101 protein-coding genes, 8 tRNA genes and 1 pseudogene (1 of these 110 only partly in view) are annotated in these 98,627 nt (G+C 46.9%); 12 read left to right on the forward strand and 98 right to left on the reverse strand.

Going from position 1 to position 98,627, the window contains the following annotated elements:
* The 4 genes from pcrA to EKM71_RS05640 all read right to left on the reverse strand — a co-directional run.
* Nucleotides 1-1,814 carry the 5' portion of a DNA helicase PcrA gene (gene pcrA, locus EKM71_RS05625; RefSeq protein ID WP_125573678.1) on the reverse strand. 442 nt of this gene lie to the left of the window's left edge, so the window shows 1,814 of its 2,256 coding nt (coding positions 1-1,814); it begins with the start codon at nt 1,812-1,814; its stop codon lies beyond the left edge, outside the window.
* Nucleotides 1,815-1,989: 175 nt separating this feature from the next.
* Entirely contained in the window at nt 1,990-3,129 is a 1,140-nt protein-coding gene (locus EKM71_RS05630; protein ID WP_125573679.1) for an ATP-grasp domain-containing protein, read from the reverse strand.
* A 137-nt stretch (nt 3,130-3,266) separates the two neighbouring features.
* A complete protein-coding gene (locus EKM71_RS05635) occupies nt 3,267-3,842 on the reverse strand; it encodes a xanthine phosphoribosyltransferase (protein WP_125573680.1) in 576 nt (191 codons plus the stop codon).
* 90 nt (nt 3,843-3,932) lie between these two features.
* Nucleotides 3,933-4,841, reverse strand: coding sequence for a 1,4-dihydroxy-2-naphthoate polyprenyltransferase (locus tag EKM71_RS05640; protein ID WP_125573681.1), 909 nt, complete (start codon nt 4,839-4,841; stop codon nt 3,933-3,935).
* A 106-nt stretch (nt 4,842-4,947) separates the two neighbouring features.
* On the opposite strand from EKM71_RS05640, the gene EKM71_RS05645 reads away from it, so the two are divergent.
* Nucleotides 4,948-5,925: a polyprenyl synthetase family protein gene (locus EKM71_RS05645; protein ID WP_125573682.1), complete on the forward strand. Its 978-nt coding sequence runs from the start codon at nt 4,948-4,950 to the stop codon at nt 5,923-5,925.
* A gap of 102 nt (nt 5,926-6,027) precedes the next feature.
* Here the strand turns inward: EKM71_RS05645 and cydC are convergent, their stop codons facing one another.
* From cydC to EKM71_RS05665, 4 genes are all read right to left on the reverse strand, one after another.
* Nucleotides 6,028-7,770, reverse strand: a complete 1,743-nt coding sequence (gene cydC, locus EKM71_RS05650) for a thiol reductant ABC exporter subunit CydC (protein WP_125573683.1) — start codon at nt 7,768-7,770, stop codon at nt 6,028-6,030.
* Entirely contained in the window at nt 7,767-9,503 is a 1,737-nt protein-coding gene (gene cydD / locus EKM71_RS05655) for a thiol reductant ABC exporter subunit CydD (RefSeq protein ID WP_125573684.1), read from the reverse strand. The genes cydC and cydD overlap by 4 nt, the downstream gene beginning before the upstream one ends.
* 187 nt (nt 9,504-9,690) lie before the next feature.
* Nucleotides 9,691-10,701 (reverse strand): cytochrome d ubiquinol oxidase subunit II, encoded by a 1,011-nt coding sequence (cydB, locus tag EKM71_RS05660; protein WP_125573685.1) that lies wholly within the window; start codon nt 10,699-10,701, stop codon nt 9,691-9,693.
* Nucleotides 10,694-12,145 carry a cytochrome ubiquinol oxidase subunit I gene (locus EKM71_RS05665; protein WP_125573686.1) on the reverse strand — a complete coding sequence of 484 codons (1,452 nt, stop codon included), beginning with the start codon at nt 12,143-12,145 and terminating at the stop codon, nt 10,694-10,696. Before EKM71_RS05665 ends, cydB begins: the two co-directional genes overlap by 8 nt.
* A 287-nt stretch (nt 12,146-12,432) precedes the next feature.
* On the opposite strand from EKM71_RS05665, the gene EKM71_RS05670 reads away from it, so the two are divergent.
* Nucleotides 12,433-13,380 (forward strand): NAD(P)-dependent oxidoreductase, encoded by a 948-nt coding sequence (locus tag EKM71_RS05670; RefSeq protein WP_125573687.1) that lies wholly within the window; start codon nt 12,433-12,435, stop codon nt 13,378-13,380.
* 102 nt (nt 13,381-13,482) lie between these two features.
* Here the strand turns inward: EKM71_RS05670 and EKM71_RS05675 are convergent, their stop codons facing one another.
* The 44 genes from EKM71_RS05675 to rpsL all read right to left on the reverse strand — a co-directional run bounded on the left by EKM71_RS05675 (nt 13,483) and on the right by rpsL (nt 43,830).
* Nucleotides 13,483-14,550, reverse strand: a complete 1,068-nt coding sequence (locus EKM71_RS05675; RefSeq protein WP_125573688.1) for an LCP family protein — start codon at nt 14,548-14,550, stop codon at nt 13,483-13,485.
* A gap of 186 nt (nt 14,551-14,736) precedes the next feature.
* Nucleotides 14,737-16,161: an APC family permease gene (locus EKM71_RS05680; protein ID WP_125573689.1), complete on the reverse strand. Its 1,425-nt coding sequence runs from the start codon at nt 16,159-16,161 to the stop codon at nt 14,737-14,739.
* A 160-nt stretch (nt 16,162-16,321) separates the two neighbouring features.
* Complete coding sequence (locus EKM71_RS05685; RefSeq protein ID WP_125573690.1) at nt 16,322-16,984, reverse strand: potassium channel family protein; 663 nt, start codon at nt 16,982-16,984, stop codon at nt 16,322-16,324.
* Nucleotides 16,985-16,996: 12 nt separating this feature from the next.
* A complete protein-coding gene (locus tag EKM71_RS05690; protein ID WP_125573691.1) occupies nt 16,997-18,361 on the reverse strand; it encodes a TrkH family potassium uptake protein in 1,365 nt (454 codons plus the stop codon).
* Between the two features lie 184 nt (nt 18,362-18,545).
* Nucleotides 18,546-19,334 carry a CAP domain-containing protein gene (locus EKM71_RS05695; RefSeq protein ID WP_125573692.1) on the reverse strand — a complete coding sequence of 263 codons (789 nt, stop codon included), beginning with the start codon at nt 19,332-19,334 and terminating at the stop codon, nt 18,546-18,548.
* Between the two features lie 682 nt (nt 19,335-20,016).
* A complete protein-coding gene (gene rpsI / locus EKM71_RS05700; protein WP_057879236.1) occupies nt 20,017-20,409 on the reverse strand; it encodes a 30S ribosomal protein S9 in 393 nt (130 codons plus the stop codon).
* Nucleotides 20,410-20,422: 13 nt separating this feature from the next.
* Nucleotides 20,423-20,866 carry a 50S ribosomal protein L13 gene (gene rplM, locus EKM71_RS05705; RefSeq protein WP_057879237.1) on the reverse strand — a complete coding sequence of 148 codons (444 nt, stop codon included), beginning with the start codon at nt 20,864-20,866 and terminating at the stop codon, nt 20,423-20,425.
* A 137-nt stretch (nt 20,867-21,003) separates the two neighbouring features.
* Nucleotides 21,004-21,801: a tRNA pseudouridine(38-40) synthase TruA gene (gene truA / locus EKM71_RS05710; protein ID WP_125573693.1), complete on the reverse strand. Its 798-nt coding sequence runs from the start codon at nt 21,799-21,801 to the stop codon at nt 21,004-21,006.
* Between the two features lie 8 nt (nt 21,802-21,809).
* Nucleotides 21,810-22,610, reverse strand: coding sequence for an energy-coupling factor transporter transmembrane component T family protein (locus EKM71_RS05715; RefSeq protein ID WP_125573694.1), 801 nt, complete (start codon nt 22,608-22,610; stop codon nt 21,810-21,812).
* Entirely contained in the window at nt 22,603-23,475 is an 873-nt protein-coding gene (locus tag EKM71_RS05720) for an energy-coupling factor ABC transporter ATP-binding protein (RefSeq protein WP_125573695.1), read from the reverse strand. The genes EKM71_RS05715 and EKM71_RS05720 overlap by 8 nt, the downstream gene beginning before the upstream one ends.
* Entirely contained in the window at nt 23,451-24,290 is an 840-nt protein-coding gene (locus EKM71_RS05725) for an energy-coupling factor ABC transporter ATP-binding protein (RefSeq protein ID WP_125573696.1), read from the reverse strand. Before EKM71_RS05725 ends, EKM71_RS05720 begins: the two co-directional genes overlap by 25 nt.
* Nucleotides 24,291-24,612: 322 nt before the next feature.
* A complete protein-coding gene (gene rplQ / locus EKM71_RS05730) occupies nt 24,613-24,996 on the reverse strand; it encodes a 50S ribosomal protein L17 (protein ID WP_125573697.1) in 384 nt (127 codons plus the stop codon).
* A gap of 30 nt (nt 24,997-25,026) precedes the next feature.
* Nucleotides 25,027-25,977: a DNA-directed RNA polymerase subunit alpha gene (locus EKM71_RS05735; protein WP_125544902.1), complete on the reverse strand. Its 951-nt coding sequence runs from the start codon at nt 25,975-25,977 to the stop codon at nt 25,027-25,029.
* 87 nt (nt 25,978-26,064) lie between these two features.
* Complete coding sequence (rpsK, locus tag EKM71_RS05740; protein ID WP_057879244.1) at nt 26,065-26,454, reverse strand: 30S ribosomal protein S11; 390 nt, start codon at nt 26,452-26,454, stop codon at nt 26,065-26,067.
* 17 nt (nt 26,455-26,471) lie between these two features.
* Nucleotides 26,472-26,837, reverse strand: a complete 366-nt coding sequence (gene rpsM, locus EKM71_RS05745) for a 30S ribosomal protein S13 (protein WP_125573698.1) — start codon at nt 26,835-26,837, stop codon at nt 26,472-26,474.
* Between the two features lie 27 nt (nt 26,838-26,864).
* The gene (rpmJ, locus tag EKM71_RS05750) at nt 26,865-26,984 is read right to left on the reverse strand and encodes a 50S ribosomal protein L36 (protein ID WP_008855781.1); all 120 of its coding nucleotides are present in this window, start codon (nt 26,982-26,984) and stop codon (nt 26,865-26,867) included.
* 30 nt (nt 26,985-27,014) lie between these two features.
* Complete coding sequence (infA, locus tag EKM71_RS05755) at nt 27,015-27,233, reverse strand: translation initiation factor IF-1 (protein ID WP_057879246.1); 219 nt, start codon at nt 27,231-27,233, stop codon at nt 27,015-27,017.
* Between the two features lie 162 nt (nt 27,234-27,395).
* Nucleotides 27,396-28,046 (reverse strand): adenylate kinase, encoded by a 651-nt coding sequence (locus EKM71_RS05760; RefSeq protein ID WP_318530874.1) that lies wholly within the window; start codon nt 28,044-28,046, stop codon nt 27,396-27,398.
* Nucleotides 28,047-28,138: 92 nt separating this feature from the next.
* A complete protein-coding gene (gene secY / locus EKM71_RS05765; protein ID WP_125573700.1) occupies nt 28,139-29,449 on the reverse strand; it encodes a preprotein translocase subunit SecY in 1,311 nt (436 codons plus the stop codon).
* Complete coding sequence (gene rplO, locus EKM71_RS05770) at nt 29,449-29,883, reverse strand: 50S ribosomal protein L15 (RefSeq protein ID WP_125573701.1); 435 nt, start codon at nt 29,881-29,883, stop codon at nt 29,449-29,451. The genes secY and rplO overlap by 1 nt, the downstream gene beginning before the upstream one ends.
* Before the next feature lie 35 nt (nt 29,884-29,918).
* On the reverse strand, nt 29,919-30,101 hold the full coding sequence (rpmD, locus tag EKM71_RS05775; RefSeq protein WP_057879250.1) for a 50S ribosomal protein L30: 183 nt from the start codon (nt 30,099-30,101) through the stop codon (nt 29,919-29,921).
* A 14-nt stretch (nt 30,102-30,115) separates the two neighbouring features.
* The gene (gene rpsE, locus EKM71_RS05780; protein WP_057879251.1) at nt 30,116-30,619 is read right to left on the reverse strand and encodes a 30S ribosomal protein S5; all 504 of its coding nucleotides are present in this window, start codon (nt 30,617-30,619) and stop codon (nt 30,116-30,118) included.
* A 22-nt stretch (nt 30,620-30,641) separates the two neighbouring features.
* Nucleotides 30,642-31,007, reverse strand: coding sequence for a 50S ribosomal protein L18 (gene rplR, locus EKM71_RS05785; protein WP_272947297.1), 366 nt, complete (start codon nt 31,005-31,007; stop codon nt 30,642-30,644).
* 31 nt (nt 31,008-31,038) lie between these two features.
* A complete protein-coding gene (gene rplF / locus EKM71_RS05790) occupies nt 31,039-31,575 on the reverse strand; it encodes a 50S ribosomal protein L6 (RefSeq protein WP_125573702.1) in 537 nt (178 codons plus the stop codon).
* Nucleotides 31,576-31,605: 30 nt separating this feature from the next.
* A complete protein-coding gene (gene rpsH / locus EKM71_RS05795; protein ID WP_057879254.1) occupies nt 31,606-32,004 on the reverse strand; it encodes a 30S ribosomal protein S8 in 399 nt (132 codons plus the stop codon).
* A gap of 33 nt (nt 32,005-32,037) precedes the next feature.
* Nucleotides 32,038-32,223, reverse strand: a complete 186-nt coding sequence (locus EKM71_RS05800; protein WP_083488579.1) for a type Z 30S ribosomal protein S14 — start codon at nt 32,221-32,223, stop codon at nt 32,038-32,040.
* An 18-nt stretch (nt 32,224-32,241) separates the two neighbouring features.
* Nucleotides 32,242-32,784: a 50S ribosomal protein L5 gene (rplE, locus tag EKM71_RS05805; RefSeq protein ID WP_057879255.1), complete on the reverse strand. Its 543-nt coding sequence runs from the start codon at nt 32,782-32,784 to the stop codon at nt 32,242-32,244.
* A gap of 25 nt (nt 32,785-32,809) precedes the next feature.
* A complete protein-coding gene (gene rplX, locus EKM71_RS05810; RefSeq protein WP_125544914.1) occupies nt 32,810-33,121 on the reverse strand; it encodes a 50S ribosomal protein L24 in 312 nt (103 codons plus the stop codon).
* Nucleotides 33,122-33,155: 34 nt separating this feature from the next.
* Nucleotides 33,156-33,524 (reverse strand): 50S ribosomal protein L14, encoded by a 369-nt coding sequence (gene rplN, locus EKM71_RS05815; RefSeq protein ID WP_057879257.1) that lies wholly within the window; start codon nt 33,522-33,524, stop codon nt 33,156-33,158.
* A 50-nt stretch (nt 33,525-33,574) separates the two neighbouring features.
* Nucleotides 33,575-33,841, reverse strand: coding sequence for a 30S ribosomal protein S17 (gene rpsQ / locus EKM71_RS05820; protein ID WP_057879258.1), 267 nt, complete (start codon nt 33,839-33,841; stop codon nt 33,575-33,577).
* Nucleotides 33,842-33,866: 25 nt separating this feature from the next.
* Nucleotides 33,867-34,061, reverse strand: coding sequence for a 50S ribosomal protein L29 (gene rpmC, locus EKM71_RS05825; protein ID WP_125544918.1), 195 nt, complete (start codon nt 34,059-34,061; stop codon nt 33,867-33,869).
* Nucleotides 34,051-34,485, reverse strand: a complete 435-nt coding sequence (rplP, locus tag EKM71_RS05830) for a 50S ribosomal protein L16 (RefSeq protein WP_057879260.1) — start codon at nt 34,483-34,485, stop codon at nt 34,051-34,053. The genes rpmC and rplP overlap by 11 nt, the downstream gene beginning before the upstream one ends.
* 1 nt (nt 34,486) lies before the next feature.
* On the reverse strand, nt 34,487-35,146 hold the full coding sequence (gene rpsC, locus EKM71_RS05835) for a 30S ribosomal protein S3 (RefSeq protein ID WP_057879261.1): 660 nt from the start codon (nt 35,144-35,146) through the stop codon (nt 34,487-34,489).
* Between the two features lie 3 nt (nt 35,147-35,149).
* Nucleotides 35,150-35,506 carry a 50S ribosomal protein L22 gene (gene rplV / locus EKM71_RS05840; protein WP_057879262.1) on the reverse strand — a complete coding sequence of 119 codons (357 nt, stop codon included), beginning with the start codon at nt 35,504-35,506 and terminating at the stop codon, nt 35,150-35,152.
* Between the two features lie 17 nt (nt 35,507-35,523).
* The gene (rpsS, locus tag EKM71_RS05845) at nt 35,524-35,805 is read right to left on the reverse strand and encodes a 30S ribosomal protein S19 (protein ID WP_057879263.1); all 282 of its coding nucleotides are present in this window, start codon (nt 35,803-35,805) and stop codon (nt 35,524-35,526) included.
* Between the two features lie 78 nt (nt 35,806-35,883).
* On the reverse strand, nt 35,884-36,732 hold the full coding sequence (rplB, locus tag EKM71_RS05850) for a 50S ribosomal protein L2 (RefSeq protein WP_125573703.1): 849 nt from the start codon (nt 36,730-36,732) through the stop codon (nt 35,884-35,886).
* Between the two features lie 26 nt (nt 36,733-36,758).
* Nucleotides 36,759-37,046 carry a 50S ribosomal protein L23 gene (rplW, locus tag EKM71_RS05855; protein ID WP_057879265.1) on the reverse strand — a complete coding sequence of 96 codons (288 nt, stop codon included), beginning with the start codon at nt 37,044-37,046 and terminating at the stop codon, nt 36,759-36,761.
* Nucleotides 37,046-37,669 (reverse strand): 50S ribosomal protein L4, encoded by a 624-nt coding sequence (gene rplD / locus EKM71_RS05860; RefSeq protein WP_057879266.1) that lies wholly within the window; start codon nt 37,667-37,669, stop codon nt 37,046-37,048. Before rplD ends, rplW begins: the two co-directional genes overlap by 1 nt.
* Nucleotides 37,670-37,690: 21 nt before the next feature.
* The gene (gene rplC, locus EKM71_RS05865; protein ID WP_125573704.1) at nt 37,691-38,341 is read right to left on the reverse strand and encodes a 50S ribosomal protein L3; all 651 of its coding nucleotides are present in this window, start codon (nt 38,339-38,341) and stop codon (nt 37,691-37,693) included.
* 38 nt (nt 38,342-38,379) lie between these two features.
* On the reverse strand, nt 38,380-38,688 hold the full coding sequence (rpsJ, locus tag EKM71_RS05870) for a 30S ribosomal protein S10 (RefSeq protein ID WP_057879268.1): 309 nt from the start codon (nt 38,686-38,688) through the stop codon (nt 38,380-38,382).
* A 444-nt stretch (nt 38,689-39,132) separates the two neighbouring features.
* Nucleotides 39,133-40,470, reverse strand: a complete 1,338-nt coding sequence (locus EKM71_RS05875; protein WP_125573705.1) for an MATE family efflux transporter — start codon at nt 40,468-40,470, stop codon at nt 39,133-39,135.
* A gap of 113 nt (nt 40,471-40,583) precedes the next feature.
* A complete protein-coding gene (fusA, locus tag EKM71_RS05880) occupies nt 40,584-42,683 on the reverse strand; it encodes an elongation factor G (protein WP_125573706.1) in 2,100 nt (699 codons plus the stop codon).
* Nucleotides 42,684-42,872: 189 nt separating this feature from the next.
* Complete coding sequence (gene rpsG, locus EKM71_RS05885) at nt 42,873-43,343, reverse strand: 30S ribosomal protein S7 (RefSeq protein ID WP_057879271.1); 471 nt, start codon at nt 43,341-43,343, stop codon at nt 42,873-42,875.
* Between the two features lie 73 nt (nt 43,344-43,416).
* On the reverse strand, nt 43,417-43,830 hold the full coding sequence (gene rpsL / locus EKM71_RS05890; RefSeq protein WP_125573707.1) for a 30S ribosomal protein S12: 414 nt from the start codon (nt 43,828-43,830) through the stop codon (nt 43,417-43,419).
* A 275-nt stretch (nt 43,831-44,105) separates the two neighbouring features.
* Between rpsL and EKM71_RS05895 the strand changes: the two genes are divergently transcribed.
* The gene (locus EKM71_RS05895) at nt 44,106-44,759 is read left to right on the forward strand and encodes a prepilin peptidase (protein WP_125573708.1); all 654 of its coding nucleotides are present in this window, start codon (nt 44,106-44,108) and stop codon (nt 44,757-44,759) included.
* A 59-nt stretch (nt 44,760-44,818) separates the two neighbouring features.
* Here the strand turns inward: EKM71_RS05895 and rpoC are convergent, their stop codons facing one another.
* The 17 genes from rpoC to EKM71_RS05980 all read right to left on the reverse strand — a co-directional run bounded on the left by rpoC (nt 44,819) and on the right by EKM71_RS05980 (nt 62,127).
* Entirely contained in the window at nt 44,819-48,466 is a 3,648-nt protein-coding gene (gene rpoC / locus EKM71_RS05900; RefSeq protein ID WP_125573709.1) for a DNA-directed RNA polymerase subunit beta', read from the reverse strand.
* A 21-nt stretch (nt 48,467-48,487) separates the two neighbouring features.
* Nucleotides 48,488-52,102 carry a DNA-directed RNA polymerase subunit beta gene (gene rpoB, locus EKM71_RS05905; protein WP_125573710.1) on the reverse strand — a complete coding sequence of 1,205 codons (3,615 nt, stop codon included), beginning with the start codon at nt 52,100-52,102 and terminating at the stop codon, nt 48,488-48,490.
* Nucleotides 52,103-52,339: 237 nt separating this feature from the next.
* Nucleotides 52,340-52,939 (reverse strand): TetR/AcrR family transcriptional regulator, encoded by a 600-nt coding sequence (locus EKM71_RS05910; protein ID WP_125573711.1) that lies wholly within the window; start codon nt 52,937-52,939, stop codon nt 52,340-52,342.
* Between the two features lie 143 nt (nt 52,940-53,082).
* Entirely contained in the window at nt 53,083-55,578 is a 2,496-nt protein-coding gene (locus EKM71_RS05915) for an ATP-dependent Clp protease ATP-binding subunit (RefSeq protein WP_125573712.1), read from the reverse strand.
* 17 nt (nt 55,579-55,595) lie between these two features.
* Nucleotides 55,596-56,063 carry a CtsR family transcriptional regulator gene (locus EKM71_RS05920; RefSeq protein ID WP_125544943.1) on the reverse strand — a complete coding sequence of 156 codons (468 nt, stop codon included), beginning with the start codon at nt 56,061-56,063 and terminating at the stop codon, nt 55,596-55,598.
* 199 nt (nt 56,064-56,262) lie between these two features.
* Nucleotides 56,263-56,336, reverse strand: a tRNA-Pro gene (locus tag EKM71_RS05925).
* Between the two features lie 37 nt (nt 56,337-56,373).
* Nucleotides 56,374-56,447, reverse strand: a tRNA-Pro gene (locus EKM71_RS05930).
* A 31-nt stretch (nt 56,448-56,478) separates the two neighbouring features.
* Nucleotides 56,479-56,552: transfer RNA gene (locus EKM71_RS05935), tRNA-Arg, on the reverse strand.
* Nucleotides 56,553-56,572: 20 nt separating this feature from the next.
* Nucleotides 56,573-56,658: transfer RNA gene (locus EKM71_RS05940), tRNA-Leu, on the reverse strand.
* Between the two features lie 13 nt (nt 56,659-56,671).
* Nucleotides 56,672-56,743: transfer RNA gene (locus tag EKM71_RS05945), tRNA-Gly, on the reverse strand.
* 27 nt (nt 56,744-56,770) lie between these two features.
* Nucleotides 56,771-56,843 (reverse strand) — tRNA-Thr (locus EKM71_RS05950).
* 37 nt (nt 56,844-56,880) lie between these two features.
* Nucleotides 56,881-56,962 (reverse strand) — tRNA-Leu (locus tag EKM71_RS05955).
* A 37-nt stretch (nt 56,963-56,999) separates the two neighbouring features.
* A tRNA-Val gene (locus EKM71_RS05960) sits at nt 57,000-57,072 on the reverse strand.
* 294 nt (nt 57,073-57,366) lie between these two features.
* Nucleotides 57,367-58,638, reverse strand: coding sequence for a serine--tRNA ligase (gene serS, locus EKM71_RS05965; RefSeq protein WP_125573713.1), 1,272 nt, complete (start codon nt 58,636-58,638; stop codon nt 57,367-57,369).
* 277 nt (nt 58,639-58,915) lie between these two features.
* Nucleotides 58,916-59,548 carry a deoxynucleoside kinase gene (locus EKM71_RS05970; protein ID WP_057879280.1) on the reverse strand — a complete coding sequence of 211 codons (633 nt, stop codon included), beginning with the start codon at nt 59,546-59,548 and terminating at the stop codon, nt 58,916-58,918.
* A gap of 228 nt (nt 59,549-59,776) precedes the next feature.
* Nucleotides 59,777-61,267 (reverse strand): amino acid permease, encoded by a 1,491-nt coding sequence (locus EKM71_RS05975; RefSeq protein WP_125573714.1) that lies wholly within the window; start codon nt 61,265-61,267, stop codon nt 59,777-59,779.
* Between the two features lie 329 nt (nt 61,268-61,596).
* A complete protein-coding gene (locus tag EKM71_RS05980) occupies nt 61,597-62,127 on the reverse strand; it encodes a GNAT family N-acetyltransferase (protein WP_164504732.1) in 531 nt (176 codons plus the stop codon).
* Nucleotides 62,128-62,256: 129 nt separating this feature from the next.
* Here EKM71_RS05980 and EKM71_RS05985 point away from each other — a divergent pair, with 129 nt between their 5' ends.
* Entirely contained in the window at nt 62,257-63,051 is a 795-nt protein-coding gene (locus tag EKM71_RS05985; protein ID WP_125573716.1) for an alpha/beta hydrolase, read from the forward strand.
* Between the two features lie 238 nt (nt 63,052-63,289).
* Here the strand turns inward: EKM71_RS05985 and EKM71_RS05990 are convergent, their stop codons facing one another.
* The 7 genes from EKM71_RS05990 to EKM71_RS06020 form a co-directional block, all read right to left on the reverse strand.
* A complete protein-coding gene (locus EKM71_RS05990) occupies nt 63,290-63,958 on the reverse strand; it encodes a phosphatase PAP2 family protein (RefSeq protein WP_125573717.1) in 669 nt (222 codons plus the stop codon).
* 96 nt (nt 63,959-64,054) lie between these two features.
* Nucleotides 64,055-64,504: a threonine/serine exporter family protein gene (locus EKM71_RS05995; protein WP_125573718.1), complete on the reverse strand. Its 450-nt coding sequence runs from the start codon at nt 64,502-64,504 to the stop codon at nt 64,055-64,057.
* Between the two features lie 12 nt (nt 64,505-64,516).
* A complete protein-coding gene (locus EKM71_RS06000; RefSeq protein ID WP_125573719.1) occupies nt 64,517-65,272 on the reverse strand; it encodes a threonine/serine exporter family protein in 756 nt (251 codons plus the stop codon).
* A 115-nt stretch (nt 65,273-65,387) separates the two neighbouring features.
* Nucleotides 65,388-66,035 carry a metal-dependent transcriptional regulator gene (locus EKM71_RS06005; protein WP_125573720.1) on the reverse strand — a complete coding sequence of 216 codons (648 nt, stop codon included), beginning with the start codon at nt 66,033-66,035 and terminating at the stop codon, nt 65,388-65,390.
* A 42-nt stretch (nt 66,036-66,077) separates the two neighbouring features.
* Nucleotides 66,078-66,977 (reverse strand): cation diffusion facilitator family transporter, encoded by a 900-nt coding sequence (locus EKM71_RS06010; protein ID WP_125573721.1) that lies wholly within the window; start codon nt 66,975-66,977, stop codon nt 66,078-66,080.
* 145 nt (nt 66,978-67,122) lie between these two features.
* The gene (locus EKM71_RS06015) at nt 67,123-67,686 is read right to left on the reverse strand and encodes a GNAT family N-acetyltransferase (RefSeq protein ID WP_125573722.1); all 564 of its coding nucleotides are present in this window, start codon (nt 67,684-67,686) and stop codon (nt 67,123-67,125) included.
* Between the two features lie 529 nt (nt 67,687-68,215).
* Entirely contained in the window at nt 68,216-68,659 is a 444-nt protein-coding gene (locus EKM71_RS06020) for a MerR family transcriptional regulator (protein ID WP_125573723.1), read from the reverse strand.
* 219 nt (nt 68,660-68,878) lie between these two features.
* Here EKM71_RS06020 and EKM71_RS06025 point away from each other — a divergent pair, with 219 nt between their 5' ends.
* Both EKM71_RS06025 and EKM71_RS06030 read left to right on the forward strand, forming a co-directional pair.
* Nucleotides 68,879-70,363: an MDR family MFS transporter gene (locus EKM71_RS06025; protein ID WP_125573724.1), complete on the forward strand. Its 1,485-nt coding sequence runs from the start codon at nt 68,879-68,881 to the stop codon at nt 70,361-70,363.
* Complete coding sequence (locus tag EKM71_RS06030; RefSeq protein WP_125573725.1) at nt 70,363-71,088, forward strand: DUF4811 domain-containing protein; 726 nt, start codon at nt 70,363-70,365, stop codon at nt 71,086-71,088. The genes EKM71_RS06025 and EKM71_RS06030 overlap by 1 nt, the downstream gene beginning before the upstream one ends.
* Before the next feature lie 380 nt (nt 71,089-71,468).
* Here EKM71_RS06030 and EKM71_RS06035 read toward each other — a convergent pair whose 3' ends face one another.
* Nucleotides 71,469-71,708, reverse strand: coding sequence for a MerR family transcriptional regulator (locus EKM71_RS06035; protein ID WP_225418000.1), 240 nt, complete (start codon nt 71,706-71,708; stop codon nt 71,469-71,471).
* A 178-nt stretch (nt 71,709-71,886) separates the two neighbouring features.
* Between EKM71_RS06035 and EKM71_RS06040 the strand changes: the two genes are divergently transcribed.
* On the forward strand, nt 71,887-72,591 hold the full coding sequence (locus EKM71_RS06040; protein ID WP_125573727.1) for an AzlC family ABC transporter permease: 705 nt from the start codon (nt 71,887-71,889) through the stop codon (nt 72,589-72,591).
* Entirely contained in the window at nt 72,582-72,905 is a 324-nt protein-coding gene (locus EKM71_RS06045) for an AzlD domain-containing protein (protein ID WP_125573728.1), read from the forward strand. Before EKM71_RS06040 ends, EKM71_RS06045 begins: the two co-directional genes overlap by 10 nt.
* Before the next feature lie 45 nt (nt 72,906-72,950).
* On the opposite strand, the gene EKM71_RS06050 is transcribed toward EKM71_RS06045, so the two are convergent.
* The 5 genes from EKM71_RS06050 to EKM71_RS06070 form a co-directional block, all read right to left on the reverse strand.
* Nucleotides 72,951-74,219, reverse strand: a complete 1,269-nt coding sequence (locus EKM71_RS06050; protein WP_125573729.1) for a uracil-xanthine permease family protein — start codon at nt 74,217-74,219, stop codon at nt 72,951-72,953.
* Nucleotides 74,220-74,437: 218 nt separating this feature from the next.
* Nucleotides 74,438-74,836 carry a hypothetical protein gene (locus tag EKM71_RS06055; protein WP_125573730.1) on the reverse strand — a complete coding sequence of 133 codons (399 nt, stop codon included), beginning with the start codon at nt 74,834-74,836 and terminating at the stop codon, nt 74,438-74,440.
* A gap of 192 nt (nt 74,837-75,028) precedes the next feature.
* Nucleotides 75,029-75,805 (reverse strand): DUF1003 domain-containing protein, encoded by a 777-nt coding sequence (locus EKM71_RS06060; RefSeq protein WP_125573731.1) that lies wholly within the window; start codon nt 75,803-75,805, stop codon nt 75,029-75,031.
* On the reverse strand, nt 75,802-76,695 hold the full coding sequence (locus tag EKM71_RS06065; RefSeq protein WP_125573732.1) for an RluA family pseudouridine synthase: 894 nt from the start codon (nt 76,693-76,695) through the stop codon (nt 75,802-75,804). Before EKM71_RS06065 ends, EKM71_RS06060 begins: the two co-directional genes overlap by 4 nt.
* Before the next feature lie 18 nt (nt 76,696-76,713).
* On the reverse strand, nt 76,714-77,031 hold the full coding sequence (locus EKM71_RS06070) for a glycine cleavage system H protein (lipoate-binding) (protein ID WP_125573733.1): 318 nt from the start codon (nt 77,029-77,031) through the stop codon (nt 76,714-76,716).
* A 135-nt stretch (nt 77,032-77,166) separates the two neighbouring features.
* On the opposite strand from EKM71_RS06070, the gene EKM71_RS06075 reads away from it, so the two are divergent.
* A complete protein-coding gene (locus tag EKM71_RS06075) occupies nt 77,167-77,352 on the forward strand; it encodes a hypothetical protein (RefSeq protein ID WP_125573734.1) in 186 nt (61 codons plus the stop codon).
* Between the two features lie 137 nt (nt 77,353-77,489).
* On the opposite strand, the gene recQ is transcribed toward EKM71_RS06075, so the two are convergent.
* Nucleotides 77,490-79,271, reverse strand: coding sequence for a DNA helicase RecQ (gene recQ, locus EKM71_RS06080; protein WP_125573735.1), 1,782 nt, complete (start codon nt 79,269-79,271; stop codon nt 77,490-77,492).
* Between the two features lie 171 nt (nt 79,272-79,442).
* Between recQ and EKM71_RS06085 the strand changes: the two genes are divergently transcribed.
* The gene (locus tag EKM71_RS06085) at nt 79,443-79,907 is read left to right on the forward strand and encodes a MarR family winged helix-turn-helix transcriptional regulator (RefSeq protein ID WP_125573736.1); all 465 of its coding nucleotides are present in this window, start codon (nt 79,443-79,445) and stop codon (nt 79,905-79,907) included.
* A gap of 63 nt (nt 79,908-79,970) precedes the next feature.
* Nucleotides 79,971-81,377 (forward strand): C69 family dipeptidase, encoded by a 1,407-nt coding sequence (locus EKM71_RS06090; protein ID WP_125573737.1) that lies wholly within the window; start codon nt 79,971-79,973, stop codon nt 81,375-81,377.
* A 47-nt stretch (nt 81,378-81,424) separates the two neighbouring features.
* Here the strand turns inward: EKM71_RS06090 and EKM71_RS11055 are convergent, their stop codons facing one another.
* From EKM71_RS11055 to coaA, 14 genes are all read right to left on the reverse strand, one after another.
* On the reverse strand, nt 81,425-81,574 hold the full coding sequence (locus EKM71_RS11055; RefSeq protein WP_164504733.1) for a hypothetical protein: 150 nt from the start codon (nt 81,572-81,574) through the stop codon (nt 81,425-81,427).
* A gap of 169 nt (nt 81,575-81,743) precedes the next feature.
* Nucleotides 81,744-82,820 carry a hypothetical protein gene (locus EKM71_RS06095; protein ID WP_125573738.1) on the reverse strand — a complete coding sequence of 359 codons (1,077 nt, stop codon included), beginning with the start codon at nt 82,818-82,820 and terminating at the stop codon, nt 81,744-81,746.
* 193 nt (nt 82,821-83,013) lie between these two features.
* Nucleotides 83,014-85,548 carry a M1 family metallopeptidase gene (locus EKM71_RS06100; protein ID WP_125573739.1) on the reverse strand — a complete coding sequence of 845 codons (2,535 nt, stop codon included), beginning with the start codon at nt 85,546-85,548 and terminating at the stop codon, nt 83,014-83,016.
* Between the two features lie 129 nt (nt 85,549-85,677).
* Nucleotides 85,678-86,154, reverse strand: coding sequence for a flavodoxin (locus tag EKM71_RS06105; protein WP_125573740.1), 477 nt, complete (start codon nt 86,152-86,154; stop codon nt 85,678-85,680).
* Nucleotides 86,155-86,281: 127 nt separating this feature from the next.
* Nucleotides 86,282-86,758: a flavodoxin gene (locus EKM71_RS06110; protein ID WP_125573741.1), complete on the reverse strand. Its 477-nt coding sequence runs from the start codon at nt 86,756-86,758 to the stop codon at nt 86,282-86,284.
* A 212-nt stretch (nt 86,759-86,970) separates the two neighbouring features.
* Entirely contained in the window at nt 86,971-87,609 is a 639-nt protein-coding gene (locus EKM71_RS06115; RefSeq protein WP_125573742.1) for a D-sedoheptulose-7-phosphate isomerase, read from the reverse strand.
* A gap of 19 nt (nt 87,610-87,628) precedes the next feature.
* On the reverse strand, nt 87,629-89,002 hold the full coding sequence (locus EKM71_RS06120) for a PTS ascorbate transporter subunit IIC (RefSeq protein WP_125573743.1): 1,374 nt from the start codon (nt 89,000-89,002) through the stop codon (nt 87,629-87,631).
* A 3-nt stretch (nt 89,003-89,005) separates the two neighbouring features.
* The gene (locus EKM71_RS06125) at nt 89,006-89,284 is read right to left on the reverse strand and encodes a PTS sugar transporter subunit IIB (protein WP_125573744.1); all 279 of its coding nucleotides are present in this window, start codon (nt 89,282-89,284) and stop codon (nt 89,006-89,008) included.
* Between the two features lie 5 nt (nt 89,285-89,289).
* Nucleotides 89,290-91,260 carry a BglG family transcription antiterminator gene (locus EKM71_RS06130; RefSeq protein WP_125573745.1) on the reverse strand — a complete coding sequence of 657 codons (1,971 nt, stop codon included), beginning with the start codon at nt 91,258-91,260 and terminating at the stop codon, nt 89,290-89,292.
* A gap of 402 nt (nt 91,261-91,662) precedes the next feature.
* The gene (locus EKM71_RS06135; RefSeq protein ID WP_125573746.1) at nt 91,663-92,592 is read right to left on the reverse strand and encodes a hypothetical protein; all 930 of its coding nucleotides are present in this window, start codon (nt 92,590-92,592) and stop codon (nt 91,663-91,665) included.
* A 169-nt stretch (nt 92,593-92,761) separates the two neighbouring features.
* On the reverse strand, nt 92,762-93,304 hold the full coding sequence (locus EKM71_RS06140) for a hypothetical protein (RefSeq protein ID WP_125573747.1): 543 nt from the start codon (nt 93,302-93,304) through the stop codon (nt 92,762-92,764).
* Nucleotides 93,305-93,918: 614 nt separating this feature from the next.
* Nucleotides 93,919-95,460, reverse strand: a complete 1,542-nt coding sequence (gene guaA, locus EKM71_RS06145) for a glutamine-hydrolyzing GMP synthase (protein ID WP_191986190.1) — start codon at nt 95,458-95,460, stop codon at nt 93,919-93,921.
* Nucleotides 95,461-95,556: 96 nt separating this feature from the next.
* The gene (locus EKM71_RS06150; RefSeq protein WP_125573749.1) at nt 95,557-96,135 is read right to left on the reverse strand and encodes a hypothetical protein; all 579 of its coding nucleotides are present in this window, start codon (nt 96,133-96,135) and stop codon (nt 95,557-95,559) included.
* Between the two features lie 11 nt (nt 96,136-96,146).
* Complete coding sequence (gene coaA / locus EKM71_RS06155) at nt 96,147-97,070, reverse strand: type I pantothenate kinase (protein ID WP_125573750.1); 924 nt, start codon at nt 97,068-97,070, stop codon at nt 96,147-96,149.
* Nucleotides 97,071-97,358: 288 nt separating this feature from the next.
* On the opposite strand from coaA, the gene EKM71_RS06160 reads away from it, so the two are divergent.
* Entirely contained in the window at nt 97,359-97,991 is a 633-nt protein-coding gene (locus EKM71_RS06160; RefSeq protein WP_125573751.1) for a zinc metalloprotease, read from the forward strand.
* Nucleotides 97,992-98,042: 51 nt separating this feature from the next.
* Here the strand turns inward: EKM71_RS06160 and tnpA are convergent.
* Nucleotides 98,043-98,493: pseudogene (gene tnpA / locus EKM71_RS06165) on the reverse strand (IS200/IS605 family transposase).
* Nucleotides 98,494-98,627 lie beyond the last annotated feature (134 nt).

Below are 98,627 nucleotides of genomic sequence, written 5' to 3' on the forward strand. Positions count from 1 at the left end.
GCCAACCGGCGTTCTTCCTCGAGCTCATCGTCTTCGAGCATTGCTCTGGACAATGGGAAGATCCCCTCTTCCAGACCCATGAGGAAGATGACTGGGAATTCCAATCCCTTAGCCGCATGCAACGTCATCAACGTTACCTCAGCGGGTTCTTCATCCACGTCGTCTTGGGCGGAAACCAAGGCCAGGTCTGCTAGAAATTCGACCAGTCGGTCTTCATCTTCGTCGTGATCGGCATTGTCCCAATCCGTATCGAACTTCTGAGTCACAGACAGGAATTCCTCGATATTTTCAATCCGGGTTTCGGCTTCCAGAGACTTAGAGGCCTTCAAAGCCTTCATATAGCCCGTTTCATCTAAAATCTGGTTCGTAATCTCAGAAACACCACTGGTTACAGCGGCTTCTTGGATGGCCTTGATAGTCAAGCCAAACTTCTCCATCGCATTACGAATCCGGGTCCCCAGATTATTGGCCAGACTGATATTCTGGGTAGCTTCGAGCTCTGTCCAATCATTGAATTCGGCAAACTCCCGGAGTTTGTTCAAGCTCGTGGCCCCAATGCCACGTTTAGGTTCGTTAATAATCCGTTCAAGACTCATGGAGTCTGCGGGATTAGCCACCAACGTCAAGTAAGCCAGAACGTCTCTAATTTCCTTACGGTCGTAGAACTTGTGGCCACCGACCATGGTGTAAGGAATGTTGGCCTTGACCAGTGTTTCTTCAATTACTCGAGACTGGGCATTGGTCCGGTATAAGATGGCAAAGTCTCCGTAATTGTGGTGGTTCTGCGTCCGTTCCTCTTGAATCTTGGCCACAACGTAATGGGCTTCGTCATTTTCATTTTGTCCCCGGTAATAGGAGATCTTATCCCCTTCGGGATTCTCAGTCCACAGATCCTTTTTCTTCCGGTTAACGTTCTTCTGAATCACGTCGTTAGCCGCCTGTAAGATAGTCTTGGTTGACCGATAGTTCTGTTCCAACAGCGTCACGTGGGCACTGGGATAGTCATGTTCAAAATTCAGGATATTTTCCATGTTGGCCCCTCGCCAACCGTAGATACTTTGGTCCCCATCCCCAACAACGCAGAGATTGCCGTGTTTCTTAGCCAGCATATTCACCAACGTATACTGCGCATCGTTGGTATCTTGATATTCATCGACGTGAATGTATTGGAATTTTTCTTGGTAGTAGCCCAACACATCATCATTTTCCTTAAATAGCTTGATAGTCAGCATGATCAAATCATCGAAATCCATGGCCTGGTTCGCCTTCAATTCACGCTGGTAGTTTTCATAAACGTTTGAAACTGTCTCCTCAAAAGGATTACCGGCGGCTTCACGCATCATGGCCGGCGTTTGTAAGGCATTTTTGGCGTTCGAAATCGCCCCCAAAACGGAACGGGGATCGAACTTTTTCACATCCAAATTCAAATCTTGCAAAACCCGCTTAACCAGGGTCCGTTGTTCACCAGGATCGGCGATCGTAAAGGCCCGGTTGTATCCTAATTTGTCAGCATCGCGGCGCAAAATGCGAACACACAACGCATGGAACGTCGATACCCACACATCGCGGCCGTCTGGTCCCAAAAGCTTGGCTACTCGTTCCCGCATTTCCTTAGCGGCTTTATTCGTAAAGGTAATCGCCAGAATCCGCCAAGGCATCACATTATTGTGCTCAATGAGATACGCAACTCGGTGCGTCAATACTCGGGTCTTGCCACTACCGGCACCCGCCAATACCAGCAGAGGGCCCTCCGTCTGGAGAACAGCCTCCGTCTGCTTATCATTCATGCCAGTTAACAATTCTTCTCCTGCCACCGTGAACACAATCCTCTCTGTAATTAGTCTTGACTATTATAGCAAAAAAACATACGTTCTGCGAGGTGAACTCCTTCTGTTAAGCGGCCTAATTTTGCCCATGAAAAAGGGTCGAGACCGCTGCCTCGACCCCCTCTTCTTCGGGTCATTTGGCAACCCTTAAAGAAGTTCTAAATTAAGATTCTGCCGGCGTATTCCAGATCCCGGTATCATCCAATTGATCTAATATCGTTTTAACCGATTCACCCTGGACCGAGATGTGACCCATGGCCTCATCCGACGCCTGTTTCTTCAAGTGATAGAAGGTGAAGTGCCAGTTAGACTTCAACTGCCACTGCGTCCGGATCGCCGAGAGCTGGTCGGTGGTAAAGGCTGCTGTCACTGCTGGTGTCAGGATTTGTGGCGTTGCCAACGGCAGGCCAGCGATTGCTCGCAAATGTTGTTCAAATTCATTCACTGTGGCAGATGCCTCAAAGATGTACCCCGTCTCGCTTGGCGCTGGCACAATCTTTTTCACATAAATGGCCCCGCTACTCGTCAAATAAAAGGAAACTTCAAAGACACCTACATAACTGACATGTTGGGCTACTTCATTTGCAATCCGGTGAATCTCACCGGCTACTGCATCGTCAACCTGAGCAGGGGCCCAAGTCTTCACAGGCTGCTCGGTCACAGACGCGATTTCCGTAATCGGAAAGGCTTGTTGATTACCGTCTTGATCGCGTGCAACCACGATCGAATACTCCCGGTCGTAAGCGATTTGAGACTCCAGAATGTAGGTCCCCCAATCCAGAAGACCCGCTGCCTTAGCAATATCAGTCTGTGTCTTAATCACAAGTTCTCTGCCATGCGACCATTCCTTTTGAATGGGCTTCAACACGCAGGGATAGCCAATAGAATTGACGGACTGATAAACGTCATCTAGATTGATGATCGTGGCATATGGTGCAATGTTCACGTTGAGTTGTTCGAAAAAGGCCCGTTCAAGCAACCGGTCTTGCATCATTTCTAGCATATCCGTCCCCTGCGGAATCCGCGTAAACTGGGACAAAAACTTCACAACTTCAGTGCTGACCTGCTCGGAATCATAAACGATGGCCGCACAACTCTCGGCAAAGTGCTGGAGCTTGTCATGATCCTTGCGCGTCCCAACTGCCTTGAAATCGGCCAATTGGAGAGCTTCGCTAGTTTCATCGGGACCATAAGCCCCCACGCGTAACCCCATCTTTCGAGCCGTGGTCACCAACATTGCTGCGTTGGCGCTATTCCCAATCACACCAATTGTATCTCCCGGATATAAGACCGTGTTCGCCAATTTGCTCCCTACTTTCTGACTTAATAATATCTAAACAATGATCACTGTCACTAAAACACGAGGTCCCTGCGGATGCCGCGTTCAGTCCTTCACTATAAGTTTAAAGTTTGCCTAACAATTACACAAGTATCCACCCACTAATCCTGGGCGAACTGAACCTCATTATGGTCGAATGAAGCAATGCTAGCCAAGGCTTCTAATTGAATACCAGCATCGACGACTAACTGGTGACCCTTTTGGAAACGCTTTTCGATCACAACACCAACCCCGGCAACCGAAATTTGAGCTGTCTCGGCAATATCTAAGAGTCCCTGAACGGCCTGCCCATTGGCTAAAAAGTCATCAATAATGAGTACCCGATCCTTGGAATTCAAGAACCGACGGTCGATTGAGATATCGTTGTTTACCCGCTTGGTGTAAGAGTAAACCTTAGCCGTATAAAGGTGATCCGTCAGTGTCAGACTCTTGTGCTTCCGGGCAAAGATAACGGGCACATTCAGGTGTAGTCCCGTCATGACAGCTGGCGCAATACCAGACGATTCAACCGTCAAGATCTTCGTAATCCCAGCACCAGCGAACCGACGTGCAAACTCCGCTCCCAGTTCATTCATGAGCTGGGGATCAATTTGATGATTTAAGAAATTATCCACCTTAAGGACGTCACCTGGCAACACCGTGCCGTCACGTTGAATTCGATCTTCTAAAATTTTCATGTATTTGCGGCCTCCATCACTTTGTTTTGTTTATATTCTACCCGATTGAACCTTAAAAAAACAACGGTCGACCGCCACATTTTACCAGGCTTAACCGAAAAATAATCCAATGACTTCTGCCAAAACGGTTGTGACTGCCAAGATTGCCAGATTTCGTACGGCTAGAATAAACGTCTGCTTCTTCACCTGAACGGCAAAGAAGGCCAAGACGTTGCGATAAACCAAGGGAATACTTAATAAAGCCAGGAGTGACCATTTCGGCAGATCACCGACAGCTATTGACCCAATCAGAGCCAGATAACCCACAACATAAAATGCCGCAAATAAAATAAGTGATCCTTGTTTTCCCAAATAGTAAACGATAGTCCGACGATTTAAGGCGAGATCTTCCTTGGCATCACAAATATTATTGGCCAAGAGCAAGGCTGCAATCGCGGTCACCGCAATACCAGACGTCAGTAAGATCCGGCCAGCGAGGGGCCAAGACAATCCCCCACGCTGATAAACGTTGAGGTACACCGTGATCAACGTAATCAGGTAGCCCATAGTAAACCCGGCAAAGAATTCTCCCGTTGGCGTCCCAGATAATGGCCGAGGTCCGCCGGCGTAAAGATACCCAACTAAAAAACACCCAACTCCCATGATCAGGAGTGGCCAACCGGTTATCCAGACCAACCAGAGGCCCAGCGCCCCAGCGATGACAACAAAGGTTACCATGAGACCGAAGACCCGAGCCATCCGCAAGTGTTGGACCCCAATAATATTGGTTTCACGTTTCCACCGTTCAGCCTGAGTCCCGGCATGACGGTAATCCTGATAGTTATCGTTAATATCAACGGCCATGTTGAAGAGAAACATAGCGACAAAGAAAATTCCTGTCACGTCCCAATTCACGTGATTAAAGTTAAAAGCCACGAAAATAAGCCCTAACAGAAATGGCCAAACCGACGCAATTTTAGCCTTAATTTCCACTAATTCTAAAAAGTTTTTGACAGTCACATAAATCCCCCCGAATGTCTTTTCTAAATTCGATGATAACCTTTATTTGACAACGTTTCCACTTGTCGGTAAGATAAATTTTAATGGGTACATAGTGAGGTGCAGTATGGATCAACAACTTTGGCGGCGATTCCCTTCAGTGGCGCCGCAGTTAAATGACTTGCAAGCCTATTTACTGGCTGCTGTTCAGCTCGACAATCAACCAATTCATCACAAAATTATCAGTCTGTTAACATCCGGTGGCAAGCTTCTCCGCCCCGGATATTTTTACTTATTTACGAACTTCGGTCAGTCTGTAGATCCGCTTGAACTTCAGGCTGGGGCCGCAGCACTCGAAATTCTTCACGTCGGGACTTTGATTCACGACGATGTCATTGACGAGTCCCCTACTCGGCGCGGTGTCCGCACTATTCAAATGAAATATGGTCAGCGTAATGCAATCTATGCCGGGGACTTCATGTTCACGGTCTACTTCAATCAGGTCTTAAAGTCCACTAGTAACCGATCCCTGGTTCAAGATCACATTGATTCGATGCATCGTATCTTGCAGGGTGAACTCCACCAAATGGATCTGAATTACCGCGAAGATGTTACTCAAGAAAGCTACTTAAAAGAAATTGCAGGGAAAACCGCAGAGCTCTTTGCCCTAAGTTGTTATCAGGGCGCAGCGCTAACCAATGCCCCACGTAACGTGATGACTCGTGCTCGAGAGATTGGGCTGGCCATCGGAAGTGCCTACCAAATTTTGGACGATATTCTTGATTACACCGGCGATCCCCACAAGACCCGTAAACCAGTTTTAGAAGATCTACGGTCAGGTGTCTACTCGCTCCCCCTGATTCTGGCGATGCCTCTGGCTCGTAAGGATTTTCATCAGCTCCTTAAAAAACGCCACGAAATGACCGAAACCGACATTATTGCTGTTCAACAACTTGTCACCCAACATGGGGGGGTCATCGCAGCTAAAGCACTAGCAACGCAGTTCACGGAACAGGCACTTACTGATATTCAAGCCTTGCCGGCTGGAACGGCTCGTGACGACCTCACTAAGTTGACAACGCTGCTGTTGCAACGCGATCATTAATTCTGTTTAAATTGACCTCATTATCCAATCTAACGACTCAAGCAAAAATCCTTCTTACCCTAGCCAGTAACGGTTAGGACAAGAAGGATTTTTTCATTTTCTTTAGTCGTTATGCCCCCGGTCCAAGTCATAGAGCGACCGGAAACGGGCGTTGTCCCGGTAAAGTTCCGCTGGCGTCCCCTGCATGTCGAACTTCCCATCTTCAATGAAGCGGACCTGATCAACGTGGTTAATCCCTGCCAGATGGTGGGTCACCCAGATAATCGTCTTATCCTTGAGCACCTCGAAGACCGTATCTAAGAGATGCTGCTCCGTAATAGGATCCAGACTCACAGTTGGCTCATCTAAAATGATGATCGGCGCATCTTGTAACAAGATCCGCGCTAGCGATAATCGCTGTCGTTCTCCGCCAGAGAACCGGCTGCCGGCCTCTTGAACCTGGGTCTCATATCCCATTGGAAGCCGAGAAATTAACTCATCCAGTTCAACCGCCTTAATGGCTGCACGAACTTGTTCATCAGTTGCGTTCAGATTTCCCAAGCGAACATTATTCATGACCGACGTATTGAAAAGGTACGGTTGTTGATCCAGAACACCAAAGAGTTGGGCCCGCTGTTGTTGTAGTTGCGCGATCGGCACATCGTTTAGATGGACCGTCCCCCGCGTCGGCGACTCATCCCCCAGAATTAATTTCAGTAAGGTACTCTTCCCAGTTCCACTCGGCCCTAATAAGGCTATTTTTTCACCAGCATGCACCGTCAGTGACAGATCTCTCAAAACCTGACGCTGGGCATCCTGATACTGAAAATCAACGTGATCGATGGCTAGTGTTTCAAAATCGGCAATCGTCGTTTGGGTGACTTGTTTCGGTTCAGATTCATCCAAGGCATTCACCCGTTGAATCGAATCTCGATAGACGGGCCATTCAGTGACCCCTTGGCTCATATCGGCAAAGGGTTCCACCGTTGGAAAGAGTGCCAAGCCAAAGGCAGCGACCCAGTTAGCCTGAGCCTGACTCCCAGTAAATGTCAAACCAGCCCACCATACGATGAGGATCACGGCAGCCCCGAAGACCGCCTGAATAGCAAAGTTACGCCACCACTGGAAATGATGATCGCCACGTCGTAAAACCGCAATTTGATCGATTGGAGCGTCCTGTTGATCCAAGAAGTCTTGACGGCGACCGGAAATCAACCAGTCACCTAACCCCAAGACAGAATCGGTCAATTGGGTGTAGAACCGCCGTTGAATCTGACGGGCTTGAAATTCACGCCGCCCGTTAGCGGCAACCGACAGGAGTGGCATCACGATCACAATGACACCTAACAATACCAGCATCAACAGGCCAAAAGCCCAGTTGAAGTAACCAATGCCCAACACCACAAATAAATAAAGTAACCAGCCAATGACTAAGGGAAACACGGTCCGAAGATAAAGATTCTCGATATGGTCGATATCCTCGGCCAGAATGCTCAAGACATCCCCGGTCTGATGCGTCTGGCGAATTGCCACCGCCTGCTTTTCCACGGCCTGGTACAGTCGCTTACGGAAATCAGACACAATACGAAGAACCCAGTTGTGACTAGTCAGACGTTCCGCATAACGAAAGGCTGGCCGCCCAATCCCAAAGGCCCGCGCTAAAACAATGGGAACATAAATCATGAGAATGTTATAGGGATGGGTCGCTGCTCGGCTAATCAGATAACCAGAGTTAAACATCAGCGCTCCCCCACAGAAGAACGTCATGAAGCCTAAGAAGAGCACCAATGCCAGCAATTTCCGATAGCGACGCAAATAAGGCATGACCCAGTGATCGTGCTTAAATGTCTCAAAGAACCCTTTCATTTCACCGTCGCCCCTTCCATCTCTGAACGTAATCGGACGTAAGCCCCATTCTTCGCTTGTAGCTCAGCGGGCGTCCCTTGCTCCACAATCCGACCATGATCCATGACCAGAATATAATCCATTTCATTCATCCAATGTAACCGGTGCGTGGCAAAGAAGACCAGATGGTGGTCAAAGACTGGCATCATGGTTTTCTTCAGGCCCACTTCTGTCTCAATATCCAAGTGTGCCGTGGGTTCATCAAACAATAACACTCGACGTGAGTTGTCCAGAAAGGCCCGAGCCAGCGCAATTCGTTGCGCTTGTCCGCCACTGACGCCTCGAGATCCCTCACCAATTGCCGTCTCGAGTCCCTCGGGTAACGTGGCAATCCAGTCACTCAGACCGGCCTTGACCACCGCCGACTGAACAGCTGCCTCGCTGGCCTGGGGATCGTAAAAGGTGATATTCTCCCGTAGACTTGCATGGAACAGATATGGTGCTTGTGGTATGTATACAAAACTCCGCCGCCAGGCCTGTTGGTCCAAATGAGGGACCACAGTCCCGCGAACTCTAATCTGGCCGTCCTGAGGGCTGAGAAAGCCACCTAGCGTGTTAATCAAGGTTGACTTCCCCGAACCCGAGGCACCTATGATGCCGACTTTCTGAAAACCTTTGATCTTAAAGCTCAGGTCTTGGAGCGTCACCTGTTTCGAATCTCCATATTTAACGTTTACATGATCGAAGGTTAGTGTATCCTGGTCTTCCCAAACCGGATCGCGCCATGGCAATTGCTCGCGATCCTTAGGCGTCGGCTGTTGTAGAATGTCGAGCACAGCGGTCAACGCATTCTTTCCGTTCAACGTTGCGTGGTAATCATTAGCAAAGTTTCGAATTGGGGCAAAGTAATCTGGTGCCAGGGTCAGAATGATCAGGGCTGGCAACAATTGAATCGTACTATTCATCAAACCAAATCCTAGAAACACCGCAATAATCGCGATTGATAAGGTGGTAAAAAAATCCAAGGCAAAGGTAGACGTCATCGCAATCGACAAAGTCGCCATCGTTTTCTTTCGGTAGTCCTCGCTAACTTGATAGACGTTGTCCGCATAGGCCTTGTTTAACCCTAATTGTTTCAACGTGGGCAGCCCGCGCAAGGTGTCCACAAAGTGATTCGATAGGCGCTGGTAACCCGCATACTGCCGATCCGCCTTGGCCTGGGCCGCTAACCCCAGGATAATCATGAAGAAGATAATTAAGGGGTAAATGACCAAGAGAAACAGGGCCTCTTCCCACTTAATAAAAGCAATATAAATCAGAATCAGCCACGGCGTAATCCCAAGATCCAGAACTTTCCCGATAATCATCATGAGGTAGGTTTGAATCTTATCGATCCCTTCCAACCCCATCGTAACCACGTTACCAGTCCCCTTCTGGGCGACCACGCTGGGGCCCAGATCAAAGAGTTTCGCCATGAATTGCTTGCGCAACGTTTTGGTGGTCGTCTCCACGAATGGATACAATAGCCAATTTTTTGATAGCGTTAACAAATGCCGAGCTAAAAAAACGACACCAAAGAGGGCCAAGGGCACCACAATTGTTCGAACCCCCTTCAATTGCCAGAGATTGACGATGGCTAGCGATAAATACTTGGCCTGTAGGATAATCATCCCCGCCTGAATCAGGGTCAAAAAGGCCATGATTAGTGCGGCTGGCTTCACGCCAGGAAATTTAAAAACCCGTTGATCAATCAATAAAAATACCCCCTCGTAACAAGTGATAACTCTTACTGTCATGATACAGCTTTCACAGGTATTTATCGAGCTCAGCGTATGCTAGAAAACATCAAAGTGATGCGTATTAAAGGTGATAGGCAATAATCACCAGAGATAACAAAAAGGATGTGACCAAAGTCACATCCCCTTAATTCAGCTGCTAACCTTAAGCGTTTTGCTTTGGTGATGCCAACCGCTTGTAGAAGACCCAGTAACTCCAGATGAAGTAAACCAGGACAATTGGCAAGATACTAAAGGTCAAAATAGTCATGAGTTTTAACGTGTACGGTGAACTTGACGAGTTCTTAATGAGTAATGAGTAAGCCGAATTGTTGGCAATCATGACCCGTGGGAACAAGCCGTTAAAGATGAGCACCACAACACTAATCAATGACAAGCCACTCCCAATAAAGGACAGCCATTCGTGATTCCCCAAAACGCCCCAGTAAGCCAGAACGGTGAAGACCACCAAAGCCACTACAATTGCGGTTGTTGACAATGGCTTCTTGTCAAAGAAATCTGTGGAGAAGAACAGTAAGATGGCAAAGACGACTTCACCAGCGAACAGAACTGGGTATAGAATCTTATTCCAAGATAAGGCCCGTTCTCGCAATTCGCCAGATGTCTTCAGTCGAATGAAGTTCAAGCCGTGAACTAGGCAGAGAACCGTGACGGCAACCCCACCAACCACGGAGAACAAGTTGACGTAATCCAGGAAGTGTGCGGTCATGTCTCCATTCTTGTCAATTGGCATCCCAGCAATCATTGAGGTAAACAGCATCCCAAAGAGGAACGCTGCACAGAAACTCCCGATGGTTCCGGCCCAGCCCCAGAAATTCCGCCATTTAGCAGTTTCCATGTTAGCCCGGAATTCAAATGAAACCCCACGGAAGATCAGAGAAGCCAAAATAAGAAACAGTACCAAGTAGTAACCAGAAAATAAGGTTGCATACCACATTGGGAATGAAGCAAACATTGCCCCACCAGCCGTAATTAACCAAACTTCGTTACCATCCCAGTGAGGGCCAATGGTCCGAATGACCACGTCCTCTTCAGCATCATTACGAGCAAAGCTCTTGATCAGCATCCCCACACCGAAGTCAAAGCCTTCAAGGAAGAAGAACCCACTGAAGAGCACCCCGATGAGGATGAACCAGATTAATTGAAAGTTAGTCATGGTTGAACGCCCCCTTCGAATATGGGTCAATCTCCTTGTCACCTGCTGCGTACCCATCGATGTTGGTGGCATCAGGACCAGCCTTCAACGTTCGGTGACACAAGACAACCATGACAAGTCCCATACCGGCAAACATCAGGAAGTAAATAATATTAGACGTCAGCAACGAAGCCACTGAAACGTTTGGTGAAACAGCATCTGCAATCGTTAACAGCCCATAAACAACCCATGGGTAACGACCAAATTCGGTGACAAACCAACCCGCAGTGTTGACAACGAATGGTAACCACAGACACAGCCCCAGAATGTACAGGAACCAGCGCTGCTTCATAATGGCCTGTGACTTCTTACGATTCATAATCAAACCAACAACCGCCAACAGGGCAAATAAGGCCCCTGCACCGGCCATGATCCGGAAGCCCCAGAACAAGGTCTTGGTAGGCACGTAATAGTTCATGTCATTACCAAATTTCTTATCGTACTTGGCATGTAATTCCTTATTAACTTTATTCATGCCTTTGACGGTCCCAGTCGTCTTGTGGTAACTCAATAAGTTCAAGACATAAGGCACATCGACTGACCAGGTGGACTTATGATTCTTTGTATCAAAGCCCCCAACGGCCGTCCATTCACCCTTGTTCGTAGAATCCTTGTACAACCCTTCCATAGCGGCAAACGTCATGGGGTGGTTGTTAATTAAGTAACGCGTCTGCAAGTCCCCACTGGCAATGGAACCCAGGGAGAAGATAAGCCCAATAATCAAGGCAATATTCAGTGACTTGCGGTAGAAGGTCACGTGGTCACGCTTGAGTAAACGCCATGCTGAACAGCCAGCAATAACGAAGGCTGCGGTAACGAAGGCCCCAAAGATCACGTGAGGAAATTCGTTCCACAGTTGTGGATTACCCAACACCTTTGAGAAACTAACCATTTGAACGTGGCCCGTCTGCTTGTTAATGATATAACCCAATGGGTTTTGCATAAAGCTATTGGCTGCCAGAATCCACAGAGCCGAAAGTGAAGACCCGAACATGACTAACCAAATAAAAAGTGTGTGAACCCATTTGTTGAAACGACCCCAAGTAAACATCCACATTCCAATGAACGTCGACTCGATAAAGAACGCTGCAAGGGCTTCAATGGCCAGTGGTGCACCGAAGATATCCCCCATGAACCGTGAGTATTCGGACCAGTTCATCCCGAATTGGAACTCTTGAATAATCCCGGTCACAACCCCAACGGCAAAACTATACAGGAACATCTTGCCCCAGAATTGTGCCATTCGTTTATAATCCTGGTCCCCCTTGATGGCATACATGGTTTCCATGACTGCCACAACAAAGGCCAACCCGATTGAAAATGGAACGAAGAAGAAGTGAAAGACAGTGGTCATCCCAAATTGAAATCGCGCGAGGCCCAGGATATCCAGACCTAGATTTAGCATTTTTCCAACCTCCCCAAACGTTTTTGGTGTGAATAAATAATTGCTATCCTGGCTTCATTATATCGAGTGATAAGTCAACTTTCAATGATTGACCACCAATATACTGAAAGTTAATGGCTAATATTCGAAATTACTATGAGGATTGTTCGTTAACTTTCGTAACACTTTTGAGAATGTGTGTTATTTGTGGTCAAAAATTTATTGATGGTTCGTGAACTTATTCTCAAAAACTCGAAGAAGTCGTGCTAGAATGAGAGTAAGTACAAGGTATGAGGAGGTTTTTCACTATGACAGAACGAATTCTTGCCTTACAACCATTAACCACTGAACAACGGGACCGTCTGGTCAAGACGAACGTCGAAATTGTTGACGCCGCCGACTGGGAGTCCTCCGAACCTATCACGGTCATCTTTGGCTGGGATCCAGAAGTGGGCCCTGCCGCTCTGATGGCACCGAACAATCAGGTTCGCTGGATTCAAACCACCAGTGCTGGCATCGATTACCTGCCGTTAGACTGGATCCGCGCACATGACATTGCCGTTACCAACGCCAGCGGGGCCTTTTCACCGGCTATCGCTGAATCTACCATTGGTTACCTGCTTTACTTCTTACGGGGCTTCAATGAGGCCGTTAAGAACCAAGCTGGTCACTTCTGGCAACGTCCTCTTCGGCGTGATCTGGCCATGATCGGCAGCCAAACTATCGTGATTTACGGAACTGGTAGTATCGGCCAAGCGATTGCTAAGCTCCTGAATGGCTTTGGCAATCAACCAATTGGTGTTAACCGGACCGGTCATGACGTGCCCGGATTCCAGTCGGCTGTGGCTCTCGATGATGACCATTCAGTCATTAAAGATGCCGACATTATCATCAACGCGATGCCCGCAACCACGAAGACTGTCGGTTACTTCAATGAAAGTTTCTTCAAACAACTCGATGGTCTCCGAATCTTCGTCAACGTTGGCCGTGGGAAGTCTGTGGACGAAAAGGCCTTAATGAACGCGTTGCTTTATCAAAACGTGCTTCACGTTGCCCTGGACGTCTTCGAGACGGAACCCCTTCCAAAGACATCACGCCTCTGGGACTACCCTAACGTCTTAATTACGCCACATCAAACCGGGTTCGCTAAGGATGATGAAAAGCCAGTCTTCGACATGTTCATGAAGAACCTGCAAAGCTGGTTAACTGATGGCAAACTTACCGTCAACGTCACCAATCCAACGCAAGGCTACTAAAGATATTAGCACCTAAAATAAGCGCCTCCTTCACCAATTGGTGGAGGAGGCGCTTTTCAGATCGTTCTTTATTCTGGGGGAGTGCCCACAGGCAGCCCTTTGTTAGTAACCGTTACCTGAACCGTCAGCATTATTGTCGGTAGTCCCATCAGAAGAATTGGCCGTTGACGTCGTACCGGTTGTCCCCGTCGCTGAATCGATTTGGGCTATGGTCCCAGTCGACTTGTGACTCAGCCCTAAGCCGGTCCGAATATAGTCCGTCACACGTTGAAGTTCAGTCTTCGTCATCACTTCCATACTCTGACCGTCTAAATTTTCTCCAGTTCCCTGCAGGTGGGTCGTCTGAATGTGCTTCGTAGCCGACAAATAGTCCTTAGCTAGCACCGTCAAATCGTTGAAGGTCAAATCAGTCTGGGTTTGCTTAGTCAATGAGCTGACAAAGTCCTGATTCAATAGGGTTGAAACGGAGCCGGACTTACGGAGTAAGGCCATGATAACTTTCCGTTGTCGCGTCTGACGGCCGTAATCGCCTTGCGGATCATCGTCACGCATCCGTGAGTAAGCCAGGGCTTTCTTCCCATTCATGTGGGTCTCTACACCCTTTTCAAAGGTGTAACCACCGTAACTGAAACTCAACGTTGGCGTCAGTGTCACCCCGCCAACCTCATCGATAATCTTCTTCATGCCACCCATGTTAATAATGGCGTAGAAATCAATTGGCACATTCAACATTTTTTGCACTGACGTAATAGCCGTCTTCGACTTTCCATAGGCGTAAGCGGCATTAATCTTGGAAAGACCATAGCTTTCATACCCAGGAATAGTCAAGGCCGTATCACGCGGAATACTGGTAATCGTGGTCTTATCAGTCTTGGGATTGATCGTAACAACCATCATACTGTCGGTTCGTCCAGCAAAGGTTCGGCCCAGAGCGCCGGTATCGGTCCCCATCAGCAGAATCGAGATAGGTTTCTTGTTCTTCAGTTGGTCATCAACGTTACGAAGCTTGGTCACACCGGAGGGCTTGTAGGCACTCTTGACGGTGTTCTTTAGATTCTGGTAACGATGCATGCCATATGCGGTCCCCCCAACTAGCAGGGCTAGAATCAACGTTAAAATAATATTTCGGATTGGATGATGCTTTTTAATCGGTCGTTGTCGTTTCTCCATGGTATTGATTAAACCACCTTTCGTCCACCTGCTTAGTTGTCAGATGGGGTTAATTTATTCTCATATTAATCGACGTGACTATTATAATGGGCTTTTCTTAATACAACCTAAGGACACCCCAATCTTTACCAAAAAGCAAGGGGTTACCGGCCAAGCCGTAACACCCTTGCTGTCTAATCATAACGATTAAGCTTGTGATTCCTGTTCGGCGATCGCCCGAACACGGCTGTGACGATAGCCATAAAACGCGTAGACGACCATCCCGATGGCTACCCAGATACCAAATGCCTGCCACGTAAATGGCTGTAACTGCGTCATCAGGTACACACAGGCCAGAAATGACACAATGGGCAAGATAGGATAACCAGGGACCTTAAACGACGTGTCAAGTCCCTTAAATCGTTCGTCGTGTCTAAGGAAGACAATTCCCAAGGAAACCATGGCAAATGCGGATAACGTTCCGATATTTACCAGTTCAGCAATCTTATCAATAGGAATGAAGGCCGCAAAGACACTCGCGATGACCCCGAAAATCCAGGTATTGGCTACGGGAACATGCGTCTTGGGGTTGAGCTTCCGCAGTGATTGCGGCAGCAGACCGTCTCGACTAATCGCAAAAAGTAGCCGCGTTCCGCCATAAGACATCACGATAAGCACCGTGGTCATCCCCACAATTGCGCCCAATGAGATGACGCCAGCTGCCCAGTTCTGATGAATCAGACTGAGGGCTAGAGCCACTGGATCGGCTACGCCTAATTTACTATAGTGGACAACCCCAACCAAGACGGCCGAAAGACCGATATAAAGCACAGCAGCCACTAATAATGACGAGATAATACCTATTGGCATATTTCGTTTGGGATTTTTCACTTCTTCACTAGCCGTAGAAACAGCATCGAACCCGATGTAGGCATAGAATGCCACCGCGGCACCCTTGAAAACACCGTGAACGCCGAATGGTAAGAATGGCCGGTAATTCGCTGGTTTGACGTAGAAGACTGCAATCCCAATAAAAAGCAGGATCACAAGAATTTTAACAATAACCATGATGTTATTGATACGTGCAGATTCCCGAATCCCTTTTGAAAGGAGCCAAGCAACGAGTAACGTAATCGCCAGTGCCACAATGTCGACACCTCCACCCTTGACGCCGGCAGTTCCAGCGGCCGCTTGTAAGTACGGCGGTAGGTTCAGGCCAAAACCCGCTAAGAGATTCTGAAAATACGACGACCAACTCACCGCAACTGAGGAGACCGCGAAGAGGTATTCGGAAATCAATGCCCACCCAAGGATCCAGGCAAGAAATTCGCCAAAGACCGCGTAAACGTAGGTATAAGCACTTCCGGCCAGGGGGATCGTCGAAGAAAATTCGGAGTAACATAGAGCGGCCATGGCACAGACCACCACGGCGATTAGGTAGGAAAGCATGACCCCTGGGCCTGTATAGTTGGCGGCAATCAGTCCCGGTGTGATGAAGATCCCGGAACCGACAATGGCACCAATTCCCATTGTTGTCAGACTAAACGCCGTGAGCGTCTTCTCTAATCCTGTTTTCTTGTACAAGTCGGTCTGGACCTGTTTCTTGATAAATAAGTGCATAGGCTTAGCCATGGCGCAGCCTCCTTTTATGAGTAAATGATGAGATTTTGATGAAGCCAATTGTAACAGTGTAATTTTTTTGAGACCGAATGTCAATAGAAAATTACTTAGGCCGCCGATTGGCCTCACAGTAAAGGGACCCAACATCGTTAGGTCCCTCAAGTGAGCTTTCTTATTTTTTAAGCGTAGCGTCGAGTTCTTCGACACTGTCGATTGGTCCGACTACTGTTAGCACATCATGTAGCCGGACGACATCGGTTGGCTGCGGAGAAATGTTGATGTCCTGACCATGTTGGATCGCAATAACAGTCAGGTCAAAGCGTTGTCGTAGATTCAACTTGATCAGGTCCTGATCGACGAAAGTCGGGTCCGTAATCACAATCTCTGCCAGCGTGTACTTGTCACTCAGATCAATGAAATTCAAGATGTGATTCGACAGAAGCTTGCGGACAATGCCATGACCCATATCACGTTCGGGAAAGACCACCTGGTCAGCCCCAACACGTTTCAAAACACGGCCATGGTCGTTGGTTTCTGCCTTGGCAATGACCTTCTTAGCTCCAAGTTCCTTGGTCAACATAGTTGTCAGGATGCTGGCTTCCATGTTATTCCCAATCCCCACGATTACATAGTCAAAGGTATCGATGTTAAGACCGCGCAAAACGTCCTCATCGCGGGTATCCGCAATCAACGTCTGGGTGGCAATGTCCATCACCTCGTTGACGGGTTCCTCACGAACGTCAACAGCCAAGACGTCTTGATCCGTCTCTGCCAACGTCTCAACCACGCTCTGACCAAAACGTCCGAGACCCAGCACTGCAAAACTCTTCTTCATCGTTTCGACTCCTTAACCAATTAAAATATTTTCTTCCGGATAGCGAATCAGGTTCTGTTTAATCTGCCGCTTTGACAACGAGTACAAGGTGGTAAAGATCCCGACTCGACCGATGAACATCAGTAACATAATCACAACTTTACCAATGACCGTGAGATGCGGTGTCAAACCGAGGCTGAGGCCCACGGTCCCAAAGGCTGACAAGACTTCAAAGACGATATACTCCAGCCCATAGCGAGACGGAATCGTCTCTGTCTGGGTCAGAATAAGGGTTGCCAGCGAGATGACGACACTCGCCATAAAAATCAGGAGTAGGGCACGACTCACGTTAGATTGACTGAAACGTCGGTGGGCAAATTCCGCGTCTTTTTTTCCACGAAGCTGCGCGATACTTTGAATCATCAGAACCCCGAAGGTCGTCGTTTTAATCCCCCCGGCAGTCGACCCGGGTGTCCCCCCAATGAACATTAAAATCATAATCAGGAAGATACTCCCCGCGTGCAGACTGTCGGTAGCCAATGAAATTAACCCCGCCGTTCGCGGCGTCACACTGAGGAACAGTGTGTTGACGGTCCGATTAAGCCAAGATGTCCCCGTTGGTAACCAATGAAGATTGCGCTCCGTAACCAGCAAGACGAGAAAACCAACGATAAAGAGTGAGATCGTCGTCGTCAAGGTTAGCTTAGAGTTCAAGGTCAAACGATGGCGTTCATGATAGAGTAAGAGGTCCCGCCAGACCAAGAATCCCAATCCCCCAGCGATAATCAGAATCGTCGTCACCAGAAGTAAATAGGAGTCATTGCGAAAACTCATCAGACTGTTTCCAAAAACATCGAAGCCAGCGTTACAAAAGGACATCACTGAGTGGTACCCAGAGACATACAACCCGCGGCCCCAACCAAACCGAGGGACCAGATCAAAGGCAAACAACGTCATCCCCAATAACTGGAACAACGCGGACAATCCGATCACGTAGCGCATCACACTCTTCGTGTCGTGCAAGTTTTCCAAGTTCAAGGATTCCTTGACCATGATTTGCGTCGACAGATTCAGGTTACGGCGCATCACGTTAAAGAGCAGTACGGCGAATGTCATGTAGCCCAATGCCCCGATTTCCGCAATGACCATGATGACCACCTGACCAAACACCGTCCAGTTGGCTGCCGTATTCACCACGGTTAACCCCGTAATACAAGTCGCTGAGGTCGCCGTAAAGAGAACATCGATAAAGGCTGTTCCCTGCCCACTGCGAGTCGCAATCGGTAAGCTAAGGAGCCCCGTTCCGATTAAAATAATCAGCAGGAACCCCGCTACCATTTTCTTTGACAAAGTATCAAAGAAAATCGAATAAAGTTTTGAATGTTGTATTTTGTCCATAACCGTCCTTATCCCGTCTAACTATACTTATCCTTAAGTCTAAAACATCCCCAGAGTGAACACAACACCCTTTCCGGAGAATTCTAGGGTTAACGGTCATCTAAAAAAGCACGCTTAATTCCATGACAGAATTAGGCGTGCTTCCGATGTCACAAGTCACTTCGCGCAACATCTATGGTTGAACTTAATCTTTATGGGACAGGATAGCAAACTCATAGAGTTCTTGGCCGTGCTGCATTCCACCGAAACCAATCTTCGTTTGCTTAGGGTTCATCAGATGAGGAATCGCACCAATATCACGCCATCTGTCTGTGACACGCATCCAAGAATAGATCGTCCCTTGTCCCCACTGTAACCCATTTTCGTACCCGATAATTGGGATCGACTTGGGTGCAATGTAGGCATCTTGAATCCAACCAGCATGTGGCGTTCCCTCAACATTGCCCTTAAAGGCTTTGCCTTCCTTGCGCATCCGATCTGCATTCTTCTGGGCAATCTTGTCCAACTTAGCATCCTCCTTCAGAGGAGCTAAGCCCTTTTCTACACGAAATTCATTAAGCTTCTTCACAGCGTTTTTTCGATAAGCAGCGACACTATACTTGCCATGCCCCCACTGGTTATAAACATAGGTTGAGGAGACATAGCCCTTTGTCTTACCGTCTTTAGATTTTAAGTAGTTATATGTAACTTTCTTGCCATTGGCCTGACGAATCTTCACCTTTTTCGTGGCATAAAACTTAGTATAGAGATACTTCGTCATGTGGTGATTCTTATGTGTCAGTTTTGTATTCGAATACATCCAACTGCCTGTGACGTGCACTTTTTTCTTAGACTTATAAGTGGTTGACTTCAAAACTTTTGCCGCTTTAGACTTGGCAAAAGCCATGTTTGTGCTAGTCGTTACGGTGGTGAGCCCCACGGTCGTTACACTAAGAACCGTGAGCGCCGAAATCATCATCTTTTTTGCTTTCATCCTTGATACCCTCCATGTATGTTAAATAACTTAAATTTGTGCTGCCAACATCCGAACAAAAGAGTTAATTATCACTTGGCTTTCTGTGACCGTGAATTGGGTTCCACCAGACTTTTGGAACTCACTCACGAATTAGATTGGATCGCTTCCTTGGCTCCTCACCGTACGCTAATGCTAATTAGTCCGATTATCACCAAAGAACTTCACCCATTAATAGCGTACACCCCTTTAAATATAAAAAGCAACAAACAAAACAAATCGATTTATTAATATATCAAAATATTTATCTGATAAATATATCTTCTAGGAGGGTGCGAGGTACGTTCAATATTAGTGATAAATCACAAAAGACCCCTATTACACATACCTAATGCACTTAACTTCGTCATAAAGTTTTACGACCCTAACCGACGGAGAAAAACTCATGATAAGACAATTATTGGGCGAGAAATTAAAAGCCCTTCGCAAGCATCGACGTTTAACGCAATCGAACCATTGCCCCAAATTTGTGGAGCCTTGAATACATTCGCCCATTATTTACTTGGCAGAACCGATGACTTCCCCTTTATTAGTCTAGTTTTTTAGGACTGGTTTCCCTCAATAACTTTCAATTCCTTGTTGTACAAAAAAAGCCCCCACCATAACAGTGAGAGCTTTCCCCAAAAGGGATAATATCGAAATATTAACGCTTTGAGAATTGGGAAGCTTTCCGGGCCTTCTTGAGACCTGGCTTCTTCCGTTCCTTCATCCGTGGGTCACGAGTCAAAAGACCCGCACGCTTCAACGGACCACGGAAGTCTGGGTCAACTTCGAGCAATGCCCGAGCGATCCCATGACGAGTTGCGCCGGCTTGACCGGAGAAACCGCCACCGTGAACAGTAACTAATGCATCGTAGTTACCGAGCGTTTCCGTAACGTTGAATGGTTGCAAAACAACTTCACGAATGCTAGCAAATGGGATGTAATCCTCAATTGCCTTCTTGTTCATAACAATCTTACCTGAGCCTGGTACTAAACGCACCCGAGCAGAGGAGTTTTTACGACGGCCAGTGCCGCGATATTGAACTTGTGCCATTTTGGTTTCCTCCTTAGATTAGGTTAGTGATGTCTAATACTTCCGGCTTTTGGGCTTCATGCTTGTGGTCTTCACCAGCATACACATGAAGCTTCAATGCCATCTGATGACCTAAGGAGTTCTTAGGAAGCATACCTTGGACAGAAGTTTCGATCAATTTTTCTGGGTTTTGAGCCCGGAAGTTACCAGCAGTACGGGACTTTAAACCACCTGGGAAACCAGTGTGGTGATAGTAAATCTTGCCCGATGCCTTACGGCCAGTCAAAGCAATCTTGCTTGCGTTGATAACAATTACGTTGTCACCAGTGTCCACGTTAGGGGTGAACGTTGGCTTGTTCTTACCACGTAATACAGAAGCAACGACTGAAGCAAGACGTCCTAAACTAACGTCGGTTGCATCAACGATGTACCATTTGCGGTTAATATCGTTGGGTTTTGCCATATAAGTTGTACGCACGTTATATTCCTCCATAAATCTGAGTTTGTCTGACACCAAGTAAACTTTCCGGGGCTTATCGTGGGGCAAACAATACCAATGACCATAATACAAAGTTTTCACCCTAAAGTCAATGATTGTTTATGCCCTCAGCGAAATTAGCGCTGCCTTTGCGGTAATTTTGTCGGATGTTCAGGGTCTTCTCCCTGATAATAAACATGTTTTAAGTAGAGGCCAGCTGCCGGAACAGTCCGCCGCGCTTGCTTGCGATCCTTGACCCGATAAAGACGAAGAATATCGTGAACGGGACGCGTCCCGGACCCAATTTCAACCAGCACCCCGACCATAATTCGAACCTGATTGTACATAAAGCCATTCCCGTAAAATTCGAAGACAAGCTCGTGGTTCGCTTCGTCAATATGACAGGTTGCCTCATAAATGGTCCGCACAAATGTCCGAGTCTGCGCCCCAGAGGCCACAAAACTGGTAAAATCGTGTTCTCCAACGAGATCTGCCAAGGCTTGATTAATCTTATCTAAATCAACTGGGAACTTCCAGTGACCCGTATAGTTGCGTTTAAATGGATTGCGGAATTCCCCCATATCCATGCGATACAAGTATCGTTTTCCAGACACGTCGTAACGAGCGTGAAAGTTTGCCGGAACAATCTCCACGCGCCGAATCTCCATATCCATCGGTAGCATGCTATTAAGGCCCTTGCGCATGCTCTCTTCCGGAATTGTGAAGGGAAAGTCGAAGTGCACGACCTGAGCTAAGGCATGTACACCAGCGTCCGTTCTCCCAGACCCATACACGAGAATCTTAGGATTGGGATTTTTGGCCATCTTGTTAATAACTTGAGTCAAAACACTCTCGACGGTCCGTCGATCCGGTTGCCGTTGAAATCCCGCAAAATTGGTTCCATCATACATCAAAGTAATTTTATAACGTGGCATGTTTCCTCCTACCAACGACGTGTTGCTAACATGGCTGCTAAGACCATGAGAAAGACAATCCAGGTCATCGTATCCCGCCGTTGCCAAGTTAAAATACGATATTGACTGCGATGCTCACTGTCGCGATAACCGCGAGCCTCCATGGCTGTCGATAAATCCTCTGCCCGGTTAAAGGCACTCATAAACAAGGGTACCATTAAGGGAATGAAGGACTTGGCCTGCTTGATCAGGCCACCTTCTCCAAAATCTACGCCTCGTGCACGTTGTGCATTCATAATTTTAGTGGCTTCATCCATCAACGTGGGAACAAACCGTAGGGCAATCGCCAGCATCATCGCCAGCGTATCCACAGGAATGCGCACCCAGCGTAGTGGCTTCATCAGTGAAGACAACCCCGTGGCAATATCTAGGGGTTGCGTTGACAAAGTCAGCAAGGTTGACATCATGATAATTAACAAAAACCGAATGAAAATCACACCCGAATTCACCAGACCAGCCTGCGTAATATTGAGAATTGTCCAATGAAAATAAACGTGCCCCCCCGCCGGACTAAAGAGCAACTGAACCACTACGGTAAAGGCAATCAGCCATAACATGGGTCGGAGTCCTTTAAGAAAGAAACCCAGACTGATCTTAGACGACAAGATGGCCGCCAAGGTAAATCCAATCAGGATGGCATAGCTCAACCAAGAGTTGGCTAGGAACACCACGATCAGATAGCAGAAGCTCAATAAGAGCTTTGACCGGGGATCCAGACGATGAACAATAGAGTTCAGGGGTAAGTAGCGCCCAAAGATAAAATTACTCATGATGGGCCCCCATTCCCGGCCATCGCTGAACCAATTGATCGGCCAACTGATCGGCAGTTAAGGGTAATTGGTCCCACTTGACGCCCCGATCGCTGAGACGCTGGGCAAACTTGGCTGCCCGGGGAACCGCAATGTCACTACTCTGAACCCAATCCGAATCATTGAAGACCTCCTGAGGGGTCGCGCAGGTCAGAAGCTTGCCAGCCTGCATCACCGCCACCTCATCAGCATAAGCAGCCACGTCCTCCATCTGGTGGGTAACTAAAATGATGGTGAGTCCTTGTTCCTGATGTAATCGATTAAAGAGCGTCATCATTTCCAATCGGCCCTGAGGATCGAGTCCAGCTGTGGGTTCGTCTAAAACCAGTATCTTAGGCTGCATGGCCAATACCCCAGCGATCGCCACACGACGCATCTGCCCGCCGGACAGTTCAAACGGTGAACGGTCAGCAAAGCTCTCGTCCAGACCCACGGTTTCTAACATGTTCAGAGCGCGTTGATTCGCCTCATCCTCGCTCACGCCGAAGTTCTGAGGACCAAACGCGATATCACGTTGAATGGTTTCCTCAAACAGCTGGCTTTCTGGAAATTGGAAAACCATGCCAACATGCCGGCGTAAGGGTTTCAAATCAGCATTGGTCGTCTGCGGGGTAATCGTGAAATCATCTACGCTAATTTTCCCTGTAGTCGGTTTCAGGAGAGCATTGATCTGCTGAATCAGTGTGGACTTACCACTCCCGGTATGACCAATAATAGCTAGGTACCCGTGATCCGGAACGGTAAAGGAAACATCACTCAGTGCGGGGGTCGCCATCGGCGTGCCGGCCTGATAGGTATACCCTACGTGTTCGAAAGTGATTGCCACAACCATTCCTCCATTTCTGTCGTCGTTTGATAACCCGCAGGAACAGTAATTCCTCGGTCTTGTAAGGCTTGCTTTAATTTAGCGGTGAACGGAACATCTAATCCCAAATGAACCAAACGTTCCCCCTGAGCGAAGATCTCCGCCGGCTTGGCCTCTTCCACGAGTTTGCCATCATCAATCACCAAGATACGATCAGCACTGGCGGCTTCGTCAATGTCGTGGGTAATTGAGATAACCGTCAAATGCTTCTCTTCACGAAGGTGCTGGACCAGGGCCAACATATCACGGCGACCTTGTGGGTCCAACATGCTGGTCGCCTCGTCCAAGATCAGAATGTCAGGGGCAATCGCGACAATTCCAGCTAAAGCCACTCGCTGTTTCTGCCCACCAGACAAGGCCCCTGGCTCGCGCTGTGCGAACGCCTGCATGCCAACCTCATCGAGAGCCGCTTTGACCCGAGGAACCATCTCAGCACGTGAAATTTGCCGATTTTCAAGGCCAAAGGCGACATCATCTTCCACTGTCGCCCCCACGAACTGATTATCAGGGTTCTGGAAGATCATCCCGATCTTCTCTCGTACTTGCCAAACCGTGTCTGGCGTTAACTTAATTCCCCCAACGGTGACTGTCCCCTCGCTGAAAGGGAGAAGTCCATCAACGGCTCTCGCCAGGGTGGACTTCCCACTACCGTTATGACCGACCAGCGCTAACCACTCCCCCGCTTTCACGGTGAAGCTGATATCATCCAAAGCTGGCCGTTCATCAGTGTCCTGATAACGGTAACTCAAGTGTTGTACTTCAATAATATTTTCCATCAGCGCTGTCAATTCTCCTTTTGAAAAGTCACCCGTAATTATACCAAATTTCTCGCCATTTACGAAACTATCGGATCCTCTTATCACTGGGAGAAACAGGTAGTCCGCAATCCGTCAACGACTTATTTAATCATCCAATTCAAATTTTGGGCACAAAAAAAATCACTAACAAATCAGCGGCGCTGAGGCAATTGCCCCCATTCAAGCTAGACTCGGAAAAATCCATCATCATAACGCTCTATACCACATGATCCTAGTGATTAATTTGTAACCGTGAGTCGTTTCAGGGACGACTCACCCTTTGACCATTAACTAATTAAAATTAGTCAACGAATTCTAAGATAGCCATTGCGGCACCATCACCACGACGAGGCATCGTCTTCAAGATACGCGTGTAACCACCTTTACGGTCTGCGTACTTAGGTGCTAATTCGCTAAATACCTTTTGTAATGCACTGGTAACAACAACATCGTCGCCATCTTCTTTAACATCTGCAACAACGTTACGGATGAAAGCAGCAGCTTGCCGACGAGCGTGTAAATCGCCTTGCTTACCTAAGGTAATCATTTGGTCAGCCGTCTTGCGAACTTCTTTAGCGCGTGCTTCAGTCGTTTCGATACGGCCGTTTAAGATTAAACTAGTGGTCAAGTCACGTAATAATGCGCGACGTTGTGAACTAGTCCGTTGTAATTTACGGTAACTCATAACCAGAAACCCTCCTTTGAGTGTCTAAAATTAGTCTTCCTTCCGAAGTGACAAACCTAAGTCAGCTAACTTAGCTTTAACTTCTTCGAGGGACTTGCGACCCAAGTTACGAACCTTCATCATGTCTGCTTCAGTCTTATTAGTCAATTCCTGAACCGTGTTGATACCAGCACGCTTCAAGCAGTTGTAAGAACGTACGGACAAGTCGAGCTCTTCGATGGTCATCTCAAGCATCTTTTCCTTGTGCGTCTCTTCTTTTTCAACCATGATTTCCGCATTCTTAGCTTCGTCAGTCAAGTCGACAAACATTGCCAAATGTTCGGTTAAGATCTTTGCAGCCAGAGCAATGGCTTCGCTTGGATTAATTGAACCGTTTGTCCAAACATCCAGGGTCAATTTATCGTAGTCAGCCCGTTGGCCAACTCGTGCATTCTCTACTTGGTAGTTAACCCGTTCGATAGGGGTATAAATGGAATCAACGGCTAAGACACCAATTGGCATGTCAGTGTTGCGAGTCTTATTCTCATCAGCAGAAACATAACCTCGGCCCTTATCCGCCGTCATCCGCATATGGAACGTTGCCCCATCGGCAACCGTAGCAATGTACAGATCTGGGTTTAAAACGTCAACGTCCGCACCCGCAACAATGTCACCGGCAGTGACCTGTGCTGGTCCTTTAACGTTGATTTCCATGGATTCCTCTTGTTCGTCAGAACCGTTGAGCTTCAGAGCAATCTTCTTCACATTCAAGATGATTTGCGTGACGTCTTCAACAACCCCTTCGATAGTTGAAAATTCATGTAAAACCCCGTCGATTTGAATGCTGGTAACAGCTGCACCAGGTAATGATGAAAGCAGAATCCGACGTAAGGAATTACCAAGCGTTGTCCCGTAACCACGTTCCAACGGTTCGACAATGAACTTACCGTAGTTACTGCTTTCGTCAATTTTATGAATGTTAGGCTTTTCAAATTCAATCATTCTTATCGTTTACCCCTTTCAAACCGCGTTGAGCTTCTATAAGTCAATCCCATCATGAAGGTTGCCCTCATTAATGAAACGCTCACGTTAAACCCGACGGCGCTTTGGAGGACGAGTCCCATTATGAGGCACTGGCGTAACATCGCGGATAGCGGTGATTTCGATACCAGCGGCTTGGATGGCCCGGATAGCAGCTTCACGTCCTGAACCAGGACCCTTAACAGCAACTTCTACGGACTTGACACCGTGTTCCATTGAGGACTTAGCAGCGGCTTCAGCAGCCATTTGCGCAGCAAATGGTGTTGACTTCCGACTACCCTTAAAGCCCAAGGCACCAGCTGATGACCAAGCAATGGCGTTCCCTTGAACGTCCGTGATCATAACTAATGTATTGTTAAACGTAGCATGAATGTGTGCAACACCGGATTCAATATTTTTCTTGACCCGACGCTTGCGACTAGTTTTTCTAGTAGCCATAAAGTGATAACCCTCCTTTACTTCTTCTTACCGGCAACGGAAACGGCTTTACCCTTCCGAGTGCGGGCATTGTTTTTAGTGTGTTGACCGCGAACAGGTAATCCGCGACGGTGACGCATTCCACGGTAAGAACCAATTTCTTGTAAGTTCTTGATGTTCAACGTAACCTCACGACGTAAGTCACCTTCGACTTTGTACTTGTCGACTTCGGCACGAACCTTGTCTTCTTGGTCGGGAGTTAAATCACGAACCCGAACGTCTTCAGAGACACCGGCATCGGCAACGATCTTGTGAGCCGTGTTGATACCAATCCCAAAAATGTAAGTTAAACCATAAGCGATACGCTTATCACGTGGTAAATCCACTCCAGCAATACGTGGCATTGAATGTACACCTCCTATAAATTGAAATTACTTACCCTGGCGTTGTTTATGCTTAGGGTTGGCTGAGCAAATAATCATAACTCGGCCCTTACGCTTGATAACCTTGCAGTGTTCGCACATTGGCTTAACTGATGGTCTTACTTTCATGAATATCCCTCCTACATCTGTCCAAACCGATTACTTGAAACGATAAGTAATCCGGCCTTTAGACAAGTCATACGGTGACATTTCAACAGTTACTCGGTCACCAGGCAGAATCCGGATGTAATGCATCCGAATCTTACCGGAGACATGAGCAAGAATCTCATGACCGTTTTCTAATTCGACTCGAAACATTGCATTAGGTAATGTTTCGGTAACTTTACCTTCGATTTCGATGACATCGCTTTTCGCCACGAAAGTACCTCCCTTTTAATTGCGTGCATACACACGTAAAAGCGGTCGGGCCGCGGATGCGGCACCCACCTAGCACCTGTGAATTGCGACAGCGCGCCATTTACAGGCTAAACCTAAATAAGTCTACCATAATTCTTACATCGACGCAAGAATTACATCAACTTACAGGGCCTTCAAGATCTTTTCAATGTCGACGTAAACATCATCGATATCCCGATTACCATCCACCGTAAACAAAAGGTTCTTCTTCGTGTAGTACTCAACCAAAGGCGTATTGGCCTTCAAATTAACTGCCAAACGATTCTTAACCGTTTCCGGCTTGTCGTCTTCACGCTGGTAAAAGTCATGGTGACCACAAACATCACAAGTTCCTTCAACCTTAGGGTTGTTGTAGAGCTTGTGGTAAGTTGCCCCACAATTCCGGCAAATGTAACGACCCGAGAGTCGTTCGATTAGAACATCCGGTTCGACGTGAATATTAATCACGGCGTTGATGGTCCGATCCAGTTCTGGGCCAAAGCTATCTAAAGCCTCAGCTTGAACAATGGAACGAGGGAACCCATCCAACATGAACCCCTTAGCCGTATCGGCTTCGGCTAATCGTTCCTTGACGATGCCATTAGTGACTTCATCAGGAACCAATTCACCTTTGTCGATGTAGGTCTTAGCGGCCAACCCCATCTTCGTTTCGTTCTTCATTGCCGCACGGAAGATGTCTCCCGTTGAAATATGTGGCAAATGGAACTCATCGATGATTTTTTGGGCTTGGGTCCCCTTACCGGCACCCGGTAAACCCATGAGAATTAAATTCATTGCTGTCATGTTCATGCTCCTTACTTCGTAATTATTCGCCTGAAAAACACAAGCAGGTGTGCTAAGAGATCAACACACCCGCTGGAAACTCATTAAGCTGGTTCTGGATCTTGGATAAAGCCAACGTATTCGCGCTTCATCATCAATCCGTCAACTTGGCGCATGGTTTCAATGGCAACCCCAACCACGATTAAGAGGCTGGTACCACCCAAACCAATTGATTCATCTAAGTCCCAAAGGTTTTGGGCTAATAACGGAATTAAGGAAATGAATCCAAGGAACAAGGCCCCAACAGTGCTGAGACGCATGAGTAAGTTGGAAACATATGACTGCGTTTCATGTCCTGGCCAAACACCTGGAATGTAGCTCCCCTGCTTTTGCAGGTTCTCAGCCAACTTTTCAGGGTTAACCTGAACAAACGCATAGAAGAACGTGAACACAACGATCAGAACAGTGTACAGAATGGCACCATCCAAGGTTTGCATGTTAAAGATGTTCGAGAGTGTTTGATACCAGCCATCCGTTGAGTGCGTATTTTGGAACGCCATCAGAATAGTCTGAGGCGTCGCAATAAACGAACTTGCGAAGATAACTGGAATAACACCAGCAACGTTAACCTTCAAAGGAAGGTAACTACTATCTGGCGAACCAGATACACGACGTGTGTATTGCATCGGTACTCGACGTTCAGCTTGTTGAACCCACGTTGTGAACGTGACGATCATTAGAACTAAAACGATTAAGCCTAAAATGAACAATACACTCTTCCACATGTCACCTGACGCAATGTCGACAAAATAAGTTTTGTAAAGTTTGTAGACGGAATTAGGTGTCCGAGCAATGATACCCGCAAAGATAATCATTGAGATCCCATTGCCTAGTCCACGGTCGGTGATCATGTCACCCATCCAGGTCGTCAACATCGTTCCACCGGTCAAGATTAACCCAATCGATAAGTACGTTGTGACACTCGGGTTTTGAACCAATTTCAGTGAACTTAAAGCACTGAAACCGGCCGTAATCCCGATAGACTGAACGAAAGCGAGAAAAATCGCCAAGTAACGTGTGGCTTGGTTTAACTTCCGACGACCAACATCACCTTGCTTACTCCATTCAACGAAGCGCGGTACGATGTCCATTTGTAACAATTGAATAACGATTTGTGCCGTGATGTAAGGTGAGACCCCCATCGCAAAGATGGAGTAGTTACTCAACCCACCACCGCTAAAAGTATCTAAAATACTAACCAACCCAGAAGACGCGACGCTTTGAAGTGCCTTCGCGTTAATGCCGGGGACAGTAATGTAGGTACCCAACCGAAAGACAATCAAAACCAGAAGAGTAAAGAGAATCTTATTACGAATGTCTTTAATCTTAAAGGCGTTTTTCAAGCTTGATAGCATTAGATCACCTCAGTCTTACCACCAGCAGCTTCGATAGCTTGTACAGCTGACTTGGAGAACTTAGCGGCCTTTACCGTCAACTTCTTCGTTAACTCACCGTTACCCAAAACCTTGATACCGGCCTTTTCGTTCTTCACGATTCCAGCTTCTACCAAGTTAACTGGGGTTACTTCGGCGCCGTCATCGAAGACGTTCAAAGCGGATAAGTTTACGACAGCAAATTCCTTACGGTTAATGTTGGTAAACCCACGTTTTGGAATACGACGGTATAGAGGCATTTGGCCCCCTTCAAAACCCAAACGAGTCTTGCTACGAGCCTTCTGACCCTTTTGGCCACGACCTGAGGTCTTACCATTACCAGAAGAATCACCACGGCCAACTCGGTTACGAACCTTCCGTGAGCCTTCAGCAGGTTTTAATTCATTCAACTTCATGCTATTGCGCACCTCCTTATTTAATGATATGAGTACTACTTAACTTCTTCAACCTTAATCAAATGTGCGATTTGGAAAAGCGCACCGCGAGTTGCTTCGTTATCAGGCTGTACAACTGAGCTATTAACTCGGTGTAAGCCCATAGCTTCCACAATCTTCCGCTGTTTAGGGAGGCGGTGAGCGACACTATGAATTAAAGTAACTTTTAATTGAGCCATTTTAATACCCCTCCTTATTCAGCTAAGTGTTGAAGAGAGACACCACGGAGAGCGGCAACTTCTTCAGCACGCTTCAATTCAGTCAGGCCAGCAAAAGTGGCACGAACTGCATTGACCGGCGTGTTAGAACCTAAACGCTTTGAAGTAACGTCAGCGATACCTGCAAGTTCCATGACGGAACGAACGGCACCACCGGCCGTAACTCCAGAACCTTCAGCGGCTGGCTTGAGCATAATCTTGCCACCACCAAATGTTCCCAGTACTTCGTGAGGAATGGTCGTTCCCACGACTGGAACTTCGATCAAGTTCTTACGAGCGGCTTCAACAGCCTTACGAATGGCTTCTGGAACTTCTTGTGCTTTACCAGTACCAAAGCCAACGTGGCCGTTCTTATCACCAACAATTACTAAAGCAGAGAACCGAAGACGACGGCCACCCTTAACAACTTTGGTAATTCGGTTGATAGCAACAACGTTGTCTTCAAGTTCTAACTTGTCGGGATCAATAAATTTTGCCATGTGTGGTTATTCCTCCTTACTGTTAAAATTTCAACCCGTTTTCACGAGCAGCTTCTGCTAATGCTTGTACCCGGCCATGATATAAGTATCCGCCACGGTCAAACACAACATTGCTAATCTTCTTTTCGACAGCGCGCTTAGCAACTAAAACACCGACAGCTTTCGCTTGTTCAGTCTTGTTGTCGCCAGTCACTTCACTATCTAACGTCGAGGCACTAACAAGCGTGACACCCGCTACGTCATCAATGACTTGAGCGTAGATGTTTTTGTTAGAGCGGAAAACGTTTAAGCGTGGGCGTACTGCATCTCCAGAAATTTTGTTGCGGACACGCATATGACGCTTTTGACGTGTCTTGTTCTTATCTGGTTTCGTAATCAAAATAGTCACCTCTTTGTAGAATTATCAGCTTTAAGCTGCTTTACTTACCAGTTTTACCTTCACGAATGCGAACGAATTCGTTTTCGTAACGGATACCCTTACCTTTGTAAGGTTCTGGTGAACGGACGGCACGGATTTCAGCAGCGAAGTCACCGACTTCTTGCTTACTAATGCCTGAAATGTTGATAGTGGTGTTGTCAGGAACCTTAACATCTAAGGTTTCTGGAATAGCCATTTCAACAGGGTTAGAATAACCAACGCTCAATACCAAGGTCTTACCCTTAGCTTGAACACGGTAACCAACACCGACTAACTTCAAGGTCTTTGCGAAGCCATTGACAACACCTTCAACCATGTTGTTCAAGTTAGCTCGTTGCGTACCATGAAGGGCCCGCGTCTTGTTGTTGTTATCTGGACGGTCGAAATCAACGGCACCATCACTGATCTTCATCGTAATGAAGTCAGAGAAAGTACGGGTCAAAGAACCCTTAGGACCTTTAACCGTAACTTGATCGCCATCGCGCTTAACCTCAACGCCAGCTGGGACTTTGACAGTTTTATAACCAATACGACTCACTGTAAGGCACCTCCTATCTTCTTAAAAGTTTTACCAAACGTAGGCGAGAACTTCGCCACCGATTTTCTTGGCACGCGCTTCTTTATCAGTAACTACACCTTCAGAGGTGGAGATAATAGCGATACCTAAACCGTTCAATACCTTTGGAACAGCGTCGGCCTTGACGTATGAACGTAAGCCGGGCTTTGAAATACGCTTCAAACCACTGATAACACGTTGGTTGTCTTTGCCGTACTTGAGGAATACGCGGATGATACCTTGCTTGTCATCATCGATGTATTCAACGTTACGGATGAAACCTTCGCGCTTCAGGATTTCAGCGATGTCACGTTTAATTGTTGATGCAGGTACTTCGAGTGATTCGTGGCGAACCATGTTCGCGTTACGAATCCGAGTCAAGAAGTCTGCAATAGGATCAGTCATGGACATTAACGATTTCCCTCCCTTTGTTTAAAATTCGTATTACCAGCTAGCCTTCTTCATACCAGGAATTTGACCCTTGTGGGCAAGTTCGCGTAGGCATAAACGGCAAAGGTGGAATTTTTGATAAACAGAGTGTGGACGTCCACAACGTTCGCAACGAGTATATTCCTGAGTAGAGAACTTCGCAGGACGCTTGTTCTTAGCAATTTGTGATTTCTTAGCCAATTTGTGTGAACCTCCTTTTTAGTGTGTAAACGGCATACCGAATTGAGTCAACAATTCACGTGATTCTTCATCGGTGTTAGCCGTTGTTACGATAACAATGTCCAAACCACGAACACGGTTAACGTTATCAAAGTTAATTTCTGGGAAGATCAATTGTTCTTTGATCCCCAAAGTGTAGTTACCACGGCCATCAAAGGCACGAGAACTAACACCATGGAAGTCACGAACACGTGGCAATGACACGTTGATCAACTTATCCAGGAATTCGTACATGCGGTCCCCACGGAGGGTAACCTTAGCACCAATTGACATGCCTTCACGAAGACGGAAGGTTGCGATTGACTTCTTGGCCTTAGTAACCAATGGCTTTTGACCAGAAATCAAACCAAGCTCTTCAACGGCTTCATCAAGGTTCTTAGCGTTGGTAACAGCATCACCAACACCCATGTTCAAAACGATCTTGTCGATCTTAGGTGTTTGCATAACGGAACTGTAGCTGAACTTTTCCACCAATGATGGGGTAATTTCATTAACGTACTTTTCTTTTAAACGAGCTGACATGAAATTATGTTCCTCCTTTCAGTGATTATTTGTCGATGGTTTCGCCGGACTTTTTAGCGAACCGGACTTTGTGACCATCTTCAACTCGAACGCCAAGCCGGGTTGGTTCGTTGTTCGAAGGATCAATGAGCATTACGTTGGATGCATGAATTGGTGCTTCAATATCGATGATCCCGCCTTGTGGGCTAGCTTGAGAAGCCTTTTGGTGCTTCTTGATCATATTGACGCCTTTAACGATCACGCGGTTCTTGGCATTCAGAACCTTAGATACAGTTCCTTCTTTGCCTTTGTCTTTCCCAGCGATTACGCGGACCTTGTCACCAGTTTTAATAAGCATTCTGTGGGCACCTCCTTGTTTACACGATTCTTAATTACAGTACTTCGGGTGCTAATGAGATAATCTTCATGTAGTCGTTGTCTCGTAATTCACGAGCAACTGGCCCAAAGATACGAGTCCCTTGTGGGCTCTTGTCGTCTTTAATCAGCACTGCAGCATTTTCATCAAAACTGATGTATGAACCGTCGTTACGACGTACACGAGACTTCGTACGTACAACGACTGCCTTAACAACATCACCTTTTTTGACAACGCCACCTGGTGTTGCTTGTTTGACAGTAGCAACGATGACATCACCGATTCCGGCGTAGCGACGCTTTGAGCCACCCAGAACCTTGATTGTCAGAATTTCACGGGCGCCAGAGTTATCGGCTACCTTTAAGCGACTTTCTTGTTGGATCACGGCTAGTGTCCTCCCTTCAGTTCTAGTTCAGAATACGATAAAAACGACACTTAAATGATTACTGCTTTTTCAACAACGTCGACTAAGCGGAACCGCTTGGTAGCAGACATTGGCCGCGTTTCCATGATTTCAACAATGTCGCCAGTTTGCGCTTCATTCTTTTCATCATGTGCCTTGTACTTCTTAGAGTACTTGACACGCTTACCGTATCGTGCATCCGTTTTTGTCGTTTCAACGACAACTGTGATCGTCTTGTCCATCTTGTCAGACACGACACGACCACGGTATACCTTGCGGTGATTACGTACATCACTCATGTATTGTGACCTCCTTTATCGTATTCTAGTTGTTCAGTTCTTGTTGGCGAAGAGCGGTCTTAAGCCGCGCAATGTTCTTACGAACTTGCTTCAACCGAGCAGTGTTTTCCAGTTGGCCAGTGGCTAATTGGAAGCGCAAGTTGAATAATTCGTCCTTATAGCTCTTTTCTTTATCGAGCATTTCGGCAGTGGTCAATTCGTTAATTTCCTTAGCCTTCATTAGATTCGCCACCTACTTCCTCTCGGGTAATAACTTTCGTACGAACGGGAAGTTTCATGGCAGCCAGGCGTAATGCTTCGCGAGCGACTTCTTCAGAGACGCCACCGACTTCGAACATTACCTTACCACGCTTAACTGGGGCTACCCAGCCAGCTGGTGTACCTTTACCATTACCCATCCGGACCCCAACACCTTTTTCAGTGTAGGATTTGTGAGGGAAAATCTTAATCCAAACTCTCCCACCACGCTTCATGTAACGAGTGATTGCAACACGGGCTGCTTCGATTTGACGGTTAGAGATCCACTTGGAATCTAATGACTGCAAACCGTAGTCGCCGAAAGCAACACTCTTGCCACCCTTGGCTTCGCCACGTAGCTTACCACGGTGGACACGACGGAACTTTACTCGCTTAGGTACCAGCATGTTATTTCCCTCCTTGTCCGTTAGTTTGTTTCTTTTCAGGCAAGATCTCACCACGGTAGATCCAGGTCTTAACACCCAGAGAACCGTATGAAGTGTGAGCTTCTACCCAAGCATAATCGATATCAGCACGTAACGTGTGCAGAGGAACCGTACCTTCAGCGTAGCTTTCAGTACGAGACATATCAGCACCGTTCAAACGACCAGCAACCTGCGTCTTGATACCCTTGGCACCAGAGCGCATAGTCCGTTGCATCGTTCCACGCATAGCCCGACGGAAGGCAACACGGCCCTCCAATTGACGAGCGATGTTTTCGCCGACCAATTTTGCATCTAAATCTGGCTTCTTGATTTCAACAATGTTGATGTGAACCCGCTTGCCAGTTAAGTCGTTCAATTCCTTACGGAGATTTTCGACTTCAGAACCACCCTTACCAATAACCATCCCTGGTTTGGCAGTATGGATTGAGATGTTGACGCGGTTTGCAGCACGCTCAATCTCAACAGTTGAGACAGAGGCGTCAACGAGACGCTTTTCAATGAATTTACGAATTGCAAGGTCTTCCTTGAGGTAAGCAGCAAAGTCTTTTTCAGCATACCACTTTGCTTCCCAGTCGCGAATGATACCGACCCGTAATCCAGTTGGATTTACTTTTTGTCCCACGCGTTATCCCTCCTTCTTTTCAGATACAACAACCGTAATGTGACTCGTACGCTTGTTGATTGGTGAAGCAGAACCCTTAGCACGAGGACGGAACCGCTTGAGGGTTGGTCCTTCGTTAACGAAGGCTTCGCTGACAACTAGATCTTGACGATCTAAGTCAAAATTGTTTTCTGCATTAGCAATCGCAGAATTTAAAACTTTTGCCACAACCGGTGAACCACCACGCGGTGTGAACTTTAGAATAGCTAGCGCTTCAGCTACGCTCTTGCCGCGGATAAGATCGATGACAAGGCGGAGTTTGCGAGCAGCAACTCGAACCGTTTTGGCGGTTGCTTGCGCTGATGTAACTTGTTCAGCCATTTAGTTAATCCTCCTTATCAAAGAGTTGTTTTCTTATCGTCACTGCTACCATGACCACGGAATAATCTAGTCGGTACGAATTCACCAAGCTTGTGGCCAACCATATCTTCTTGCACGTAAACTGGGACATGCTTCCGTCCGTCATAAACTGCAATGGTGTAACCTACGAAGCTAGGGAAAATAGTAGACCGACGTGACCAGGTCTTGATGACGGTCTTCTTGTCTTGATCCTTCTGCGCATCAATCTTCTTGAGCAAATGCGCATCGGCAAAAGGTCCTTTTTTCAAACTACGACCCATTATGAAACCTCCTCTACTTGTGGCGCATCGTTATACACGATGATCACCAGGTCTCTTAACATCCGGATTACCGGATGATTACATCTTGGAACCCTTACGACGACGAACGATGAACTTGCTAGTCTTGTTCTTCTTCTTCCGCGTCTTCTTACCAACGGTCTTCTTACCCCATGGAGAAAGAGGAGATGGTAAACCAACAGGTGCTTTACCTTCACCACCACCATGTGGGTGATCGTTAGGGTTCATTACAGAACCACGAACATGTGGACGCTGACCAGCCCAACGATTACGGCCGGCCTTACCGACAACAATCAATTCGTGTTCTTCGTTACCTACGGCACCGATAGTAGCCCGGTTAACGTTCAAGATCATCCGAACTTCACCAGATGATAAACGAACCAGTACGTACTTGTCATCATTAGCCTTACCCAATAATTGAGCTGAAGTTCCGGCAGAACGAACCAATTGGCCACCCTTACCAGTCTTTAATTCAATATTGTGAATAACAGTTCCAAATGGAATGTTCTTCAATGGTAATGCATTACCGATCTTGATATCAGCTTCTGGACCTGACTGAACCTGAGCACCAACCTTTAAACCTTTAGGTGCAATGATGTAAGACTTTACACCATCAGCATAGACTAATAAGGCAATGTTAGCAGTCCGGTTTGGGTCATATTCAATAGCTTTAACGGTTGCAGGAACGTCGTCCTTCATCCGCTTGAAATCGATGATCCGGTACTGACGCTTGTTACCACCACCACGATGGCGGACAGTCATCTTACCAGCGTTGTTACGGCCGGCTGAGTGACTTTGTGAATCAAGCAATGACTTTTCAGGAGTCGTCTTAGTGATGACGTCTTTGTAAACCATGCTGGTCATGTTACGACGACCATTGCTTGTTGGTTTGTATTTCTTAATCGCCACGTTATTTCCCTCCTATATCTGAGATTTTATTCTTCGTTGAATAACTTGATTTCTTTAGAGTCGGCAGATAAGCTGACAATGGCCTTACGACGCTTCTTAGTTAAGCCTTCGTAACGACCTTGACGCTTCTTCTTACCCTTCAAGTTCATGATGTTGACCTTAACAACCTTAACGTCAAAGATGTCTTCAATGGCATGCTTAACTTGTGTCTTGGTTGCTCGTACGTCAACGTCGAACGTGTAACGCTTGTCATCCATAGTAGCCATTGATGCTTCAGTGACAACTGGACGTAAAATAATATCGCGTGATTCCATTATGCGAGTACCTCCTCTACTTGAGAAAGTGCTGGTTGGGTAATCACTAACTTGTCGGCGTTAGCAATATCAAGGACATTCAAGCTCTTGGCAGGAATTACCTTAACATTTGCTAAGTTCCGGGCTGCTAATGCGGCCTTAACGTTGTCATCTTCAAGGACAACCAACGTCTTAGTTGTGACGTTCAAACCAGCCAGCATATCAGCGAATTCTTTCGTCTTAGGGGTGTCGAATGATAATCCGTCAACTACGACGAAACTGTCATCGAGAACCTTCTGGGAAAGAACGGACTTCAATGCTAAACGGCTAACCTTCTTAGGAAGGTGGTAACTGTATGAGCGAGGGGTTGGTCCAAAGACCACACCACCACCGACCCATTGTGGTGAACGGATGGAACCTTGACGTGCACGACCGGTACCTTTTTGACGCCATGGCTTCTTACCACCACCACGAACGGCACTCCGGTTTTTAACGGCGTGAGTTCCTTGGCGCATGGATGCCCGTTGCATCAAAATCGTGTCGAACACGACGTTTTCGTTAGGTTCAATACCGAAGATGTCGGCATTCAACGTTACGTCGCCGTTTTGGCTACCATTTTGTTTGTATAATGCTACGCTTGTCATTTAATTATCCTCCCTTCCTAATTAGTTATCTGAATGCTTTTCACGTGGTGGGCGAACAGCACTCTTAACAGTAACGAGTGACTTGTTAGCACCTGGCACGTTACCCTTGATCAACAGAACGTTGTTTTCAACATCTGCCTTAACAACTTCAAGGTTCAAGATAGTAACTTGCTTGTTACCCATCCGGCCTGGAAGCTTCATACCAGGGAATACCCGGTTAATGATAGCACCCAGAGAACCTGGACGACGGTGATAACGAGAACCGTGAGCCATAGGGCCACGACGTTGACCGTCCTTATGAACGTTACCTTGGTAACCATGACCTTTAGTTACACCAGTGACATCAACGATGTCTCCTGCTTGGAAGGTATCAACTTTAACTTCGTCTGCTACCTTGTAATCTCCCAGCTCAACATCTCTGAATTCACGAATGAAGCGCTTAGGAGTCGTGTTTGCTTTTGCTACATGACCTTGTTCGGGCTTGTTGCTGAGTACTTCACGCTTGTCTTGGTAACCAAGTTGAATGGCATCGTAACCGTCGTTTTCCATTGTCTTAACTTGCAACACTACGTTTGGGGTTGCTTCGACAACAGTAACGGGGATTAATTCGCCAGCATCAGTGAAGACCTGCGTCATCCCGACCTTTTTCCCTAAGATTCCTTTTGTGGTCATGAGTACACCTCCGATTATATTGTATTTATTTTGAAAAATTATAACTTGATTTCGATGTCCACACCACTAGGCAAGTCGAGCTTCATTAATGAGTCAACTGTCTTTGGCGTTGGATTAACGATATCGATCAAACGCTTGTGAGTCCGCATTTCGAACTGTTCACGTGAGTCCTTAAACTTATGTGGTGAACGTAATACGGTGTAGATCGTCCGTTCTGTTGGTAATGGAATAGGACCAGAGATACCGGCACCTGTTCTCTTAGCAGTTTCAACGATCTTCTCTGCTGATTGGTCGAGGATACGATGTTCGTAAGCCTTCAACCGAATCCGAATTTTTTGTTTTGCCATTGTGTTCCCTCCTTCGTCTATTTTAAAAATAAGACTAACTCCGTGGAAATTCCCGCCACGCCCTCATGGCAAAGCGGCCGGGCGTGTCGCAATCTCCCACATCATCGCTTAAACTTTTTGGCGATCCCCAGGGGGCGCAAATGTCCCCTCAGAAATTCAGCACTTAACTATCATACTAAATAAAGTGCCATATGGCAAGGGTTTTCGCGAAATTGCTTGCGATTTGTCTTAAATAATTATTGGCTATTCCTAGCATAACCTGGAAGTTTTAATCAACTTTCTTCTAATTAAATACAATTTAACTGAATTCAATGAAAAAGAACGACTGGTCATCCAGTTTTTCCCAATTAAGGCCAACGCGTGTTATTATACCTTATCTTTGACAAATCTCCTAATAAAATTATCGTGATTCTCTTAAATAGGCCCTGACCCGCGAGCACACGGTCAGTCTTTCTCTTCCCCCCACCGGTGCTTAAAGGTTGTCCGTGCCAAAAGCCATCCCAACAGACCAGTCACAACATCAGCGGCCGGCTGCGCCCAGATAATGCCGTGATAACCCAATAACTCAGCGCCAACAGCAACGAATAAGTAGAAGACCACGCCTTGCCGTGAGATAGACATCAGAAGTGCCGCTAACGCCTTCCCTGTGCTTTGAAAGACCGTCGTGTAGACTAATACTACCCCTACGAATGGCGTTGTTACGAGAAAGGTCCGAAGCATATATGTCCCTGCGGTCATAACCGCTTGATTGTGGAGAAATAGTCCAATGAGGCTTGGCGCAAAAACCATCAAGAGAATGGCGACGACTAAGGCGTAGCCCACCTCTACTAGCAGGTCAAAGCGGAGAACCTGATTGAATCGCTTTTGATTTTTTGCCCCATACGTGTAACCAATCAGTGGCTGGGCGCCAAAGGCAAATCCGATCATAACCAACATGATAACCAGATAGACCTTGAGCACGATCCCCATTGCAGCCACCCGTGTTGGGCCAAAATTGACCAGATAGCGATTCAAGACCGCCGTTCCGAATGCCTGCATCAGGTTTGTAATTGATCCTGGGATCCCAATCAAAAGCACCTGTCTCAGCAGGTAACGATTAATGTGACTTTGTCGACCATCAATCGTTACCACCTGACAATAGCAAGCCGTCAGCCAGAGCAATAGAATTGCTGAGAGACTATAGCCAATAATCGTCGCTAAAGCCGCCCCAGCCGCTCCCATACCCGCTGAAAAAATCAGAAGAGGATCAAGAATAATGGTAACCACTGTTCCCACCATTGTGCCAATCATCGACTGGGTCGCAAAACCCTCGGTTCTAATCAAGTTTCCTGAGACAATTGAGACCATGATTGGCATAGCACCCAGGGACATGATGCGGTAAAACTGCTCGGTATAATGGTAAGTCGTCGATGTTGCCCCAAACATCATCAAAATGGGGCGCGTGAACGCTAGCAGAAAGACAGTCACCAGCAATCCAACCACAATCGCCCCATAGAGGCAAAAACTACTGACGCGCTTAGCCGTCTGAAAGTCCTTCTCACCCAATAATCGTGAAATCAGAGAACTTCCCCCGAGACCGAAGATATCCCCGACCGCAATTAGAAACGAAAATAAAGGCGTGCACAGGGCCACTCCTGCGACCAAAGCCGTATTTTGCGTCTGTGAAACGAAATATGTATCCGCCAAATTGTAAATCATACTAGCCACCATGCCCAGTACGACGGGCAATGCCAGCTTGAAATAGGCCCGCGGAATCGGCTCTTTTTCAAACAATTCTTCCATTATATGGTCACTTCTCTCTTTTTGAATCTATGCCTCACAAATTATACCACGCGATCAAGGCACAAAAAAACGCCCCACCATAAGGTGAGACGTTTCTTTACAGAAGAGTCGGACTAGTCTTCGACTGGAGTGCCGCCATTCTTCTTGATAATATCAGCTTGAACACTCTTTGGCGTTGGTTCGTAGTGGTCAAACGTCATGGTAAAGGTACCACGACCTTGAGAAGCAGAACGTAACGTTGTAGCGTAACCGAACATTTCGGATAACGGAACGAAGGAGTGAATCATTTGTGCGTTTCCACGAGCTTCCATACCATCGACCTTACCACGACGTGCGGTAACTTGGCCCATAATATCACCCATGTACTCTTCTGGTACCAGGATATCAACCTTCATGATTGGTTCCAAGATAACAGGACCAGCACTTTGGACAGCCTTACGTAAAGCCAACGAAGCGGCAACCTTGAAGGCTGCTTCACTAGAATCGACTTCATGGTAACTACCATCGTATAACTTAGCCTTAACATCAACCAATGGATAACCGGCTAAGACACCGTTTGCCATGGCTTCTTGCAGACCTTGGTCAACTGAAGGGATAAATTCACGAGGAACAACCCCACCAACGATAGCGTCTTCGAATTCGTAACCCTTACCACGTTCGTTAGGGGTGAATTCGATCCAAACGTCACCATATTGACCTTTACCACCAGATTGACGAACGAACTTACCTTGGACCTTAGTTGGCTTCGTGAAGGCTTCACGATAAGCAACTTGAGGAGCACCAATGTCCGCTTCAACCTTGAATTCACGCTTCATACGGTCAATGATGATGTCCAAGTGAAGTTCACCCATCCCGGCGATCAGAGTTTCACCAGTTTCAGGGTTAGTTTCAGCCTTGAAAGTTGGGTCTTCTTCAGAAAGCTTTTGTAAGGCGTTGTTCATCTTGTCTTGGTCAGCCTTCGTCTTAGGTTCCACGGCAACCTGGATAACTGGATCTGGGAAGTTCATGGATTCCAAGTGAAGTGGGTGATCAGGGTCAGTCAAAGAGTCACCAGTAGTGGTGTTCTTCAAACCAATGGCCCCGGCAATATCACCGGAGAAGACTTCTGGAATTTCTTGACGGTGATTGGAGTGCATTTGCAGCAGACGTCCAACACGTTCACGCTTGTCCTTAGTGGCGTTCAAGACATATGAACCACCTTCCAAGGTACCGGAGTAAACCCGGATGTATGTCAAACGACCAACGAATGGGTCGGTGGCAACCTTGAAGGCTAAGGCAGCGAATGGCGCGTCGTCATCGGCACGCAGTGTAACGGCTTCATCAGTATCAGGAACAGTGGCGTTGTATGGCTTAACATCCAATGGAGATGGTAAGTAGTCCACAACGGCGTCCATCAACATTTGAACACCCTTATCCTTGAAAGCAGAACCGGCGAAGACTGGGAACATTTCCAGCTTCAACGTTGCACGCCGAATAGCGGCCTTAAGTTCTGCCTTGGTGATTTCTTCACCTTCAAGGTACTTTTCCATGATTTCATCATCAACGTCAGCGACGCTTTCGATGATGCCTTCATGACGTTTCTTAGCTTCTTCAAGCATGTCAGCAGGGATTTCAACTGTGTCCCATGAGGAACCCAATTCATCCTTGTCGTAAACGTAGGCTTTCATCTCGATTAAGTCAACAACACCTGCGAAATCATCTTCGGCACCGATTGCCATTTGTAAGGCAACCGCGTTGGCTTGTAACCGGTCGTGAATGGAGTTAACTGAGAAGTCGAAGTCGGCACCCAGCTTATCCATCTTGTTCACGAACACGATACGAGGAACATCGAAATCTGAGGCTTGACGCCAAACAGTTTCGGTTTGTGGTTCAACACCGGCTTGACCGTCTAAGACAGTTACGGCACCATCAAGCACACGCAAAGAACGTTCAACTTCAACAGTGAAGTCCACGTGCCCTGGAGTATCGATGATGTTGATCCGGTGACCCTTCCATTCCGCAGTCGTTGCGGCAGAAGTGATCGTGATACCACGTTCTTGTTCTTGTTCCATCCAGTCCATTTGTGAAGCCCCATCGTGGGTTTCACCAATCTTGTGGATCTTACCAGTGTAATACAGGATACGCTCAGTGGTCGTCGTCTTACCAGCATCGATGTGAGCCATGATACCGATATTACGAGTCTTATCAAGCGGGAATTCACGAGTATTAGCCATGATTAATGTGTAACTCCTCTCAAAATTGATCGTAGATTGTGCCAAAAAGTGACTACTAACATCGCAATTGATTTTAGTAGCCACCTCTGGATTAAAGGATTGCTCCTTTAAGTTAGAGGCGTGAGAGTCATGAGACACTCCGCTCTAACATTTTATCACACCGCGATTAAAGCAGTGCGATGGCTGCTCCTACCAACGGTAGTGGGCGAAGGCACGGTTGGCATCTGCCATCCGGTGAGTGTCTTCACGCTTTTTAACAGCAGCACCCGTGTTGTTGGCAGCATCCATGATTTCACGCGCTAAGCGTTCAACCATCGTGTGTTCACCACGTAAACGAGAGTACTGTACCATCCAACGAAGACCAAGAGTCGTCCGACGATCTGGACGAACTTCGATTGGGACTTGGTAGTTTGATCCACCAACCCGGCGAGCCTTGACTTCCAAGACTGGCATAACGTTCTTCATTGCTTCTTCGAAGACTTCCACTGGATCGTTACCAGTTTCGTTCTTAATGATGTCGAAGGCACCATAAATGATTTTAGTTGAAGTTCCGCGTTTCCCATCCATCATCGTGTGGTTAATCAAACGAGTAACCAACTTTGAGTTGTAAATTGGATCAGGAAGGACTTCACGCTTTTGTACAATTCCTTTTCTAGGCATTATATTATCCTCCTTGAATATTGTTTAGTAACTGCTTGACGGCATCCGTGCAAGTCAGTTAATGTCGTGATTCTTAATCCTTAGGCTTCTTGGTACCGTACTTAGAACGGCTTTGACGACGGTCGGTAACACCGGCAGTATCAAGCGCACCACGCACGATGTGGTAACGAACCCCAGGTAAATCCTTCACCCGGCCACCACGAATTAAGACAACACTATGTTCTTGAAGGTTATGACCAATACCAGGAATGTAAGCAGTCACTTCAATTAAGTTTGACAACCGTACACGTGCATATTTCCGTAAAGCTGAGTTAGGCTTCTTAGGTGTCATGGTACCGACACGAGTAGCAACCCCACGCTTTTGAGGAGCAGGATTCTTAACTTGAGCTTTTTTGAAACTGTTATACCCGTAGTTTAAAGCTGGGGCATCTGATTTAGAACTATTAGATTTACGACCTTTACGCACCAATTGGTTGATAGTAGGCATCTAACTAGTCCTCCTTTCTGTATTCTGATAGAGTTTAAGTCCACACATCCAGGTGGTTCATTTTTCTTGAAAGAAAAAAGCCACCTAGACGGGGGATCTAATTGAAGTGTCCCTCCCGCCGTCAGTCAGCATGTCTGGTATGTTACCCGAGACCTGTCTGCGAAAAGCACCTTGAATAGAATACCATGCCAGAAAACCAATGTCAATAAGGGTTATCACAATTCTCTGAAAACAATCTGGCATTTTTCACGGAGGTATCTAAGAGGTGATCACACATGTCAACTTTTTTCCTATTCTGTTACGGTTGTTGCTTTGGTTCCTTGATTGGTGCCACCAGCAGTCGCTATGCCCGCCACGAATCACCCAATACACCAGGATCTCATTGCGATACCTGTCAAACACCACTCCGACCTTGGCAACTCATTCCCATTCTGAGTTATCTCTATCAACGTGGACGTTGTCACACCTGTCACGCTGCAATTCCTTTACAGACCCTTATCCTCGAAATATCTGGTGGTTGGCTGGCCACCACCATCACGGGGCCGGCGACCCTGCTCACAGTTATCTGGCTCTACTTGTGGGGGTATGCCGCGCTGTGTGATGCTGCCACCCAAACCTTCCCCAGTATTATCAGTTGGCTAAGTCTCCCCGTGCTGTTCTGGACATCTAGTCCCCTCATCTGGGGGCTAGCCATGCTCTGGCTACTTGGTATCCGTCTAATCTGGCCATCCCTGTCCGAACCACTCATCGGTGACGGCGATCTAGAATTTATAGGCCTCTATGGCTTGGCTTTTGGTGTGCAAGCGCTGGCCTGGTGGCTATTGACCGCTTGCCTCCTGGCGCTAGTTATCAATCGCCATTTTCCTGGACGAATTGCCCTGATCCCCTATTTGACCAGTAGTGCGCTGGGATGGTGGCTCTATTCCTAGACAAACAAAAAGGACCCGCCATCTCTGACGAGTCCCCCGACTAAGTCGCTTAACCGAAATTAAGCTTGAGAGTCTTCTTGCATTTGTTTTTCCAAATCGCTGATTGAGTAGACGCCTTCGGTTGACGAACCGCCAACTTCCTTGGGCTTGATCTGACGGTAATCTGGCATCCCAGTACCGGCAGGAATAATCTTCCCAATAATAACGTTTTCCTTCAAACCAACCAATGGATCGTTCTTGCCTCGAATAGCAGCATCGGTCAAGACACGCGTTGTTTCTTGGAAGGAAGCGGCTGATAAGAAACTGTTCGTTTCCAGGGCAGCCTTGGTGATCCCCAAGATAACTGGACGAGCCGTAGCGGCGATCCCACCAGAAATTAATGTCTGGTAGTTAGCGCGACGGAAGTCTTGAATATCCATCAAAGTCCCAGGTAAAACATCGGTATCGCCCGGATCCATGATCCGAACCTTCCGAAGCATCTGACGAACCATGATTTCAACGTGCTTATCACTGATAGCCACACCTTGCATCCGGTAGACACGTTGCACTTCGCCTAAAATATAGGTTTCAGTAGACAAGACGTCACGAACACGCAGAAGTTCCTTAGGATCAACAGACCCATAGTTCAAGGCAGCACCACGGTGGATAAAGTCCCCTTCAGAAACTCGCATGCGAGCAGTGATTGGTAACTTGTAACTCCGAGTATCAGCCTCACCCTTGATCGTAACCTCTTTGACACGGTCAGCTGGGTTTTCTTCGATTGATTCAACCGTCCCAGTAACTTCAGTAATCTCAGCTTTACCTTTAGGGTTCCGAGATTCAAATAATTCTTGAACACGAGGAAGCCCTTGGGTGATATCTTCGTTCCCGGCAACACCACCGGTATGGAAGTTACGCATGGTTAATTGCGTTCCTGGTTCACCGATAGATTGTGCGGCAACAGTTCCGACTGCTTCACCAACTTCAACTTCATCACCAGTGGCCATGTTACGACCATAACAGTGTTCACAAACACCGTGTTCAGTGTTACAAGTGAAGGCAGAGCGAATCGTGACCTCTTCAACACCAGCATCAACAATCTTTTGAGCGGTGTCTTCAACGATCATTTGGTTCTTTGGCACGATGATGTCACCGGTCTTAGGATCGACAACTGACTTCTGCGTGTAACGGCCGAGAATTCGGTCGTACAGAGGTTCGATCATTTCGTTTCCATCAGTGATGGCCCGAATCTTCAAACCACGGTCAGTTCCACAATCCTTCTCCCGAATGATAACATCTTGCGCCACATCGACCAGACGCCGAGTCAGGTAACCTGAGTTGGCAGTCTTGAGGGCCGTATCGGTCATCCCTTTACGGGCCCCATGGGTCGAAATGAACATTTCCATAACCGTCAGGCCTTCACGGAAGTTAGACGTGATAGGCAATTCCATGATGTCCCCACTAGGTGCGGCCATCAATCCACGCATACCAGCTAATTGCGTAAAGTTAGAAATGTTCCCCCGGGCACCAGAATCACTCATCATAAAGATAGGGTTCTGTTGGTCGAAACTGTGGATCAGAGCGTTTTGAATATCATCCTTGGCATCGTTCCAGATCCCAATGACACGTTCGTAACGTTCGTGGTCCGTAATCAACCCACGCCGGAATTGCTTCGTTACCGTGGCAACCTGTTTGTGGGCTGCGTCGATAATTTCTGGCTTTTCCTTCAAGTCGGTGACGTCGACCATCCCAACCGTTAACCCAGACTTCGTCGATTCGTCGTAACCCAAATCTTTGATCCGGTCCAACAACTTAGAGGTTTCAGTAACCTTGTATTGTTGGTAAACGGCCGCGATAATGTCGGACAAGAAGCCCTTCTTGAACGGTCCGATTAATTCGGCATTTTGCAAGTAATCATGAATGTCTTCACCCGGTGCCAAGAAGTACTTGTCAGGGACGTAACCATTCAAGTTTGTGTTAGTAGGTTCATTCAAGTATGGGAAAGACTTTGGCAGGATATTGTTAAAGATCAACTTCCCAACAGTCGTTACCATAATCTTGGTGCGTTGATCATCGGTGAATGGCTTGTCTGGCATGGAGGAAACCTGAACACCGACACGACTGTGCCAGTGAACCAAACCGTTCCGGTAAGCCAGAACAGCTTCGTTGAGGTCGGTAAAGATCATACCTTCCCCTTCACGGTTGTCTTCTTCCATCGTCAAGTAGTAGTTCCCGATAACCATATCTTGTGAAGGCGCAACGACTGGCTTACCACTGGCAGGTGCCAAGATATGGTGAGCAGCCAACATCAGCAAACGTGCTTCAGCTTGCGCTTCGTCAGATAAAGGCACGTGGATGGCCATTTGGTCCCCATCAAAATCGGCGTTGTAAGCTTCACAAGCCAATGGGTGAAGACGCATAGCCTTACCACTAACCAAGACTGGTTCGAACGCTTGAATCCCTAAACGGTGAAGCGTAGGGGCCCGGTTCAACAGAACAGGGTGTTCCTTGATAACATCTTCAAGAACATTGAAGACATCGTCATCTTCACGGTCAATCTGGCGCTTAGCATTCTTAATGTTAGAAGCCAAGCCACGTGCAACGAGTTCCTTCATGATAAATGGCCGGAATAATTCCAAAGCCATTGGCACTGGGAGACCCATTTGGTTGAACTTGAGGGAAGGACCAACGTCAATAACGGAACGACCAGAGTAGTCAACCCGCTTCCCTAACAAGTTTTGACGGAAACGCCCTTGCTTCCCTTTCAACATGTGTGAAAGAGACTTTAATGGACGATTACCAGGACCAGCAACTGGACGGCCACGACGACCGTTATCGATCAAGGCGTCAACGGCTTCTTGAAGCATCCGCTTTTCGTTTTGAACGATGATACCAGGTGCGTTTAAGTCTAACAAACGCTTCAACCGGCTATTCCGGTTGATAACCCGCCGGTACAAGTCATTAAGATCAGACGTTGCAAAACGTCCCCCTTCGAGTTGTACCATTGGCCGTAAATCAGGTGGAATTACCGGAATAGCATCCATTACCATCCATTCAGGACGGTTACCAGATGTCACGAAGGCTTCCAAAATGTCCAAACGACGAACGGCACGCGTCCGCTTTTGGCCAGTAGCATCCTTCAATTGTTCCTTTAATTCTGTAACTTCTTTATCTAAATCCACGGCCATCAATAACTTTTTGATGGCTTCGGCACCCATTTCAGCCTTGAAGGCTTGACTGCCGTATTCTACGAGCTTGTCACGGTAATCACGTTCGGAAAGGAGTTGTTTCTTTTCCAAAGGTGTATCGCCGGGATCAAGAACAACGTAAGATGCGAAATAGATGATTTCTTCCAGAGCACGGGGGCTCATGTCTAGGACAAGACCCATCCGACTTGGAATACCCTTGAAGTACCAGATGTGGGTTACAGGAGCTGCTAATTCAATATGGCCCATCCGTTCACGACGAACCTTAGAACGGGTAACTTCGACCCCACAACGGTCACAAACGACACCCTTGTAACGGATCCGTTTGTACTTTCCACAGGCACATTCCCAATCCTTAGTAGGACCGAAAATCCGCTCGTCGAAAAGTCCATCTTTTTCAGGCTTTAACGTCCGGTAGTTGATGGTTTCAGGCTTTTTAACTTCCCCGTAAGACCAGCTACGGATCTTATCAGGTGAAGCCAGCCCGATCTGCATGCTTTCGAACTTATTGACATCGACCAAAGAAGCGACCTCCCTTATTAATTAGTCTTGTGTGTTCGGTTGACTTTCATTTTTAGTGGTTTCTGGTGCTGCTTTGGCACTTTCAGCCTGAGCTTGTGCCTTGCGTTGTTCTTCCTGCTGTTGGGCAAGCTTACTCAGCGCATCAACGTTCACAACATCATCGTCATCGTCGTCCATATCACGGAGTTCAATTTCTTCGTTGTTCCCGTTTAAGACCTTCATATCCAGACCCAAGGATTGTAATTCCTTGACCAGAACACGGAAGGATTCAGGTACACCAGGCTTTGGAATTGGATCGCCCTTAACAATGGCTTCGTAGGTCTTAACCCGTCCAACCACGTCATCAGACTTGTACGTTAAGATTTCTTGTAACGTATAAGCGGCACCATAAGCTTCCAAGGCCCAAACTTCCATTTCACCGAAACGTTGGCCCCCAAATTGCGCTTTACCACCAAGTGGTTGTTGCGTAACCAGTGAGTAAGGTCCGATGGAACGCGCGTGCATCTTGTCGTCGACCATGTGGGCCAGCTTCAAGTAGTTCATCACACCAACGGCAACCCGCTTGTCGAATGGTTCACCGGTCCGACCATCGTATAAGACAGTCTTCGCATCGGCAGCCATACCGGCTTCCTTAACAGCGTCCGCAATATCAGTATCTTGGGCACCATCAAAGACAGGTGTTGCCACGTGGATACCCAACTTACGAGCAGCCATTCCCAAATGCAATTCGAGCACTTGCCCGATATTCATACGGGAAGGCACACCCATTGGGCTCAACATGATGTCGATTGGGGTCCCATCTGGCATGTACGGCATATCTTCTTCAGGGATAACGACGGAAACCGTCCCCTTGTTACCGTGACGACCAGACATCTTGTCCCCAACTTGGATCTTCCGCTTTTGTGCGATGTAGACCCGAACCATCATGTTAACACCAGGTGAAAGTTCGTCCCCGTTTTCACGAGTAAAGATCTTGACGTCCTGGATAATCCCGCCACCACCATGAGGAACCTTCAGGGAAGTATCCCGAACTTCACGGGCCTTTTCACCAAAGATAGCATGGAGCAAACGTTCTTCAGCTGATAATTCAGTCACACCCTTAGGCGTTACCTTACCAACCAGGATGTCACCGTCTTGAACTTCGGCACCAATCCGGATAATTCCGTCTTCGTCCAAGTTCTTCAAGGCATCTTCACCCACGTTAGGAATTTCACGAGTCATTTCTTCAGGTCCAAGCTTCGTGTCACGTGCTTCTGATTCGTATTCTTCAATATGAATCGACGTGTAAACGTCATCGCGAACCAACCGTTCGTTGATTCCGATGGCATCTTCGAAGTTGTACCCTTGCCAAGTCATGAAAGCAACCAATGGGTTTTGACCTAAGGCCAGTTCCCCATTTTCCATTGAAGGACCATCAGCCAAGATCTCGTCATTGTCAACGTGATCGCCAACCTTAACGATTGGGCGTTGGTTGTAGTTCTTCCCACCGTTAGAACGGCGGAACTTCATCAACTTGTAAGTGTCCAGCGCATCGTCGGCACGACGTACACGGATTTCACGTGCATCGACGTATTCAACAGTCCCCTCATGTTGGCTAATTAAAGCAACTCCGGAGTCATGTGCTGCCTTGTATTCGATACCAGTCCCAACCAATGGCGCATGAGGGTCAAGCAATGGCACAGCTTGCCGCTGCATGTTGGCACCCATCAAGGCACGGTTGGAGTCATCGTTTTCCAAGAAAGGAATACATGCCGTGGCCACAGCAACAACCTGCTTTGGCGAAACGTCCATGTAGTCAATCCGGTCAGCCGTCGTTTCGATGTTATCAGCTTCGGAACGGGCCATGATGGTATCCGTATCGAATGAACCGTCATCGTTCAATGGCGTGTTGGCTTGGGCAACGACGTAGTTATCTTCTTCGTCAGCCGTCAGGTAATCGATCTTGTCGGTAACCTTATGTGTATCCCATGAGACACGACGGTATGGCGTTTCAATAAACCCGTACTTGTTAACCCGGGCGTAGCTGGAAAGACTGTTAATCAACCCAATGTTAGGACCTTCAGGTGTTTCAATTGGACACATACGGCCATAGTGGGTGTAGTGAACGTCTCGAACTTCATATCCGGCACGATCACGCGTTAAACCACCAGGTCCAAGAGCAGACAACCGACGCTTATGCGTTAATTCGCCAAGTGGGTTGGTCTGATCCATGAATTGTGACAATTGAGATGACCCGAAGAATTCCTTGATTGAGGCAACCACTGGACGAATGTTAATCAGTTGTTGTGGCGTTACCGTCGCAGCATCCTGAATGGACATCCGTTCACGCACAACCCGTTCCATTCGAGATAACCCGATCCGGAATTGGTTTTGCAGGAGTTCACCCACGGAACGAATCCGCCGGTTACCCAAGTGGTCAATGTCATCGACGTTCCCAATTCCAACTTGCAGATCGAAGAAGTAGTTCATGGAAGCAATGATGTCGGCTGGGCGAATATGCTTCAGCTTGATATCAATGTTGCCATTCCCGATAACGGGAACTTCTTGTTCAGGATCGTCTGGTGATTGTACCTTAATGATTTGTAATTTAAGGGGTTCAGTGACAACAGCTTCGTCTGAAGGCTGGAAAGTAACCATCTTGAAGTCTTCTTGGTCCAAGTAAGGTGCCAAGGTCTTCATGACGTCTTTATCAACGACCGTTCCCTTTTGCGCGATAACTTCACCAGTATCTGGGTCAGCTAAAGTTTCAGCTAAAGTTAAACCAAGCAAACGTGTCTTCAGGCTGAGCTTCTTGTTGGTCTTGTAACGACCAACAGGCGCCATGTCATAACGCTTTGGATCGAAGAACCGTGCGGTCAGTAAGCTCCGTGAAGAGTCGGCCGTCTTAGGTTCACCTGGACGTAGACGTTCGTAGATGTCCTTTAAGGATTCTTCGACACGTGAATCGTCGCTGTTCTTGTGAATATCCTTTTCCAACGTCTGTGAAAGACTTTCGTTGTCACCTAAGATATCCAAGATTTCATCGTCAGAACCGAAACCTAATGCCCGAACTAATTCAGTCATTGGGATCTTACGGGTCCGGTCGATCCGAACGTAAGAAACGTTCTTAGCGTCCGTTTCGAATTCAAGCCAAGCACCCCGGTTAGGGATAACAGTGGCACCGAAGATCGTCCGACCGTTCTTATCAGTGTCGTCATTGAAGTAAACGCCTGGTGACCGGACTAATTGGGAAACAATTACCCGTTCTGCCCCGTTAATAATGAAGGTCCCTTGGGCCGTCATTAATGGAAAATCACCGAAGAAGACGTCTTGTGACTTAATTTCGCCCGTTTCATGGTTCGTCAAGCGAAGAGTTACATGCAGTGGTGCAGAGTAGTTCGCATCGTGCTCCCGTGCTTCATCGACCGTATATTTGGGTTCTAGTAATTGATAATCAACAAACTCTAACGAAAGGTTTCCTTGAAAATCTTCGATTGGCATGATGTCGTCGAACATATCGCGTAAACCTTCGTCAAGGAACCAGTTATACGAATTGGTCTGAATCTCGATTAAGTTAGGGAGATCAAGGACTTCCTTGATCCGCGAATAGCTACGGCGAGTACGGTGTTTCCCGTATTTCACTAAGTGTCCTGCCAAGTTGTTCACCTCTCCTATTTATTCTGTCAACTGGCCAGTCCGGAATGTTACATTTTGATTACAATTGCATTTAGACCCGGATTTTTGGCAAAAAAAATCCAAAAACAAACCCAAAGTTTGCTTTTGGCTTCTTATAGTGATAGCTCCGGACAATATATCGGCGCTACCAATTTCAGTTCACAGTTGCATACGAATAATATAGTACTAAATCTAACGCCGAATGTCAATACATTGACTTTACTTTTTAGCGGCAACGCCAAACAAAATCAACCGAACCAACGCCAGCGTCTGCTCGTGCTGAGTCGCGTCCTTAGGCCCCACATGGTGGAACGTATTAAACAGTGGACTCAGACTCGTCAGATAGAAAGAAGCCGCATCCTGCGGTTGAACGTCGCCCTGTAGCCGAATTGCATCCGTGGCAAAGAAGGCCGTCAGTGGTGCCAGGTAGTCTTGCTGGAAGACCATCCCCAGCTGCCGTTGATTCTCCGGCTTTAGGAATCGAAAGCTTCCATGAATTACTGTAAAGATGTCTCTAGGGTGTGCTGACGTTAGAACCTCGGTAACCGCCGTTAGGGCTTCTACCGAATCAGCATCGGGCGTTAGCTGGGCAACAACCCGTGTAATGCCCTCACGAATCCCCTCACCAACCGTCTGAATCACCTCTAAGAAGATAACTTCCTTATCACTAAAATGATGATATAAGGCAGGTTGCGTGATACCTACCTGGCGCGCAATCTCACGCGTCGACGTTGCTTGATAACCCTGTGACAGGAATTGTTCCCGAGCCGCTGTCAGAATCGCTGCGTGGGTACGGGTCAATTGTTCTTCTCTCTTCATTTACAGGCCGTCGTCCTTTCTCAAATTAAAATTTCCTAACCAGTGTACCACATTTCATTTATCACCGGTTAGACCAGACGCCACGCCTGACAAAAAAGTAGCCATCCCTATATAGGAATGACTACCTCACCATTTATTTTGCTTTAGTGACTGCCAACTGCCGTTGGTTCTTGGCTCTTACTCGACTTGATGGCCATTGTCATCTTGCCGTGAGAAGCACCCATGGTAACCTGATCATGAGTCTTAACCTCACCACTTAGTAAGGCTTCACTTAACCGGTCTTCAACCTGAGTCTGTAAAGCACGACGAATTGGTCGGGCTCCATACTCGGGATCAAATCCGGCCTTAGCAATCACGTCAATCGCGGCTGGCGTAATTTTCAACTTGACGGACTGATCAGCAACTCGTGAAATAATCTGCTTAGCCATCAACTTCACGATCTCATGGAGTTCATCCTTCTTCAAGGAGTGGAAGATCACCGTTTCATCGATCCGATTCAAGAATTCTGGCCGGAACGACTGTTTGAGGGTTTCCCGAATAGTCTGAGCCATAGCCTTGTAGTTGTTAGCCTGGTCCTCGGCGCCGAAGCCCACGGTCTTTTCATCCCGCAACTTCGTGGCACCCAGGTTGGACGTCATGATTAAGATGGTATTTCTGAAGTCCACCTTACGTCCCTTGGAATCGGTCAAGTAGCCGTCGTCCAATACCTGTAAGAGAATATTGAAAACATCAGGGTGTGCCTTTTCTACTTCATCGAATAGGACCACTGAATATGGCTTTTGACGAACCTTTTCGGTTAACTGGCCACCTTCATCATAGCCAACGTATCCCGGAGCAGAACCAATTAAGCGACTCGTGGAATACTTCTCCATGTATTCGCTCATGTCGACTCGAATCATGTTATTTTCGGAACCAAACATTGCTTCGGCCAAGGCCTTGGCCAATTCAGTCTTCCCAACCCCAGTTGGCCCCAGGAACATAAAGGACCCAATTGGTCGGTTCGGATCTTTCAATCCGGAACGCGCACGACGGATGGCCCGAGAAACGGCGGAAACCGCCTCTTCTTGGCCAACGACACGTTGGTGCAAAATTTTCTCGAGGTTAACCAAACGGTCAGCATCGGTTTGCTTCAACTGGGTAATTGGTACACCAGTCCATTCGGCCACAACTTCTGCCACATCTTCCCCCGTGACATCCGTCGTGTACTGTTGGTCGCTGGCAGCCGCTGCTGCGGCCGCTTTGGCCTTGCGTGCGTCTAACTTCTCTCTTAAGGCCATCTCTTGCGTCCGTAGCTTAGCGGCACGTTCGAAGTCCTGCTGTTCAATAGCCGCTTCCTTCTCGTCAGCTAGACTAGCCAACTCCTGAGCCTGTTTAGAAGCTGGCGTTGGTTTGCCCATCTGGTCAATGCGGACTTTAGCAGACGCTTCATCCATCAGGTCAATGGCCTTATCGGGTAAGAAACGGTCACTAATGTACCGTGTGGATAACTTAACAGCTTGGTTTAACGCATCATCCGTAATATTTACATGGTGGTGATCCTCATACCGTGACCGTAAGCCCTTCAAGATTTCCAAGGCTTCATCTGGAGTTGGTTCATTGACCTGAACCGTAGCAAATCGACGTTCCAGAGCCGCATCAGATTCGATGTACTTCTGGTATTCGTCCAACGTTGTGGCCCCAATCGTCTGAAGTTCACCACGTGCCAAGGCTGGCTTCAAGATATTAGAGGCATCGATTGCCCCCTCAGCCCCACCAGCGCCGATCAGTGTGTGAAGTTCATCAATAAACAGGATAACCTGTCCATCGTTGTAGATTTCTTCAATAACTTTCTTCAAACGGTCTTCAAATTCACCACGGTACTTGGTTCCAGCCACGAGGGACCCCATGTCGAGCATCATTAACCGTTTGTTTTGCATGTCTTCAGGCACGTCACCGGCGACAATCCGTTGCGCCAAGCCCTCGGCAATCGCCGTCTTCCCAACACCTGGTTCTCCAATAAGAACTGGATTGTTCTTGGTCCGACGACTCAAAATTTGAATGACTCGCTTAACTTCCTTTTCACGCCCTACCGTTGGATCCATCCGACCTTCTTTAGCCGCTTCGGTTAAATTACGGGCCAGAGAATCCAGCGTTGGTGTGCCACCTTGGGCAGCCCGACGTTGCGATCGGTTATCATTGCGGCGTTTTGGCGTATCGGTAATCCCAAGTTTCCGCAAAACAACCTTACGAGCGTCCGTTAATTCAACGCTCAGGTTCTTTAAGATCCGGGAAGACAGAATGGTTTCGTCGCTAAGCAACGCTAACAAAATGTGCTCTGTTCCAATCTTCGTAGCACCTAACCGTTTGGCTTCGTCGCCGGCCAACGTTAACATCGTTTTGGCCTTTGGTGAATATGGCAGGTAACTGTCCTTGTCTGTGTTGGCTAACGTGCCGTAGCCCGTGAACCGTTCGATTTCCTCGCGAACATCGTCTTCAGTAATCGAAAACTGCTGCAAAACCTTATTGGCAATGCCATTCTTTTCAATTGTAAGGGCGAGTAGCAGGTGTTCCGTTCCCACCGCTTGGTGCTTAAAATACTTTGCTTGTTCCTGTGCCAATACCAAGACACTCTTAGCACTCGGTGTAAATAGGTTATCCATTGCAGCTCCTCGCTTTCCTAACTCTCGTAACGTAAATGATCCAGAATTGAATTCAAGACCGCCGCGCGTACGCGTTCATCCATTTCACGGCTACCCGTATTAATCGCATCCTTATTAATGGCTGCTAAAATAATATTAGCTTCGCGCCGGTTAATGGTCCCAGCCTCAAAGAGGTTACGCACCACCGCCAGGCTATCGTGCCGTGAAATCTGGTCCCCAACAGCACTCACCAACGAATCAATGAAGTCTAAGTTGTCCAACAGCTTAACCTTTTCGATTCGAATGTAGCCACCGCCACCACGCTTACTGCGAACGACATAGCCATCCTGAATGGTAAAGCGCGTCTTAATCACATAATTAATCTGTGAAGGCACCACATTAAATTGATCGGCAATCTCCGCTCTGCGGATCTCAACCTGCTGGGATTCCGCCAGAATCTGCTTCAGGTAAGATTCAATAATATCCGAAATATTCTGATTCTCCATTATCGTCCCCCCTTCGCCACAGTTATCTGACTAATGTTGACTAATATTATACGAAATTCAACCGAAAAAGCAACGGATTAGCCCGTTCCTCCTGGAGAAGTTCTGGTAAACTATCATAACAAAAAAACGGCCAGCTTCCAAACAATTAGTAAGGAATCCAGTCGTTATGGTCATAATATGTAATCGAGAGATAAAAAAATCGGGAAGACAAGATTTGAACTTGCGACCCCCACGTCCCGAACGTGGTGCTCTACCAAGCTGAGCTACTTCCCGAAGAAAGCTCACCAGCGAAATATTAAGCTAGTAAAAATCGGGAAGACAGGATTCGAACCTGCGACCCCCTGGTCCCAAACCAGGTGCTCTACCAAGCTGAGCTACTTCCCGAAAATTGCTTATGAGACATAAGCAACAAAAATGCACCCAGTAGGAGTCGAACCTACAACCTTCTGATTCGTAGTCAGACACTCTATCCAATTGCGCTATGGGTGCATAATTATTATTAAGTTAAATGCCGAGGACCGGGATCGAACCGGTATGGTCATCACTGACCGCAGGATTTTAAGTCCTGTGCGTCTGCCAATTCCGCCACCCCGGCAAAAGGGTTAAAAAGCGGAAGACGGGATTCGAACCCGCGACCCCCACCATGGCAAGGTGATGTTCTACCACTGAACTACTTCCGCAAATTGGCTATAAAATTAATGGAACCATGCCGACTAGAGGATTCGAACCTCCGACCTCCTCATTACTAGTGAGATGCTCTGCCAACTGAGCTAAGTCGGCAAAATATTTTTTATAAATATTTTGCAATATTTAGTTATGCAGGTGAAGGGACTCGAACCCCCACGTCATAAGACACTAGAACCTAAATCTAGCGCGTCTGCCAGTTCCGCCACACCTGCAACGTTGGCGAACTAACGCCAGGGACTTTATTCCCGATGGAGGATACAGGGCTCGAACCTGTGACCCTCTGCTTGTAAGGCAGACGCTCTCCCAACTGAGCTAATCCTCCATATGCTTTCAAACAAGATATCTCGCTCGAAACAACTATTATAATTTACCATGCCGGGAAGATGATGTCAACAACATTTTTAAATTATTTTGAATAAATATTCGCTGACTGAATAACTACTCCCGTAACAACATTTAATATTGTAGCGTATCCCAAATAAAAAAGCCAGCCTTTTTTTGATTTTTTTTACAAGAAACTGGACTAGGTCCCCACTTTCCTCCTGAAAACACAAAAAGAGCCCGACCAATAGGTCGACCTCTTTGCTGAAACTTGTCGTGTAATTATCCAAAAGGGTTACTTGGTAATTCGAGTTACACCGCCCATGTAAGGGACCAACACGTCCGGAATCGTTACGGAACCATCAGCGTTTTGGTAGTTTTCCAAAATTGCTGCGACTGTCCGACCGACAGCCAAACCAGATCCGTTCAAGGCATGGACATATTGTAACTTGCCATTGTCATCGCGATACTGGATGTGAGCGCGCCGTGCTTGGAAGTCTGTGGTGTTGGAGCAGCTAGAGATTTCACGATAAGTGTTCTGGTTCGGGAACCAAACCTCCAAATCATGCGTCATAGCAGCTGTAAAGCTCATGTCACTGGTTGTGAGCGTAATGACGTGGTAAGCCAGGCCAAGCTTCTGTAAGAGCATCTCAGCGTGTTTAGTCAGAGCTTCCAGTTCATCCCATGAGTTTTCCGGCTTACAGAACTTCACCATTTCAACCTTGTTAAATTGGTGAAGGCGAATTAAGCCTCGAGTATCGCGACCCGCACTCCCAGCTTCGGAACGAAAGGCTGGGGTCAACGCCGTAAACCAGACTGGCAACTTTTCTTCAGGAATGACTTCGTTACGGTAGTAATTCACTAAAGGCACTTCGGCCGTTGGAATCAGTGTCATGTCCTCATCACGCAACTGGTAAACATCTTCCTTAAACTTAGGAAATTGCCCAGTCCCATACATGGAGTCATCGTTGACGATGTATGGTGGCAAGACTTCAGTGAAACCCGCCTCGGAATTTTGATCCAAGAAGAAGTTATAAACGGCCCGCTCCAAACGAGCCCCAAGACCCATGTAATACAGATAACGGCTACCAGAGACCTTAGCTCCCCGTTCAAAGTCGAGGATCCCAAGGCTTTCCCCGATTTCCCAGTGTGCCTTAGGGTCAAAGTCTAAATTAGGCTTTTCGCCCCATTGCCGTAATTCAACACTGCCATCTTCATCCAAACCAACTGGCACGTTGTCATTAGGAATGTTAGGTAAGTGCGCAGCAGCATCATGAACTTGGTCCTTCAAGGTATCCAGTTCGGCATCTAAAGCCTTGATGTCGGCACTAACCTGACGCATTTCCTTAATCTTATCGTCGGCGTCTTCCTTGTTACGCTTCAATTGTGAAATCTCATCGGACACCGTGTTGCGTTGAGCCTTCATCGTTTCACTCTTGACGATCAATTCCCGCCGCTTGGCATCTAAGGCCAGTAAGGCATCAATGTCAGCTGGATCAACGTTTCTTGTGGCTAACTTCTCTTTAATAAAGTCTGGTTCTTGGCGAATTAACTTTAAATCTAACATGGTTAAACTCCCTTCGATTTGCTGGATGATACAAAAAAAGCCTCCGTCACATGGGACGAAGACCTTCGCGGTACCACCCAAGTTCATGGCATAGCCATACACTTGAACATGATAACGGTCTGCACCGTGCGGCATTACCCGCCCACTAGTTAGTCGTGCTGGAAATTTCAATGTCGCGGTTTTCAGCTTACCCCGCTTCTCTGGCCATCTACTTAATAGGCACGTCGTGTTTACTAATTGCCATAATCATACCGCATTTTATCGGAATAAACAACGCTTAAAGCGTAGCAATCTTTTCATCAATTAGTTGGAGAACTTGACGACGGGCGTCGGCATCTTCAACGAAGTCTAACTTGTCCCCATCGATTTGCATCTTAGGTGACTTGTCGTAGCTGTTGTACCAATCAACGTAACGTTGGTCGAGTTCCTTGTAGTATTCGTATAGGCTTGGATCATGGTCGATTTGTTCGAAAGAACGACCACGCTTTTGAATCCGAGCCAACATCGTTTCAAAGGAGATGTTGATGTGGATCAGCAAGTCAGGGTTCTTCTTGTGTGTTGCGTCAGGAAGTTCTTCCATCATGTTGGCCAGTAAGGAGTCATAGATATCAACTTCAGTAGCCGTAGCCCGGCCTAAGTCGGCGTTCAAATGGAAGAGTAAGGAATCTTCGAAGATGGACCGATCGAGCACGCTCTCGTCATCAGCGTTGGCTGCCTTGATGCTGTCCAGCCGCTTGTTAAGGAAATAGATCTGTAACAGAAAGGCATACTTCTGTGGGTTTTTGTAGAACAACGGTAAGATCTTGTTGTCATCCACTGATTCATAAAAAGCTGGTTTGTGAAGGTGGTCGGCAAGCAGACTAGTCAGACTAGTCTTGCCGGCGCCAATGGTTCCTGATAGTACGAGCATGCAATCTCTCCTTTATTTACTGACGCACCGGGGACTTGCCCCGGAAATTTTTCAACACTACATATTGTACCAACCCCACCGTGAAAAGACAACATATCGTGGAAATTTTGTCTCAGCAGGTACGGCCATTTGTCCCCTTATGGGATACAAAACGGCGCCTAGTCAAGATTTACTCGACTGGGCGCCGCAGAAAATTTAATTTTAATTGTTGATGATCAAGTCAGCCTATTAATCTTTGTCTTTCAGTGTTCCTTCTTCATGAATTGGCGAAACGTCAACCTCATCCAAAGGAATCAACTTCGTGTGGTGCCGGATCTTATACACAGCGTAGAGTACCAGCACTAATGGCACACTGATGTAGGTGATCAGGACCTGCTCCCAGTTACCAGTAAAAAACGACTGTGGATCTTGACCAACAATCACGGCGACACAGAGAACCAAAGCCAATAGTGGACCCACTGGGAACCACTTAGCATGGTACTTCAACTCGCTGAGCTTGTGGCCCTGACGAACGAATGCCCGCCGGAAACGGAAGTGTGATAAGGCAATTCCGAACCAAGCAATGAACCCGGTTAACCCACTAGCAGCCACTAACCACAAGTAAATCTGTGGACCGGCAATACTCGTGAAGAAGGTTACAGCAGCAACGATAGTCGTTGCAATCAGTGCTGGATAAGGAATCCCGTTCTTCCAAGTCCGTTCGAAAAGCTTTGGTGCATAGCCTTCCTTAGACAGGGAATAGAGCATCCGAGTTGACGCATACATCCCGGAGTTCGCCGATGAGATGACGGAAGTTAAGATAACCGCATTCATCACACTCGCTGCGGCAGCCAAACCGGCACGCCGGAAGACCAGCGTGAAGGGACTGATTGCCACATCACTAGCCGAAGACCCAAGCAAATCAGGACTCGTGTAAGGTAAGACGGCGGCAATAACGAAAATAGCTAAGATATAGAATAAAATAATCCGCCAAAACACCTGGTTAATTGCCTTTGGCACATCATGTTCAGGGTCTTCTGATTCACCAGCCGTGATCCCGACTAATTCGGTCCCTTGGAAGGAGAATCCGGCAACCACGAACACACTCAGAATGGCTGGGAAGCCACCCACGAATGGTGCCTTTTTGTAAGTAAAGTTGTCTAAGCCTGTTGCGTGACCACCCATGATACCCACGATAGTCATGAACCCAACAGCCAGGAAGACGAAGATCGTGATGACCTTGATTAAGGACATCCAAAATTCGGTTTCACCGAAGGCCTGAACTGACATGGCATTGATAAAGACAATCAAGACCAATGCAACCAGGCTCCAGATCCAGCCGGGAACCCCTGGTAACCAGAATTTCATCACCAACGCTGCCGTCGAAATATCTACGGCAACCGTGATTGCCCAGTTAAACCAGTAATTCCAACCCATTGCGAATCCAAGTGCTGGATCCACGTACTTGGAAGAATAGGCCGCGAACGACCCAGAAATTGGCATGTTCGTTGCCATTTCTCCCAAACTTGTCATTAGGAAATAGACCATCAGGCCCATCCCAATGTATGCTACTAACGCCCCACCGGGTCCAGCTGTAGAAATGGCAGAACCACTTGCTACGAAAAGCCCGGTACCAATGCACCCGCCTAAGGCAATCATGGAAACGTGACGGGTCTTAAGACCACGCTTAACAGATTCCGTGACTTCTGGTGTGGATGACTTTGTAATATCCTGCTTCATGTTCTTTTCCTCCTTCTTGCTCGAAGGACCTTCTCAACATAGCCCCATAACTTTTCACCATGGTGAAGAAATGCACATGACTAAACCATTGAAAGCACTTCATAACGCTTTACGTTGCTATGGCGGTCTCAGAACTTTGAATGCGGTCACCCCACCAAATCACAGATTACGATTGGTTTTGCTTCCAACATTCGCCACCGTAAAAAACCGCCTTTTTACGGATGAATAAATATTATTAGCGGTACCCTTTTCATCAACACATTGTAGTATAGCTACCACTATCTGATTTTGCAAGGTTAATTTGGTGTGAGCGCAAATTGTTTCTCTTCTTACAAATCGAGGCTCAATGCCAATAAAACTTGTGGTTTTGGGGCCAAGCTCTCCCCAACGGGCAAGCGAACCTCTGGATTCACCACCCGGAAATTTAGTTTTTCCAAAACATGTAAAGATCGCGTATTACTTTTCAGAACCGAAGCTTCAATTTCCCGCAATTCAGCATAATGTTGACGAACACCCTGTATACTGCCTCGCAAAGCTTCCGTCATCAACCCTTGCCCCCAGTACTCTGGTGACATCAGGTAGCCCAATTCACGCCGCGTCTCGTCTGGTTCGCCGTTTTCATTAACTACCGGGTACCACACGATTGATCCAATATAGCGGTTCGTAGCCTTATCTATTATAGCAAAAGCCATGCCAGTGGCCTTCTCACTTTGAAACCAACTGTCTAACTGTTCAGCGGTTGGGGCCATGTTCTGCCCAGCTGGTAACGCAACCTCCGGCGTTGAGAGAAGCTCACCATAGGCCTGACGATCGCTGTCAGTTACCGGCCTAACGATTAAACGTTTCGTCTCTACAATCATGCTTGCTACCTCCTTATTTCCGTCACTCATCGAATTGCGTTACAATAAACGCAATTAGCTTCGCAAGCCCGGCCTAAGATCAGGTTCGGTTTGTTGTCCCTATCATGACTGAAAACAGGAGGTTTCGCAATGAAAATTATCAAACAATCCTTGGCACCCGATTCGAATGCGTATCTACAAGGCTATTTACGGCAGGATGCAGCTACACCACAGCACTACCCAGCCATGATTATCGTTCCCGGTGGGTCTTACACCCATATTCCCGAACAACAGGCTGAAGACTTAGCACTCGCCTGGTCGGCACGTGGCTATCAGGCATTCTTCCTACGCTACAGCTTCGTTGCGGAGAAACACCCCCTCCTACCGGCCCCAGTTATCGAATTGGGTCAAGCAATGGCTAGTCTGCGGCATAACGCGGCAGACTGGCAGATCGATACAGACCGTATCACCATTGCTGGGTTCTCAGTCGGAGGTCACATCGTCGCCCTCTACAATGATCTCTGGCATTTAGACAGCTTTGCGAAAAGCGTCGGCGTCTCAACTGAGGCCTTAAAACCTCAAGCGGTCATCTTAGGTTACCCGGTCATCACGCCTCAGGCCGGTTTCCCAACTGATCCGGCAATGCTTGATGCCTGGACCGACGCCCCCGAAAAAATTGCGGCGGACCAACAAGTTACCGCGCAGAATGCGCCGACCTTTGTCTGGGCCACTGCGGCGGATCCGCTGGTACCCGTTCAGAATGCCCTAGCCTATGCTCAGGCCTCTATTACCCAAGGCGTAGACACAGAACTTCACCTTTTCCACCACGGTCCACACGGCCTCGCACTGGCTAACCCAGTCACGGCCTGGAAACCAGGAACGGCCTTACCACACGTGGCCCACTGGATGGACTTGGCTCAAGAATGGTTACAAGAACTCGACTAGTTGACCGATTGACCATTTACCGGCTGCTAACCACCAGGCGGCATTAGTCTATCGCTCACGTGAATCAATTCAACTCAGTTGATGACAGTCATCGTCTGGAAAACTGGAAGGCAGCATTCCAGACGTAATCAGATCAAACAAATTAAAGAGCACACCAACAACCGAAACAACCAGTTGTTGATGTGCTCTATTTTTTGTCTATTCAGTCATTAACCCGCCTGACCTTCTGGCAGAGAGGCTAAATCTCGGAACGTTTCAGTAACGGCCACCCCTGCATCTTCGGAGCGAATCGGATATAAAGTCCTTCCGCCACCTGTAACCACAAGTAAGCCAAAAGAATTGCCCCAATCGTGTCCGTTGGATAATGGGCATTGAGATAAACCCGTGAGATCATCACAAGAGCCATCCAAAGAATCAAGACAACTCGGAGCAACCAGGCTTTCCAATTCTTACCAATCATCGGAATGAGAATGACCCAAATCATGGCGATGACAAGGAATGTACCAAACACGTGTCCACTAGGAAAACTAAAGCCATCATCAATGGCCAAATGTGCTGCAGGTCTTGGGCGTGCCACGACCTTTTTGACAAGTGATGCGATAACATCCCCGCCAGCTAGCGTTGCCAAACACCAGAGTGCTGGAATCTTAAATTTAAAGCCCCAAAGGAAGAACGCCAGCACCAAAACCCAGATAATAGCTAGCTTGGGTTCAGCTAGGCTGGTCACTCCCCGATAAAGTAGCGTTTTCCAACCCGGTTGGGTCTTCTGGATAACATCGACAATTGATGAATCCAAGAAGCTCACGTAGGCATTCTGTGCCTTTACGAAAAACGCAACGACCAGGAAGAGGACGGTGGCAAGTGTGAACTTCCACGGCCGATCCCGGTCTCGATCAAATAGCATCATGATTGTAATTCCTTTCGTCTTACCCGATTCTGGGAAACCCCTAGCAATGAGTATACCACCTCCCGTCTAGATTTCTAGAGGAGGCTGGGGATTTGCCTAGCGTCGATGACGCCAAGCACGTTGTTGGACTCGATTCACTAGTTCCGATAAGAGGAACCCAAACGCAATAGAACCGGAGATCATCACCACTTGCATCATGAAGACGAAAGCAGTGGCATTTTGGCCCAAAGCAAAATTCTTAATCATTTGATAAGCTTGTCCCCCGGGAACCAATGGCACTAATGCCGGAATATTGAAGAGAATCATCGGCATTTTCTTAATACGAGCCGCCTGCAAGGAAGCCACACCAATAGCGAAAGCCCCAAGCAGGTTTCCGACCACGTATCCCCCACCACTCAAGACAGTAAATCGATACAAGAGAAAGCCAAGTACTCCGATCCAACCGCCAAAGTTTAACGCTCGTCTGGGAATATTGATTAAGACCCCAAAGGCCAGCGTTGACACATAAGTCCCTGCGACCTCGATAAAAAATTCTAATACTGTCATGTCGATCGCTCCTTATAAGAACTGCAGGACCATGGCGATCCCAAAACCAATCGCAGCGGCACTCACTAGGGCCTCTACTGCTCGGGCTGGGCCACTAACCAAGTTACCCGCTAGAACATCTCGCACCGAGTTAGTAATTGGCACTCCGGGAACAAGTGGCATGACCCCACCAATGATAATGTCATCGACACTAAGTCCTAGGCCCATATGCACGGCCAACACTGCTAAGATACCAATGGTCGCGGCCCCAGCAAATTCCGACAAGAACCGAATCTGAATGAACTTATTCAGCAGATAGAACACCAGCCACCCGATCATCCCCACAAGACATGAGATCCAAAAGTCATGCAGATTGTGGCGAAAGACTACTTCCAAGGGACCACTGACCATTGCAGCAGCCAGCAATTGCGCCCACATCGGGAAGTACTTCGTTTCGCTGTCAAGATGATCCAGCTTATCAGCAAACTGTCGCAGGGTTATATCATGCGTAGCAAACTCTCTAGACAGTTGATTGACGACCGCAATTTTTTCCAGGTCAAACGTCCGCCGCTTGACCGGTTGAATCTGAGCCCCCACCTCGCCGTTGATAGCCATGAGAATTCCAGTAATCATCACGAAGAGTTGACTCGTCTCGGCCCCCGCATTGTGGGCAATCCGCGTCATCGTATCCTCGACCCGCTCGATTTCAGACCCGTTTTCGATCATAATGCGGCCCGCCGTTAGTGCCGTATGTAAGATTAATTGGTCGCGTTTTTTCTGGCTACTCACCGCAGACCCTCCTGTCGTTTACATTATCTCATTCATTATACGACACTCCACGGCTCGCGAGAATATCTGAGTGATAAAAAAGGAGCCAAAGATGGCTCCTTTCATGTCCAATTACTTATTTAACAAAAATGTAGTGAGCTGCCTTGTAACTCACGATGAGTTCAGCGTTGTCCGTAAGATTCTGAACCGTCACGGGGCCTTCAAATGGATCGTGCTTAAGCACCCTCAGCTGATCACCAATATCTAACTTCAGGTCACCCAAATAAGTCAAGAGATCATGATTATCGATGAACCGGTCCACCGTCACCACACTCCCATCTTCGGCATCGTTGAGTACGGTATGACTGTCTTCGTGGTAATGACCCAAGCGATCGGGAATGACACCACCATGAGGACAGTGTGTTGGATTGCCCAACATATCATCCAGAGCATTGATGAGTTTGGGACTCGTCACGTGTTCCAAGACTTCAGCCTCGTCGTGAACATCTGGCAATGCATAGCCTAATTTTTCCACCAAAAAATCTTCCCAGATCCGGTGCTTTCTCACCAGATCCTCGGCTAAACGAATACCGCGATTTGTCAGTGAAATCCCGGCATAAGGCGTATGCTCAGCCAATCCCTCAGCTGCCATTTTATTCACCATTTCGGTCACGGAACCGGCCGCAATGTTCAAACTAATTGCGATCTGCTTGTTGGAAACTTTCTTCTGCCGACCACCTAGCTCGAAAATAATTTTTAAATAATCCTCCTTCATCGGAGTCATACTGTTCACCTCATCTAATTTACGTTCCGAACAACAACTGCGCTACTCATGGCGCCAATCATTTGTCTTATGAATCAGGTCCGTTCCCATCCCACGACGGCACTCAGCCTGCACGGTGACATGGTTAATGCCATACCGGTGGCAGAGCAACTTCTCAATCTGTCGATAGGTCGGTTCAATCTGAGCCAATGGCAAATTATCCATATTCACGTGGACAGAAAAAACAATATTGTTTTCGTCAATCAACCACGCGTGAATGTGATGGACTCCCTCAACCTCGGGTAACTGGAGAATATCATTAGCGATGGCTTCGTAATCCAAGTCCGGTGCTGCTTCCATCAGAATCTTAAAGGTCTGCTTGATAATCGGCCACGACTCACAGATGATATACCCGGCAACGATAATCGTAATGACCGGATCCACCCAACTAATCTGCCAGATGGTAATCAAGATAGCCCCGACAATAACACCAACCGAGGCCAAAGCATCACTTAACAGGTGCAAGTAGGTCGCCCGAATATTGAGGTTATGCTTTGCCCCCCTATTCAGAAGCAAGGTCGACAGCAAGTTAGCCGCAAAGCTAATCACCGCCACTAACAACATGATATCCCCTTTGACGGGTTCTGGATGCAAGAGTCGTCGAACGGCCTCGACTGCCAGGACCAGTGAAACAATGATTAAAATTCCGGAGTTCAACAGGGCCGCTAGAATCTCCGCCCGACGATAACCAAAGGTGTTGGTCCGATTCTGTTGCCGGCCGCCGATCCGGTGGGCCACGTAGCTCAGGACCACCGACAGCGCGTCTCCCAAGTTATGGAAGGCGTCAGACAATAGGGACAGACTGCCCGAAAGAAGTCCCCCAATGAGTTCAAAAACCGTAATGACCACGTTGAGCACTGTGACCAGTAAGAAGCGGCCACCGGTCAAACCATTTTGTGTCATGTCTCATCACCTCAATTTGACTCTGCTAAGTCTTATTATCGCAGAGTTTAGGGAGAATGAAAAGGTTCTTTTGGCCTCACTCGACTATATAAAAAGGATTGCCCCAAGGTTAGCTTGGCGACAATCCTTCTATATATAAGACAATTTATTTAGTAAAGACTGCTTGGTTCAAATGAGCCGGCTTTACATTGGCGGTCAGACGTTCGTAAGCGAAGTCCTTCACCCCTTGCAGGTCCATCCCCTTCAATTCCACCTTACCGGTTTCAGTGAAGCCATTCTTCTTGATAACGTGTTGCATACCTCGGTTATCGGGATGCGTGTCAATTCGAATGCTTTCGATATCCTCTGACTGGTCAGCCTGAGCAAAGAGTCGTTGGAAGAGTTCTCCAGCGAGTCCCCGACCATGATGGTGGCTTGATACTGCGACACGATGAATAGCCAAATATGGCGAATCTTGGGTCAACCAAGCCCCTTCAATCTGTTCGTAGCTCACGTCGATTCCAGGAATGACTGCAGCAGTTCCTAAAATCTCGTCATTCTCTTCCAAGACAACCGTCCACCCCTGGTGAATGTCGTCGACCATAACGGCCGTGTTGGGATAAGTCCCCTGCCACTGATCAATGGATTGCGCCGCCAATAACTCACGGCCATCACGGATAATCGATTCAATTTGTGGTAAGTCAGCCATAGTAGCTTGTCGTAACAGCATGTATAACACCATCCTTCATAGTTTTGGTTTAAAGCGATTTTGTTATATTAACATGCCAGTTATAAATTACAACAATCTTGATTCACTTTTTTTAAAATTATTTGGTCTTATTGAGACTGCTACAAGGAATCCCTTGCGGCGACTGGGTTTACCATTTTAATAATTTCGCCATATTCTCAGGAATTTTTCACCACACAAAAACGGCTAGTCAAGAACTTTCTAAACTTGGCTAGCCGTCACGGGAGCCGCCCCGGGCGAGAGAAAAATCAAAATGCATCAATTTTCCAAAAACACGTCGTTTTAGTTTCACGATCGCTTACGTTAACATTCATTAACGTAGTCTAGGCGCGAGATAAACGCGCTATTACTCATGGTTATTCGCCTGGTTTCACAACACGTCAACAACATGATTGACCACCAATCCAGCCAGAAGATCGATTGGTATCGAAAGTTTTTTCTGCCCAGAACCTTAAGCTCCTCCCGTGCCTTCAGATTACCATTGTTATCGGTGAGACACAACGGTTTGCCCCTACTTCTCGTGTGCAATCAGCTTAAAATGCCACTTGCCCGCAATCCGCTCCGCCACTAAGTCCTTCGCAGGTTCTGGATCGAAGACACCCAAATTAATCTGAATGTCATCGTCCACCAACTCAATATGAACGAAACGTTCTTCGAAGAAGGAACGCAGGGCATCGATGAATGCCCCTCGTTGTCTGGCCTGCTTAACTGCCGCTGCTAAGGTATAGCCGTCATCCATGTGCATTTTAATCTGTTGTACCTTGAGCAATGTCTTATAAGAAAATTTGCGATTCTTACCGTCTTCAAGTACCTGACTTTCGATATAGCCTTTACGCTCCCAGTAACGAATCTGACTCTGTGAGACCCCTGTTGCCTTGGCAACATCGCCGATTCCTAAAACAATTTGTTCCATTGGAATTTTTTTTAATAGTTTTGCTGCATCCTCGTGAAGCATGCTTATCGCCTACTTTCTTCTATTAGACTCGCTTCCGTGAAAACCGCTGTTAATCGCGATGAAAGCGCTTGTGAATTTTGTGAGGTAATCTCATTTGAATGTTCTCTTTTCTCCAAACAGTATATATATTCTAAAATGTATGTCAAGCTAGTTGACAAAGATTGCTTTCGTGAGTATAGTTGTTCTCAGACTTAATTTTAGGAAAAAGAGGGAATTCACTTGGGTAATGCACTTGATACTAACGGCAAGCCTTATAACCGCACACTGCTGGTTATCCTCCTATTAGTGGGGACGTTTTGTACCGTTTTAAACCAAACGATTTTAACCACCGCCTTTCCGACCTTGATGAAGACGTTTGATGTCACCACATCAACGGTTCAATGGTTGACGACCGGTTTCTTACTGGTTAATGGAATTATGATTCCCATTAGCGCGTGGTTACTGACGACTTTCAGTTCCAAATGGCTGTACATCTCAGCCATGTCAACATTCTTAATCGGAACGATCACGTGTTGGTCGGCCGTTAACTTCCCCATGCTTCTGACAGGACGTTTAATTCAGGCCGTCGGTGTTGGGGTTTCGATGCCACTGCTACAAACGATGATGCTGACCATCTTCCCTGCTAACAAACGTGGGACTGCCATGGGTCTGGCTGGAATTGTTATCGGCCTGGCACCAGCTATCGGACCTACCCTTTCTGGGTGGGTTATCGACAACTGGACTTGGCGTGACCTCTTTGGAATGATCATTCCTATCGTAGCCATCGTCATTCTTGCCAGCTTCTGGATCATGCGTAGCGTGTTGGAGACACACAAATCCCCACTCGATGTGCTGTCTGCGATCCTTTCAACGATTGGGTTTGGGAGTATGCTCTACGGCTTCTCATCCGTTGGGGATGACGGTTGGGGGAGCTTTACAGTACTCTCTACCTTAATCATCGGCTTTGTTTTCGTAGGACTATTCGTCTGGCGTCAACTCGTCATGGACGATCCATTCTTAAACTTCCGTGTTTACAAGTCTAAAGAATTTACGATTGCCGCTATTCTGAGTTCCGTGGTGAATATGGCCATGGTTGGGGTCGAAATGGTTATTCCCCTTTACCTTCAAATGGTTAAGGGAATGTCCGCCTTCCACTCTGGCCTGACGCTGTTAGCCGGAGCCTTGATGATGGGGATCATGAGCCCAATTACTGGGCGGGCCTTTGACCGTTTTGGTGCCAAGCACCTGGCAACGTTAGGGATGTTTCTCCTGACTATCGGAACCTTGCCATTCGTTTGGATTACGAAAGATACCTCAACGATTTACATTGTGGTCCTCTACGCTATCCGGATGTTTGGGATCGCCATGGTCATGATGCCATCAACGACTGCTGGGATGAATGCCTTACCTGCTAACATGATTAGTCATGGGACCGCCGTGAATAACACGCAGCGACAAGTGGCTAGTTCCGTGGGGACGGCCATCCTGGTCAGTGTTCTGACCAACGTGACCAAGAACAGTATGCCTGCTAAGCATGTCTTAACGACAAACCCCTTGAGCTATGCTAAGGGTGCCATCGACGCCACGTTATCCGGTTACCACGCCGCATTCGGAATCGCCATTGGCTTTAGTGTTGTCGCTCTCTTTGTTGCCTTCTTCTTAAAGGGAAGCAATCATTCCGTTCACTTAGCGGACGAGGACTCTCAACAAGGAGGTGCCGCCTAATGATTTTAATAACGCTCGCATTATCTGCAGTTCTCGCGTTTGTCTTCTTTATCTATATCAACAATCGTACGGTCAGCAACATCTTAACTGGCCTTGCCATCTTATCGTTACTGACTAGTATCTTCTTCATGATTCGAAATGACCGTTACCACTTTGGTCTGCACAACGAATCGACTACCCGTACGCAAAAAATTTACTCCGCCTCGCCTTCTAAGCAGATGCCAATGATGATTTATCAATCCATCGGAACGGCTGATAAACACCGGGTCTATGTTTACAAGACTAGCGCTAATGCCAAGAAGACTACGCACACTGCCGCTAAAGTGACGACAACCAACATCGTCAAGCGGACTTCCGGATCCAACCGGATTGTAACCAAGAAAGTCTACCGTGAATTCAAGAACGGCTCTAGCCGTTTCTGGTTCGGTCTGACCGGTAATGGCCACAAGTACGTGAAGGAAACCAATACTATCTACCTGAACAAGTCCTGGACGGTTCTCAGTGCCACTCAGGCTAAGCAGCTTCAGAAGATGGCTAGTTCCAAGAGTTTCCAAGCCAAGCAAAAAGCCGCAGCAACGACTTACGTGAAAACTAAGGTCATGGCCGCTATGACCAAGAATCCAACAATGTCTCCAGCAGAACAGAAGAAGATTACCCAAGCCGCCACAGCTGAATACCAAGCACAAGCAATGAAACAGCTGATCAAACAAGTTAAGGCTAACTAGGTTAACCGTAAAGTGTCGCCATTCCAGAGAGGATGGCGATTTTTTTGTGACCTAAATTGACTCTCAAAATGTGCTTGTCTCCCCCAATACTGGTGTGCAACGCACGTGATGTCACAGTCCTTCTCCCAATAACACCTTAGCTGATCAGACTGCCACTGGTGTTACCGAGAGGGATCTAACCGTGGATGTGGTATTGGCCCATGTGCCACGACAACTTTGAAACCCCAAAATCTGAAGCGTCCCCAAAACAGGTGGACTCTCTGGCAACTACAGGCATCCCGCTAAGCGATGGCACGGCCCTTTTCAACCCACAAAAAAATTGCAGTCCACGAGGGCTGCAATTTTAGGGGTACTCCTATGCCGAAATACCAAGCTTCAGTTTAGTTTACTTGCGTTAACCGCGTCTGTGCCTTGCGACACCGCGGCATTAATCCGGATAGGTCTTCTAAAGACGTCCCGTTATCCTGAAAACATTGAATCATGTCGATCCAGTACATGTCCGAATCATCGAACGTCGTTGCAGAATGGTCAGCGCCTAAGAGGCCCATGGCAACGTATTCTTGAATTCGACTGGCATCCACATTCGTGGTCTGAGCCAGTTCAGTTAAGTTCATCTCCATCATCTTTCCCCCGCTTTCCTCGTGGTTGATGTGAGTATCATACAACCCCTAATCCTAAAAAGCAACCTTTTGTTTCCGCCACTGATCATTTGCCCAGGATTAGTGGTTTACGGGCCTGCACGACAGCGCTAAAATAGAGAAATCAACCGACTTTTAATTACGAAAGGAAAGTGTTTGGATGGACGCTTCATTAACTTTTAGATCTGGAATCAAGGACGTCCTTCCCACCGTCTTTGGGTATATCGGAGTGGGACTAGCCTTCGGGATCGTGGCCCACACGAGCCACTTGGGACTCTGGATGGTCGCCGGACTTTCCTTCATTGTGTATGCCGGATCCGCCCAATTCATTATTACAAGCATGTTGCTGGCCCAGGATCCCATTACCTCTATCATCCTGTCCACCTTTCTGGTCAACTCCCGTATGATTCTCATGAGTACCAGTCTGGCCCAGTATTTTCGGCATGAATCATTGACCCGAAACATCCTCTTGGGGGCACTGGTGACCGATGAAACCTTTGCTCTGGCCATGAACAAGCAAAATCAAACTGCGGGAAAGCTTAGTTTCGCCTGGCAGTCGGCCGCCAACCTCATCGCTTACTTAGTTTGGGGAGTCGCAACATTGGTGGGCGCCTACCTAGGTGGTCTAATTAAAAACCCTGAACAGTTCGGGTTCGACTTTGCGCTCACGGCCATGTTCATTGGGCTGGTTTATCTTCAGCTCATCAGTGACCGTAAGCTTGGCGTCCGTCTCCAATTATTGGTGATGGCCTTTGTCGCCCTCATCTACTACTTTGCGCTCGGCGTAATTAGCGAAAACATGGCCCTGCTCGTCGCGACTGCGGCTGGTTGCCTCTTTGGAATGGAGATGAAGAAATGTCGTTAACGGAACTCTGGATTATTCTCGGTTGCGCTGTGGTGACGCTCTTGTCCCGAGTCCTACCATTCGTCTTTGTTAAACAGCTTCAGATGCCCGAATGGTTACTGAGTTTTCTGACCTTCGTTCCAATTACCATCATGACCGCTCTGACTTGTCAGGGACTCTTCATTGCCCATCCCGGACACTTGGCCACGGTAAACTGGGAAAATCTTTGGGCGGCCATTCCCGCTACGCTTGCTGGCATACTCACGAAAAGCCTCCTAGCCGTAGTCGTTGTTGGTATTGCCGCGATGGCCTGCCTACGCTACTTTTCCATCTAACCAAATGCAAAAGGATTCGGAACAAATTCCGAATCCTTTTTTCGTCTAAACATCCTTAGGCAAGACCAAATTGAGTACAATCCCTAAGACTGCCGCCACAGCCAGGCCAGAGAACTCGTACTGACCAACCTTGAGGTAGGCGTTCCCAATACCAATGACCAAAATGGCTGAAGCGATCATAAGATTACGTTTTTTATTAAAATCGACATGTTTTTCAATTAAGATCCGCAGGCCACTCGAGGCGATGACCCCGAATAGGAGAAAACTGATTCCCCCAATGACCGGGTTGGGAATACTTTCGATCAAGGCACTCAGCTTGCCAACAAAACTGAAGATGATGGCAAACGATGCAGCACCAATTAGCACGTAAACACTGTGTACTCGAGTGATGGCGAGCACACCTACGTTTTCTCCGTAAGACGTCACAGGTGGCCCACCAACTAAACTGGCCACGATTGAAGCCAAGCCATCTCCAGCAAGCGTATGATGCAGGCCAGGATCCTTGAAGAAGTCGCGGTGCGTCAATTCATTGAGAACCGTGATATGCCCAATATGTTCCGTCATGGTCACAAAGGCAATTGGGGCTAAACTCAGGACGGCTCCCCAATAGAAATGTAGCGGGTAACTGACACCCGGAACCTCAAACTTTGGTAACTGGAACCAGGCAGCATCCATAACCGGTTGGAAATTAACCAGGCCAGCCATTACCGCAATGAGGTACCCTACCACGATTCCCAATAAAATTGGGACTAATGCTAGAAAACCCTTTAAGTAAAGGTTGAATCCCACGGTCAAGAGGAGTGTCGCCATCGCCACCGCAAAGAACTGCCAGTGATAAATTCCCTGACTGTCGACCGTCGCCTTTTGTGCGGCACTCCCTGCCAGAGAAAGTCCAATGACCATGACCATCGGCCCCACCACAATTGGGGGCAGTGCCCGATTAATCCAATCCGATCCAATAAGGGCCACGAGTAGGGCTACAATCAGATAAACCAGGCCCACTGCCATGGTTCCTTGAGCGATTCCAGGATAGCCGGTGGTCTTCATGAGGGCTATCATGGGCACAATAAATGAAAAACTCGACCCCATATAGGCAGGAATCTTGCCACGAGTAATCAGAATGTACATCAGAGTCCCGACGCCGGAGCTAAAGAGTGCAATCCCCGGATTTAATCCTACCAAGATGGGAACCAATACGGTCGATCCAAACATCGAAAATAAGTGCTGTAACGATAAACCGAACCACTGACCCCAACTAGGGCGTTCCCAAATATCAATCAAGGCGTCCGGGTTGCGATAACGCTGTGTTGGCATGTTCCTGACCCTCCAGTCTTATAATAAAAAAATAGCGAACACGTTCCGTCAGGAAGCGCGTTCGCCAATTAGCCCGGCAATTATCACCAGGAATCGAACCCTTCACCGCCTCACGGGACGTTGTTAAAGGAACTAAATTTTTACTAGTATACTGGCTGAGAGGTCAGCGTGTCAAGACTTATTGGTTCACCCAATTATCTTCTAATTCAACAAGTCAATTAGTCAGTGACCATCCGCCAATTACCTTCGCTGGCCTTGGAAATGTCATTCAAAAACTTCAGCACTCGTTTGGCCCGATCTGGCTTTTGCTGATGCAGGAGATTCAAGCCTTCTCCCGTAATCAGCGGGTCGCTTAACCGGAAGTCGCCATGACTAGCGTCCCCGGTCGCAAACGCCACGACCGTTTCCCCAGACTCGATCTGAGTCGTCAGAAAGAACATTGTGAAGTCATCGTCTTCCGTCATATAAGCTGGCATCGCCCAGATATCTGGGGCAATCTCCTGCATCTCACCGTCGAGAAACTTAAATTCCTTGTGATTGGCCTGTGTGACTGGTTCCTTGAGAACCAGCATCATCTGACCAAATTCGGCATCGCCGAGTTGAATATTAGCCTTCATCCGTTACAACTCCTTAAATAATCTATGAGGATCGTTAATAATAAAGTGACAATCAGTCATAAAGGCCCCCCCTCCCCGATTGCACAACCGGCGGAACGGCGGACCTTTATTTTAGACCTAACAAAGCCGCATTAGTGGGCCAGTTTAACGGCCACGCGTTGGCCAAAAAACAGGCCAACAACAAACAATGCACTAGCTGTGATCCACGTCTTCATGGGACGACTCCCTTCGTGCAGTGGTCGACCCCATATGTTCTTGGGATCGAAGCTCACCTAATTCTTGGCGAATCTCACCGAGAATTTCTAATTGAAACCGGGCAATCTCCATGGTATGGGGCACTTGATTCTGCGCCAAATGGTCCACCTTCGCATGGAGTAACCGGAGTTCATGTTCCGACTTCAAGTTTACGTGATAGTCATTTTCAGCCATCATGCGGTCTCGGTCAGCCGACCGATTTTGACTCATCATGATGATGGGGGCCTGAATGGCCGCCACACAACTAAGCACTAAATTTAACAGAATGAAGGGGTAGTTGTCAAAGTTGATACCAAATAAATGGAGCCCATTAACAAACATCCACGCCAGTAGCACAAACATAAAAGCAAAAATAAAACCCCAGGAACCCCCAAAGTGAGCCACATCATCGGAAACCTTTTGCCCGAAGGTTAAGCTCTCCGTCAACGTTTCATTAACATCGACAATATCATAATCGTCACTTTGTAACGCCTTGGTTAGCTTGTTATTAATTTTTTTCGTTTGCTTGAGATCGGCATTAATCATAGCATCGACATGTTCCAGTCGATACTTCAACAGGTGATGACCACAGATATAGTCTCCAGGTTGTGATTGCGGAAACTCTCGTTTGATCCGATTTCTCAGGCCAGCGTCGAGTTCTGCCAATTGCAAGCTCGTTTCCAGCGAGACTGGTTCCCCATCCACCAGACAGGTTAGTTGATTGTCAGTTGTCATTTGGACTCACTCCTTAGTGCCGTCACTAATGCTTCCCAATCCGCTGGAAAGGGACTGGTAAACTTTCGGGGCTCCCCACTAAAGGGATCGGTAAAGGCCAGTAACCGCGCATGCAAGGCCTGCCGTGCAATTACCGAGTTGGTCGGACCAGCGTACAGGTCATCTCCAATCAAGGGATGTCCCATCGAAGCAAAGTGTGCACGAATCTGGTGTGTCCGGCCCGTATGTAATTGCACCTCGACCAATGTTGCGGTGGCAAAGCGCTCACGCACCCAGTACTCCGTTAAAGCTGGCTTTCCCTCTGGTGACACTATCTGATTAAAACCACCGGGATCGCTGGCTAGTGGGGCATCAATTGTGCCATGGTCATCTTTAACCTGGCCACTCACAATAGCAAAGTACCGTTTCTGCAAGCGTTTATCTGCCTGCATCTGACTGGCAAGACTGTTGGCTAATCGATGTCGAGCCACCCAGACCACCCCACTTGTGAAGCGATCTAGTCGCGTCAAGATATGGGGTACCTGATTTTCGGCATTGATTGCCTGCCAATGTCCCTTAATACGGTTCACCAAGGTGTCCGTTCGGTTAGCAGGACCGGGAACGACGTTGAGTCCCGCTGGTTTGTCCACCAAGAGCCAGTCACGATTCTCAAAGAGAACCGTGATCGGAACGTCACTGGTAGCCACACTATCGTCAGCGACCTCGGGTGGCAAGTCCACCTGAACTGTGTCCCCAACCAGAAGGTCGACGGCTGGACTGGTCTTCTTCCCATTAACCCGAATAATCCCTTGTGCCTTCAGATCACTATATACACGGTGACTGATGCCTTGTTGATTCAAAAATTTTTTCATACTGGCTACGGGTGCTTGCACCCGCCAAGAAAGTTCCATCGTTTGTTTGCCCCCTACCTAGTCATCGACGACGTCAAACAGCCAATCACGTTCATCATTGCGGTGATCCAACCACTCAGGATGATCCACCAATCCGGTATTGATCCGAACAATTCGTCCAGCAAAAGGCGTCCGGAGTACGAGGCTATCTTTAGCCCCCATGACCGTCATGAATGGTGTCCCCAGTTCTAAGTTACCCGACTTAACCAACCACTTAACTTGCGTGACCGGTCCCAAGAGTTCCCGGCCATCGTCGGCAAAACCAATGCGAATAACCCCTGCCTCTTGCGGTGCTAACCACAAGGCGCTGGCGCTCAATTCAGGTTTGTCAATCATTCCTGTCCCCCCCTCACCTTTCGTCCGACTTCTCATTAAAGTTCATTTTAACATAGCCCCATAATCCACGGGAATTATTTACCACCTCTTAGCCTAAAATGGGTATAATAGGAGCAATAAGGGGGTGTGGACACCATGGTGATGTCACACAATAGTCTCACGGGGGCGCTGATTTTTATTACTGGCGTATTTCTTTTGATTTTTATCGCGATCAAACTCTATCCAGCTATGAAGAAAGACCATGATGCAACCGTACTTATCGCCATTTTTTCAGTTATTGGCGTTGCACTAGTTGGCATGGGCGGTTGGCTCTGTCTCTAGACGATGATTTACGAAAGGTCCCAGCACAACGACGCTTTGTCGTTGCGTTGGGACCTTTTTCATGGCGTGATTTATTCCAACTACTGCTCTGCAACCGTGTGTTTAACAACCACGAGATCACTTATCGGCAGACACGATTAGCCATTCTTAACCGCCAGAAATCCCCGAATCTCATTCATAAATTGTTTACCATACTTGGCTAACTTGCTTTGGCCCACACCCTTAACTGCGAGAAAGGCCTCATCCGTCTGAGGTTGATCCGCACACATCGCGCGTAACGCCTTATCCGAAAAAATGACAAATGGCGGAACATGTTGTTGTTCAGCTAACGTATGCCGTAAACCACGTAACCGTTGGAAAAGTTCGTCATCCACAGGAGCCAGTCTTTTCGCCTGACGTGCCATCTTGCGGTAGACCTGGGTCTCACCACGCAAAACTTCGCCACCTTGTTCGGTGACCTGAAGAATCGGATATTGACCGCCAACGGCGTTGAGATACCCGGTCGCCGTTAGAAAATCAATCAGCTCGCTGACTGTTTTCTGGCGTTCAGAGGCCATGATGCCATAGGTTGTCACCTCTTCCAGATGATTCTCGCGAATTCGCTGGTTGTTGGAGCCCGTCAGAACCTGGGCCACGATACTCTTGCCATAACGTGAGCGAAGCCGAATCACGCACGACAATACCTTTTGAGCATCCAATGTGATATCCTGCTGCTCCCGGTCGTCACGACAATTACTACAACGGCCACACGGCTTGGACTTTTCCCCGAAATAAGCCAGGATAAACTGTTGGAGACAATCTTCGGTATTGGCATATTGACTCATCACCTGAAGTTTCTGATACTCTCGTTGCTTATGAGCATCATCCCGTTCAGACTGGTCGATGAAAAAGTGTTGAATCTGCAGATCTTGAGTCCGGAAGAGCAAGATTGCCTCGCTAGGCAACCCGTCTCGTCCCGCACGACCGGCCTCTTGATAATAGGCCTCCAGAGTTCCCGGAACCTGGGCATGAATGACGAAACGGACGTTACTCTTATCGATTCCCATCCCAAAGGCATTCGTAGCGACCATCACTTGAATTCGATCGTAGAGAAAGTCCTCTTGGTTTTGACGGCGGACGTCATCATCGAGACCAGCATGGTAAGCCGCCGCCTTGATATGATGCCGGTCTAACATCGCGGTTAATCGGGTAACTTCCTTACGGGTACTGGCATAAATAATGCCAGTTTCCCCTTCATTTACTTTCAAATAATCTAAAATATAACGATCCGTATCTTGATCCTTAACCACGGTTAAATCTAGATTATCCCGAGCAAAACCGGTGTTTACTTCATTTTGTGGATCAATCTTGAGCTGTTGACAGATGTCTGCTGCCACTTGAGTTGTGGCCGTCGCCGTGAGGGCCAGCACCTGCGGCTGTGTTGGAAGTTGCTCAATAGCCGTGCTCAGTGCCAAGTAACTGGGCCGAAAGTCATGGCCCCACTGCGAAATACAGTGCGCCTCATCCACCGCTAGCAGGTCGACAGGTAATTGCCCCAATGCCGCCAAGAAGGCCGCAGAGTCGAGTCGTTCGGGTGCCACATAAAGTAGCTTGTAATCCCCACGATGGAGTGCTACCAGCCGGTCTTGAATCTCCGGCCATTCCAATGAACTGTTAATAAAGGTTGCAGGCACCCCACTGTCATTTAAGGCATCTACTTGATCCTTCATCAGTGAGATCAAAGGCGAAACAACTACGGTAATCCCATTGAAAAGCAACGCTGGAATCTGGTAACAAAGCGACTTTCCTCCACCGGTAGGCATGATCGCCAGACTGCTCTCACCTGAAAGGACATGCTCAATCACGGCCTGTTGCCCCGGCCGGAAGGTATCGTACCCGAAGGTCGTTTTTAAAATTTTTTGTGCAGCCGTTAAGTCCATCAATGCTTACTCCTTTTAGTCACTGGTCCCATTTTACTGGCAATTGGTCGGCCTGACAACTCATGAATTTATTCGGTAAACGGCAAAGATGGTTGACAGCTAAGATCAATTCGCCTATAGTAAACTAAATTGCGCACAATTAAACAGTGAAAATATCAGGAGGAACCAGGTATGAATGTGTCAGATCAGTCGTTGGCCAATCAGCTTTGCTTTGCGCTCTATCGTGCCAGTCGTCTCTATATCAAGCTCTATCAGCAAGCCCTCCAGCCATTTGCATTGACCTATCCGCAGTACCTGGTTCTTCGAATGTTGTGGGAAGCCGATCATCAGCCGCTCCACACATTGGGCACCCAACTCGACTTTGGCAGTAATACACTGACGCCGCTTCTACGCCGGATGGAACAGCGCGGCTGGATTCAGCGGCGTCCAGTAGCTACCGACCGTCGTCAACTGATCATTCACCTCACTGATCAGGGACGCCAGGCCCAAATTCCCGTCAGCCAAGCTATCCAGCAACTGACCTCTCAACAACAACTCTCACCGACTGAGGGACAACTCGCTTTGGTAGAAAATCAAGCCATTATCGCCGATCTACAACACCTGCTGGCTCATCAGTCGTTCATTAAGGAAAAATGAGAAACCACTTCAATTCCCCTAGTTATCAATGCTATAATATTGATCAAAAGGAGTGCTGCATTCATGGAAAAAAGAATAAAAGGCTCATGTACAACGATTTTAGTCGGTAAAAAGGCTTCACTAGATGGTTCCACTATCATTTCACGGAACGATGACGGTCACGAGGCGCTTGATCCAGAACGCTTTGTTGTCGTTAATCCTAGTGACCAACCTACCAATTACAAAGCGGTTATCAGCGGTGTTGAAGTTAAATTACCCGATAACCCAATGCGTTACACCTCTATTCCTAACTCGATTCTGACTAATGGTATCTGGCCAGCAGCCGGTATCAACAGTGAGAATGTGGCCATGTCCGCAACTGAAACTATTACCACGAATTCCCGTATCTTAGGGATTGACCCTTACGTTGCCGGTGGTATTGGTGAAGAAGACCTCGTTACCTTGGTCCTGCCTTACATTCACAGCGCCCGCGAAGGTGTTGAACGTCTAGGCAGCTTGTTAAAGGAATACGGGACCTACGAACCAAACGGAATCGCCTTCTCCGACCATGACGAAATCTGGTGGTTAGAAACCATCGGTGGTCATCACTGGGCCGCTAAACGCATCCCTGATGACGCTTACGTGGTTGCCCCTAACCGGATGAACATCGACGACTTTGACTTTGCAGCCGATGACACGCTGGCTTCTGACGATTTGGAAGACCTGATCGCCAAATACCAATTGAACCCTGACTTTAAGGGCGTTAACCTGCGTCACATCTTTGGGAGTGCTTCTACCAAGGATACGGTTTACAATAACCCCCGTGCTTGGTTCGGTCAAAAGGTCTTCAACCCAGAAATTGAACAAGATCCACAAGGCCAAGATTTACCATTTATCTGCCATGCTAACCGTAAAATTTCTATTGAAGACGTGAAATTCGTTCTGAGTTCTCACTACGAAAACACGAAGTATGATGTTTATGGTCACGGTTCCGAAGATGACAAGAAGCTCTTCCGTCCAATCGGAATCAACCGGAACCACGACGTTCACATCTTACAAATCCGAAACAACGTCCCCGAAAGCATCGCCGGGATTCACTGGTTGGCCTTCGGTGCCAACACGTTCAACACGGTTGTACCTTTCTATGCTAATGTTGACGATACGCCAGCCGTCTACAAGGATGCCGATGGTACCTTCAACATGAACCACATGTACTGGCTCAGCTGTACCGTTGCTCTTCTGGGAGACACCGACTACGACCTGTACGTCGACTTCCGGAACACGTATGCATTGCAAGCAATGTCAGCCTACCGTGAAATCCAACATGCCACTGATGCTGCCATCCAAGATGGCGCCGACGTGAAGTCCACGTTGCTGGATGCCAACGAAAAACTGTCAAACGAATCCTTCACTCGGACCACGAAGTTATTGGGTGATATGGTCACCTTTGGTTCTGAACACATGAAGCTTCGTTACAACTTGAATGACTAATTGAGACTGACTCATGGCTCGTTTCCCCTCTTGGGAAACGGGCTTTTTTAATTTTCTCGGCTCCAGTTGTTATCTCGTAAGCGCGTGCGAAAGGCCTCTATGGCCCAAGTCACCCGGGCTTCATTGGTTAAGGCAAGCGGTGGTGTCGGCAGATCTTGAACCCTTGAGATGGGTGAAGCGGATGGTTGGGTCGTCATGGAATGCCTCCTAACGGCTAATTCAATCTTTCTTGCTAGTATAACTACCTTAGCCCATAGCCGTATAGACCGAAACGTAAACTCCCTACAAATCACCCAATGGAACCGGAACCAAAGCTGATTCACCGGATCAAAAAAAAACTCGGAAATTTCCGAGCCATCAGCTAGACTAGAAAGTCAGCTCATATTCAAATTTTAATTTCTTATAGTAATCCTGCTCAATAAAGTCGGTTGGGCGTACGTCCCCACCAGGCTTATCAAAGTAAGTGACCCCCGCCAATTTCAGCATCTTGTAGACAAATTGGGAACAAAACATGATGTTGGGTTTGGCTGAATGCTTAGAAACGAGGCCCACCATGTTGTAGGCGCTCCCCTCGCGGTTAATTTCTGCAATCTTATCAATCACGAATTGCTTTTGTTTCACGGTAACCGGCAGGCTATACACCAAGATGGACGCGCCCACCTTCTGATGGAAGAATTCCAACGTTTCGGCATTCATTCCCGGTGGATAGACGTTGTCACCCCCGTTGTAGCTGATGATGGTTGTTAGATCTCGGTCAAAGGACAGGGACACGTGGTTAAACTGCTTACGCGTCACCACAGAGATCATCTCGCTGGCCGCACTACCCGTATTGGAAACGGCTAAATAGAGCCGTTGGTCATCCAAAGTGGCCGTCGCTGCCTCGAAATAAGCCGCCGTCAAGGTGCCATGATTAATATAACGGGTTGCACTATGCCGCGGTAAATCTGCCAGAATCGTTTTGAGATGAGCCATGGAGACCTTGTCTTTGGCATCGGTGGTTGCGGCCAACACCGACCGTAATTTGGCGGTATCGCGTCGCAATTCATTGAAGCTAACCGTAGCGAACTCTTCCACCGTTGGCAGGTAAAACACCGTCTGGTTATTTGTCGTCACAAATCGCTCCACCCATAAGGGAAAGAGGAGCATCACCACGCCCAACGCTTTGGCTGGAAAGTACATCACCGTTTGGCCACGTAATGGGAAGACACCGACAGAGACAAAGACGATCTGTAAGACCAATAAGAGACCATATATCCCGATAAGGCCTACCTTGGCCCCTTTTGGAAATTGGGCTAAGATTGTCCGCATAATCATCACTGCCGCCAGATAGATATAGACAATAATCAGAATGGGAAGATTGCCCAAGAGAAATAGGCTCACCAGGAGCAGCCACCCCATTCCCTTAATTTGAATCGATTGAAAGTAATTTAGCAGTTCGGTCATGCTGGTCTCCTCACCTTTTCAAATACGAAAGAGCCCTCGTGGTATGCCACCCGGGGGCCCAGATAATTTAAAGTTAGCCGCGCACATTAATTAGATTCAGTATACCATAGACGCTTGCATTGCTAGCCATATCTTCAGCCACTCAAAAAAATGGAAACCCTGCACGGGTTTCCATTTCGTTTTTAGTCCTTAATTATTTAACAACAGCTGCAAGTGCTGCAACGACAGCCGCCTTTTCAGCCGCAATCAAATCCACGCGACTCTCGATAACCTTGATGTCCATCTGAATTTCACGGGTCAAGCCTGGGGTATTGACCTTAGGTTCAAAGAAGGCCTTGAATTCAGCCAACCGTTCTGGTGTCCGGAAGACCCGAGAGATGACCGTAATGAAGGTACTAAACTCCATATCGCCACCAACAGTATCTTCGAGCCATTGCCAATCAGTCCGAATCCAATCCCAAGCCGCCTGTTCACCACGAGTATTGACCAGAAGACCATTAAACCAAGCACGTAAGTCTTGTGGCTTCACCGTGCCAGCATCTTCAAAGACACCAATTAGACGCACGATTTGTTCTGGGTCACCCGTTGCCGTCACTGCATGGGACAGATCTGACTTGTAGCTGGCATTGCTAGTTGCCCGGTAAGCTGCCAGCAAGTCCCCAATCAAGGCCGCGCTACCGAAATGCTTGACCTCGTTACGAATAATTAGAAAACGCGTCGAAGCTGGTAAGCTCTCCAAGTGTTCCCGATTGGCTGTAAATAAGTCATGCGCTGATGCAATGGCTTCAGGATTCTCAGCATACAAGGCCGCACTCAGAACCGTAGGCCGAACTAGCTGGTCATCGAGGCTGTCAGCATCACGATCGTTCCAGCCCAAACGCGCAACTTGACCGGCACTCAATCGGTCGAAGTAAGCCTTCACTTGAGCCTCTTCAGCAGAACCTGGCGTAACGAATTTCTTCAACGCCCCAGCAATAGTGTACAGAGAAGTGGTAACCAACGTTGATTGGTTGTCGGCAAAACGAGGTAACAGGGGAACTAAAGTCCCGTAGGAAATCTGACGGCCTTCGGCTAAGAGCTGGAGGTCTTGCAGAATCTGGTGTTGGGTAATGCTGTCAAAGTCATCAACGTGGTCCAGAATGTCTTGCAACAAGGTGTCGTCGTAGGCCACGATAAAGTGGGAATTGTTGCCAACATTTAAGCGGAACGGCTTGCCACTGGCTTGACGTAGTTGCGCGTAGTCCCCAACGACAACCTCGTGGTCCTTTAAGAGGACGGGAGCGGCATCATAGTTGCTGTTCAATGGCACTTGCCATTGACGGCCAACCTCTTTGCCTTCACCAATGAAGAACTGCTTCTGTGATAACGTCAATTTACCGTCGACAACCTTGGCTGAAACGACCGGATAACCAGGCTGTTCCAACCAAGAGTTCATGATAGCCCCGACATCCATACCAGAGGCTTCACCCAGGGCAGCCCAAAGGTCATCCCCGGTTGCATTGCCATAATGGTGAGCGGCAAAGTAGGCCTTTAACCCCTTACGTAAGGCTTCGTCTCCAATCAATGTCCGTACCATCACTAACATCCGAGCACCCTTAGCGTAAACGATGGCACTGTCGAAAATTGCATCAATTTCTGCTGGATCTTCAACCTGAACATGCACGGGCTGAACGCCATCTGTCGCATCTCGCTTGAGGGCCATAGGAACGTCAGACGTCTGGAACATCTCCCAGACGTGCCAGTCAGGTTCGATGGCATCGATGGCAACGTATTCCATCATGTTGGCAAAACTTTCGTTAAGCCATAGGTTGTCCCACCACTTCATGGTGACCAGATCCCCGAACCATTGGTGCGCCAGTTCATGAGAAATAACCGTAGCGACCAACATCTTCATGTCAGGCGTCGTGTTGTCAGGATCTAAGACCAGGTAAGCTTCCCGATAGGTGACGAGACCCCAGTTCTCCATGGCACCGGCTGAGAAGTCAGGTAAAGCGAGTTGCCATGAATGTGGCAGTGGGTATAGTGTCTGATAAAAGTCTTCATAGAATTCGATTGAACGTTTAGCGATGTCTAAAGCGAAGTCGAGTTCATTAGCTTGGTGGGCCTTCGTGGCAAAAACACCGACCTGAACCCCACTCTTAGTCGTGGTTAACTTACTTTGGAGATCCCCAAAGGCAAACGCAATCAGGTAGGTGGACATCCGGACCGTGGTATCAAAGATGTGGACGCCATTTTCAGTCTTTACTTCCGGCATGTTGCTGATAATCGTTTCGCCTTCGTGTTCGTCGAAGCTGATCGCCAGGTCAAATGTCGCCTTGGCTTCGGGTTCGTCGACACAAGGGAAGGCTTGACGAGCAGCCGTCGTTTCAAATTGGGTCCCGATAATCTGCTTTTTCTCTCCGTTTAACTCATAGTAGGAGGGATAAATTCCCATCATGCTGTCGGTCAGGGGTGCAGTAAAGGCAATGGCCACGGTCGTTTTCCCAGTCTTACCTAGGTCAATGTGAATGCCTTCGCTCTGATCATCAAACGTAAATGGTACGGATTGCCCGTCAGCAATCACCGACTGAATGGTCATAAACTTTTGGTGAACAGAAATTTTGTTTTCCAAGGCGTCACCGGTGATGGTGGACGTCCCGGAGATTTCTTTGGTTTCGCGATTAATATTTAACGCGATATCGTAGTGGTTGGGTTGGAACATCTGATAAAAGTGTGTGGATTTTGTCATGATTTCCTCCTTGAATTATTAGAATAATCTCATTATACACTTTTGGTCCCCTGGTGCCACGTAAGACGGTGAATCTTTTTAGTGGCTAAAAGGGTGACGATCACCATGATCGCCACCCTTTTCAACTATCTAATTTTGTTTTGACCAAGCCTGAATTTCTTGATCCGTTACGTGACTTGTCAAGCGCTTGCCAGCTTGCCAATCAATTGCTGGATAATCGACCCGAAGTTGACGAACCGCCTCATCAATCGCTGATGACCCGGACGTACAGAATGGCCGAACCGTCTTCCCAGACAGATCCACACTATCCAAGAGTGTATCGATCGGTCGCGGTGCGGTTGCCCACCACAGTGGGAACCCCAAGTAAACGGTTGTTGCCTGATCAATGGCCGCACTATCAACCGGCTCAATGGCCGGCCGCACCCGCCCACCGTGCATCTCGTGATAGCTCCGACTATCATGGTCGTTCCAATTCAAATCAGTCTTGGTATAGGCCTGTTGCGGCTTGATGGGGATTAACTTAGCTCCCGTCACGGACGAAATTTTTTCTGCAACACCTTGTGTATGTCCAGTATTAGATAAATACAACACAACTGATTGTCCCATTAGTAATTCCTCCCATTTATTTTTAACTTACGTCTTAGTTATACACCCTTAGAGTACCTCTAGGTCAACTGCTTTCTTTTTCGGAAAAATAGGACCCTGGCAGAGTACGCCAAAGTCCTATCAAAATCTAATCTTCCATAGCCCAATCTTGAATCTCATCTGTCGTCAAGCTGGTAGCAAACCGACGACCCGGATGCCACCGGATATCAGGGTAGTCCTCACGGAGCTTATCGATCGCTTCAGCAATCGGTGTCGTTCCCGAGGTACAGAACGGATGAACATCCTTACCCGTTAAATCCACGCTGTCTAGTAACGTATCAATTGGCCGCGGCGCTGCCGACCACCAAAGTGGAAATCCCAGAAAAACGGTCGTCGCTGACGCAATCTTTTGAGGATCGATCGGTTCAATAGCTGGTCGAATTTTTCCTGCATGCATCTCTTGATAGCTTCGGCTCGTCTGATCTTCCCAATCAAGATCTGCCGATGTGTAGGGTATCTTAGCGTGAATGCCGACGAGTTCAGACCCCGTCGCTACCGCAATTCTCTCCGCTATCGCTTGCGTATGCCCTGTATTTGAAAAGTACAATACAATAGATTGTCCCATTAGTAATCCCCCCGGTATGTTTTCAATCCTCTAACTTAGTTATACACCACTTGGACCGTTCTGGGGGGATCCTTTTTATAATTGTTGGAATAATCTAAGGAATCTCAATTAGAGCAAGTAAACTTATCGTTTAATTTTAAAGGCCATCTCCCTTGATAGACTTCTAAACTTTAAGGCATCGAACACAAAGATAGAGACGCTATTTGAGACTACTACCCTTTAAATAGGTCATCCTCCAATGCTAAGCACCAACAATGATATACGCTAATATGTAGCTCCTGAATTAGATAGGTTTCGGTCTCCGGTACATTAACAACCACGTCCACATAGTTACTAATATCGCCATTATTTTTACCGGTTAATAGAATAGACCGCATACCAAGTGCTCGTGCCACCAGAGCTGCATACTTCACATTTGAAGAATTGCCTGACGTAGATAGGCAGAGCAACAAATCCCGTTGTTGCCCTAACGTTGCTAACTCTTGGCCAAAAATCAGGTCAGGATCCACATCATTAGAAAATGCTGTAGAAAAAGCCGTTTGTGATCCCAAAGCCATTGCTTTGATGCCACCTTCTAGCTGTTTTAACTTTACCGATTCATTTGGATCTATTGATCCTAATTTCCGAGAAAAGTCAGGGTTAAGTGGCCTTTTCTTATTAAACGACTTAAGCAATTCTCCAACAATGTGATAGCTATCCGAATTGCTGCCGCCATTACCACAAGTGAACAAAGTTCCACCACTCTGAGCAGTATCTAAAAGTATTTTATAGGCATCCACGATTTGTGATAAACAACTTTCTAAGTTTGGTCTTCTCTTAATTAAAATATTTGTAAACTCATTTAAAGCCATTATTTAATCACTCTTCTTTTTATTCAGCAGTTTCAATATTTTTTTCAGAACTTGCTTTAATCGCCATACGCTTAGTCTTAATCACCGAACCAATTATGAAAATCAAAGCTAGAATACCGATAAGCGCATAGACACCAATTTTACCGAAGCTTTCCCCAATATGGCCAACTACAATACCTACAACGGCAAAATCTGCGTCACCAAAAGTTGAATTGGCAAAACCAAGTTTACCTAGCACTGGAAGCATCAATGCTGGTAAGAAGGTAATAAGTGCCCCATTAAAAAGGCCACCGATGATCGTTCCACGGATACCGCCAACGGCATTAGAGAGAACACCCACACCAGCACCCACGAAGAAAAGATTAATTAATCCGGGAATGATGATTGGCAATGAGGTGAAAGGTAAAAGAGCAAAAACAATCAGTCCACCTACTGTTGATGAAATGAACCCGATTAAAACAGCATTAGGTGCATATGGGAAGAGTACCGGAACGTCCAACGCCGGCGTTGCATCAGGAACAATTTTTTCTGAAATTCCCTTAAACGCGGGCACAATTTCTGCTAACATCATTCGCACACCTTGCAGAACAATGACGAATCCAGCGGTAAAGATAATTGCTTGCATAATTGCAAACATTACAATATTGTCTCCACCAGATAATTTTAAAACCACAGATTGTTTTGCCATGACATACGTGACAACATACAGAATTAACATGACTAAGACCGTACTAATCGTATTATCCTTGAAGAAACTCAGTCGCTTTGGTACTTTAATTGATTCTGTCGAATGTTCCTTGTTTCCAACCAATTTACTAATCATTGGTGATAAACAATAACTAATTCCATTAAAGTGACCCATGGCAACATTATCATTACCTGTAACCTTCCGGTAGAAAGGCTGAGTAACGGCTGGTGACAGTGTCATCACAGCACCTAATAGTAAGGAACCAACAATAACCAACTCAGTCCCTTTGAAACCTAAGGTACTCAAAACGGCCGATAACAATGCTGACATAAACAGGATATGGTGCCCTGACAAAAAAATATATTTAAATTTTGTAAAGCGCGCAATTAAGATATTACATAAGAACCCGAACGCCATGATAAGCGCCATTTCAGGTCCAAAAAGCTTTTGAGCGGTACCGATAACTGCTTCATTGGAGGGAATAACGCCCTGAACATGGAAAGCGCTTTCAAAAGCTGGCGACAGATTATTCAAAGCACTGGAAATTATGTTTCCCCCTTGAGATAAAATCACAAAACCAATAACTGTTTTAAAGGTTCCAGTCAGGACTTTTTCAACTGGTTTGTGAAGGGTAATCAATCCAATAAAAGCAATCAGCCCAATGATAATGGCTGGCTGGTTAAAAAAACTAAAAATAAAATTCATGATTTAGTTCCCCTTTTCCTCGAAGTACGTATCCAGTTCTTGTTTGATCGCAACTTTGTCCACGACGTTCCCAAGAAAAATCTTGTCGACATCATATTCCTCCAAAGGATCTTTGAAGTCCCTGGTTGCCAGAATTAAGTCAGCATTATGCGCCCCAACTGAACCAATGTCACAAGCTTCCACTTCAGCATCACGACTCTCAGCCTCCAAGATCTCATCAACATTCATCTTTAAAATTAAGGAAGACCCTGAACCCATACCACAAACTGTCAAAATATTCATAATTTTCACTCCACTTCTTTTAGCTTTTCATTCTGAATGTACTGAACTATTTCTTCCCGATCAGACGTCATAAGCATATTCATAAAACTAGAATCACTCAGATTTGTCACAAGTTCGGAAAGTGCCCGCAAATGAGAATGGTGGTCGATTGCCGCTAAACAAATCACAATATTTACTGGATCGTTTTCCTTATTGCCAAAGTTAATGCCTTGGTCTAAAGTGCAGAGACTCATACTGATTTCATTCACACCATCCTTTGAGCTTGCATGGGCAAGCGCAATGTGCGGTGCGATAACAATGTATGGCCCGAATTTTTTAACCGCCGCAACCATTGCTTCAGTATAAGTAGAATTAATTCCTCCAGTTCTCTCAATTATCCGGCCACCATGCCGAATGGCTTCTTCCCAATTATTCACATGAACATTAGTTTCAATCGTATTTTCTGTTAACAAGTCTTTTAGCATTGGGCTTTTCTGCCACTCCTTTCTTTCATTAGCGCGATGTTCAATTTTTTCTGCAATGATTCTCTGCTCCAATTGATTTATATTTTTTAGATCAATGGCATTTAGAATTGGTGATACTTTGAGACATGGAACCTTTAGATCAGGGAGATAGATTGTCGAAATAATGAAGTCCACATTTTTCAGCTTGCTACTTAGTTGGTCCATCGATGCGATTTCAATGTGAGCTTCCGACACCATTGTGAAACGATATTTAAGAAATTGTGAAGTCCCCACACCTAGATTACAAATCAATAGAATCCTCAGATCCTTACTAATTTGGTTCTTAATTTTCTCTATTGAGGAGACAACATGTAAAGTCAGAAAAGCATATTCTGAAGTATTATCAAAGGATGCAAATTCCTCATTTTCTAGTTTTTTTAGGCTTGATTGAACAGCCTCGTATTCTCTTGGAAACATGGATTGGATGTTTTCGAAAGACTCTTGCGTAATCAAATCCGTTAAATGTGTAGCCTTTTTAGTCAGCGTCGCTTGAAAATGTAATCCCAAATGCTGAAAAAGTTCCTGATCACCACTCAAATCGATCCCTAATTCTCGCCCCACCTCTTCAATAAAGTGATTGACAAGAAAGTCTACTTGAACGTTATACCCCCGTGAGACAACTTCATTTTTAATTAGGCCGCTGGTGTCAATCTGGGCTACTAAATATGAAGTTTCTCCCATAGTTAGATGTGTTTTAAACTGTTCTTCTAACGGTCCACTGATTTGTTGAAGCTTGACCAATTCATTTTTCGGTCGCTTAAGTTCCGGTTGAAAATTAGTTTTAATCGCATGTCCCAACCGGATACGTCGCAAAACAACGTTAACCTTCATCACCATTCGTTCAAAGCTGTCGTATGTAAACTCCACCATTAACAAGTGTTCAGCTTCTCGCAGCCAATTGACAATGACCAAGCGGTCCCAACCACTAATCGCTTCTAAATCATAATTAAACTGTTTTAGAAATCGAACATAGCTAAAATACGCCTCTCTGAAATCGCTTTCATTTCCATGAAGATGTAGCCCAAATTGTTTATCAAACTGAATATCTATGTGATGTGCCCGCAGTTCCCGCTTCAGGCGTTTTAAATCAGCGTTAATTGTACTTCGACTAACAGAGAGCATCTTTGTAAAATCGTCGATTGTTAACCGTGTGTCATGCCAAAATATCTTGCTATATTCAAACCCAATTCTAAAATTAGGTTCTTCCCAATAGTTAACTTCTTTTCGATCACTGTTACCCGAAAGTTTTAGCGTCTGGGCAATCTCGGTTCGATCACCAGAAATTTCATAGCTGGTCATAACCTTCTTCTCAACTGGAGCAAATTGTGATGCCAATAGGAAGTTGTCAATTTCCACCAAATCATTATGAATCGTGCGTTTTGAAACCCCGAATAACTCCTGGATATCATTCTGTGAAACCGCCCCCTTTTCGCATAACATGCTAAGTAAGACCTTGCTCCTTTCATTCAACATTCTATCGGCCTCCTCATAATTAATTATTAAGCAACTGCTAATCAAAAACCAGTTCGTTTTTTTTCTGCATTCTGGCAAATACCAGCACAGCTATACCAATTGGCCGTCAAACGACAATTCAGTATTACTCAATACTAACTCGAATTAATACTCCTAACACTCCATAATCCACATGGGTTATTTGTTAAAGGGATCAAAAGAAGTCCAATTCTTAAAAGAATTGAACTCCATCATTTTACAATCATCTGTGTCAGAAAACTGAGCACCTATAAAAATGATATCTAACGCTAAAGCTGATATGGAACAAATCCCCTACAAATTAGCAGTAAGGATTACCCTCTGCTTCCATCCAACCTACATCACTGCCCAGAAAGACAAGTGTAGCCGTACCATTTAACACCTCTAATAATCTGTCACTTTAACGTTCTTAGTTTTAATTTTATCGAACTTAACTTTAACATTCTTATTAGTCGTCTTCGTCAAGAAAAAGAAATCTTTGTCGTTTGAGATACCCGTGTACCCCGTGTACGTATCGTCAAAAATACGTTCAGGTGCATAATAGGTCCCCTGCAATGGGATGTCACTCGTTAACGTCTTGTACTCAGGATAAGTCGTTTTGTATTCATCGTCTATTAACGTATCTACTGGTTGATAACTGTGTGCGGAATAGATAAGCCGTTCTGATCCGACTTTATTGCCTGAGCTATCAGTGGTCACCTCGGCTCGCAAGTCGCTGGCAAATGGCGCTTTATACGTAGGTTCCTTGGACTTTAGGGTTTTAGCAACCTCTTTGAAGTACGAGACAGTCTTTTCATTCGAATCTATGTCGTCCCGATCTTCTTCTAACACGGATTTATCTAAACCGATATCATGTTTACGTCGTTCAGTATCTGTTGCCAGAAGTTCCTTTGCGTCCTTAACTTTCTTTTGGGTCTCTTGAAGCTGACTGGCTACTGATGAGTGATCGCCACTCACAAACTCATCAAAGCTAGTTCTATCCGCCTTCTTTAAGTTTGAAATGATTTGTGAATCTGATTTCTTGTTGATATCTTTAAATGCCATCCCAGTACCCTTAGGAGAATAGGCCGTTATCTTCCCATTTTTGGTAACAAAGATAGTTCTAATTTTTGTGTTCTTGCTTAATTCCCGATTCTGGCTGTCATCATTACTGGCAAAATACCAAATCCGCTGACTTGAAGATTGTGCATCCTTGAGAAAAGTTATTTCCTTTGAATTAACTTGGTTAGCACCTGACTTCCCACAAGCTGCCAATGACAAAATTGCTGTGCCTAATAAAGCGGCCCCCATTAATCGTTTGATGTAGCGTTTCATAGTTAAACTCTCCTTATTATAATTTTTCATATGGAACCTAATTAATAACTCAATGCCTAAATCTGGGTATGGATTAACCAGGAGTTAAATTATCCTCAATGCAATAGCGCCATGCATAGGTACGAAATGTTCAATTATAGCGGTATCTATAACAACTAATCACATCAATTTAATTAAGATATTCTTTGGGAATTTGTGAAGGCTCACCATCACCATCTGACGCGCCACCTTGCTCTACAAAGCCAACATACTCATTACGTTGAGTCTGATTCAATGTCCGGTACCATGTGTCAAAATCGGCCGTATGATGTTTATCAGCTTTATAAGTCTTAACAGGTTTCATGTCGGTTAATTTGACCCAGCCACCAGCGCGCTTCTTTTTAGTAATGGGTTTCATATAGTAATAATACATCCAGTTTCCCTTATGTTTGATTTGAGTAACACCGATACGTACCCATGTCGTCTTCTTGTAATTCTTCAGATAATGATTAGTCTTCAATTTTACATTCTTTTTGGTTCCAGTCATCTTGTAAGTTTTACCATTGGCATTTTTGACCCGATATTTATCATGATTAAACCCATGTGTCCACTTATTAATCCGACTATATCCAGTCTTGGTGGCAGCTGAAGCCATCTTACTCGGGAGAACTGTACCAAATACCATCGTTGCAATCATTATGGCGGTAACTAAGATACGATTCATTTTCTTCATTGTTTAAGCCCCCCCTTTATTTTTGATTCTTCTCCAACAGTCTCTATTTAACCATGAATATTATTCACCACTAATCCTCATCTTTATTTGAGACCGCTTCTAAATCATAATTTAATTTAGATAATAGTTCAATTAGTTTTTAACATATTATATTTATTGATCAATTTATGCATAAATAACGACAGTCACAACAGGGCACCGTTTCTGCCGATAAGTAACTTTGGTATGATTTGGAGCGCAGGACCTCTCAAATTGGAAGAGAACCACGAATAACCGTACGTTTAGACACTTTGAACAAGAGTGGTTGCTGTATTAGGCCCCAATTATAAAACGGCCTTTTCTTTTACCAGTAATACCGACGTACACAAACGAATTATGGTTAAGTTAACCCCCATTACGAATAAAGAAACACACTTAAAAAAATTATTGGCTCTTTATAAACCTCTAAAAAATGATGATGGAAACACAAAAAACACGACTCCCAATTAAGGATAGTCGTGATTTTTGGTGGGATTTTTGGTGGGGAATCACATAGATTCCTACCAATTTAATTTCTTATACAACAACTTAAACGCTGCTAAATCAGTATTGCGGTATCAAGTTATCTAGCTAGCTTACTCCCATTCGATTGTCGAAGGCGGCTTACTCGTGACGTCATAAAGAATGCGGTTCACGTGATCCACTTCGTTTACGATTCGCACGGAAATTTCCTGAAGAACATCCCATGGAATACGGGCGAAGTCGGCGGTCATCCCGTCGATCGACGTCACAGCACGGATACCGACTGCATAGTCATACGTCCGGCCATCACCCATGACCCCAACACTCTTGATGTTTGGCAAGACCGTAAAGTATTGCCAGATATCACGGTCGAGCCCGGCCTTCTTGATTTCTTCACGGAGGATTAAGTCACTATCGCGAACGATTTGTAACTTTTCTGGCGTGATTTCACCAAGTACCCGAATCCCTAAACCAGGACCGGGGAACGGTTGACGCCAAACGAGGTCGCTTGGCATCCCCAACTTTTCACCCAACTCGCGGGCTTCATCTTTAAACAGCGAACGCAATGGTTCGATTAACTGGAAGTGCATGTCTTCCGGTAACCCACCGACGTTATGGTGCGACTTGATGGTTTGTGCCGTATCAGTCCCACTTTCGATCACGTCGGTATACAAGGTTCCTTGCGCCAGGAAGTCGATGCCATCGAGCTTCTGGGCCTCGTCATTGAAGACTTGGATGAACTCGTTGCCGATGATCTTCCGTTTGGTTTCAGGTTCGGTAACCCCAGCCAACTTGCTTAAGAAGCGTTCCTGAGCGTCCACCTTGATGATGTTCAACCCAAACTTTCCTTCCAGACTTGCCATGACCTGATCGGCTTCCCCTTTACGGAGTAACCCGTGGTCGACAAAGATACTGGTCAGTTGCGTTCCAATCGCCTTATGCAGGAGCACGCCAACAACAGAGGAGTCAACCCCACCAGACAATCCGAGAAGGACGCGCTTGTCGCCCACTGTTTCACGGATGTGTTCGATTTGCAGGTCGATGAAGTCATCCATGGACCAGTTAGATTCTGCGCCACAGACGTCGAAGGCAAAGTGCTTCAGGATATCATTCCCGAATTCCGTATTCCGAACTTCCGCATGGAATTGGATCCCATAGAAGTTGCGGTCAACGTCTTGCATGGCTGAGATTGGGCAATTTTCACTCGTCGCCACGCGTTCGAAGCCATCTGGTACCTGGGTGACCAGGTCACCATGGCTCATCCACACCGTCTGTTGCTTTGGCGTGTCTTTGAACAGTTTTGCATCGTCGCTGAGAACGGTGATATCCGCGCGACCGTATTCACGGTTGTCGGCGGATTCAACCTTCCCACCAGTCAAGCTGTGGGCCATCAGTTGCATCCCATAACAGATCCCCAGAATGGGAATTCCCAATTCGAAGATCTCAGGGTCAACATTGAAGGCACTGCTGTCGTACACACTGTTTGGTCCCCCGGAGAAGATAATCCCCTTGGGTCCCCAAGCCTTGATCTCGGCGGCACTCATAGTGTGCGCCTTGAGTTCGGAGTAAACGCCCATGTCACGAATCCGGCGTGTGATCAATTGATTATACTGACTACCAAAGTCTAGGACAATGATTTTGTCAAATTTTGACATATCAACGTTTGCCAAGCCATTCACCCTTTCTTCTTTTTCAACATTGTTTATATCATACAGATTTCTGAAACCCGGGTCAATGCAAAACTGACCCAACTAGTTAAGCCGATAGCGCAAATGGACGTAAGGTTGGCGGTCAAGTTGACGATAAGCACTCACCACAAACCCGAATTCCGCAGCCAACTGCGCATTGCGACTACCGGGTCGCACATCCATCCCCACAACTCGCGCGCCACTCCGGCGGGCCTGTCGCAGGGCGTCATCCATCAGCCATTCATCAAACCACCACTGCTGGTAAGTCTTATTGGCTGAGCGTGGTCGCACCGTCAAGAGGTCTAAATACCATTCGTCTGACAACGCACGTGGCGTTACCACAAGCTGCTGTGGCGGTGTCTCCTGCAAACGCATGAACAACGCCGACCACTGATTATCCAGAGTAGCTTCCACCGCCGCGGGGTAACCATAAGCCACCCCGACCGCGACTCCCTGGTTCTGATAGACCCGTGCCTGTGGGTAACCATAACGGAAATTTTTCTGGTGATAACCGACAAATAACAATTGCGAAAGCTGTTCCTTGGTCAGTCGCCGCAATCGGCGCAGATGCCGCCGTTCCAATTCGTGTAGCACCAGGATCGCCACCGCATCGGCATCAACAATCGTTGCCGCTCGTAACATGGCGTCACCCCCTAATACTTTCGCAGAAGCAACCGGTCAATCCGGTGACCCACCGTCTTATGAATAATCATATCTGCGCGATTACGAGTGGGTAAAATATACTCTTCCAGGTTTTTCAAATCGATATCGTGCCAAACCTGTCGGGCCTTGGCCAAGGCCACGTCGCGGTCGCCCACTGCATACGGATAATAATAGTTTGAGGGATCCTGAAAGGCCGTCTCAAGCAACAACTTGAATCGTTCCAAGAACCAATCTTCAATCAGGTCCGAGTCTGCATCCACGTATATCGAAAAGTCAGTAAAGTCACTCACATAAATCTGTTCATTTGTTGGCAATTGGAGGGTATTAATCCCTTCCACAATCAAAATGTCTGGATGCTCAATATAGTCAAATTGATCGGGCACAATGTCATAGACTTCATGAGAATAGACTGGTGATTTGACGAGTGAAGCCCCAGACTTTACGGCGTTCAAAAAGTGAATCAAGCCCGCCATATCGTAGCTTTCTGGGAATCCCTTTCGACTCATCAAATCCCGCTTTTTCAGTTCCTCATTAGGGTAGAGGAACCCGTCGGTCGTGATCAGCTGAATGCGCTGATCAGTAAAGTAATGGTTAAGCAGCACCTCTAACAGGCGCGCCGCGGTACTCTTCCCAACCGCTACACTTCCAGCAATTCCAATGATAAAGGGAATTCGATGGGGCGCCTGCTGGAGAAAAGCGGCCTTGTCCTGTTGCAACTGGCGGTAATGTTCGACCTGCAACCGTAAGAGATGGACCAATGGAATGTAGATATCCTGAACATCTTGCAGCGAGATCTGGTCATTAAAGGCCTTGATCTGCCGCAAACTCTCCGGCGTCAAGGGTAACGTCGCACGGTCGGCAAACCCTTGCCACTCCTCGCGAGAAAACGCATTGTAATTAATGGGGTCACTCATAATAACACCTCAACTTTGCTCTGAAATAATTAGTCATATTATACCGCAACTTCCGCCTATTTGCCTCGTTTCACCCATGCCATCAGACACCTTGAAAAGGGAGTAGGACAACAAGTGATTATCAGATCTAGACAGAACTTGCTACCTTTTGGCGTATATTTTTAATTAACTTATCAAAGTATACCGACAGAGATAGTTCAATACGTTGTCAAAAATATAACCGTGCTATATACTTACTACATAATATTATTTAATTATAAGTCTACATACTACGAGGAGACAAAAATCATGCTAGCAAATAAATTCAAGGGGTTAATGAAGTTCGTAACGATGATGGGTATTGGGGCAAGTTTGCTGGGTGCTGGTAGCGTTACTGCAAATGCATCCAATAAGGGCTACTGGGCAAATTACACACAGAGAACAATTTCCTATAAAGTCAACACTTCGTCAAAACGTTACAAAAATATTTTTAAAAAGGCAATTAAGAATTGGAACAACACGAAAATAGTTCGTCTTCGCCCAGCTAAAACAAACAAAAAAGCGGTTATACATATGACGACCGTCGCTGAATTCAATAGCCAATGGAAAGGCGTGTTTTTAGAACCCAATCTTGATGCGGCAACTAATGTCGACTCTTATACATGGACAAATATTATTAACAAAAAACATAGTAGAGAACTCATTTCTAAGGCATCCATCTATTTAAATCGAGAAAAATTAAACAATGACCAATACTCTGACAAACAAATCGTAAACGTGGCAACTAGAGAAATCGGCTATGCAATGGGGCTCACATACCAAAAAAAGGGACTTATGAGTAAAAATAATCGGAATAGCAAAATCTCCAAATCAGACAAGAAACATTTAGCTAAGGTCTACAAAGGCTATCCATTCAAAAATCACATTATTGAGCCTAAATAAGCTACGGTAATTAACCACCCTAAAAGAAGCTCATCACATGTAAGAAGTTCCTCAAAGATTCCAACAAAAAACTACCAACTGCTGACGCTCGTCGCCTTGGTAGTTTTTTACTTCATAAATAGATCTTTGATATCCGCACTTTGTCATACTGGCATTTACACGGCCTTCAGCTTTTTGATTCCAAATATATCTTTCTATGTGTCTTTTGGTTCAAATCCACTGTACTCACATAATATCCACGAGCCTCAAAACTTCGATTTCCGTAAATGTATTTTAAATTTGCATGGCATTCACGACACTTCATCCTCTTCAAATACCCCCAAAAACTAGCGACACTCATCTTAGGCGGAATTCTAACCAACATATGGATATGGTCTGGCATTGCATGGGCTTCAATAATCTCAACATCTTTTAACTCACACAGTTTCCTTAATATATGGCCAATATCTGCTCTTAACTCTCGATAAATAACTTTTCGCCGATACTTGGGGCAAAAGGTTATGTGGTACTTACGATTCCATCTGGTATGTGCTAAGCTACTATCGTCTTTGGACTTCTTAGGTTATGTCCGTATAATTGGTGTAAATTCTAAATAGGACTTTGTGAAATCTGAAAGGAACTTCATTATGCCAAAAG

The organism is Levilactobacillus huananensis, from assembly GCF_003946145.1.
GTDB classification, from domain to species: Bacteria; Bacillota; Bacilli; order Lactobacillales; family Lactobacillaceae; genus Levilactobacillus; species Levilactobacillus huananensis.

Bases quoted from the DNA above. Each gene is read 5' to 3' on its own strand.
- coaA (WP_125573750.1), bottom strand. From the start codon at position 97,070: ATGAGTGACCCCATTAATTACAATGCGTTTTCTCGCGAGGAGTGGCAA.
- rplP (WP_057879260.1), bottom strand. From the start codon at position 34,485: ATGCTGGTACCTAAGCGAGTAAAGTTCCGTCGTGTCCACCGTGGTAAG.
- EKM71_RS06075 (WP_125573734.1), top strand. From the start codon at position 77,167: ATGGTGATGTCACACAATAGTCTCACGGGGGCGCTGATTTTTATTACT.
- rplX (WP_125544914.1), bottom strand. From the start codon at position 33,121: ATGCTTATTAAAACTGGTGACAAGGTCCGCGTAATCGCTGGGAAAGAC.
- EKM71_RS05975 (WP_125573714.1), bottom strand. From the start codon at position 61,267: ATGAAGCAGGATATTACAAAGTCATCCACACCAGAAGTCACGGAATCT.
- EKM71_RS06015 (WP_125573722.1), bottom strand. From the start codon at position 67,686: ATGCTGTTACGACAAGCTACTATGGCTGACTTACCACAAATTGAATCG.
- EKM71_RS06115 (WP_125573742.1), bottom strand. From the start codon at position 87,609: ATGGCTTTAAATGAGTTTACAAATATTTTAATTAAGAGAAGACCAAAC.
- EKM71_RS06095 (WP_125573738.1), bottom strand. From the start codon at position 82,820: ATGACCGAACTGCTAAATTACTTTCAATCGATTCAAATTAAGGGAATG.
- EKM71_RS06055 (WP_125573730.1), bottom strand. From the start codon at position 74,836: ATGAAGGCTAATATTCAACTCGGCGATGCCGAATTTGGTCAGATGATG.
- rpsS (WP_057879263.1), bottom strand. From the start codon at position 35,805: ATGGGTCGTAGTTTGAAAAAAGGACCTTTTGCCGATGCGCATTTGCTC.
- rpmJ (WP_008855781.1), bottom strand. From the start codon at position 26,984: ATGAAAGTAAGACCATCAGTTAAGCCAATGTGCGAACACTGCAAGGTT.
- EKM71_RS05995 (WP_125573718.1), bottom strand. From the start codon at position 64,504: ATGACAGTATTAGAATTTTTTATCGAGGTCGCAGGGACTTATGTGTCA.
- rpsM (WP_125573698.1), bottom strand. From the start codon at position 26,837: ATGCCACGTATTGCTGGAGTGGATTTACCACGTGATAAGCGTATCGCT.
- rplD (WP_057879266.1), bottom strand. From the start codon at position 37,669: ATGACAAGCGTAGCATTATACAAACAAAATGGTAGCCAAAACGGCGAC.
- rpsQ (WP_057879258.1), bottom strand. From the start codon at position 33,841: ATGAGTGATGTACGTAATCACCGCAAGGTATACCGTGGTCGTGTCGTG.
- EKM71_RS05735 (WP_125544902.1), bottom strand. From the start codon at position 25,977: ATGATTGAATTTGAAAAGCCTAACATTCATAAAATTGACGAAAGCAGT.
- recQ (WP_125573735.1), bottom strand. From the start codon at position 79,271: ATGGACTTAACGGCTGCACAAAAAATTTTAAAAACGACCTTCGGGTAC.
- rplC (WP_125573704.1), bottom strand. From the start codon at position 38,341: ATGACCACAAAAGGAATCTTAGGGAAAAAGGTCGGGATGACGCAGGTC.
- EKM71_RS06150 (WP_125573749.1), bottom strand. From the start codon at position 96,135: ATGTTACGAGCGGCAACGATTGTTGATGCCGATGCGGTGGCGATCCTG.
- secY (WP_125573700.1), bottom strand. From the start codon at position 29,449: ATGCTATCAAGCTTGAAAAACGCCTTTAAGATTAAAGACATTCGTAAT.
- EKM71_RS05915 (WP_125573712.1), bottom strand. From the start codon at position 55,578: ATGGATAACCTATTTACACCGAGTGCTAAGAGTGTCTTGGTATTGGCA.
- EKM71_RS05985 (WP_125573716.1), top strand. From the start codon at position 62,257: ATGAAAATTATCAAACAATCCTTGGCACCCGATTCGAATGCGTATCTA.
- EKM71_RS06100 (WP_125573739.1), bottom strand. From the start codon at position 85,548: ATGACAAAATCCACACACTTTTATCAGATGTTCCAACCCAACCACTAC.
- EKM71_RS06160 (WP_125573751.1), top strand. From the start codon at position 97,359: ATGCTAGCAAATAAATTCAAGGGGTTAATGAAGTTCGTAACGATGATG.
- EKM71_RS06135 (WP_125573746.1), bottom strand. From the start codon at position 92,592: ATGAAACGCTACATCAAACGATTAATGGGGGCCGCTTTATTAGGCACA.
- EKM71_RS06020 (WP_125573723.1), bottom strand. From the start codon at position 68,659: ATGCTTCACGAGGATGCAGCAAAACTATTAAAAAAAATTCCAATGGAA.
- EKM71_RS05725 (WP_125573696.1), bottom strand. From the start codon at position 24,290: ATGGAAAATATTATTGAAGTACAACACTTGAGTTACCGTTATCAGGAC.
- EKM71_RS06065 (WP_125573732.1), bottom strand. From the start codon at position 76,695: ATGGAACTTTCTTGGCGGGTGCAAGCACCCGTAGCCAGTATGAAAAAA.
- rpsG (WP_057879271.1), bottom strand. From the start codon at position 43,343: ATGCCTAGAAAAGGAATTGTACAAAAGCGTGAAGTCCTTCCTGATCCA.
- rpsK (WP_057879244.1), bottom strand. From the start codon at position 26,454: ATGGCTACTAGAAAAACTAGTCGCAAGCGTCGGGTCAAGAAAAATATT.
- EKM71_RS05645 (WP_125573682.1), top strand. From the start codon at position 4,948: ATGGATCAACAACTTTGGCGGCGATTCCCTTCAGTGGCGCCGCAGTTA.
- EKM71_RS05675 (WP_125573688.1), bottom strand. From the start codon at position 14,550: ATGGAGAAACGACAACGACCGATTAAAAAGCATCATCCAATCCGAAAT.
- rpsE (WP_057879251.1), bottom strand. From the start codon at position 30,619: ATGGCAAAATTTATTGATCCCGACAAGTTAGAACTTGAAGACAACGTT.
- EKM71_RS06105 (WP_125573740.1), bottom strand. From the start codon at position 86,154: ATGGGACAATCAGTTGTGTTGTATTTATCTAATACTGGACATACACAA.
- rpsL (WP_125573707.1), bottom strand. From the start codon at position 43,830: ATGCCTACTATCAACCAATTGGTGCGTAAAGGTCGTAAATCTAATAGT.
- guaA (WP_191986190.1), bottom strand. From the start codon at position 95,460: ATGTCAAAATTTGACAAAATCATTGTCCTAGACTTTGGTAGTCAGTAT.
- cydB (WP_125573685.1), bottom strand. From the start codon at position 10,701: ATGACTAACTTTCAATTAATCTGGTTCATCCTCATCGGGGTGCTCTTC.
- truA (WP_125573693.1), bottom strand. From the start codon at position 21,801: ATGCCACGTTATAAAATTACTTTGATGTATGATGGAACCAATTTTGCG.
- EKM71_RS06005 (WP_125573720.1), bottom strand. From the start codon at position 66,035: ATGACTCCGATGAAGGAGGATTATTTAAAAATTATTTTCGAGCTAGGT.
- rplV (WP_057879262.1), bottom strand. From the start codon at position 35,506: ATGGCTGAACAAGTTACATCAGCGCAAGCAACCGCCAAAACGGTTCGA.
- rpsI (WP_057879236.1), bottom strand. From the start codon at position 20,409: ATGGCACAAGTTCAATATCGCGGCACTGGCCGTCGTAAAAACTCCTCT.
- EKM71_RS06130 (WP_125573745.1), bottom strand. From the start codon at position 91,260: ATGTTGAATGAAAGGAGCAAGGTCTTACTTAGCATGTTATGCGAAAAG.
- rpsH (WP_057879254.1), bottom strand. From the start codon at position 32,004: ATGTCCATGACTGATCCTATTGCAGACTTCTTGACTCGGATTCGTAAC.
- EKM71_RS05990 (WP_125573717.1), bottom strand. From the start codon at position 63,958: ATGATGCTATTTGATCGAGACCGGGATCGGCCGTGGAAGTTCACACTT.
- EKM71_RS11055 (WP_164504733.1), bottom strand. From the start codon at position 81,574: ATGACGACCCAACCATCCGCTTCACCCATCTCAAGGGTTCAAGATCTG.
- EKM71_RS05685 (WP_125573690.1), bottom strand. From the start codon at position 16,984: ATGAAGAAGAGTTTTGCAGTGCTGGGTCTCGGACGTTTTGGTCAGAGC.
- EKM71_RS05980 (WP_164504732.1), bottom strand. From the start codon at position 62,127: ATGATTGTAGAGACGAAACGTTTAATCGTTAGGCCGGTAACTGACAGC.
- EKM71_RS05680 (WP_125573689.1), bottom strand. From the start codon at position 16,161: ATGGCTAAGCCTATGCACTTATTTATCAAGAAACAGGTCCAGACCGAC.
- EKM71_RS06045 (WP_125573728.1), top strand. From the start codon at position 72,582: ATGTCGTTAACGGAACTCTGGATTATTCTCGGTTGCGCTGTGGTGACG.
- EKM71_RS06030 (WP_125573725.1), top strand. From the start codon at position 70,363: ATGATTTTAATAACGCTCGCATTATCTGCAGTTCTCGCGTTTGTCTTC.
- EKM71_RS05970 (WP_057879280.1), bottom strand. From the start codon at position 59,548: ATGCTCGTACTATCAGGAACCATTGGCGCCGGCAAGACTAGTCTGACT.
- EKM71_RS05895 (WP_125573708.1), top strand. From the start codon at position 44,106: ATGTCAACTTTTTTCCTATTCTGTTACGGTTGTTGCTTTGGTTCCTTG.
- rplO (WP_125573701.1), bottom strand. From the start codon at position 29,883: ATGAAGTTGAATGAATTAAAACCTGCTGAAGGCTCACGGAAGGTTCGT.
- rplW (WP_057879265.1), bottom strand. From the start codon at position 37,046: ATGGAATCACGCGATATTATTTTACGTCCAGTTGTCACTGAAGCATCA.
- EKM71_RS06110 (WP_125573741.1), bottom strand. From the start codon at position 86,758: ATGGGACAATCTATTGTATTGTACTTTTCAAATACAGGGCATACGCAA.
- serS (WP_125573713.1), bottom strand. From the start codon at position 58,638: ATGTTAGATTTAAAGTTAATTCGCCAAGAACCAGACTTTATTAAAGAG.
- EKM71_RS06010 (WP_125573721.1), bottom strand. From the start codon at position 66,977: ATGACACAAAATGGTTTGACCGGTGGCCGCTTCTTACTGGTCACAGTG.
- EKM71_RS06050 (WP_125573729.1), bottom strand. From the start codon at position 74,219: ATGCCAACACAGCGTTATCGCAACCCGGACGCCTTGATTGATATTTGG.
- rpsJ (WP_057879268.1), bottom strand. From the start codon at position 38,688: ATGGCAAAACAAAAAATTCGGATTCGGTTGAAGGCTTACGAACATCGT.
- EKM71_RS06120 (WP_125573743.1), bottom strand. From the start codon at position 89,002: ATGAATTTTATTTTTAGTTTTTTTAACCAGCCAGCCATTATCATTGGG.
- EKM71_RS05760 (WP_318530874.1), bottom strand. From the start codon at position 28,046: ATGAATTTAATTCTCATGGGTTTACCGGGTGCCGGTAAGGGGACCCAA.
- fusA (WP_125573706.1), bottom strand. From the start codon at position 42,683: ATGGCTAATACTCGTGAATTCCCGCTTGATAAGACTCGTAATATCGGT.
- EKM71_RS05875 (WP_125573705.1), bottom strand. From the start codon at position 40,470: ATGGAAGAATTGTTTGAAAAAGAGCCGATTCCGCGGGCCTATTTCAAG.
- EKM71_RS05715 (WP_125573694.1), bottom strand. From the start codon at position 22,610: ATGAGTAATTTTATCTTTGGGCGCTACTTACCCCTGAACTCTATTGTT.
- cydC (WP_125573683.1), bottom strand. From the start codon at position 7,770: ATGAAAGGGTTCTTTGAGACATTTAAGCACGATCACTGGGTCATGCCT.
- EKM71_RS05670 (WP_125573687.1), top strand. From the start codon at position 12,433: ATGACAGAACGAATTCTTGCCTTACAACCATTAACCACTGAACAACGG.
- EKM71_RS06090 (WP_125573737.1), top strand. From the start codon at position 79,971: ATGGAAAAAAGAATAAAAGGCTCATGTACAACGATTTTAGTCGGTAAA.
- EKM71_RS06140 (WP_125573747.1), bottom strand. From the start codon at position 93,304: ATGAAGAAAATGAATCGTATCTTAGTTACCGCCATAATGATTGCAACG.
- rplQ (WP_125573697.1), bottom strand. From the start codon at position 24,996: ATGAGTTACCGTAAATTACAACGGACTAGTTCACAACGTCGCGCATTA.
- EKM71_RS06040 (WP_125573727.1), top strand. From the start codon at position 71,887: ATGGACGCTTCATTAACTTTTAGATCTGGAATCAAGGACGTCCTTCCC.
- EKM71_RS05920 (WP_125544943.1), bottom strand. From the start codon at position 56,063: ATGGAGAATCAGAATATTTCGGATATTATTGAATCTTACCTGAAGCAG.
- EKM71_RS05665 (WP_125573686.1), bottom strand. From the start codon at position 12,145: ATGCTAAATCTAGGTCTGGATATCCTGGGCCTCGCGCGATTTCAATTT.
- EKM71_RS05690 (WP_125573691.1), bottom strand. From the start codon at position 18,361: ATGGACAAAATACAACATTCAAAACTTTATTCGATTTTCTTTGATACT.
- EKM71_RS06070 (WP_125573733.1), bottom strand. From the start codon at position 77,031: ATGATTGACAAACCTGAATTGAGCGCCAGCGCCTTGTGGTTAGCACCG.
- EKM71_RS06085 (WP_125573736.1), top strand. From the start codon at position 79,443: ATGAATGTGTCAGATCAGTCGTTGGCCAATCAGCTTTGCTTTGCGCTC.
- EKM71_RS06060 (WP_125573731.1), bottom strand. From the start codon at position 75,805: ATGACAACTGACAATCAACTAACCTGTCTGGTGGATGGGGAACCAGTC.
- EKM71_RS06035 (WP_225418000.1), bottom strand. From the start codon at position 71,708: ATGGAGATGAACTTAACTGAACTGGCTCAGACCACGAATGTGGATGCC.
- EKM71_RS05695 (WP_125573692.1), bottom strand. From the start codon at position 19,334: ATGAAAGCAAAAAAGATGATGATTTCGGCGCTCACGGTTCTTAGTGTA.
- rplE (WP_057879255.1), bottom strand. From the start codon at position 32,784: ATGTCAGCTCGTTTAAAAGAAAAGTACGTTAATGAAATTACCCCATCA.
- EKM71_RS05910 (WP_125573711.1), bottom strand. From the start codon at position 52,939: ATGAAGAGAGAAGAACAATTGACCCGTACCCACGCAGCGATTCTGACA.
- EKM71_RS05635 (WP_125573680.1), bottom strand. From the start codon at position 3,842: ATGAAAATTTTAGAAGATCGAATTCAACGTGACGGCACGGTGTTGCCA.
- rpmD (WP_057879250.1), bottom strand. From the start codon at position 30,101: ATGGCTCAATTAAAAGTTACTTTAATTCATAGTGTCGCTCACCGCCTC.
- EKM71_RS06125 (WP_125573744.1), bottom strand. From the start codon at position 89,284: ATGAATATTTTGACAGTTTGTGGTATGGGTTCAGGGTCTTCCTTAATT.
- rpmC (WP_125544918.1), bottom strand. From the start codon at position 34,061: ATGAAGGCTAAGGAAATTAACGAATTGACCACTGCCGAAATGCTCGAT.